This window comes from Micromonospora sp. DT81.3, from assembly GCF_049847225.1.
Classification (GTDB): domain Bacteria; phylum Actinomycetota; class Actinomycetes; order Actinomycetales; family Microbacteriaceae; genus Microbacterium.
Genome location: NZ_JBNCNY010000002.1, coordinates 643,449 through 758,791 on the forward strand (window position 1 = coordinate 643,449; position 115,343 = coordinate 758,791).

General features: G+C 69.6%; 102 protein-coding genes, 1 tRNA gene, 4 pseudogenes and 1 riboswitch (1 of these 108 only partly in view). Of the genes and pseudogenes, 56 read left to right on the top strand and 51 right to left on the bottom strand.

Going from position 1 to position 115,343, the window contains the following annotated elements; translation table 11 throughout:
* From ACPW96_RS07215 to ACPW96_RS07265, 11 genes and pseudogenes are all read left to right on the top strand, one after another.
* A pseudogene (locus ACPW96_RS07215) lies at nt 1-855 on the top strand (hypothetical protein); the annotation flags it as partial.
* Nucleotides 837-1,547 (top strand): GntR family transcriptional regulator, encoded by a 711-nt coding sequence (locus tag ACPW96_RS07220; RefSeq protein WP_425816917.1) that lies wholly within the window; start codon nt 837-839, stop codon nt 1,545-1,547. The pseudogene ACPW96_RS07215 and the gene ACPW96_RS07220, both read left to right, overlap by 19 nt.
* Complete coding sequence (hpaE, locus tag ACPW96_RS07225; protein ID WP_425882499.1) at nt 1,544-3,106, top strand: 5-carboxymethyl-2-hydroxymuconate semialdehyde dehydrogenase; 1,563 nt, start codon at nt 1,544-1,546, stop codon at nt 3,104-3,106. The genes ACPW96_RS07220 and hpaE overlap by 4 nt, the downstream gene beginning before the upstream one ends.
* Before the next feature lie 108 nt (nt 3,107-3,214).
* Entirely contained in the window at nt 3,215-4,312 is a 1,098-nt protein-coding gene (gene hpaD / locus ACPW96_RS07230; RefSeq protein WP_425882500.1) for a 3,4-dihydroxyphenylacetate 2,3-dioxygenase, read from the top strand.
* A gap of 89 nt (nt 4,313-4,401) precedes the next feature.
* A complete protein-coding gene (locus tag ACPW96_RS07235; RefSeq protein ID WP_425882501.1) occupies nt 4,402-5,187 on the top strand; it encodes a fumarylacetoacetate hydrolase family protein in 786 nt (261 codons plus the stop codon).
* The gene (locus ACPW96_RS07240; protein WP_425882502.1) at nt 5,172-5,972 is read left to right on the top strand and encodes an HpcH/HpaI aldolase family protein; all 801 of its coding nucleotides are present in this window, start codon (nt 5,172-5,174) and stop codon (nt 5,970-5,972) included. Before ACPW96_RS07235 ends, ACPW96_RS07240 begins: the two co-directional genes overlap by 16 nt.
* A gap of 35 nt (nt 5,973-6,007) precedes the next feature.
* Nucleotides 6,008-6,823, top strand: coding sequence for a transglutaminase-like domain-containing protein (locus tag ACPW96_RS07245; protein WP_425816907.1), 816 nt, complete (start codon nt 6,008-6,010; stop codon nt 6,821-6,823).
* Nucleotides 6,824-6,908: 85 nt separating this feature from the next.
* Complete coding sequence (locus ACPW96_RS07250; protein WP_425816905.1) at nt 6,909-7,466, top strand: hypothetical protein; 558 nt, start codon at nt 6,909-6,911, stop codon at nt 7,464-7,466.
* A 157-nt stretch (nt 7,467-7,623) separates the two neighbouring features.
* The gene (locus ACPW96_RS07255) at nt 7,624-8,478 is read left to right on the top strand and encodes an ABC transporter substrate-binding protein (RefSeq protein ID WP_425882503.1); all 855 of its coding nucleotides are present in this window, start codon (nt 7,624-7,626) and stop codon (nt 8,476-8,478) included.
* A gap of 78 nt (nt 8,479-8,556) precedes the next feature.
* A complete protein-coding gene (locus ACPW96_RS07260; protein WP_425816901.1) occupies nt 8,557-9,429 on the top strand; it encodes an amino acid ABC transporter permease in 873 nt (290 codons plus the stop codon).
* On the top strand, nt 9,426-10,163 hold the full coding sequence (locus ACPW96_RS07265; RefSeq protein ID WP_425882504.1) for an amino acid ABC transporter ATP-binding protein: 738 nt from the start codon (nt 9,426-9,428) through the stop codon (nt 10,161-10,163). The genes ACPW96_RS07260 and ACPW96_RS07265 overlap by 4 nt, the downstream gene beginning before the upstream one ends.
* 227 nt (nt 10,164-10,390) lie before the next feature.
* Here ACPW96_RS07265 and ACPW96_RS07270 read toward each other — a convergent pair whose 3' ends face one another.
* Both ACPW96_RS07270 and glyA read right to left on the bottom strand, forming a co-directional pair.
* A complete protein-coding gene (locus tag ACPW96_RS07270; protein ID WP_425882505.1) occupies nt 10,391-11,278 on the bottom strand; it encodes a bifunctional methylenetetrahydrofolate dehydrogenase/methenyltetrahydrofolate cyclohydrolase in 888 nt (295 codons plus the stop codon).
* A gap of 185 nt (nt 11,279-11,463) precedes the next feature.
* The gene (glyA, locus tag ACPW96_RS07275; protein ID WP_425882506.1) at nt 11,464-12,738 is read right to left on the bottom strand and encodes a serine hydroxymethyltransferase; all 1,275 of its coding nucleotides are present in this window, start codon (nt 12,736-12,738) and stop codon (nt 11,464-11,466) included.
* A 37-nt stretch (nt 12,739-12,775) separates the two neighbouring features.
* Nucleotides 12,776-12,859, bottom strand: a riboswitch (ZMP/ZTP riboswitch).
* Between the two features lie 52 nt (nt 12,860-12,911).
* On the opposite strand from glyA, the gene ACPW96_RS07280 reads away from it, so the two are divergent.
* The 6 genes from ACPW96_RS07280 (at nt 12,912) to ACPW96_RS07305 (ending at nt 20,669) form a co-directional block, all read left to right on the top strand.
* Nucleotides 12,912-14,375, top strand: a complete 1,464-nt coding sequence (locus ACPW96_RS07280) for a family 20 glycosylhydrolase (protein ID WP_425882507.1) — start codon at nt 12,912-12,914, stop codon at nt 14,373-14,375.
* On the top strand, nt 14,372-15,526 hold the full coding sequence (gene nagA / locus ACPW96_RS07285; protein ID WP_425816891.1) for an N-acetylglucosamine-6-phosphate deacetylase: 1,155 nt from the start codon (nt 14,372-14,374) through the stop codon (nt 15,524-15,526). Before ACPW96_RS07280 ends, nagA begins: the two co-directional genes overlap by 4 nt.
* A gap of 392 nt (nt 15,527-15,918) precedes the next feature.
* Nucleotides 15,919-18,378: a sigma-70 family RNA polymerase sigma factor gene (locus ACPW96_RS07290; protein ID WP_425882508.1), complete on the top strand. Its 2,460-nt coding sequence runs from the start codon at nt 15,919-15,921 to the stop codon at nt 18,376-18,378.
* A 112-nt stretch (nt 18,379-18,490) separates the two neighbouring features.
* Nucleotides 18,491-18,877 (top strand): YrdB family protein, encoded by a 387-nt coding sequence (locus ACPW96_RS07295; protein ID WP_425882509.1) that lies wholly within the window; start codon nt 18,491-18,493, stop codon nt 18,875-18,877.
* Entirely contained in the window at nt 18,874-20,271 is a 1,398-nt protein-coding gene (locus tag ACPW96_RS07300; protein ID WP_425882510.1) for an FAD-binding oxidoreductase, read from the top strand. Before ACPW96_RS07295 ends, ACPW96_RS07300 begins: the two co-directional genes overlap by 4 nt.
* Nucleotides 20,268-20,669, top strand: a complete 402-nt coding sequence (locus ACPW96_RS07305) for an NUDIX hydrolase (RefSeq protein WP_425816883.1) — start codon at nt 20,268-20,270, stop codon at nt 20,667-20,669. The genes ACPW96_RS07300 and ACPW96_RS07305 overlap by 4 nt, the downstream gene beginning before the upstream one ends.
* Nucleotides 20,670-20,684: 15 nt before the next feature.
* Here the strand turns inward: ACPW96_RS07305 and ACPW96_RS07310 are convergent, their stop codons facing one another.
* The 7 genes from ACPW96_RS07310 to ACPW96_RS07340 all read right to left on the bottom strand — a co-directional run bounded on the left by ACPW96_RS07310 (nt 20,685) and on the right by ACPW96_RS07340 (nt 27,482).
* Entirely contained in the window at nt 20,685-21,080 is a 396-nt protein-coding gene (locus tag ACPW96_RS07310; protein ID WP_425882511.1) for a PPOX class F420-dependent oxidoreductase, read from the bottom strand.
* Between the two features lie 59 nt (nt 21,081-21,139).
* Nucleotides 21,140-21,919: a glucosamine-6-phosphate deaminase gene (locus tag ACPW96_RS07315; RefSeq protein WP_425882512.1), complete on the bottom strand. Its 780-nt coding sequence runs from the start codon at nt 21,917-21,919 to the stop codon at nt 21,140-21,142.
* Nucleotides 21,912-22,853, bottom strand: a complete 942-nt coding sequence (locus tag ACPW96_RS07320) for an ROK family protein (protein WP_425882513.1) — start codon at nt 22,851-22,853, stop codon at nt 21,912-21,914. The genes ACPW96_RS07315 and ACPW96_RS07320 overlap by 8 nt, the downstream gene beginning before the upstream one ends.
* A 43-nt stretch (nt 22,854-22,896) precedes the next feature.
* Nucleotides 22,897-23,859, bottom strand: coding sequence for a carbohydrate ABC transporter permease (locus tag ACPW96_RS07325; RefSeq protein ID WP_425882514.1), 963 nt, complete (start codon nt 23,857-23,859; stop codon nt 22,897-22,899).
* Nucleotides 23,856-24,836 (bottom strand): carbohydrate ABC transporter permease, encoded by a 981-nt coding sequence (locus ACPW96_RS07330; protein WP_425882515.1) that lies wholly within the window; start codon nt 24,834-24,836, stop codon nt 23,856-23,858. Before ACPW96_RS07330 ends, ACPW96_RS07325 begins: the two co-directional genes overlap by 4 nt.
* Nucleotides 24,837-24,915: 79 nt before the next feature.
* Nucleotides 24,916-26,181, bottom strand: a complete 1,266-nt coding sequence (locus ACPW96_RS07335) for an extracellular solute-binding protein (protein WP_425882516.1) — start codon at nt 26,179-26,181, stop codon at nt 24,916-24,918.
* Between the two features lie 95 nt (nt 26,182-26,276).
* Entirely contained in the window at nt 26,277-27,482 is a 1,206-nt protein-coding gene (locus tag ACPW96_RS07340; RefSeq protein WP_425882517.1) for an ROK family transcriptional regulator, read from the bottom strand.
* A gap of 187 nt (nt 27,483-27,669) precedes the next feature.
* Between ACPW96_RS07340 and ACPW96_RS07345 the strand changes: the two genes are divergently transcribed.
* From ACPW96_RS07345 to ACPW96_RS07355, 3 genes are all read left to right on the top strand, one after another.
* On the top strand, nt 27,670-28,188 hold the full coding sequence (locus ACPW96_RS07345) for a hypothetical protein (protein WP_425882518.1): 519 nt from the start codon (nt 27,670-27,672) through the stop codon (nt 28,186-28,188).
* A gap of 102 nt (nt 28,189-28,290) precedes the next feature.
* Entirely contained in the window at nt 28,291-29,805 is a 1,515-nt protein-coding gene (locus ACPW96_RS07350) for a L,D-transpeptidase family protein (RefSeq protein WP_425882519.1), read from the top strand.
* A gap of 42 nt (nt 29,806-29,847) precedes the next feature.
* A complete protein-coding gene (locus tag ACPW96_RS07355; RefSeq protein ID WP_425882520.1) occupies nt 29,848-30,855 on the top strand; it encodes an acetylxylan esterase in 1,008 nt (335 codons plus the stop codon).
* Nucleotides 30,856-30,885: 30 nt separating this feature from the next.
* Here the strand turns inward: ACPW96_RS07355 and ACPW96_RS07360 are convergent, their stop codons facing one another.
* Nucleotides 30,886-33,030: an alpha-galactosidase gene (locus ACPW96_RS07360; RefSeq protein ID WP_425882521.1), complete on the bottom strand. Its 2,145-nt coding sequence runs from the start codon at nt 33,028-33,030 to the stop codon at nt 30,886-30,888.
* The gene (locus tag ACPW96_RS07365) at nt 33,027-34,049 is read right to left on the bottom strand and encodes a LacI family DNA-binding transcriptional regulator (protein ID WP_425882522.1); all 1,023 of its coding nucleotides are present in this window, start codon (nt 34,047-34,049) and stop codon (nt 33,027-33,029) included. The genes ACPW96_RS07360 and ACPW96_RS07365 overlap by 4 nt, the downstream gene beginning before the upstream one ends.
* A gap of 275 nt (nt 34,050-34,324) precedes the next feature.
* Between ACPW96_RS07365 and ACPW96_RS07370 the strand changes: the two genes are divergently transcribed.
* The 6 genes from ACPW96_RS07370 (at nt 34,325) to ACPW96_RS07395 (ending at nt 42,144) form a co-directional block, all read left to right on the top strand.
* On the top strand, nt 34,325-35,644 hold the full coding sequence (locus tag ACPW96_RS07370; protein ID WP_425882523.1) for an ABC transporter substrate-binding protein: 1,320 nt from the start codon (nt 34,325-34,327) through the stop codon (nt 35,642-35,644).
* A 21-nt stretch (nt 35,645-35,665) separates the two neighbouring features.
* Nucleotides 35,666-36,667, top strand: a complete 1,002-nt coding sequence (locus tag ACPW96_RS07375) for a carbohydrate ABC transporter permease (RefSeq protein WP_425882524.1) — start codon at nt 35,666-35,668, stop codon at nt 36,665-36,667.
* Nucleotides 36,664-37,572 carry a carbohydrate ABC transporter permease gene (locus ACPW96_RS07380; protein ID WP_425882525.1) on the top strand — a complete coding sequence of 303 codons (909 nt, stop codon included), beginning with the start codon at nt 36,664-36,666 and terminating at the stop codon, nt 37,570-37,572. The genes ACPW96_RS07375 and ACPW96_RS07380 overlap by 4 nt, the downstream gene beginning before the upstream one ends.
* Entirely contained in the window at nt 37,569-40,061 is a 2,493-nt protein-coding gene (locus ACPW96_RS07385) for a glycosyl hydrolase 2 galactose-binding domain-containing protein (protein ID WP_425882526.1), read from the top strand. Before ACPW96_RS07380 ends, ACPW96_RS07385 begins: the two co-directional genes overlap by 4 nt.
* Before the next feature lie 239 nt (nt 40,062-40,300).
* Nucleotides 40,301-41,227, top strand: coding sequence for a glycoside hydrolase family 113 (locus ACPW96_RS07390; protein WP_425882527.1), 927 nt, complete (start codon nt 40,301-40,303; stop codon nt 41,225-41,227).
* Entirely contained in the window at nt 41,224-42,144 is a 921-nt protein-coding gene (locus ACPW96_RS07395; RefSeq protein WP_425882528.1) for a BadF/BadG/BcrA/BcrD ATPase family protein, read from the top strand. The genes ACPW96_RS07390 and ACPW96_RS07395 overlap by 4 nt, the downstream gene beginning before the upstream one ends.
* 66 nt (nt 42,145-42,210) lie before the next feature.
* On the opposite strand, the gene ACPW96_RS07400 is transcribed toward ACPW96_RS07395, so the two are convergent.
* Entirely contained in the window at nt 42,211-44,430 is a 2,220-nt protein-coding gene (locus ACPW96_RS07400) for an NADP-dependent isocitrate dehydrogenase (protein WP_425882529.1), read from the bottom strand.
* Between the two features lie 154 nt (nt 44,431-44,584).
* Here ACPW96_RS07400 and ACPW96_RS07405 point away from each other — a divergent pair, with 154 nt between their 5' ends.
* On the top strand, nt 44,585-45,037 hold the full coding sequence (locus ACPW96_RS07405; protein ID WP_425816843.1) for a GNAT family N-acetyltransferase: 453 nt from the start codon (nt 44,585-44,587) through the stop codon (nt 45,035-45,037).
* A 646-nt stretch (nt 45,038-45,683) separates the two neighbouring features.
* On the top strand, nt 45,684-46,520 hold the full coding sequence (locus ACPW96_RS07410) for a DUF559 domain-containing protein (protein WP_425882530.1): 837 nt from the start codon (nt 45,684-45,686) through the stop codon (nt 46,518-46,520).
* Between the two features lie 191 nt (nt 46,521-46,711).
* On the opposite strand, the gene ACPW96_RS07415 is transcribed toward ACPW96_RS07410, so the two are convergent.
* Together ACPW96_RS07415 and ACPW96_RS07420 are read right to left on the bottom strand one after the other, a co-directional pair.
* Complete coding sequence (locus ACPW96_RS07415) at nt 46,712-48,526, bottom strand: ABC transporter ATP-binding protein (protein ID WP_425882531.1); 1,815 nt, start codon at nt 48,524-48,526, stop codon at nt 46,712-46,714.
* Nucleotides 48,523-50,373: an ABC transporter ATP-binding protein gene (locus ACPW96_RS07420; protein WP_425882532.1), complete on the bottom strand. Its 1,851-nt coding sequence runs from the start codon at nt 50,371-50,373 to the stop codon at nt 48,523-48,525. The genes ACPW96_RS07415 and ACPW96_RS07420 overlap by 4 nt, the downstream gene beginning before the upstream one ends.
* Before the next feature lie 395 nt (nt 50,374-50,768).
* Between ACPW96_RS07420 and ACPW96_RS07425 the strand changes: the two genes are divergently transcribed.
* Nucleotides 50,769-51,653, top strand: a complete 885-nt coding sequence (locus ACPW96_RS07425) for an LLM class flavin-dependent oxidoreductase (RefSeq protein ID WP_425882533.1) — start codon at nt 50,769-50,771, stop codon at nt 51,651-51,653.
* 146 nt (nt 51,654-51,799) lie between these two features.
* Entirely contained in the window at nt 51,800-52,462 is a 663-nt protein-coding gene (locus tag ACPW96_RS07430; protein WP_425882534.1) for an HAD family hydrolase, read from the top strand.
* Nucleotides 52,463-52,486: 24 nt separating this feature from the next.
* On the opposite strand, the gene ACPW96_RS07435 is transcribed toward ACPW96_RS07430, so the two are convergent.
* The 17 genes from ACPW96_RS07435 to ACPW96_RS07515 form a co-directional block, all read right to left on the bottom strand.
* A complete protein-coding gene (locus tag ACPW96_RS07435) occupies nt 52,487-52,987 on the bottom strand; it encodes a methylated-DNA--[protein]-cysteine S-methyltransferase (protein WP_425882535.1) in 501 nt (166 codons plus the stop codon).
* A complete protein-coding gene (locus ACPW96_RS07440; RefSeq protein ID WP_425882536.1) occupies nt 52,984-54,510 on the bottom strand; it encodes a DNA-3-methyladenine glycosylase 2 family protein in 1,527 nt (508 codons plus the stop codon). Before ACPW96_RS07440 ends, ACPW96_RS07435 begins: the two co-directional genes overlap by 4 nt.
* Before the next feature lie 383 nt (nt 54,511-54,893).
* Complete coding sequence (locus ACPW96_RS07445; protein WP_425882537.1) at nt 54,894-56,951, bottom strand: hypothetical protein; 2,058 nt, start codon at nt 56,949-56,951, stop codon at nt 54,894-54,896.
* 122 nt (nt 56,952-57,073) lie between these two features.
* A complete protein-coding gene (locus tag ACPW96_RS07450) occupies nt 57,074-58,147 on the bottom strand; it encodes a glycoside hydrolase family 130 protein (protein WP_425882538.1) in 1,074 nt (357 codons plus the stop codon).
* Complete coding sequence (locus ACPW96_RS07455) at nt 58,147-58,986, bottom strand: carbohydrate ABC transporter permease (protein ID WP_425816823.1); 840 nt, start codon at nt 58,984-58,986, stop codon at nt 58,147-58,149. The genes ACPW96_RS07450 and ACPW96_RS07455 overlap by 1 nt, the downstream gene beginning before the upstream one ends.
* Nucleotides 58,983-59,966 carry a carbohydrate ABC transporter permease gene (locus ACPW96_RS07460; RefSeq protein WP_425882539.1) on the bottom strand — a complete coding sequence of 328 codons (984 nt, stop codon included), beginning with the start codon at nt 59,964-59,966 and terminating at the stop codon, nt 58,983-58,985. Before ACPW96_RS07460 ends, ACPW96_RS07455 begins: the two co-directional genes overlap by 4 nt.
* Before the next feature lies 1 nt (nt 59,967).
* Nucleotides 59,968-61,254, bottom strand: coding sequence for an extracellular solute-binding protein (locus ACPW96_RS07465; RefSeq protein ID WP_425882540.1), 1,287 nt, complete (start codon nt 61,252-61,254; stop codon nt 59,968-59,970).
* Nucleotides 61,255-61,266: 12 nt separating this feature from the next.
* Nucleotides 61,267-62,313 carry a LacI family DNA-binding transcriptional regulator gene (locus ACPW96_RS07470; protein WP_425816817.1) on the bottom strand — a complete coding sequence of 349 codons (1,047 nt, stop codon included), beginning with the start codon at nt 62,311-62,313 and terminating at the stop codon, nt 61,267-61,269.
* A 218-nt stretch (nt 62,314-62,531) separates the two neighbouring features.
* Complete coding sequence (gene purH / locus ACPW96_RS07475; protein ID WP_425882541.1) at nt 62,532-64,139, bottom strand: bifunctional phosphoribosylaminoimidazolecarboxamide formyltransferase/IMP cyclohydrolase; 1,608 nt, start codon at nt 64,137-64,139, stop codon at nt 62,532-62,534.
* 60 nt (nt 64,140-64,199) lie between these two features.
* Nucleotides 64,200-64,796, bottom strand: coding sequence for a phosphoribosylglycinamide formyltransferase (purN, locus tag ACPW96_RS07480; protein ID WP_425816813.1), 597 nt, complete (start codon nt 64,794-64,796; stop codon nt 64,200-64,202).
* Nucleotides 64,797-64,800: 4 nt separating this feature from the next.
* On the bottom strand, nt 64,801-66,597 hold the full coding sequence (locus ACPW96_RS07485; RefSeq protein ID WP_425882542.1) for a DUF6350 family protein: 1,797 nt from the start codon (nt 66,595-66,597) through the stop codon (nt 64,801-64,803).
* A gap of 86 nt (nt 66,598-66,683) precedes the next feature.
* The gene (locus ACPW96_RS07490) at nt 66,684-68,240 is read right to left on the bottom strand and encodes a polysaccharide deacetylase family protein (RefSeq protein ID WP_425882543.1); all 1,557 of its coding nucleotides are present in this window, start codon (nt 68,238-68,240) and stop codon (nt 66,684-66,686) included.
* A complete protein-coding gene (locus ACPW96_RS07495; protein ID WP_425882544.1) occupies nt 68,237-68,776 on the bottom strand; it encodes a hypothetical protein in 540 nt (179 codons plus the stop codon). Before ACPW96_RS07495 ends, ACPW96_RS07490 begins: the two co-directional genes overlap by 4 nt.
* A 66-nt stretch (nt 68,777-68,842) precedes the next feature.
* Complete coding sequence (locus ACPW96_RS07500) at nt 68,843-69,283, bottom strand: nitroreductase family deazaflavin-dependent oxidoreductase (protein WP_425882545.1); 441 nt, start codon at nt 69,281-69,283, stop codon at nt 68,843-68,845.
* A 35-nt stretch (nt 69,284-69,318) separates the two neighbouring features.
* On the bottom strand, nt 69,319-70,221 hold the full coding sequence (sucD, locus tag ACPW96_RS07505) for a succinate--CoA ligase subunit alpha (RefSeq protein ID WP_425816803.1): 903 nt from the start codon (nt 70,219-70,221) through the stop codon (nt 69,319-69,321).
* A gap of 61 nt (nt 70,222-70,282) precedes the next feature.
* Complete coding sequence (gene sucC, locus ACPW96_RS07510; RefSeq protein ID WP_425882546.1) at nt 70,283-71,446, bottom strand: ADP-forming succinate--CoA ligase subunit beta; 1,164 nt, start codon at nt 71,444-71,446, stop codon at nt 70,283-70,285.
* 131 nt (nt 71,447-71,577) lie between these two features.
* Nucleotides 71,578-73,101: an FAD-dependent oxidoreductase gene (locus ACPW96_RS07515; protein ID WP_425882547.1), complete on the bottom strand. Its 1,524-nt coding sequence runs from the start codon at nt 73,099-73,101 to the stop codon at nt 71,578-71,580.
* Between the two features lie 101 nt (nt 73,102-73,202).
* On the opposite strand from ACPW96_RS07515, the gene ACPW96_RS07520 reads away from it, so the two are divergent.
* The 10 genes and pseudogenes from ACPW96_RS07520 (at nt 73,203) to ACPW96_RS07565 (ending at nt 79,390) form a co-directional block, all read left to right on the top strand.
* A complete protein-coding gene (locus ACPW96_RS07520; protein ID WP_425816797.1) occupies nt 73,203-73,877 on the top strand; it encodes a TetR/AcrR family transcriptional regulator in 675 nt (224 codons plus the stop codon).
* A 99-nt stretch (nt 73,878-73,976) separates the two neighbouring features.
* On the top strand, nt 73,977-75,092 hold the full coding sequence (locus ACPW96_RS07525) for a zinc-binding dehydrogenase (RefSeq protein WP_425882548.1): 1,116 nt from the start codon (nt 73,977-73,979) through the stop codon (nt 75,090-75,092).
* Between the two features lie 21 nt (nt 75,093-75,113).
* Complete coding sequence (locus tag ACPW96_RS07530; protein ID WP_425882549.1) at nt 75,114-75,863, top strand: SDR family oxidoreductase; 750 nt, start codon at nt 75,114-75,116, stop codon at nt 75,861-75,863.
* A pseudogene (locus ACPW96_RS07535) lies at nt 75,860-75,985 on the top strand (hypothetical protein); the annotation flags it as partial. The gene ACPW96_RS07530 and the pseudogene ACPW96_RS07535, both read left to right, overlap by 4 nt.
* Before the next feature lie 106 nt (nt 75,986-76,091).
* Entirely contained in the window at nt 76,092-76,319 is a 228-nt protein-coding gene (locus ACPW96_RS07540; protein ID WP_425882550.1) for a hypothetical protein, read from the top strand.
* 92 nt (nt 76,320-76,411) lie between these two features.
* Nucleotides 76,412-76,720, top strand: a complete 309-nt coding sequence (locus tag ACPW96_RS07545; protein ID WP_425882551.1) for an ArsR/SmtB family transcription factor — start codon at nt 76,412-76,414, stop codon at nt 76,718-76,720.
* A 2-nt stretch (nt 76,721-76,722) separates the two neighbouring features.
* Complete coding sequence (locus ACPW96_RS07550) at nt 76,723-77,217, top strand: SRPBCC family protein (protein WP_425816787.1); 495 nt, start codon at nt 76,723-76,725, stop codon at nt 77,215-77,217.
* Nucleotides 77,214-78,041: an alpha/beta fold hydrolase gene (locus ACPW96_RS07555; protein ID WP_425882552.1), complete on the top strand. Its 828-nt coding sequence runs from the start codon at nt 77,214-77,216 to the stop codon at nt 78,039-78,041. Before ACPW96_RS07550 ends, ACPW96_RS07555 begins: the two co-directional genes overlap by 4 nt.
* A 28-nt stretch (nt 78,042-78,069) precedes the next feature.
* Nucleotides 78,070-78,507, top strand: a complete 438-nt coding sequence (locus tag ACPW96_RS07560) for an acyl-CoA thioesterase (RefSeq protein WP_425882553.1) — start codon at nt 78,070-78,072, stop codon at nt 78,505-78,507.
* 277 nt (nt 78,508-78,784) lie between these two features.
* Nucleotides 78,785-79,390, top strand: a complete 606-nt coding sequence (locus ACPW96_RS07565; RefSeq protein ID WP_425882554.1) for a hypothetical protein — start codon at nt 78,785-78,787, stop codon at nt 79,388-79,390.
* A 30-nt stretch (nt 79,391-79,420) separates the two neighbouring features.
* On the opposite strand, the gene ACPW96_RS07570 is transcribed toward ACPW96_RS07565, so the two are convergent.
* The gene (locus ACPW96_RS07570) at nt 79,421-79,981 is read right to left on the bottom strand and encodes a nitroreductase family deazaflavin-dependent oxidoreductase (protein ID WP_425816779.1); all 561 of its coding nucleotides are present in this window, start codon (nt 79,979-79,981) and stop codon (nt 79,421-79,423) included.
* 40 nt (nt 79,982-80,021) lie between these two features.
* Entirely contained in the window at nt 80,022-80,402 is a 381-nt protein-coding gene (locus ACPW96_RS07575; RefSeq protein WP_425882555.1) for a hypothetical protein, read from the bottom strand.
* A gap of 102 nt (nt 80,403-80,504) precedes the next feature.
* Here ACPW96_RS07575 and ACPW96_RS07580 point away from each other — a divergent pair, with 102 nt between their 5' ends.
* The gene (locus ACPW96_RS07580; RefSeq protein WP_425882556.1) at nt 80,505-81,551 is read left to right on the top strand and encodes a phosphotransferase family protein; all 1,047 of its coding nucleotides are present in this window, start codon (nt 80,505-80,507) and stop codon (nt 81,549-81,551) included.
* Nucleotides 81,551-82,756 carry an acyl-CoA dehydrogenase family protein gene (locus ACPW96_RS07585; protein ID WP_425816773.1) on the top strand — a complete coding sequence of 402 codons (1,206 nt, stop codon included), beginning with the start codon at nt 81,551-81,553 and terminating at the stop codon, nt 82,754-82,756. Before ACPW96_RS07580 ends, ACPW96_RS07585 begins: the two co-directional genes overlap by 1 nt.
* A 75-nt stretch (nt 82,757-82,831) precedes the next feature.
* Here ACPW96_RS07585 and ACPW96_RS07590 read toward each other — a convergent pair whose 3' ends face one another.
* The 3 genes from ACPW96_RS07590 to ACPW96_RS07600 are packed head-to-tail and all read right to left on the bottom strand — an operon-like array spanning nt 82,832 to nt 84,947.
* Nucleotides 82,832-83,566 (bottom strand): SDR family NAD(P)-dependent oxidoreductase, encoded by a 735-nt coding sequence (locus tag ACPW96_RS07590; protein ID WP_425816771.1) that lies wholly within the window; start codon nt 83,564-83,566, stop codon nt 82,832-82,834.
* Nucleotides 83,567-83,605: 39 nt separating this feature from the next.
* Nucleotides 83,606-84,196, bottom strand: coding sequence for a TetR/AcrR family transcriptional regulator (locus ACPW96_RS07595; RefSeq protein ID WP_425882557.1), 591 nt, complete (start codon nt 84,194-84,196; stop codon nt 83,606-83,608).
* Between the two features lie 10 nt (nt 84,197-84,206).
* Nucleotides 84,207-84,947 carry an SDR family oxidoreductase gene (locus tag ACPW96_RS07600; RefSeq protein ID WP_425882558.1) on the bottom strand — a complete coding sequence of 247 codons (741 nt, stop codon included), beginning with the start codon at nt 84,945-84,947 and terminating at the stop codon, nt 84,207-84,209.
* Between the two features lie 192 nt (nt 84,948-85,139).
* Here ACPW96_RS07600 and ACPW96_RS07605 point away from each other — a divergent pair, with 192 nt between their 5' ends.
* From ACPW96_RS07605 to ACPW96_RS07615, 3 genes are all read left to right on the top strand, one after another.
* On the top strand, nt 85,140-86,390 hold the full coding sequence (locus ACPW96_RS07605) for an acyl-CoA dehydrogenase family protein (RefSeq protein ID WP_425882559.1): 1,251 nt from the start codon (nt 85,140-85,142) through the stop codon (nt 86,388-86,390).
* A gap of 90 nt (nt 86,391-86,480) precedes the next feature.
* A complete protein-coding gene (locus ACPW96_RS07610) occupies nt 86,481-87,644 on the top strand; it encodes an AI-2E family transporter (protein ID WP_425816763.1) in 1,164 nt (387 codons plus the stop codon).
* 95 nt (nt 87,645-87,739) lie between these two features.
* Nucleotides 87,740-89,239 carry a lipase maturation factor family protein gene (locus ACPW96_RS07615; RefSeq protein ID WP_425882560.1) on the top strand — a complete coding sequence of 500 codons (1,500 nt, stop codon included), beginning with the start codon at nt 87,740-87,742 and terminating at the stop codon, nt 89,237-89,239.
* Nucleotides 89,240-89,247: 8 nt separating this feature from the next.
* Here ACPW96_RS07615 and ACPW96_RS07620 read toward each other — a convergent pair whose 3' ends face one another.
* On the bottom strand, nt 89,248-90,606 hold the full coding sequence (locus tag ACPW96_RS07620) for a D-alanyl-D-alanine carboxypeptidase family protein (protein WP_425882561.1): 1,359 nt from the start codon (nt 90,604-90,606) through the stop codon (nt 89,248-89,250).
* A 74-nt stretch (nt 90,607-90,680) separates the two neighbouring features.
* A complete protein-coding gene (locus tag ACPW96_RS07625) occupies nt 90,681-91,043 on the bottom strand; it encodes a nuclear transport factor 2 family protein (RefSeq protein ID WP_425882562.1) in 363 nt (120 codons plus the stop codon).
* Between the two features lie 193 nt (nt 91,044-91,236).
* Between ACPW96_RS07625 and ACPW96_RS07630 the strand changes: the two genes are divergently transcribed.
* The gene (locus ACPW96_RS07630; protein ID WP_425882563.1) at nt 91,237-91,359 is read left to right on the top strand and encodes a hypothetical protein; all 123 of its coding nucleotides are present in this window, start codon (nt 91,237-91,239) and stop codon (nt 91,357-91,359) included.
* A gap of 115 nt (nt 91,360-91,474) precedes the next feature.
* Nucleotides 91,475-92,555 (top strand): annotated as a pseudogene (locus tag ACPW96_RS07635) (ATP-dependent DNA ligase); the annotation flags it as partial.
* A 118-nt stretch (nt 92,556-92,673) separates the two neighbouring features.
* On the opposite strand, the gene ligD reads toward ACPW96_RS07635, so the two are convergent.
* The 6 genes from ligD to ACPW96_RS07665 all read right to left on the bottom strand — a co-directional run bounded on the left by ligD (nt 92,674) and on the right by ACPW96_RS07665 (nt 99,103).
* Entirely contained in the window at nt 92,674-93,726 is a 1,053-nt protein-coding gene (gene ligD, locus ACPW96_RS07640; RefSeq protein WP_425882602.1) for a non-homologous end-joining DNA ligase, read from the bottom strand.
* 9 nt (nt 93,727-93,735) lie between these two features.
* Complete coding sequence (locus ACPW96_RS07645) at nt 93,736-94,350, bottom strand: dihydrofolate reductase family protein (RefSeq protein WP_425882564.1); 615 nt, start codon at nt 94,348-94,350, stop codon at nt 93,736-93,738.
* 5 nt (nt 94,351-94,355) lie between these two features.
* Nucleotides 94,356-94,850, bottom strand: a complete 495-nt coding sequence (locus tag ACPW96_RS07650) for an SRPBCC family protein (protein ID WP_425816747.1) — start codon at nt 94,848-94,850, stop codon at nt 94,356-94,358.
* Nucleotides 94,847-95,254, bottom strand: a complete 408-nt coding sequence (locus ACPW96_RS07655) for an ArsR/SmtB family transcription factor (protein ID WP_425816746.1) — start codon at nt 95,252-95,254, stop codon at nt 94,847-94,849. The genes ACPW96_RS07650 and ACPW96_RS07655 overlap by 4 nt, the downstream gene beginning before the upstream one ends.
* Nucleotides 95,255-95,332: 78 nt before the next feature.
* The gene (locus tag ACPW96_RS07660) at nt 95,333-96,535 is read right to left on the bottom strand and encodes an SseB family protein (RefSeq protein ID WP_425882565.1); all 1,203 of its coding nucleotides are present in this window, start codon (nt 96,533-96,535) and stop codon (nt 95,333-95,335) included.
* 69 nt (nt 96,536-96,604) lie between these two features.
* Complete coding sequence (locus ACPW96_RS07665; protein WP_425882566.1) at nt 96,605-99,103, bottom strand: ATP-dependent helicase; 2,499 nt, start codon at nt 99,101-99,103, stop codon at nt 96,605-96,607.
* A gap of 130 nt (nt 99,104-99,233) precedes the next feature.
* Between ACPW96_RS07665 and ACPW96_RS07670 the strand changes: the two genes are divergently transcribed.
* Nucleotides 99,234-100,775: a M16 family metallopeptidase gene (locus tag ACPW96_RS07670; RefSeq protein WP_425882567.1), complete on the top strand. Its 1,542-nt coding sequence runs from the start codon at nt 99,234-99,236 to the stop codon at nt 100,773-100,775.
* Nucleotides 100,776-100,811: 36 nt separating this feature from the next.
* Here the strand turns inward: ACPW96_RS07670 and ACPW96_RS07675 are convergent, their stop codons facing one another.
* The 3 genes from ACPW96_RS07675 to ACPW96_RS07685 all read right to left on the bottom strand — a co-directional run bounded on the left by ACPW96_RS07675 (nt 100,812) and on the right by ACPW96_RS07685 (nt 105,784).
* Nucleotides 100,812-103,820 carry a hypothetical protein gene (locus ACPW96_RS07675; protein WP_425882568.1) on the bottom strand — a complete coding sequence of 1,003 codons (3,009 nt, stop codon included), beginning with the start codon at nt 103,818-103,820 and terminating at the stop codon, nt 100,812-100,814.
* A gap of 96 nt (nt 103,821-103,916) precedes the next feature.
* Complete coding sequence (locus ACPW96_RS07680; protein WP_425882569.1) at nt 103,917-104,711, bottom strand: ABC transporter permease; 795 nt, start codon at nt 104,709-104,711, stop codon at nt 103,917-103,919.
* Nucleotides 104,708-105,784, bottom strand: coding sequence for an ATP-binding cassette domain-containing protein (locus tag ACPW96_RS07685; RefSeq protein ID WP_425882570.1), 1,077 nt, complete (start codon nt 105,782-105,784; stop codon nt 104,708-104,710). The genes ACPW96_RS07680 and ACPW96_RS07685 overlap by 4 nt, the downstream gene beginning before the upstream one ends.
* A 60-nt stretch (nt 105,785-105,844) precedes the next feature.
* On the opposite strand from ACPW96_RS07685, the gene ACPW96_RS07690 reads away from it, so the two are divergent.
* The 6 genes and pseudogenes from ACPW96_RS07690 to ACPW96_RS07715 all read left to right on the top strand — a co-directional run bounded on the left by ACPW96_RS07690 (nt 105,845) and on the right by ACPW96_RS07715 (nt 110,021).
* A complete protein-coding gene (locus ACPW96_RS07690; RefSeq protein WP_425882571.1) occupies nt 105,845-106,846 on the top strand; it encodes a helix-turn-helix transcriptional regulator in 1,002 nt (333 codons plus the stop codon).
* A 57-nt stretch (nt 106,847-106,903) separates the two neighbouring features.
* Nucleotides 106,904-106,976: transfer RNA gene (locus tag ACPW96_RS07695), tRNA-Met, on the top strand.
* A 341-nt stretch (nt 106,977-107,317) separates the two neighbouring features.
* Nucleotides 107,318-107,689, top strand: a pseudogene (locus tag ACPW96_RS07700) (DUF4336 domain-containing protein); the annotation flags it as partial.
* A gap of 40 nt (nt 107,690-107,729) precedes the next feature.
* A complete protein-coding gene (locus tag ACPW96_RS07705) occupies nt 107,730-107,861 on the top strand; it encodes a hypothetical protein (protein WP_425882605.1) in 132 nt (43 codons plus the stop codon).
* Nucleotides 107,862-108,116: 255 nt separating this feature from the next.
* The gene (locus ACPW96_RS07710; RefSeq protein WP_425882572.1) at nt 108,117-108,680 is read left to right on the top strand and encodes a DUF1269 domain-containing protein; all 564 of its coding nucleotides are present in this window, start codon (nt 108,117-108,119) and stop codon (nt 108,678-108,680) included.
* Between the two features lie 204 nt (nt 108,681-108,884).
* Nucleotides 108,885-110,021 carry an aminopeptidase P family protein gene (locus tag ACPW96_RS07715; protein ID WP_425882573.1) on the top strand — a complete coding sequence of 379 codons (1,137 nt, stop codon included), beginning with the start codon at nt 108,885-108,887 and terminating at the stop codon, nt 110,019-110,021.
* A 12-nt stretch (nt 110,022-110,033) separates the two neighbouring features.
* Here the strand turns inward: ACPW96_RS07715 and ACPW96_RS07720 are convergent, their stop codons facing one another.
* Genes ACPW96_RS07720 through ACPW96_RS07730 form a run of 3 tightly spaced genes read right to left on the bottom strand, consistent with a single transcriptional unit; the run spans nt 110,034 to nt 113,244 of the window.
* On the bottom strand, nt 110,034-111,386 hold the full coding sequence (locus ACPW96_RS07720) for a dipeptidase (RefSeq protein WP_425882574.1): 1,353 nt from the start codon (nt 111,384-111,386) through the stop codon (nt 110,034-110,036).
* Nucleotides 111,383-111,820: a hypothetical protein gene (locus tag ACPW96_RS07725; protein WP_425882575.1), complete on the bottom strand. Its 438-nt coding sequence runs from the start codon at nt 111,818-111,820 to the stop codon at nt 111,383-111,385. The genes ACPW96_RS07720 and ACPW96_RS07725 overlap by 4 nt, the downstream gene beginning before the upstream one ends.
* Nucleotides 111,817-113,244 (bottom strand): APC family permease, encoded by a 1,428-nt coding sequence (locus tag ACPW96_RS07730; protein ID WP_425882603.1) that lies wholly within the window; start codon nt 113,242-113,244, stop codon nt 111,817-111,819. The genes ACPW96_RS07725 and ACPW96_RS07730 overlap by 4 nt, the downstream gene beginning before the upstream one ends.
* Between ACPW96_RS07730 and ACPW96_RS07735 the strand changes: the two genes are divergently transcribed.
* Both ACPW96_RS07735 and ACPW96_RS07740 read left to right on the top strand, forming a co-directional pair.
* Entirely contained in the window at nt 113,171-113,347 is a 177-nt protein-coding gene (locus ACPW96_RS07735) for a hypothetical protein (RefSeq protein ID WP_425882606.1), read from the top strand. The two genes, ACPW96_RS07730 and ACPW96_RS07735, sit on opposite strands and share 74 nt — an antisense overlap.
* A 573-nt stretch (nt 113,348-113,920) precedes the next feature.
* Nucleotides 113,921-115,336: a threonine/serine ThrE exporter family protein gene (locus tag ACPW96_RS07740; protein ID WP_425882576.1), complete on the top strand. Its 1,416-nt coding sequence runs from the start codon at nt 113,921-113,923 to the stop codon at nt 115,334-115,336.
* On the opposite strand, the gene ACPW96_RS07745 is transcribed toward ACPW96_RS07740, so the two are convergent.
* On the bottom strand, nt 115,330-115,343 hold the final stretch of the coding sequence (locus ACPW96_RS07745; protein WP_425882577.1) for a type II asparaginase. It continues 1,099 nt past the right edge of the window; only the last 14 of its 1,113 coding nucleotides appear in the window; its start codon lies beyond the right edge, outside the window; the stop codon is at nt 115,330-115,332. The two genes, ACPW96_RS07740 and ACPW96_RS07745, sit on opposite strands and share 7 nt — an antisense overlap.

The following is a 115,343-nucleotide window of genomic DNA, read 5'->3' on the forward strand; positions in this document are numbered from 1 at the left end:
GAGCCTGTCGAAGGGGCGAAGAACGAGGACGACGCCTCGACAAGCTCGGCGACCGGCGAATCGGTCCCTGAGCCTGTCGAAGGGGCGAAGAACGAGGACGACGCCTCGACAAGCTCGGCGACCGGCGAATCGGTCCCTGAGCCTGTCGAAGGGGCGAAGGGCCTTTCCGACGAACTCCGCGCGAAGCTGGTCGCCGCGCCCGTGGCGGGACTCAGCGCGCAGCTGCGCAAGCGGGGCCTCGACAACATGACCATCGACGGCGTGCACGCGAACCGACCGGGCACCAAGCTCGTCGGCACGGCGAAGACCCTCCGGTTCGTCCCGGGCCGCGAAGACCTCTTCGCCAGTCACGGCGGCGGCTACAACGCGCAGAAGCGGGCCTTCGACGCGGTCCGGCCCGGTGAGGTGATCGTCATCGAGGCGCGCGGCGAGCGCGGCTCCGGCACGCTCGGCGACGTGCTCGCGCTGCGCGCGTACACCGTCGGCGCCGCCGGCATCGTCACGGACGGCGGGGTCCGCGACTACGACACGGTCGCCGACATCGACCTCCCCGTGTTCTCCAACGGCGCGCATCCGGCGGTGCTCGGCCGCAAGCACGTGCCATGGGACGTCGACGTCACGATCGGCTGCGGCGGCACCACGGTACAGCCGGGCGACATCATCGTGGGCGACGGTGACGGCGTGATCGTCATCCCGCCCTCCCTCGTCGAGGAGGTCGTCGATGCGGCCCTCGAGCAGGAGGAAGAAGACGCCTTCGTCGCCGAACAGGTGCGGGCGGGGCATCCGGTGGATGGGCTCTTCCCGATGAACGACGCGTGGAAGGCGAGGTACCGCACGTGGCGGAAGACGCGGTGAAATCCGACCTCAGCAAGTCGCAGCAGGCGTATCACTTCATCAAGGAGCGCATCGCCCGCCAGGACTTCACGCCCGGCTACCGGCTCGTCCTCGGCAACCTGGCCAAGGACCTCGACATGTCGGTGGTCCCCGTCCGCGAGGCGATCCGCCAGCTGGAGGCCGAGGGGCTCGTCACGTTCGAGCGGAACGTGGGCGCGCACGTGTCGATGGTGGATGACTCGGCCTACCGCAACAGCATGCAGGCGCTCAGCATCCTCGAGGGAGCGGCGACCGCGCTTTCGGCCCGGCAGCTCAGTGCCGACGACATCCGCCGCGCCCGCGAGATCAATGCGCTGATGATCGAGACGCTCGACCACTTCGACCCGCACTCGTTCACCGCGCTCAATCAGGAGTTCCACGCGACGCTGTTCGATCGCTGCGCGAACCCGCGTCTGCTCGAGATCGTGCGCGGCGAATGGGGCCGGCTCGGCAACCTCCGCGACTCGACCTTCAGCTTCGTGCCCGGTCGCGCGGCGGAGTCCGTGCGCGAGCACGAGAACATCGTGCGGCTGATCGAGATCAGCGCACCGCTGAGCGAGATCGAGGACGCCGCCCGCCGCCACCGCTCGGCGACCCTCGACGCCTACCTCGTGCACGAGCACCCCGACGAGGCGCTCGGCCTCCCCCGACTTGCAGAACTGGAGAAGCGATGACCGACACCGCCGTGGTCCGCGGGCACGTGCCCGCCGATCTGCCCACCCGCATCCAGCACTACATCGACGGCGAGTTCGTCGACTCCGCGGACGGCTCGACGTTCGACGTGCTCGACCCCGTCTCGAACGAGACGTACTTGCAGGCTGCAGCCGGCAAGAAGGCCGACATCGACCGGGCGGTGGCATCCGCCCGGCGTGCGTTCACCGAGGGACCGTGGCCTCGGATGCTGCCGCGCGAGCGCTCGCGCGTGCTGCACAGGATCGCCGACATCGTCGAGTCGCGGGATGCCCGGCTGGCCGAGCTGGAGAGCTTCGACTCCGGACTGCCGATCACCCAGGCGCTCGGCCAGGCCCGCCGGGCGGCCGAGAACTTCCGCTTCTTCGCCGACCTGATCGTCGCGCAGACGGATGACGCCTTCAAGGTGCCGGGTCGCCAGATGAACTACGTCAACCGCAAGCCGATCGGCGTGGCGGGGCTGATCACACCCTGGAACACCCCGTTCATGCTGGAGTCGTGGAAGCTCGGCCCCGCCCTCGCGACCGGCAACACGGTCGTGCTGAAGCCCGCGGAGTTCACTCCGCTGTCGGCCTCACTGTGGGCGGGCATCTTCGAGGAGTCGGGTCTCCCGCAGGGGGTCTTCAACCTGGTCAACGGGCTGGGCGAGGAAGCCGGGGACGCCCTGGTGAAGCATCCGGACGTTCCCCTCATCTCCTTCACGGGCGAGAGCCGCACGGGGCAGTTGATCTTCGGCAACGCCGCGCCGTTCCTGAAGGGGCTGTCGATGGAGCTCGGCGGCAAGTCACCCGCCGTCGTGTTCGCGGACGCCGACCTCGAGGCCGCCGTCGACGCCACGATCTTCGGGGTGTTCTCGCTGAACGGCGAGCGCTGCACCGCGGGTTCGCGAATCCTGGTGGAACGCCCGATCTACGACGAGTTCGTCGAGCGATACGCCGCGCAGGCCAAGCGCGTGGTGGTCGGCTATCCGCACGATCCGGCCACCGAGGTCGGCGCGCTGGTGCATCCGGAGCACTACGACAAGGTCATGAGCTACGTGGAGATCGGCAAGACCGAGGCACGGCTCGTCGCCGGCGGCGGGCGTCCCGACGGCTTCCCGACGGGCAACTTCGTCGCGCCGACGGTGTTCGCGGATGTCGCCCCGGAGGCCCGGATCTTCCAGGAGGAGATCTTCGGCCCGGTCGTCGCGATCACTCCGTTCGACTCCGACGAGGAGGCCCTCGCCCTGGCGAACGGAGTGAAGTACGGCCTCGCGGCCTACGTCTGGACGAGCGACCTCAAGCGCGCGCACAACTTCTCGCAGGCGATCGAGGCCGGGATGGTGTGGCTCAACTCGAACAACGTGCGGGACCTCCGCACCCCGTTCGGCGGTGTCAAGGCCTCCGGTCTCGGGCACGAGGGCGGATACCGCTCGATCGACTTCTACACCGACCAGCAGGCCGTGCACATCACCCTCGGCGAGGCGCACAACCCGACCTTCGGCAAGGCGCCGATGCCGAACCCTCACGGCGAGACCGACCTCGACGACCCCGACCCCCGCTGACGGCCCTTCGTCTCGTCGACGGACCCACACCATCCCGGTCGCCGAGCCTGTCGAGGCGTCGACCCCTCGACAGGCTCGGGGACCGGATACGAAAGCAAGGACGCTGATATGAATGACCGCCTCCCCACACCCACTGCCCCGGCACCCGACATCCTGCGCTGCGCGTACATGGAGATCGTCGTGACCGACCTCGCGGCATCCCGAGCGTTCTACGTCGACGTGCTCGACCTCATCGTCACCGAGGAGGACGAGAACGCCGTCTACCTGCGCTCGTTCGAGGAGTTCATCCACCACAATCTCGTACTGCGCAAGGGTCCGGTCGCCGCGGTCGCCGCTTTCTCGTACCGGGTGCGCAGCCCCCAAGAGCTCGACAACGCCGTCGCGTTCTACGAGGAGCTCGGATGCCGCGTCGAGCGTCGCCCCGAGGGCTTCACGAAGGGCATCGGCGACTCCGTGCGCGTGGAGGATCCGCTCGGATTCCCGTACGAGTTCTTCTACGACGTCGAGCACGTCGAACGTCTCGCGTGGCGCTACGACCTCTACACACCGGGTGCCCTCGTGCGACTGGACCACTTCAATCAGGTCACGCCCGACGTGCCCCGTGCGGTGGCGTATATGGAGGATCTCGGCTTCCGCGTGACCGAAGACATCCAGGACGAGGAGGGCACCGTCTACGCGGCGTGGATGCGGCGCAAGCCCACGGTGCACGACACCGCGATGACCGGTGGCGACGGACCTCGTATGCACCACATCGCGTTCGCGACGCACGAGAAGCACAACATCATCGCGATCTGCGACAAGCTCGGGGCGCTCCGGCGCTCCGATGCGATCGAGCGCGGACCGGGGCGCCACGGCGTGTCGAACGCCTTCTACCTCTACCTGCGCGATCCCGACGGGCACCGCATCGAGATCTACACACAGGACTATTACACGGGCGACCCCGACAATCCGGTCGTCACATGGGACGTGCACGACAACCAGCGCCGGGACTGGTGGGGCAACCCCGTGGTGCCGTCCTGGTACACCGAGGCATCCACCGTTCTGGATCTCGACGGCAGCCCGCAACCGCTCGTCGCGCGCACCGACGACAGCGAGATGGCGGTCACGATCGGCGCCGACGGGTTCTCCTACACGCGCCCGGATGAGCCGGCCGAGGCGCTGCCGAGCTGGAAGCAGGGCGAGTACAAGCTGGGCCACCAACTCTAGGCTGCCCGGTCGCCGAGCCTTTCGAGGCGTCGACCCTTCGACAAGCTCAGGGACCGCTGGGTAGCGTGACAACGACAAGGAGACGCAGGATGCTGGATGACGCGACCATCGCCGCGATCGCGGAGGAGCTGGCCGAGGCCGACCGCACGCACGGGGTGATCCCGCGGATCACCGCGCGCTACCCCGACGCCACGATCGAGGACTCCTACGCGATCCAGGCCGTCTGGCGCGACCGCAACATCGCCGCCGGACGCCGCCTCGTCGGCCGCAAGATCGGGCTCACGTCCAAGGCGATGCAGCAGGCGACCGGCATCACAGAGCCCGACTACGGCGTCATGTTCGATGACACCGTGTACGAGAGCGGCGCCGAGATCCCCGTCGACCTCTTCTCCAACGTCCGGATAGAGGTCGAACTGGCCTTCGTGCTGTCCCAGCCCCTCGCAGGCCCGGACCGCACGCTCGGGGATGCTCTGGCCGCGATCGACTACGCCGTTCCGGCGCTCGAGGTGCTGAACTCGCACATTGAGCTCGAGGGCCGCACGATCGTCGACACTATCTCGGACAACGCCGCGTACGGGGCGATGGTGCTGGGATCGACCCAGAAGCGCCCCGACGAGATCGACCTGCGGTGGGTGCCCGGTGTGCTGTCCCGCAACGGCGAGATCGAGGAGACCGGCGTCTCCGCCGGTGTCCTGGGTCATCCGGCCACCGGCGTCGCGTGGCTTGCCAACAAGCTGCACCAGCACGGGGACCGCCTCGAAGCGGGGGAGGTCATCCTCGCCGGGTCGTTCACGCGCCCGATGTGGGTGTCGCGCGGCGACCTGGTGCACTGCGACTATGGACCGATGGGGACCATCTCGTGCCGCTTCAGCTAGCCGCAACGTTCCGCGAGCGCATCGCGCAGTCCGCCCGCCCGCTCGCCGGCATGTGGGTGTGCTCCGGCTCGCCGCTCGTCGCGGAGATCTGCGCCGGCGCGGGCCTGGACTGGCTGCTGATCGACACGGAGCACTCGCCGAACGGGCTCGAATCCACGCTCGCGCAGCTGCAGGCCGTCGCCGCCTACCCGACCACCCCGGTCGTGCGCGCACCCGTCGGCGACGTCGTGACGGTGAAGCAGCTGCTCGATCTCGGGGCGCAGAACCTGCTCATCCCGATGGTGTCCACCGCGGACCAGGCGCGCGAGATGGTCGCCGCCGTCCGCTATCCGCCACGCGGCGTGAGGGGCGTCGGAAGCGCCCTGGCCCGGGCCGCGCGGTGGAACCGGGTCGACGACTACCTCGGGGCGGCCGACGCGCACGTATCGCTGTACGTCCAGATCGAGACGGTCGCGGGTGTCGAGGAGGCGGCGGACATCGCCGCCGTGGACGGGATCGACGGCGTCTTCGTCGGACCGTCCGACCTCGCGGCATCCATGGGTCTTCTCGGTCAGCAGACGCATCCGGATGTCGAGGCCGCCGTCATGCGCACCTTCGATGCGGTGCGCGCCGCCGGCACCCCGGTCGGCGTGAACGCATTCGATCCCGAACTCGCCGATCGCTACCTCGGCGCGGGTGCGTCCTTCATCCTCGTGGGGGCGGACGTCGCGCTGCTTGCACGCGGGTCCGAGGGCCTCGCGGCCCGCTACGCGCCGGTCGAAGGCGGCGAGCGCGAGAGCTACTGAACGGGGCACGCTCCGGAGCATGGCACGCTTGGGGTATGGCATCCGAAGAGCTTCCCCAGCGCAGTGTCGCCAGCACCATCACGGTCAAGGTCACCGAGCCCGCCGAGCTGATCTTCTCGGTCGCGGTCGGCGAGATCTACGAGCCGTCGCAGGAGTGGGTCAACGCGAGCGTCGACGGGCGGCAGATCGAAGCCGAGGAACTCGTCGATGCCCACGGCACCCGCCTGCACCGGGTGCAGGCACCGGTGGGCGAGCTCCGCTTCGACTACTCCGCGACCGTTCCCGCGGCCGCCGGACTCGAAGAGCCCGACCCGACCGACCTGGTGCGCTATCTGCGGCCCAGTCGCTACGCCGAGTCCGATTCGCTCGGACCCACGGCCGGCGCCGAGTTCTCCGGCATCAAGGACGCCGCCGAGCTGCTGCACTCCGTGTCGTCGTGGGTCGGCACACGGCTCGCGTACGTGAGCGGGTCGAGCCTGCCGACCGATGGAGCAGTGCGCACGCTGCTCTCACGTCAGGGCGTCTGCAGGGACTTCGCGCACCTCACCGTCGGCCTGCTGCGCGCACTGAACGTCCCCGCGCGCATGGCGTCCGTGTACGCCCCGGGGCTCTACCCGATGGACTTCCACGCGGTCGCAGAGGCGTACGTGGACGGCGGCTGGTACGTCGTGGACGCGACCACCCTGGCGCCGCGCCAGACGCTGGTGCGCATCGCGACCGGACGGGATGCCGCCGACACGGCGTTCCTGACCGTGACATCCGGCCGCATCGAGCTCGGCCAGATCACGGTGACCGCGGTGTCCGACACGCTGCCGTACGACGACGTGACGAAGCTCGTCGCGCTGCGCTAGGAGATTCGGGCTGGGGGGATGCCTACCCGCGCCGAACCCGCAAGGCCCGAGCACGGTGCTCGTCCTCTGTGGCAACGTAGTGGGTATGAAGACATGGGTCGTGCGATTCCTCTCGCTCCTGGTGTTCAACATCGTCGTGCTGCTCGTGATCGGGTGGCTCACCCCGGCGCGCGTCGGCTTCTCGGCGTTCTGGGGCGCGGTCATCCTGACCGCCGGGACGATCTGGGTGAAGCCCGCCGTACACGGGTGGTTCACGCGGATGTCCGCCAAGTCGGCGTCGCAGCGCACCAAAGTGGGCGAGCGCCTCGTCGAGTTCGTGATCGTCTACGTGGTCGCGCTGCTCATCTGGATGCTGGTCGTGCTGCTCTCCGGCGTCAACGTCGGCGGCTTCTTCTGGGGCTACGTGCTTCCGCCGCTCATCCTGCTCATCGGCTGGGCGATCTACGCCGCGATCGATGATCGCGTCGAGGGACACGCCGGCGCGCTGTACGACCGGGCCGCCGGCAAGCGGAGGGCGACGGCGGGTGGCACCGTGCCGCTGACGGACGCCCCGCGACCCGCTTCGGCCACGGCCGAGGTGCAGCGGGAGCTCAAGGACGGCCTCACGCCCGAGCAGCGCAAGATGCTCGACGACCTCGGCTGAGCCGTCTCGCGCCGCCCTGCAGGGCGCTCCCGCCGGAGAGCCGAGCTCGCATGAAGGTCATGTAACAAACCGACCCGCACCCGAGGCGTCCACGCCACCCCGCGGGAGAATAGTGGGGCCGCGCCCGGACCGCGGCATCCCGAGTACTGGAGGCACCATGCCGCACTTCCGCTCCTCCTTGCGCGCCGCGACGGTCGGCGTCGCGATCGCGGCGCTCGCCCTCACGGGGTGTGCGTCCGGCGCCTCCGCTCCGGCGGAATCGAACGACGCCGACAGCGGCTACGTGACACCCGGAAGACTCACCGTAGGCACCGGCGAACCGGCCTACTACCCCTGGGTGATCGACGACGAGCCCGAGAGCGGGGAGGGCTTCGAGTCCGCCGTCGCGTACGCCGTGGCGGAGGAGCTCGGCTTCGCCGAGGACGACGTCGTCTGGGTGCGCACGACCTTCGACGAGGCCATCGCACCAGGACCCAAGGACTTCGACTTCAACCTGCAGCAGTTCTCCATCACCGAGGAGCGGGAGCAGTCGGTGGACTTCAGCTCGCCGTACTACGAGACCACGCAGGTCGTCGTGACCACCGGCGACTCCCCCGCGGCCGATGCATCCTCGATCGCCGACCTGCAGGGGCTCCTGATCGGCGCCCAGACCGGCACGACCAGCTTCACCGCCATCGAGCAGGTCATCGCGCCGACGCAGGGCGCCCAGGCGTTCAATTCCAACGACGACGCCAAGCTCGCCCTCGAGAACGGCCAGGTCGACGCGATCGTCCTCGACCTGCCCACCGCCTTCTACATCTCGGGGGTCGAGCTGACCGACGGCGTGCTCGTCGGGCAGCTGCCGGCCATCGAGGGTGCGGATGCCGATCGCTTCGGCCTCGTGCTCGCCAAGGACTCGCCGCTCACCGAAGACGTGACCGCGGCGGTGGATGCGCTGCGGGAACGCGGGGTGCTCGACGAGCTGGCGACGGAGTGGCTCGGGGGCGAGGGCCAGGCGCCGCTGCTCGAATGAGCACTGGCCCCGCTGCTCGAATGAGCACTGTCCGGTTGCTGGAATGAGCCCGCGTCGGCGCTCGACTAGCCTGGCTCGATGACAGGCCCGCCCGGCATCCTCTCAGCGCACGCGCCCAGCGCCGTCGAACTCGAGCGACAGGCATATCGCAAGCGGCAGGGCGGCAGGTCTGTCCTCCTCAGCCTGCTCTCGACGCTCGTCCTCGCGGCGGTGGTATGGGTCGCGCTCCTGAACACGCCCGGCTGGGCGGTGGTTCAGCAGACGTTCTTCAACGGCGAGGTGTTCGTCGCGTCGCTGCCCCGGGTCTGGGAGGGCTTCCTGCTCAACCTCCGCGTGCTGGCGATGGCGTCGGTCCTGGTGGTGCTCGTAGCCCTGCTCCTCGCCACGATCCGCACACTGCGGGGTCCGATCTGGCTGCCGCTGCGGGTCTTCGCCGCCGCCTACACCGACCTCTTCCGCGGCGTGCCGCTCATCATCGTGCTGTACCTGGTCGGCTTCGGCATCCCGGGACTCGGGCTCATCCCCGTGCGCGTGCCCGCGGAGGTGTGGGGCACCATCGCCCTGACCCTCACCTACTCGGCCTACGTCTCGGAGGTGTTCCGCGCGGGCATCGAGGCCGTGCATCCGTCGCAGCGCCAGGCCGCGCGCTCGCTCGGACTGAGCCACGCGAAGACCATGCGCCTGGTCGTCGTCCCGCAGGCCGTCCGCAAGGTGACCCCGGCGTTGATGAACGACTTCGTGGCACTGCAGAAGGACGTCGGGCTGATCTCCATCCTGGGTGCGGTGGATGCCGTGCGAGCGGCCCAGATCGAGACGGCGAGGTTCTTCAACTTCACGCCGTACGTCGTCGCCGGCCTGCTGTTCGTGCTGCTCGCGATTCCGACGATCCGCCTCACCGACTGGTACACGGCGCGGGTGCGGGCGCGCGAGCAGGTCGGCGGCATCGTATGACCGAGCCGGTGCTGCGCCTGGACGGCGTGTCGAAATCCTTCGACGACCACGTCGTGCTGCGCGGCATCGACCTCATCGTCGAGCCGGGCGAGGTGGTCGCGCTGATCGGCGCGAGCGGCTCTGGAAAGTCGACCCTGCTGCGGACCGTGAACCTGCTCGAGCGGATCGATGACGGGCAGATCTGGCTGTCGGGCCTGGACGTCAGCGACCCCCGCGTGAACGCCGACGCGGTGCGTGCCCGCATCGGGGTCGTCTTCCAGCAGTACAACCTCTTCCCGCACATGAGCGTGCTCGAGAACGTGACCCTGGCGATGCGGCGCGTGCAGCGGATGCCGCGCCGGCAGGCGGATGCCGAGGGCATGCGCCTGCTCGAACGCGTCGGCCTCGCGGCGAAGGCCCAGGATCATCCCGACCGCCTCTCGGGGGGGCAGCAGCAGCGGGCCGCGCTGGTGCGGGCGATCGCCACGGCGCCCGAGCTGCTGCTGCTCGATGAGATCACGAGCGCCCTGGATCCGGAGCTGGTCGCGGAGGTGCTCGACCTAGTGCGCCAGCTCGCCGCGGACGGCGCCACGATCGTCATGGCGACCCACGAGATGGCCTTCGCCCGCGACGTTGCCCATCGCGTCGTGTTCCTCGACGGGGGCCGCATCCTCGAGCAGGGGTCACCGGCCGCGGTTTTCGGGGCGCCGCGCGAGCCGCGCACCCAGGAGTTCCTCGCGCGCTTCCGCGCCTGAGGCCCACCCCGGTCCCGGTGCCGGTTGGGACGCGCGGCCGTTCGGGAGGAGATCCCGAATAGGGAGGATGGCGCGCGCCGTTCCGGCCCTCCCTGCGGTCCACGGCTCGCAGTTCGCGTCATCCGGCGCAGGTTCGGGAGGAGATCCGGGATCGGGAGGATGCCGCGGGCCGTTCCGGCCCTCCGGAACGCAGATCTCCTCCCGAAACCCGCGCCGGCCGCGCCCGCTCAGCCGGCCGCGCGCTCCGCGGACTCGACGACGTTCGACACCAGCAGGGCGCGGGTCATCGGACCCACTCCCCCGGGATTCGGCGAGAGCCATCCCGCCACCTCCGCCACGGCGGGGTCGACATCCCCGGCGAGTTTGGCCCGGCCGCCCTCGGTGGTGCCGACACGCGTGACGCCGACGTCGAGCACGGCGGCGCCGGGCTTGATCCAGTCCGCCTTCACGAGGTGCGGCTGGCCGACGGCCGCGACCACGATGTCGGCACGGCGCACCTCGGCCGCAAGATCCACCGTCCGGGAGTGCGTCAGCGTGACGGTGGCATCGGTGCCCTTGCGGGTCAGCAGCAGCCCGAGCGGCCGCCCCACCGTGATGCCTCGTCCGATCACCGTCACCTGTCTGCCGGAGATCCCGACTCCGTGACGGGTGAGCAGCTCGATGATCCCGGCCGGCGTGCACGGCAGCGGGGCCGCAACGGCGGCCGCCGGGTCGACGCCGAGCACGAGCCGTCCGAGGTTCGTGGGGTGCAGCCCGTCGGCGTCCTTCGCGGGGTCGACGAGCTCGAGGATCGCGTTCTCGTCGATGCCCTTCGGCAGCGGAAGCTGCACGATGAAGCCGGTCACGGCCGGGTCGTCGTTGAGCGCGCGGACGGCATCCGCGATCTCGTCGAACGAAGCGGATGCCGGCAGCTCGACCTGGATCGAGGCGACACCGACCTCGGCACAGTCGCGGTGCTTCCCCGTGACATAGGAGCGTGACCCCGGATCATCGCCGACGAGCAGCGTGCCGAGTCCCGGAACGATGCCGCGCGCGGCGAGCGCCGTGACCCTCTCGGTCAGTTCGGCCTTGATCGCCGTCGCGGTCGCGATGCCGTCGAGCTTCTGCGCTGTCATGTCGTTCCCTTCTCTCATTCCTCTTTCGCCGGCCCCCGACGCGGGTCCCGTTCCCCGCCGCTGGATCGAGACTCGGCCCTGCGGCCCAGACTCGGCGCGTCGCACGGATCCTCGGCCGCCCGACGATTCTCGATGAAACCGAACCGGCGCGGTCCGGCGGCGCGGGTCCGGCGGGCTCCGGCCGCCTACTGGTGCAGGTCGGGGTACAGCGGGAACCGGGCGGTCAGGGCCGCGACCCGGGCCCGGAGTCCCTCGGCATCCACGTTCGGGAGCAGGGCGAGCGCGATGATGTCGGCGACCTCGGCGAACTCCTCGTCGCCGAAGCCGCGCGTGGCCAGCGCCGGGGTGCCGATGCGCAGGCCGGACGTGACCATCGGCGGACGAGGGTCGTTGGGCACCGCATTGCGATTCACCGTGATGTGGATGTCGTGCAGCAGGTCTTCGGCCTGCTTGCCGTCGATCTCGGCGTCGCGGAGGTCGACGAGCACGAGGTGCACGTCGGTGCCGCCGGAGCGGATCGCGATGCCGGCATCCGCGACGTCCTGCTGCGTCAGCCGCTCGGCGACGATGTGCGCTCCGCGCACCGTGCGCTCCTGGCGGTCGCGGAACTTCGGGGTGGCGGCGAGCTTGAACGCCGTGGCCTTGGCCGCGATGACGTGCATGAGCGGCCCGCCCTGCTGACCCGGGAACACCGCGGTGTTGATCTTCTTCGCCAGGTCGGCGTCGTTCGTCAGGATGAAGCCCGAACGCGGTCCGCCGATCGTCTTGTGCACCGTCGACGAGACGACGTGCGCGTGCGGCACCGGCGACGGGTGGACACCGGCCGCGACGAGCCCGGCGAAGTGCGCCATGTCGACCCAGAGCAGTGCGCCGACCTCGTCGGCGATCTCGCGGAACCGCGCGAAGTCGAGCTGACGGGGGTAGGCCGACCAGCCGGCGATGATCACCTTGGGCTTGTGCTCGATCGCGAGGCGGCGCACCTCGTCCATGTCGATGATCGAGGTCTCGGGGTCCACGCCGTAGGCGACGATGTTGTAGAGGCGGCCCGAGAAGTTGATCTTCATGCCGTGCGTCAGGTGTCCGCCCTGATCGAGCGCGAGTCCGAGCAGGGTGTCGCCGGGGCGCGCGATGGCGTGCAGCACGGCGGCGTTCGCGGTGGCGCCCGAGTGGGGCTGCACGTTCGCGAACTCTGCGCCGAAGAGGGCCTTGGCCCGCTCGATGGCGAGCTCCTCCGCGACATCCACCTCTTCGCACCCGCCGTAGTAGCGCCGGCCGGGGTATCCCTCGGCGTACTTGTTCGTGAGGACGGAGCCCTGGGACTGCAGCACGGAGACGGGCACGAAGTTCTCGGACGCGATCATCTCGAGGAACCCGCGCTGGCGGTCGAGCTCGCGCTGCAGCACCTGTGCGATCTCGGGATCGACTTCGGAGAGGGGGGCGTGAAAGTAGGGGTCGGTCACAGCGTGCTCCTTGACGACGGCTCGGAAAAAGAAGGTCCGCATCGGCCCAGGCGTGCGGTCGAATGCCGTGTCGGTCGCTTCCCGGTGGTGGCCCACCTCAACGCCAGTCGCGACCTGATGAGCATACCGGATGGGGGGTGACGGATGCGGGGGCTTTTGTTAGGGTTCCTTACATGCACATCGTGCCCGCTCCGGCGGTCTTCCAGGACCTGTCCCACGCCGCCTCGTACCTGCTCGACGCGCAAAACCTGGACGCCGCCATCGAGACCGCGCTGGACGCCATCGACGAAGAGCTGGTCTCGGGCGAGGGCCTGGGGGCGGAGGGCTATCGCCTGTACATCGACGACCTGGCGATGCGCGCCGAGGCGGAGACCGAGGCCGGGCTCTTCTACGCCCGCCAGAGCCTCACGCAGCTCGTCACCGAGCGCGGCGGGCGGTGGATCGTGCCGGCCGCGGCCATCCGGGACGCTCCGCGCTTCCCCTACCGCGGTGTCATGCTCGACGTGGCCAGGCACTTCTTCCCGGTCGAGGTCGTCAAGGCCTACATCGACCGCGCCGCGGCGCTGAAGCTCAACGCGCTGCACCTGCACCTCACCGACGACCAGGGCTGGCGCATCGAGATCGAGGCGTGGCCGAGGCTGACCGAGACCGCCTCCGGCACGTCGGCGAACGGCGATCCTGGTGGCTTCTACACGAAGGCCCAGTACCGCGAGATCGTCGCGTACGCGGCATCCCGCCACATGATCGTGGTGCCCGAGATCGATGTGCCCGGCCACACCCACGCGGTGACTCTCGCGTACCCGGAGCTGACCGAGGCGCCGGTGCTGACCGACCTGCACGCCGTCGCCGCCCGGGAACTCGGGCAGGAACTGCCCGTGACCGGCGAGCCGTACACCGGCTGGGCCGTCGGGTTCTCCTCACTCAAGATCCACGACGAGGCGACCTACGCGTTCCTCGCCGACGTGTTCGGCGAGCTCGCCGAGATGACGCCGGGGCCCTACCTGCACCTCGGCGGCGACGAGGCCCTCGGCACGCCAGCGGAGGACTTCCAGGCCTTCGTCGCGCGGGTCTCGCAGATCATCGCCGGCACGCGCAAAACTCCGATCGCCTGGCACGAGGCCGGGGCCGCCTCCGGGCTCGCCCTCGGCACGGTCGGACAGTACTGGCAGCTGCGCACGCCGGCCGAGCACCAGGCGGCAGAGGCTCGTGCCTTCGTCGCGAACGGCGGCCGCGTCATCCTCTCACCCGCCGATGCGACCTACCTGGACATGAAGTACGACTCGTCGACGCCCCTGGGGCTGACGTGGGCCGACGGTCCGACCAGCGTCGAGCGCTCGTACTCGTGGGACCCCGCCGCCATCGTGCCCGGCATCCAGGATGACGACATCCTGGGCGTCGAGGCGCCGCTCTGGACCGAGACGGTTGCGACCCTCGCAGACATCGACCAGCTCGCCTTCCCGCGGATCGCCTCGGCGGCTGAGATCGGCTGGTCCCCGGCGGACTCGGCCCTGCGCACCTGGGACTCCTTCCGCGCGCGCGTCGGTGCCCTCGGACCGCTGTGGGCGAGCCAGGGGACGGGGTTCCACCGCTCCGGCGAGATCGACTGGGCGCCGGGCTCGGGCACGGGCGCTTCGTGAGGACCGTCCTTCACTCCGCACGCCTGGTAACGGGCGGGAGGATCGTGGACGACGGATGGGTCCTCTTCGACGGCGGCGTCGTCGCCGAGACCGGTGCGGGAACGGGATGGCGGGATGCCGCGGCCGGCACGATCGTGGATGCCACCGAGGTGGCGGGGGCCGGTGCCCTGCTGACGCCGGGCTTCATCGACATCCATGGGCACGGCGGCGCCGGCTTCTCGTACGACGACGGCCCGGATGCGATCCGCGCGGCCCGTGCCCTGCACCGAGCCCATGGAACGACGCGCGCCGTGATCTCGCTGGTGACGGCGCCCCTGGACGATCTGGAACGTCGCGTGCGCATGGTCGCCGACCTCACGGAGACCGATCCCGACGTGCTCGGCTCGCATCTGGAGGGACCGTTCCTGGATGCCGGCCACCGCGGCGCCCACCGGGCCGAGTTCCTGCGGAACCCGGACCCGGCGGCACTGGCCGCTCTGCTGACCGCCGGACGAGGAACCCTTCGTCAGGTGACGCTGGCGCCCGAACTGGCGGGCGGGATGGAGGCGATCGGTCTCGTGACCCGGGCCGGCGCCGCCGCGGCGGTGGGACATACGGATGCCGACGCCGGCCGGTCCGTCGCCGCCTTCGATGCCGGCGCGACGATGCTGACGCACGCATTCAACGCCATGCGGGGGCTCCATCACCGAGCACCGGGCCCCGTGGGCGCCGCCGCGAACGATGCGCGCGTCGTGCTCGAGGTGATCGGAGACGGCGTGCACGTCGACGCCCGGATCATCCGCATGCTCTTCGCCTCTGCTCCCGGCCGAATCGCGCTCATCACCGACGCGATGGCCGCGGCGGGCGCCGGCGATGGGCACTACTCCCTCGGCGACCTCGCGGTGGACGTGGTCGACGGAGTCGCACGGCTCCATGGCGGCGGATCGATCGCAGGATCGACCTCCACGCAGGACGCTGCTCTTCGGCTGGTGGTCGCCGCCGGCGTGCCGCTGGAAGAGGCCGTCGCAGCGCTGACGAGCACACCCGCCGGCGCAATCGGAATGAGCGATCGGCTCGGGAGCCTCGCGGAAGGATTCTCGGCGGACGCCGTGCTGCTGACGGCGGGACTGGAAGTGTGCGGCGTGTGGACGGCGGGCGCCCCGCTGGTCTGAGTGCGGACAGCCCGCACCGCTTCCCCACCGTCGCGTCTCACCGCCGTCCCCAGCGACGGCCCCCTGCGGGGAATGACGGGCCCGGGTCTCCCTCCCCCGTGGTAGACCCGGGGCCCATCTGAACCCGCTCTCGGATGCGCTCCGGGCCGCGAGTCGCTCTTGCCGGACGCTCATCCCCCGATGAGCTGCCGACAGACCTTCCTGCTGATGAGACGTCGGATGCCCCCGTCTATTACGCCGATCCGGGAAAGTTTCTTCTTGCCCTGGGAATCCGCCGTCGGGCTAGGCGAAACGGGCGCTGACCATGAGAATGGGTAAGGGGCCGGGGACCGCACTTCAGCGCGTGCCTTCTCGGACCCGCACCGTCCTCAGCGCCGAAGACCCGGAGCACCATGATCAGACCCGACGGATCCCCGACCGAGGGAACGCCACCGCTGCTCGGCGACACGGCCGATGCCGAACTGGTGCTGCGGACGCGCTCGGGAAACCGCGATGCGTTCGGCGAACTCTGGCGGCGGCACTATCGGTCCGCGGTCACCGTCGCGCGGTCGGTCACGTCCAGCCTCGACGCTGACGACCTCGTGCAAGAGGCCTACGCCCGCATCTACCAGTCCATCCTCAGGGGTGGAGGGCCGACCGGTTCGTTCCGCGCCTACCTCTTCACCAGCATCCGCAACACGGCGGCCGCGTGGGGTCGCTCGCGCAAGGAACTCCCATCCGACGAGCTCGACGCCATCGAGGACCCGGCAACCACCGAAGAGGCGACCGACGACGCCCTCGACCGCAGCCTCACCCACCGGGCATTCCAGAGCCTGCCTTCGCGCTGGCAGGAGGTGCTCTGGTACTCGGAGGTCGAGCAGATGAAGCCCGCCGAGATCGCGCCCCTCCTGGGCATGAAGCCCACGGCTGTCGCGCAGCTCACGTTCCGCGCCCGCGAGGGGCTTCGCGAGGCCTGGATCCAGGCGCACCTGCGCAGCGTCGAGGACGGCTCGGACTGCCAGTGGACCATCGAGCGGCTCGGGACGTACGCACGGAACAACCTCAGCACCCGCAACACCGTCAGGCTCGAGACGCACCTGTCGGAGTGCGCGCGCTGTGCGATCGTCGCCGGTGAGGCCAAGCACGTCTCGCACCGCCTGGCGCTCGTCCTCCTCCCCCTCACCGTGGGGGTGGCCGGCGCCGCCGGTTACCTCGCGTCGGTGCAGGGCGGCGGAGTGGCCATCGTGGCGTTGGCTGCGATGCCCTCGACGATCACCGAGGGCGCCGTCACCGTCGGAACGTCGGCAGGCGCCGCGGGTGCGGCGGGAACCGGCGCGGGCGCGGCAGGCTCGGCTGCGGCGGGAACCGGCGTCGGCGCCGCTGGGTCGGGCGCGGCCGGAATGGGCGCCGGAGCCGCAGGCACCGGTGCGAGCGCCGCCGGAACGGGCTTCGGTGCCGCCGGAACCGGCGTGAGCGCCGCGGGAACGGGCGTCAGCGCAGCCGGAACGGGCGTCAGCGCCGCCGGAACGGGCGTCAGCGCGGCAGGCTCGGGCGTCAGCGCGGCAGGCTCGGGCGTGGTCGCCGGAACGGGCGCGGGTGCCGCCGGCACAGGCGCTGCCGGAGCCGGCGCTGCCGGAGCCGGAATCAGCGCTGCGAGCGCAGGTGCGGGCGCAGCGGGCGTCGGCGCTGCGGGTGCAGGTACGACAGCGGGCGGGGCGGCCGTCGCTGGGGCCGGCGCAGGCGCCGCAGGCGCAAGCGCCGGCGCAGCAGGAGCCGGGCTCGCGAGCGCCGGCGCCGCAGGAGCGGGCGCGGCCGGAGCCGCAGCCGGTGCAGGCGCCGCCGGAGCGGGAGCCGCAGGAGCGGCCGCTGCGACCGGTGCAGGCGCCGCCGCCGGTGCGGGCGCCGCCGCTGCCGGCGCCGTCGCGGTTTCGAGCGTCGCCGCCGGTGCGAGCGCCGCCGCAGGCGCCGGCGCGGTTGTCGGGGCCGGGCTCGCCGCCGGGGCGGGACTGGCGGGCGCTTCGGCCGGTATCGCCGCCGGAGGGATGCTCTCGGGCCTGACCGCCGCTGCGAGTATCGCCGCAGCGAGCGTCGTGGTGGTCGGCGCCGTCGTAGCCGGCACCGTTGCTCCATCCATCGTGGCCGGGCCACCCGCCAGCTCCGTCTCGACGAATGACGCGAGCGCTCCGTCCAGCGGTGACGCCGCCATCTCTCCTCCCTCCAGTTCATCACTTCCCCCGGAGGGTCCTTGGCCCGGCGACCTGCCGGGCACTGCCCCCGGCGAAGGGGAGCAGGTCATCGTCGACGCTCCGACGGTGCCCGCCGAGTCTGTGACCGACCCGCAGGTGGACGACGCGGTGGCGCCGGGCGAGGTCCCCCCGGTCGATGTCCTTCCAGAGGCGGAGTCCGAGACGACTTCATCGCCCAGCCCCGCTCCGGAGAGCGACCCCACTCCTCAGAACGACACGCCTTCCGGGAACGACCCTTCTCAGACCGACGCTGCTCCTCAGACACCAGCGACCCCGCACAACCCGGGAAGCCCGCAGGACGGCACCCCGCCGGTAGAGCCCGCAGATCCGGCGCCCTTCGGCTCCCCCGCGGGAGCGCCCGCCGTCGGCGTGGTGACGGCGACGGAGCCGGATGGGCGGGAGCCGCGCGTCCTGTCGGTCTCCCTGTCGGGCGCTCCCGGCGCCGCCGTCGAGGTTCTCGTCGACGGAGCACTGTGGGCGACAACGACCCTGGGGGGCGACGGGAGCGGCGCGGTCACCCTGGAATTCAGCGCGCGCGAATTCACGACATCCGCTCTGCGTTTCGCGCATGCGGACGGTGACAGCACGCCCGAGCACTCGCCCGCGGTGTGGGACGCCCGTTACTGAGCCCGCATCCCCGCTGAGCCCGCACAGTGCCCGCATCCCCGCTGGCCCGCTGGCCCGCATCCTCGCGGGTCACGCCGAAGAGCGGCGCAGCGCCGGCGCCTAGAATGGAGCCATGTCCGAGTCGTCGCCCGTCGCTCCGCAGCGCCCCGAGGAGCCGCTTGCTCGTGCCCCGCTGGCCGGCCTCGACATCGTCCGGTTCCTCACCGAGATCTTCGCCTTCCTCACGTTCGCGCTCTGGGGCTTCCTCGCGTGGCCGTTCCCGTGGAACATCGTGGCCGGCATCGCGGCGCCCGCCGCAGCGATCCTGCTCTGGGCTCTGTTCGTATCCCCGAAAGCCGTCATCCCCACGCACCTCTTCGTGCGCTCCTTCGTGGAACTCCTGATCTTCGCGTCGGCGACCATCGCGTGGTGGAGCATGGGGCAGACCTGGATCGGTATCGCCTTCGCCGTGGTCGCCGTCACGTCGGGAGTGCTCTCGGGTCGCCGGCGACTCTCATGACGGCACACCTGCGAACCGACGTGGCGACCGACGTGCTGGCGCGCCTGCGCGCCGACCTCGGCGAGCACGTCGACACGAGCCCCGCGGCGCTCGAAGACGCCCGCGCCGACAAGTCCGGGCACCGGTCCACGGGTGCGCCGCTCGCCGTCGTGCACGCGGCATCCGTCGAAGACGTGCAGGCGACGCTGCGCATCGCGAGCGAGACGGACACGCCGGTGGTGACCCGCGGCGCGGGCACGGGCCTCGCCGGTGGGGCGAACGCCGGCCCCGGTGAGATCGCGCTCTCGACCCGCGGCATGACCCGCATCCTCGAGGTGCGCCCGGACGATCTGCTCGCCGTCGTCGAGCCCGGCATCCTGAACGCCGAGCTCAACGCCCACCTCGCGGGGCACGGCCTGTGGTGGGCGCCCGATCCGGCGAGCCGCGCCATCTCGACGGTCGGCGGCAACATCGCCACCGGCGCCGGCGGCCTGCTCTGTGCGAAGTACGGGGTCGTGCGGGACGCGGTGCTGGGCATCGACCTCGTGCTGGCCGATGGGCGCATCCTGCGGCTCGGTCACCGCAGCGTCAAGGGCGTCACCGGACTCGACCTCACGTCGCTCGTCATCGGATCGGAGGGCACCCTCGGCGTCATCGTCGGGGCGACGCTCAAACTGCGCCGGCTCGTGCCCGGGGTGCCGTGCACCGTGGCCGCGACGTTCCCCGACGTGCGCGCCGCCGCTGCCGCGTCTTCCGCAGTGACCGCGGCCGGACTGCAGCCGTCGATCATGGAGCTGATGGACGCCGCGTGCCTGGAGGCGGTGCACCGGCTGCTCGCGCTGCCGGCCCCCACGCCCGGCGCCGCTCAGCTCACGATCCAGACCGATGGGCCTGCGGCGGATGTCGAGGCCGACGCGATCGCGGCGGTGCTCACGGCCGGCGGTGGGACCGTCTCGCTGACGCACGACCCGGCCGAGGGCGAACGGCTGCTGGCGATCCGCCGGTCGATGCATCCGGCGATGGAGGCGCTCGGCACGACGCTGATCGAGGACGTCTCCGTACCGCGCAGCCGCCTCCCCGAGATGTTCGACGAGATCGCGCGGGTCGAGCGCGAGCACGGCGTGACGATCCCGACGGTGGCGCACGCGGGCGATGGCAACCTGCATCCGAACTTCATCTTCGACGCCCTTCCGGACGGCGAGGTGCCGGCTCACATCTGGGATGCCGCGGACGACCTCTTCCGCGCCGCCCTCCGCCTCGGCGGCACGCTGACCGGCGAGCACGGCATCGGCCTGCTGAAGCGGCGGTGGCTCGCCGACGAGCTCGGGGACGACCAGTGGAAGCTGCAGCGCGAGATCACCCGCGTCTTCGATCCGCAGGGAATCCTCAACCCCGGCAAGGTTTTCACGGAGTGACGTCCCCGCGGATCTTCGTCAGCGCTGCCGTGATCACGGATGTCGATGGGCGGGTGCTGGTCGTCCGCAAGCACGGCACCTCGGTGTTCATGCAGCCGGGGGGCAAGCCCGAGACCGGCGAGAGCGCCGCCGAAGCCCTGGCGCGCGAGCTGCACGAGGAGGTGGGCCTCGTCGTCCAGCCGCACGATCTGCAGCCGCTCGGGACGTTCGAAGCGGATGCGGCCAACGAGCCGGGGCATCGCGTCGTCGCGGCCGCGTTCCGCGTCGCCGCGGAGCCCGATGCCGTGTCGGCGCACGCCGAGATCGCCGAAGTGCGCTGGATCACTCCCGCCGATGTCTCGACGATGGCGCTGGCCCCGCTGAGCCTGGACTTCCTGCTCGCGCTGGCCTGGGGCTGAGCGGACGCGGGGCGGTCAGCCGCCGACGCTGCTGATCCTGTCGGCCCCGATCGTGATGATCACACGCACCTGGTCGCGGCCGCCGTACCAGCCATAGGGCTTGCCGCTGTACTTCTCCGAGAGGGTGTCGATGTGCTCGGCGCCGCCTTCCGCGGTCACGCTCAGCGCGCGACCCCGCACCTGGAAGAAACGTCGCGGCTTGGCGGGATCGCTGATCGTCAGGGCGACGCGGGGATCGCGACGGATGTTGCGGACCTTGAGGTGCGTGTCGACGCTGTTGACGATCACATGCTCGCCATCGGTGTCGACCCAGACCTGCGTCAGCTGCGGCGAGCCATCCCGCATGAGCGTCGCGATGTAGCAGGTGCTCGGCGCGCGCAGCAGGTCGAGGAGTCCGTCGGGAAGGATCATTGCTCGACCCTACGTCGGTCGTCGGGGGTGCCGGCGCGCTGGCCGAGAACCGGCGGCCGCTACAGGCCCTGCCACTCGGGCTTGTTGTCGAACGTGTACCGGTAGTAGTCGGCGAAACGCAGGCCGGATGCCGCCTCTTCGTCGATCACGACCGTGGCGTGCGGGTGCAGCTGAATCGCGGATGCGGGGAGCGAGGCCGTGACGGGGCCCTCCACGGCGCCGGCCACCGCCTCGGCCTTGCTGTCGCCGAAGGCGAGCAGCACGAGGTGCCCGGCGCGGAGGATGGTGCCGAGTCCCTGGGTGATGCAATGCCGGGGGACGTCGTCGATCGAGTCGAAGAACCGCGCGTTGTCGGAACGAGTCTGCTCGGTCAGGGTCTTGACACGCGTCAGGGAGGCGAACGACGACCCGGGCTCGTTGAAGCCGATGTGGCCGTCGGTGCCGATGCCGAGCAGCTGCAGCTCCACTCCCCCGGCCGCCCCGAGCGCCGCCTCGTAGTCCTCACCGGCATGCTGGATGCCCTGGAGCCGGCCGTCGGGCACCCGGATGCGGGCCGGATCGAGGCCGAGCGGCTCGATCACCTCACGCGCGATCACGGAGCGGTAGCTCTCCGGGTGCGCCGGGTCGAGGCCCACGTACTCGTCGAGGGCGAATCCGCGCACGGAGGAGAGGTCGAGGCCCTGCAGTCGCTCGGGCAGCGCCTCGTACACCGGCACAGGGGTGGATCCCGTCGCCAGCCCGAGCACCACATCGGGCGTCCGGCGGATCAGACGCGCGATCTCGTCGGCCACGAGGGCGCCGGCGGCCGCGGCATCCGGAACGATGACGATCTCAGCCATGCGTCAATACTCCCTCGGGGTCCCGCGTCGCACCCACCAGCGCGGCACCGAAGGCGGCCGCGGGGGATCCGGCGGGCAGCAGTTCGAAGCGCTCCTCGAGGCGGAGGGACTGCATGAAGGCGGATGCCGCGGCCCCGTCGCGCAGCTCTCGGCGCACGTCCGGCGCCAGACGGCCGCCCAGTGCGGTGAGGCCCCCTCCCAGCACGACGGCGTCGACGTCCGCGGTCAGCACGAGCACGCGAACTCCGGCGGCGATCCCGTGCGCGAGCCCCGCTCGCAGCGCGTGCGCGGTCGGGTCGCCCGCGTCGGCGGCATCGAAGACGTCGCGCACCGGCAGGGCACCGGGTCGTCCCCACCTCTGGGCGATGGCCGCGCCGCCGGCGAACGCCTCGATGCAGCCGCGCTGTCCGCAGCGGCAGAGGGGCCCGTTCGGATCGATCGAGATGTGCCCGACCTCACCGGCGGTCCCGCGCGCCCCGCGCCACAGCTCCCCGCCGGTCACGATGCCCGCGGCGATGCCGGTTCCGACATTGAGGAACGCCATCGAGCGAGCCCGGCCGTTGCCATCGCCGGGGCGGAGCGCGTCGGCGCCGAGCGCCGCGGCCTTGACATCGTTCTCGACCCGCACGGCCACACCGAGCTGCGGTTCGAGGGCCGCCCCCAGATCGAGCTCGTCGACTCCGAGGTTCACCGCGTGCGTCACGAGCGACGAACCCGGCTCGACCTGACCGGGGATGCCCACGCCGATGGAGGAGATCTCCCCCGACGCGATGCCGGCGTCGCGGCTGAGCGCGGCGACGGCGCGCAGCACCGTGGCGACCACGGCATCCGGTCCCCAGCCGGTGGCGAGGCGCACCCGCCCCACGATCTCGCCGGCGGGCGACACCGCGACCGCGTCGGTCTTGGTGCCCCCGACATCCAGGCCCACCCTCATGAGCCGACCTCCCCGTGGGAGTCGGCCGTTTGGTGCGTGCACATCAGCCCTTGACCGCCCCGGAGACCAGGCCGCCCGTCATCCGCCCCTGCACGAAGAGGAAGAAGATCACGACGGGGATGGCGATCATCGTCGAGCCGGCCATGACGGCACCCCAATTGGTGGCCTCGGTGGCGGATTGGAAGGAGTTGAGCCAGGTGGGCAGTGTCAGGTTGTAGCCCTTCATCAGCAGCAGGGCCATCGTGAACTCGTTCCACGACTGGATGAAGGCGAAGATGCCGGTCGCGACGAGACCAGGCGCGAGCAGGGGGAATGTGACCCGCCAGAACGCCTGCGACTTGGTGCACCCGTCGATCATCGCCGCCTCTTCCAGATCGGCCGGCACGCCGGCCACGAAGCCCCGCAGCGTCCAGATCGTGAAGGGCACGACCGCCGCGACGTAGACGATGCCGAGGCCGAGCATCGTGTTCATCAGACGCCAGTCGTCGATCATGCCGTAGATCGTGAACATCATCGCCTCGCCGGGCACCATCTGCACGATGAGCACCGCGACGATGAACCCGCGGCGGCCGCGGAAGTGGAAGCGCGCGACGGCGACGGAGGCGAGGAACGCGAACAGCAGCGTGACGACGATGACGCCTACCGTGACGATCGTCGACGTCAGAAGCGCGTGAGGGAAGTCTGTCTGACCGGGCGCCGCCTCGCGGGTCCAGGCGGTGACGTAGTTCTGCCACGTGAAGTCCAGGGGAAGAAGGCTCGGCGTGCGGCTGATGATCTTGTTGCCGGGGGTGAACGACATGTTCACCATCCAGTAGACGGGGAACACGCTCGCGAAGAAGACGATGAAGGCGGCGATGTTGAGGAGGGCGCGGACGCCGACCTTCTTGGCCGAGGGGCGGTGCGCCTCGATCGACCCTTTCTTCGGGGGCTTGGGTGCTGCCTCGTCGAGCACCTCGTCGACACCCATGGTGCCGAGCTGCGTGGCGGGAGTGACCTGGTAGCTCACAGCTCCTCCTCCTTGAGTGTGGTGCGGATGTAGCCCCACGACAGCGTGAGCAGCAGGATCACCATCACGACGCCGATGGCAGCCGTGATGCCGAACTCGCCCAGGCCCTGGCGGAACAGGTAGGTGCCCAGCACGTTCGTCTCGGAGGCGATCCCGCCGCGGCTCTGCAGCGCGTAGACCTGGGTGAAGATGCGGAGGTTCCAGATGATCTGAAGGATCAGCACCACCGTCAGCACGCTGCGCAGATAGGGGAAGACGACGAAGCGGAAGCGCTTGGTGCCGTTGGCGCCGTCGAGGGCGGCTGCCTCGAGAACCTCACCGGGGACCTGACCGAGGGCGGCATAGGTCGTGAAGGCCACGAACGGCACGCTCTGCCACACGATGAGGATCGTGAGCACGAAGTAGAACGACAGCGGGTCGATCAGCCACGAGTGGTTGGTCCAGTCGCTGGTGCCCGTGATCGTGTTGAGCAGGTAGTTGACCAGTCCGTACTCGGTGTCGAAGATCCAGCCCCAGACGACGGTGGCGGAGAGGGGCGGCATCGCCCATGCCAGCAGCAGCCCGACGGAGACGAGGATGCGCCACCCTCTGGTCAGCTTGGTCAGCAGGACGGCGACGAGCATGCCGAAGCCCATCGAGAGCACGGTCAAAACGACCATGATCCCGAGGCTGCGCATCAGCACCGCCGGGAAATCCGACTGCGTGAAGATCTCGATGTAGTTGTCGAAGCCGACGAAGTCGGGCAGCGTCCCCTGCACCTTGTCGCGCACCTCGTAGTCGGTGAACGACTGGATCACCATGAGCACGGCCGGATATCCGACCATGACCGCCAGGATGATCGCCGCCGGGGCGAGCAGGGTCCAGCCCGCGCGGCCGTCTCGGCGCAACCTGACGCGCTCGCGCAGGTACGCGTCGCTCTGCGGCACCCAGCTGGGCGTCTTGTCGGGGCGCCGACGGGTGGCGGTGTTCGCGCTCATGGCGCCTCCTCTCGGTGGATCGGGGAAATCGGGGGGATGGGGGTCCCGGCTCTCGCCGGAACCCCCGGTCGTGCGGTGGTCAGTCGTTCAGGATCGCTTCGACGGCGTCGTCCAGCTCGGTCGCGATCTGCTCGACGTCGCCGCCCTGGGCGATGGCGACAAGCGCGTCCGGGATGATCAGGGCCTTCTCGACCTCGCCCCAGTTGGGGCTCATCGGCGTGAACTTCGAGTTGGCGAGCGCGGTGGCCTGGGCCTGCGTGATCGCGTCATCGGGCAGGTACTGCGCCGCCGAGATGAGTCCGGGCGTGAGGCCACCCTCGGCGAGGAGCTTGTGGTAGCCCTCGGAGAGCATGATCTCGAGCGCCGCCTGGGCCATCTCGGGGCTGCTGCTCTTCTGCGCGATGGCGACGTTCGATCCGCCCGCGAAGATCGGAGCGGTCTCGCCGGCCGTCATGCCGGGCAGCGGGAACGCGGCCAGGTCGGCGCCGTAGGTGTCGGGGCAGCCGGGGTTCTCGTCGTCGGCCGGGGCGAGGATCGACCACTTCACCCAGCCGGGAGCGGAGAGGTATCCGATCTCGCCGGCGCAGAAGGGCACCTGCGGGTCGGCCTCGTCGCCGTCCGCCGGCGCGTTCGTGGCGTTGAGGTAGACCTCCTGGAGCTGCGTCAGGCCCGCGAGGCTCTCCTCGCTGGAGAACTGCGCGTCCCACTCGTCGCCGTCCTGGACCGCGATCTCTCCACCGTGCGCCCACACGTAGGCCAGAGCGTTGTACCAGTCCTTGCCGGGCGCGTAGATGCCCGAGACGGTGTCGGTCGTCATGGCGATGCCGTTGTCCACGTACTCGTCGAGCGTCGTGGGCAGCTCCCCCGTGGCGATCTGCGGCGAGTAGAAGACGATGCGGCCACCGGCGTAGTACGGGGCGGCGTAGAACGAGCCGTCGTACGTGCCCGCGTCCACGAGACCCGGAAGCAGGTCGTCGCCGCCGAGGTCGCCTTGGATGTCGCTGATGTCGAGGAACAGGCCCTGGTCGATGAAACCGAGAGCCTGGGTGTTGCCCACCTCGACGACGTCCGGCGAGTCGCTGGAGGAGAGAGCGGCGACGTACGTCTCGCTCGTGTCGGCCCAGGTCTTCTCCTCGACCGTGAGCGTCCAGCCCTCGTTCTCGGCCTCGAACGTGTCCTTGAGGTAGTCACGCGCCGTGTCCGGCGTGTCGGTGCCGACGAGCCAGACCGTCAGGTCGCCCGTCTCCGCCGCTTCTTCGGGAGTGCCGCCGGTGCCACCGGCACAACCCCCGAGGACCACAGCCGATGCGCCCAGAAGGGCGAGGGCTCCGAGCTTCTTGTTCATGGTGTCTTCCTTTTTCGTTTTCTCTTGGTGAAGTACTCGCGTACTTCCCGTAGGGCCGGGCGACCCTCCAGGGGGAATGGGGTGTGCGACGTTGCCTATGACACCCCGAGTTGTCCCGACAGGACCATGACGGCCGCGCCGCGCAGGACGATGTCCTGGCCTTGCTCCGTCATCCGCACCCGCACGCTGTCGTGGAACTTCTTGAGCGTCCGGGCGCGGAGTGTCTCGACGGTCGCTGTGGCGAGGGGTCCGTCGAGGAGTTCGGGAGGGCCGGAGAGCACGATCTCCGACAGGTCGAGCACACCCACGACGGGCGCGAGGGCGATTCCGAGGCGCTCGCCCGCGTCTCGCAGGATGCCGTCGGCGTCGGCGGCGGGAGCGGCGGCGAGCCGCGCAGTGAGCGCCGGGACCGACAGCCAGGCCTCCAGGCATCCGACCTTGCCGCAGACGCAGTCGGGCCCGCCGTCGGTGCCGACCGTGACGTGGCCGATCTCACCGGCGGCGTAGTGGCTGCCGAGCATCGGCTGGCCGCTCGAGAGCACCCCGGACCCGACCCCGCGCCCGACCTTGATCAGCACCGTATCGCCGGGTGCGCCGCCGAACGTGTACTCGGCGAGCACGGCGGCGTTCGCGTCGTTCGCGACGATCACGGGCAGGCGCAGCTGGTCGTGCAGCAGCCGCTCCAGCGGCACGTCGGTCCAGCCGAGATTCGGGGCGCGCAGCACCATGCCATTGGGCGCAACGACGCCCGGCGTGCCGACGCCTACCCCGAGGATGGGCGACGTGGTGGCCGAGACCAGCGCACGCGCCAGCTCGAGGACGGCTGCGATCGCGGCATCCCCGTCGAGGTCCACCGGCCGGGGCACCTCGCGACGCGACACGATGTCGCCGTCGAGGGTGAGCACCGCTCCGAGCAGCGCGTCGGGACCGGATAGGTCCAGGCCGATGATGTGATGGCCGCCGCGGTCCATGTCGACGAGGATCGCCGGCTTGCCGGGTCCCGACGCCTCTCGCACGCCCTTCTCGATCACGATGCCGTCGGAGATCAGCTCGGCCACGAGATCGGAGATCGTGACCCGGGTGAGGCCGGTCTCGCGGGCGAGATCGGCACGGCTCATCGCCCCGTCGTGGTAGAGCGTCTGCAGCACGAGAGCGCGGTTGTGCCCGCGGGCGTGTTCGGGCAGCACCTTGACGCGCGACCGGAGGGTGCGGCCGGGCCCGAACGTGTGGCCGTTCGAGGCTCCCGTGGGTTGCGCGGACTCGACAGTGGAAGAGCCGCGCTGCACTTCCGATGCAGTCATGTTTGTTAGTAGACCTTACGAACAAAGGGCGCGCAAGCGTGCAGGCGGGTTTATTCGGACTGTTTACAAAACCGTTACATTCGAATTGTGGGGCGCCCCCGCGGGCGGAAACAGGATGCCGCGGACCCTGCGTCTCCGCGGCCGCGCACCTCCCCCGTACGATGGAAGAACCGATCGAGAGGCAGCCATGAACCGCCGCATCACCGCTCTGACCATCGCCGCCGTGGCCGTTCTCGGCCTCACGTCGTGCGCCGCAACGCCCTCGACGGGTGGAGGGACCGCCGGTTCGAGCGAGCCCAGCGCCTCGGCCTCGCAGGCGCCGGAGGCGTCCGGCGGCTCGGAGTCCGACTCCGATTCCAGCACCGGCGGCGGCGACTCGTCCGGCATCGCGGACGCGTGTGCCGTCATCGGTCAGGCGATCACCGACGCCACGGCCGGGATGGAGGGCGTGGAGCCGTCCGCCGACCCGCAGGCAGCCATCGACGCCATGAACGCCTCCGCCGAGGCGATCGGCGCGGCGATCTCCGACATCGACAACGAAGAGGTTGCCGCCGCCGCGAAGGGCCTGCAGGAGGGCTTCGCCGGGATCGCCGAGGCGACGGCGGCCGTCATGGGCGGCGACGTGACCAAAGCCGCGGAGCTGGAGACGCTCAGCACCGAGTTCGAGGAGTCCTTCACCGCGTTCCAGGAGCTCTGCGTACAATAGCCGGCGCGCCGCCCGCATCACGATTGGAACACTCCCGCAACGTCCTCGTGAACTCGTCCCCTACTATGAGAGAGGGGGCAAGGCAAATACGGGGGTTATTTCGTGACCGATCTGGCCACAAAAGCGGACGCTGCGGACAGCGAGGAGACGGGCAACGGCATCCAGCCGGAGAACGACACCGTCGTTCTCGACGACCCCGGCGAGCCCGCCCTCGAGTGGGCCCCGGCCGAGCCGCAGCCGAAGAAGCGGCACCTGGCGCTCTGGATCGGCATCCCCGTGGGGGTTCTGGTGCTCGGCTTGGGCGTCGCGTCCACCATCCTGATCGCCCCGGGCGTGACCATCGCCGGCGTGCCGGTCGGCGGGATGACGCCCGGTGCGGCGGCCGATGCCGTGCAGACCTCCCTCGCTGCCACCACCGTCGTGCTGACTACCCCGGACGGCGAGGTCTCCGTCACGGGTGCAGAGCTCGGCGCCGTGATCGACGCCAAGGCCCTCGCGAACGAGGCCTATGGCGAGTACCCGTTCTGGAAGGTCGGCGCGTGGAACCCGGGGCCGATCGCCGGCACCGTCGTGCTCGAGCCGGACGAAGCGTCGGCCACGCTGAGATCCGCGGCTCCCGCCCTCTACGTCGATCCCGTCGACGCCAACGTCGTGTTCGATCCGGCGACCGGCGCCTATGGCGTCGTCGCCGCCGTGCCGGGCACGGGCGTCGACGTGGATGCGGTCGGCGCGGCCCTCTCGGAGGCGCTTGCCGCCGGTGAGGGCTCGATCACCATCGACGTGCCCCCAGAAGCGGTCGAGGCCACGATCACCACACCCGAGGCGGAGGCGGGAGCCGGTCAGGTCAACGCCATGCTCGCCGGGTCCGGTTTCTACATCGGCGAAGAGCGCACCGTTCCCGTTGACGGTGCGACGACGGCCTCGTGGATGGCGGTGACGCTCGACGAAGCGGGAGCGCCCGTCATCACGGCCGACCCCGCCGCGATGCAGCCCTTCATCGCCGGGCTTCCGGCGGCCGTGAACCGCAGTCCCGTCAACGCCGCCACCGTCGTGAACAGCGGCGGTGCGGTGCTGCGGACGGCGACGGCCGGAGTGGCGGGGCGCGAGCTCCCCACCACCGATGGCCTGGCCGATCAGTTCGCCGCGCAGCTGTCGCAGGGCAATGCCGCGTTCCAGCTTCCCGTCGTCGAGACGCCGTTCAAGACGCTGAGCGTCGTGCGTCTGCTCGAGGTCGACCTGAGCGAGCAGCGCCTCTACCTCAAAGAGAACGGCGCGGTCGTGGACTCGTGGGCGATCTCCAGCGGCAAAGCCTCGACGCCTACGTACACCGGTCGCTACACGATCAACACGCACCTGCGCAGCCAGACCATGCGGGGCCCGGAGAAGGACGCCCGTGGCAACATCCTGAAGGACGCCGCCGGAAACACGGTGTACTACGAGACGAAGGACGTGCCGTGGATCACCTACTTCAACGGTGACCAGGCGTTCCACGGCGTCTACTGGCACTCCAACTGGGGCAACCGCATGAGCCACGGGTGCGTCGGCATGCCGATCCCCCGCGCACAGCAGGTCTACGAGTGGTCGTCGAACGGAACGGACGTCTGGATCCACGACTGAGTCCGGAGGGCGCGTGCCGCCGACGCCCGATATCGTGAATCGGTGCCCCGTTTCGATCTGACCCTGCCCGAACTCGAGACCTACCGCCCGGACGTCCTCGAGCCCGACGACTTCGACGCGTTCTGGACCGACACACTGGAGTCCGCCCGGGCTGCGGGCGGCCAGGTCACGGTGACACCGGTGCAGACTCCGCTGCGCGCGGTCGAGGTGTTCGATGTCACGTTCCCCGGCTTCGCCGGCGATCCGGTCAGCGGATGGCTGCTGCTCCCCTCGGGCGCGGAGGGACCACTCCCCGCCGTGATCGAGTACAACGGGTACGGCGGCGGGCGCGGCCTGCCGCACGAGCGACTGGGGTGGGCCGCATCCGGTTATGCGTACTTCTTCATGGACACCCGCGGCCAGGGCTCCGGCTGGGGCAGCGGAGGCTCGACCCCCGACCCGCACGGCTCGGGGCCGGCGAGCCCCGGCTTCATGACCCGCGGCATCGACGACCCCGCCGACTACTACTACCGCCGGGTGTTCACCGACGCGGTGCGCGCGATCGATGCCGTCCGGGGCATGGAACGAGTGGATGCCGCGCGCGTCGCGGTCTGCGGCGGAAGCCAGGGCGGGGGCATCGCCCTCGCGGCCGCCGGTCTGACCGAGGGCCTCGTCGCCGTGATGCCCGACGTGCCGTTCCTCTGCCACTTCGAGCGGGCCGTCGGGATGACCGACGCCGATCCGTACGGCGAGGTCGTCCGCTACCTCTCCGTGCACCGCGGGGCCGAAGAACGCGTGTTCCGAACGCTCTCGTACTTCGACGGCGTCAACATGGCCAAGCGCGCCACGGCTCCCGCCCTGTTCTCGACCGCGCTGCTCGACCAGGTCTGCCCACCGTCGACCGTGTTCGCCGCGCGCAACCACTATGCGTCTTTTCACAACGGTGGCTCGCTCCAGAACGGCGCCGCACGCCTGGAGGCCGGGATCTCGGTCTACGCGCACAACCAGCACGAGGGCGGAGCGGCCTACCAGTGGGTCGCCCAGGCGGAGTTCCTGTCCCGCTTCGTCTGACCGCACGCCCGCCGGGCGGTCGGCGCGGAGCTACACGGCGGTGGCGTGCAGCACGAACGCCTGCATCGGCCAGAGCGCCGGCAGCTGCAGGCCGACACGGGCGAGCGCCGACCCGGGCAGGGTGATCTCGCCGGCCGAGAACCACTCCGGCACGATCCACGAGCCGCGGGCCTCGCCGATCTCGCGGCGCACGCGCACGCGGTAGCGGCGCTCGGCATCCAGTCCGCCCAGGCGCAGCCGTTCGACCCGTGCATCCTCGTGCGCGGCGACGGTCGCGACGATGTACACGGCGGCCGCGCTGTCGTCCGCGACGTAGCCGGTGACACGCCACGCGGCATCGCGGATGTCGGGATGCACCACCCTCGCGGAGTGCAGGAGCGGTCGCAGCTCCTTGTACAGCCCGGCGAAGGACGTGATGGTCGCGAGTTCCGCATCATCGCACCCGGAGATGTCCCATTCGAACCCTGCGGAACCCATCAGGCTCGTCGCCATGCGGTACGACAGATCGGTCGTGCGGCCGGAGCTGTGCGACTCGGTCGGCCCGACGTGGGCGCCGACGAGCTCCGGGGGCAGCAGCAGGCCCGTCCACCGCTGGATGTCCTGCCGTTCGACCGGGTCGTTCGAGTCGCTCGCCCACACACGGTCGCAGATCGCCATCACACCGAGGTCGGTGCGGGCGCCGCCGCTGGAGCACGACTCGATCTCCAGGCCCCGATGCCGCGACTTGAGCTCGGCCATGAGCGCGTACACGGCGAGCATCTGGGCGTGCAGCCCCGGACGCCTGTCATGCACGCTCTCGACGAGGTCGCGGTTGTGATCCCACTTGATGAAGTCGATGCCGAGCTCGGCGACGAGAGCGTCGATCTGGCCGAGCACGTGGGCGTAGGCGCCCGCGTCTGCGAGATCGAGCACGTACTGACTGCGCCAAGACAGTGCCGGGTCCCCCGCCTCGACGTGCGCGCGGTTGTGCAGCAGCCACTCCGGATGCGCGCGGGCCAGGTCGGAGTCGAGGCTGACCATTTCGGGCTCGAACCACAGCCCGAACTCCATGCCCAATTCGTGCACACGCTCGGCGAGCGGTGCGAGGCCGTCGGGCCAGACCGATCGGTCGATGACCCAGTCGCCGAGGCTGGTCGTGTCATCGCGCCGACCGAGGAACCATCCGTCATCCAGCACGAACCGCTCGATGCCCGCCGAAGCGGCGAGCTCGGCCAGCGCGATCAGCTCGGCGGGGCGGTGGTCGAAGTAGACCGCTTCCCACGTGTTGAGCGTCAGCGGCCGCGCGGTCCTCGGATGAACGTCGCGGGCCCGGAGCCATCGGTGCACGCGTCCCGAGAGTCCGTCGAGGCCCTCTTCGGAGAACACGAAGGCGGCACGAGGCGCGGCATACTCATCGCCCGGCTCGAGCACGAGCTCTCCGGGCCGCAGCAGTTCGCCGGTGCCGAGCACCGTGACGGCGTCGCTCACCCGATCGATGCGATAGGTCGAATCGGACGACCACGCCAGGTGCACGCCCCAGACGCGGCCGTCGCCCCACCGCGGCTCCCCCTCCGAGGCGATGAACATCATGGGGTGATCGTGCCCCCCGCGACCGCGGCGGGTCTGGCGCGCGGTCGAACCCGGCGGCATCCCGATCGTCACCGGACGCTTCTCGCGGCTCCATCGCCCGTCGAAGGTGGTCAGGTTCGATGTCGTCGACGGAACGGGCAGCGTCGACTCCAGCCACTCCACCTCGACCGCGGGTGCGCCCGGCCCGCCGTCGTGCCGCAGCGCGGCATCCGTCCACACCACTCCCCCCGCCTCGATCGCGATGCGGATCTCCAGTACCAGAGCGGATGCCTCGTCCCGAGCCGTCAGGACGAAGGCGGCGTTCTCGGCCTGCGATGCCGACTCCACCCACCTGGGATGATGCAGCACGCCGTCCCGGCGCAGCTGCATGCCCGGTCGTCCCGTCCACCCGTCGGACTCCTGCGGCGACAGCGAGAGGTGCCAGGCGGCATCCAGGGTTCCCGGCGCCGTCTGGCGGCTCACCCCGCGACCGAGCGCCTCGAGGTCGGCGTCCGAGAGTGCACCGAGGTCTTCCCCCCAGTGCAGCACCCGCGGCAGGCCTCCGTCCGGTGTATCGATCACGATGCCGACGCCGTGGGCGCGCAGCTGCACGAAGGGCCGTGTCATGCCGTCTCCTTTCGGGGCTCCCGCTCGCCGGTGCCCCGCTCGATGATCCAGGTGGGGAGTTCGATCTGTCGCGTGAAGCCGGTGGCATCGCCCATCCGCTCGAGCGCCAGGGCGGCCGCCCGGCGGCCGAGGTCCACGGGATCGTAGCTGATGACGCTGACGCCGATCACGTCGGCGGTGTCGAAGTCGTCGAAGCCGATCAGGGCGGTGCGCCCCTCGTCGGCCGCGTCCCGCAGGGCCCGCAGAGCCCCCACCGTGACGCGGTTGTTGCCGGTGATCACCGCCGTCGGCGGATCGGCTGAGCGGAGCAGGTCGCCGACGAGCTGATCGGGCTGCACGGACGGGTCGTCGATGAGGCGCTCCCAGCGCGTGGTGTCCGGGATGCCGGATGCCGCCATGGCGTCGCGGAACCCGCGAAGGCGCTCGGCCTGGGTGTACACCGACGCGGGGTTGCAGACGTAGCCGATGCGACGGTGCCCGCGGGCCAGCAGCCGCTTCGTCGCCTCGAACGTGCCGCGGCGATTCTCGAGGACGATGGAGTCGGCCACGAGGTTGCGGGCCGGGCGGTCGATCGCGATGACGGGCGTGCCCAGGTGGCGCTCCCCCTCCAGATAGGACTGGTCCTCGGCGACCGGAATCAGCAGGAGGGCGGCGATGCGCTGGGACAGCAGGGCGTCGGCGACCCGCTCCTCCCCCTCGGCCGAGTCGTCCGTCGTGGCGACGACCAGCGAGAAGCCGTGGGCCGCCAGCTCGCGCTCGATGCCGGAGGCGACCTTGTAGTAGAACGGGTTGCCCAGCTCGCCGATGATGAAGCCGATGGTGTTGGTGCCGCCGCCCCGCCGAAGGCCGCGGGCGAGGGTGTTCGGCCGGAACCTCAGCCGCTTGGCCGCGGCCAGCACCCGCTCGACGGTTTCCGGCGCCACCAGGTCGCGCGTGGTGAAGACGCGCGAGACGGTCTTCGAACTCACGCCCGCCAGCCTCGCCACGTCTTCGAGCGTCGCCCTCTGCTGAACCGTCATCGGCTCCCCTCCTGCTGGATCAGGCTAGCACCCGGAGGCGCGAATGGCGACGTAGGACATTTTGAGGACATGCGCAGGTGATGTGGCTAGACTTGTGAGAGATAAATCCCTGTTCGAGCGGCTTTTCTCCGTACGCTGATTTCATCGGACACCGCAAGACAGCGTTGCCATTTTGCGATTGCGGACCGACGCGAACACCCATAGTGTTCCCCCCAATACCACGCGGCGGCGGCCGCAACCCGTGTTCAAGGGTGAACCTGACAGGAGAAGCACACATGGCGAGAAAGTCATCAGCCACCGTCGCACTGCTCGGGGTGAGCGCTCTCGCGCTCGCCGGCTGCGCGGGCGGGGGCGCAGGCGGCGGAGACGCGGATAACACGATCGACGGCGACGTGGCGGGCGACATCAAGGTCGTCACCTGGCGCACGGACCTCGTCGAGGACGGGACGTTTGACAAGTATGCGGCGGCGTTCAACGAGGAGTATCCGGGTGTGAACGTCACGTTCGAGGGCATCACCGACTATGCCGGCGAGATGCAGACGCGCATGAGCACGACGAACTACGGCGACGTCATCGGCATCTCCGCGATCCAGCCGGCCCAGTACGAGCAGTTCCTCGAGCCCCTGGGCGACACGGCGGACTTCGAGGACACCTATCGCTTCCTTCCGGCTGCGAGCTTCGACGACACCCAGTACGGGATCGCCTTCGGCGGGAACTCCAACGGCGTGGTCTACAACAAGCGCATCTTCGAGGAGGCCGGCGTGACCGACGTTCCGACGACCGAGGCCGAGTGGCTCGATGCCCTGCAGCTGATCAAGGACAACACCGACGCCATCCCGCTCTACACGAACTACAAGGACGGCTGGCCGCTCACCCAGAGCTTCGGCAACCTCGGCGCCATCACGAACGACCCCGACGCGCCGGTCACGATGGCCGAGGACACCGCCCCGTGGACCGAGGGCAATGACGTCTATGCGATCGACTCGCTGCTCTACGAGTCCGTTGCGGCGGGGCTCACCGAGGAGGACCCGCTCACCACCAACTGGGAGCAGTCCAAGGTCGACCTCGGCACCGGCAAGATCGCGGCGATGACCCTGGGTTCGTGGGCCATCTCGCAGATGCAGGCCGCCGCGGAGGACAACGGCGCGTCGGCCGATGACATCGGCTTCATGGCCTTCCCTGCGAATGTCGACGGCACGCAGTACGCCGTGATCGGCGGCGACTACAACCTCGCGGTCAGCAAGCACTCCAAAGCGAAGGCCGCGGCGTGGGCGTGGATCCAGTGGGTGGTGGAGGACTCGGGCTACACCGAGGCGCAGGGCATGATCTCGCCCGTCATCGCGAAGGACCTGCCCGAGAACCTGCAGGGCTTCGCCGACGCCGGTGTCGAGCTGATGGAGATCAACCCCGCGCCGGAAGGCAAGGAGGGCCTCATCAACGAGATAGCCGACGACTCGCAGATCGACCTGTACGGCCCCCTGTACCGGCAGAAGCTCGTCGACATCGCCCGCGGCGCCGCCGACGGCGACAAGGACAGCTACTTCGCCGAGCTCAACGAGCGGTGGGCCGCGTCCGCCGAGTCGCTGGCCGGCTGACTCGCCGAGGACAGAGGCATCATGGCCATCGCATCACCGGGCTCCGCTGTAGCGGGTGGCCCTGCCGTCCTCTCGGCACCCGTCCGCTCCCGTCGGTTCCGCGGCGCGCGCCGCGGGGCCGACGGGGGCTGGTCCCGAGGCTCGTCGGGGAGGAAGTCTTTCGTTCAGCACCTGACCCCGTGGCTGTTCGTCGGCGGCGCGGTCGGGCTGCTGCTCCTGTTCACCTACTGGCCCGCCCTCAACATGCTCTGGTACAGCGTCACGGACTGGGACGGCATCGACCTCACCAAGAACTTCGTCGGACTCGACAACTACGTCGAGGTCTTCACGAACCCGCGCATCTTCAGCGTCTTCGGCGTCAGCCTGTACTACTTCGTGGCGTCCTTCGTGCAGATGGCGATCGCCCTTTATTTCGCCACGCTGCTGAGCTTCAACACGCGGTTCTCGAGCTTCTTCCGCGGCATTCTGTTCTTCCCGTACCTGATCAACGGCGTCGCGATCGGGTTCGTGTTCCTCTACCTCTTCCAGCCGGGCGGCACGCTCGACAGCGTGCTCTCGTTCCTGGGCCTCTCGGAGTTCCAGCAGCAGTGGCTCGGTGACCCGAACGTCGTGAACTGGTCGCTCGCGGGCACGTCGGTGTGGCGTTACACCGGCCTCAACTTCGTGCTGTTCCTCGGTGCGATCCAGTCGATTCCCCACGAGCTGTACGAGGCCGCGGAGCTCGATGGGGCTTCGAAGTGGCAGCAGTTCTGGGCCCTCATCTTCCCCGGCATCCGCCGCATCATCGGACTCTCGTTCATCCTGGCGATCGCCGGGAGCCTCAGCGTCTTCGAGATCCCGTTCATCATGACCGGTGGGGCCAACGGCTCGGCCACCTTCGTCATCCAGACCCTGCAGACAGCCTTCAGCTTCCGGCAGGTGGGGCTCGCGTCCGCCATGGCCGTCGTGCTGCTGGCGATCGTGCTGGTCGTCACCTGGATCCAGCGAAAGGTCTTCCCCGACGAGAAAGTGGACCTGACATGACCACCTCCGACACCGCGGTCGCCATCTCGGCCGTCCCCTCGACGAGCGCCCCCCGCACCTACCGGGGCCGAAGCCCTCTCGAGCACTTCCGCGGGATGAGCGCGACCACCGCGAAGTACGTCAGCCTGGTCATCGGCGCGATCTTCACGCTCCTTCCGCTTTCCGTCGTGTTGATCGCCAGCCTGAAGACCTCACAGGAGTACGCCCAGACGGGACCGTTCGAGGCGCCGGGCAACTGGTTCAACTTCGACAACTTCGTCACAGCGTTCACCAGCGGCAAGATGCTCGAGGGGTTCGTGAACACTGCGATCGTGCTGACCGTCTCGATCGTCGGCACGATCTTCCTCGGCACGATGGCCGCCTATGCCCTCGACCGGTTCGCGTTCCGCGGCAAGAAGCTCGTCTTCGGACTGTTCCTGATCGCCACGCTGATCCCCGGCGTGACGAGCCAGGTCGCGACGTTCCAGCTCATCAACGGGCTCGGACTCTACGACACGAAGGCCGCGCTCATCCTGCTGTTCATGGGCACCGACATCATCGCCATCTACCTCTTCATCCAGTTCATGCAGTCGATTCCGGTGTCACTCGATGAGGCGGCGATGATCGACGGCGCCAACCGCTGGACCATCTACTGGCGTATCATCCTGCCGCTGCTGAAGCCGGCTATCGCGACCGTCGTGATCATCAAGGGCATCGCGGTGTACAACGAGTTCTACACGCCCTTCCTCTACCTGCCGTCCGAGGGGCTGATCTCGACGTCGCTGTTCCGGTTCAAGGGCCCGTTCGGAGCGCAGTGGGAAGTCATCGCCGCGGGCACCATCGTCGTCATCATCCCCACGATCGTGATCTTCCTGCTGCTGCAGAAGTGGATCTACAAGGGCCTCACCTCAGGAGCCGTCAAGTGACCGACCGCACGTCCACCATCGCTCAGACCGCGCTCACGCGCCGCGAACTCCACTCCGGGTGGCAGGTCACGGCTGCGGCAGGGCCCGCGCCGGCACCGATAGCCGCCGCGTCGGTGCCGGCGTCGGTACCCGGGAGCATCCACACCGACCTGCTCGCCGAGGGGCTGATCCCGGATCCGTACCTCGACGACAACGAGTCGGCGCTCGCCTGGATCGGGCTGGTCGATTGGACGTATCGCACGAGCTTCGAGTGGGCCGACGACGGCAGCGACCGCCACGACCTGGTCTTCGACGGGCTCGACACGGTCGCCCGCATCATCCTGAACGGTACGGTGATCGGCGAGACGGCCAACCAGCACCGCAGCTACCGCTTCGACGTGCGGCCGCACCTCGTGGAGGGCCGGAACGAGCTCGTCGTCGCGTTCGCGTCGCCCGTCAAGTACGCGAACGCGCAGAGCGTGGCACTGGGGGCACGCCAGCGCCCCTACCCGCTCCCCTACGACGCCATCCGCAAGTCGGCCTGCAGCTTCGGCTGGGACTGGGGCATCGCGACCTACACGAGCGGCATCTGGCGCCCGGTGCGCCTCGAGTCCTGGTCGACGGCTCGCCTCGCGGAGGCTCGGGTACGCCCGCTCGTCGACGAAGGCGGGCCCCGGCTCGAGGTCGACATCGTGCTGGAGCGCGCGGTCGGCGCTGCGGACGTCGACGTTGTCTTCAGCGTCGCCGGGCTGGATGCCGCGGCATCCGTTCCGGGCGACGCCACGCACACGACCCTTCGGCTCGCCGTGCCGGATGCCGAGCTCTGGTGGCCCGTCGGCTACGGCGACCAGCCGCTGTACGACGTCGCCATCTCTCTGCGGTCGGACGCCGGGGAGTTCGATGCGCGCACGCGCCGCGTGGGCTTCCGCTCGGTGCGGTGGGACACGACCCCGGATGACGCGGGCACGCCGTTCACACTCGTCGTGAACGACCAGCCGGTCTTCGTGAAGGGCGCGAACTGGATCCCCGACGATGCGCTTGTGGTGCGGGTGGACCGCGACCGCTGCGAGCGGCGCCTGCGCCAGGCCCTGGATGCGAACCTGAACCTCATCCGGGTATGGGGCGGCGGCATCTACGAGAGCGACGACTTCTACGAGCTCTGCGACGAACTGGGCCTGCTCGCCTGGCAGGACTTCCTCTTCGCCTGCGCCGCGTATGCCGAGGAGGAGCCGCTGCGCTCCGAGGTCGAAGCGGAGGCCCGCGACAACATCGTGCGCCTCGCGGACCACCCCTCGCTGGTGCTGCTCACGGGCAACAACGAGAACCTGTGGGGCTACGAGGACTGGGGCTGGAAGCTGCGGCTCGACGGCAAGACCTGGGGCGCGTACTACTACTACGAGCTGTTCCCGCGGCTCATCGACGAGCTGGCGCCGCACGTGCCCTACGCGCCCGGCAGTCCGTTCAGTCCGGGCGGTACGGGAGGCGCGTCCGAGCGGCATCCGAATGACGAGTCGCACGGCTCGATGCACCTGTGGGAGCAGTGGAACCGTCGCGACTGGCCGACCTATCGCGAGCACACTCCCCGGTTCGTCGCGGAGTTCGGCTGGCAGGGACCGCCGACCTGGACCACGCTCACCCGCGCCATCAGCGACGACCCGCTGACCCCAGAATCGCCCGGCATGATCGTGCACCAGAAGGCCGACGAGGGCAACGTCAAGCTGACGAACGGGCTCGTTCCGCACTACCGCGTGCCCGAAGACATGGAGACGTGGCACTGGGCCATGCAGCTCAACCAGGCCGTGGCCGTGCGCACCGCGCTCGAGCACTTCCGCTCGTGGGCTCCGCACACCATGGGCGCGATCGTGTGGCAGCTCAATGACTGCTGGCCGGTCACCTCCTGGGCCGCGATCGACGGAGACGAGCGTCCGAAGCCGCTCTTCTACGCCCTGAAGTCGGCGTTCGCTCCCCGTGTCGTCACCGTGCAGCCGCGCGGCGACGCCCTGGCTGCGGTCGTCGGCAACGACACCGCCGAACCATGGAGCGGACGCGTCACCCTGCGCCGCCACCGCTTCGACGGCGCGGTCGTGGCCGAGTTCTCCGCCCCGGTGGACGTACCGGCGCGCGGCACGGCCACGGTGGAGATCGACCCGGATGTCGCCCTCCCCGACGCTCCGGCGGAAGAGCTGCTCGTCGCCGAACTCGATGGCGTCCGCGGACTCTGGTTCTTCGCCGAACCGCGCGACTCGGCGCTCGAGGCACCGCAGCTGCGGGTGGTGGCGACGCCGACCTCCGGCGGCACCGAGGTGGAGATCACCGCCGCGAACCTGGTGCGCGAGATCGCGCTGCTGGTCGACAAGATCGATCCGGATGCCGTGGCCGACGACGCCCTCGTCACTCTGCTGCCCGGCGAGACCGCCACTCTCGTCGTGCGGCACGCGGGTGCGCTCGATGTCGATGCCCTGACCCAGGCCCGGGTGCTGCGCAGCGCCAACCAGCTGGTCGCCCCATGACTGGCGCGGTGCCGCGGGGAACGACGCGCCCCGAATGGGGCTCCGCCCCAAACCCCCGGCTTGCTGACGCGCGCCCCGAATGGGGCTCCGCCCCAAACCCCCGGCTTGCTGGCGCGCGCCCAGAATGGGGCTCCGCCCCAAACCCCCGGCTTGCTGGCGCGCGCCCCGAATGGGGCTCCGCCCCAAACCCACGGCTTGCTGACGCGCGCCCAGCGCTGCTGGGCGAGCACGTCTGCGGCATGACGTGGGGGTGGGTCGGCACGCGGGGAACGTGGGACACGGCCGAGGCCGAGGCGTCCATGTCGGCGATGGCCGACCACGCCGTCACGTGGACGGCGCTCGCCTATGCGGCCGTGCAGGCGACCCCGTTCTCGACGGACATCCCGTTCCAGGACGCGCCGACGGTCACCGACCAGGAGATCGTGTCCGCCATCCGCCGAGCCCACCGTCTGGGGATGAAGGTGGTGCTCAAGCCGGTGGTGAACTGCGGAGACGGCACATGGCGCGCGCACATCGGCTTCTTCGACTGGGACGTTCCCGGTGAGCCGAGCTGGTCGGACTGGTTCGACTCCTATCGGGCCTTCATCGTGCACGCCGCGACTCTCGCCGAGGCGGAGGGGTGCGAGATGCTCTGCGTCGGGTGCGAGATGGTGCGCGCCGACGGCCAGGAGGCGCACTGGCGGCGACTGATCGACGAGGTGCGGACGGTCTATTCGGGACTGATCACGTACAACTGCGACAAGTACCAGGAAGACCGCGTGACGTGGTGGGACGCGGTCGATGTGATCTCCTCGAGCGGCTATTACCCCATCGACTCGTGGGACGAGCAGCTCGATCGGATCGAGCGGGTGGTCGAGTCATCCGGCAAGCCGTTCTTCTTCATGGAGGCCGGCTGCCCCAGTCGCACCGGCTCCCCCGCACTGCCCAACGACTGGGAGCTGCCCGGGATCCCTTCGGGCGAGGAGCAACTGCGTTATTATCGCGCCATGGTCGGCGCGTGCCGCGCGCGGCCGTGGGTCGGGGGACTCATGCTGTGGGATTGGCCGGCGACGCTCTATTCCGAGGAAAACGCCGCCTCGAACGACGACTACTGTCCCTACGGCAAGCCTGCCGGCGCGTACCTGCGGGAGCAGTACACCGCCTGGCGCGAGGAGGCGCTGCGATGACCGCGGTGCTGGCGATCGATGCGGGTCAGACCGGGATGAAGGTAAGAGTGCGAGGCGCTTCGGAGCCGGACGTCGATCTCCTCTTCCCCGGCATCCGCACCCACGAGCCGCTTCTCCCCCAGCTGGCGGCGGTGGCGCTGCAGGTCGCGGAGCAGACCGGCGCGCATCCGGATGTCGTGGCCGCCGGTGTGTCGGGGCTGACCGACCGCGAGAGCGACGCGGGGCAACTCCTGTCCCTGGTGCGCTCGACGGGCGCGCGTGAGGCGATGCTCGCGCACGACTCCATCACCTCGTTCCTCGGGGCGCTCGGCGATGTCAGCGGCGCCGTGGTCGCCGCGGGCACGGGAGTGGTCGCCCTCGGCGTCGGAAGGCGCAGCGTGGCCAGGGTCGACGGGTGGGGGAACATCATGGGCGACGCGGGCAGCGGCTACTGGATCGGGCGCGAGGCGCTCGACGCGGTGATGCGCGCGCACGACGGCCGCGGTGGGCCGACGGCCCTCACCGACGTAGTGCGCGAGCGGTGGCCCGACCTCGAGAGCGCCTACATCGAGCTGCAGGCGGCGGCGGACCGGGTGCGTCTCGTGGCCTCCTTCGCACAGCCCGTCTCGGAGCTCGCCGCCACCGATGCGATCGCCGCTGACATCTGCCGGCGGGCGGCGGGCGAACTCGCGACGACCGCCACGGCCGCACTGACCAGGACCGCCGAGGCCGGCGACAGAGACCGCGCCGTGTGCGCCATCGGCGGCATCTTCTCGTCGACGATCATCCGCGACCGCTTCGCCGAACTGCTGCACGAGTCCGTGCCGGGCGTGCACCTCGAGTCGCCACGCGGCACGGGCCTCGACGGCACGGCCGCGCTGCCGTCGCTCGCACCCGCGCACGCCCTGCTGGCGCGCGTGTCGGTGGCGCAGGGCTGACGCATACACGACGAGGGCGGATGCCGCGGCATCCGCCCTCGTCGTGTGTGCGGACAGCCGAGGTTGTCAGCCGAGGTTGTCGATGATCTCGTTCAGGGTCTTCGACGGGCGCATGACCGCCTCGACAAGCTGCTCGTCGGGGCGGTAGTAGCCGCCGATCTGGGCCGGCGAGCCCTGCACCGCGACCAGTTCGCCGACGATCGCCTCCTCGTTGGACGCGAGACTCTCGGCGACCGGGGCAAACGCTGCCGCGAGCTCCGGGTCGGCCTGCTGCGAGGCCAGCTCCTGCGTCCAGTACAGGGCGAGGTAGAAGTGGCTGCCGCGGTTGTCGATCGTTCCGAGGGCACGCCCGGGGGACTTGTCGTTCTCGAGGAACGTGCCGGTGGCGGCGTCCAGGGTGTCGGCCAGCACCTGCGCCTTCACATTGCCGGTGAAGTTCGCGAGGTGCTCGAGCGAGGCCGCGAGCGCGAAGAACTCGCCGAGCGAGTCCCAGCGCAGGTAGTTCTCGGCCACCAGCTGCTGCACGTGCTTGGGAGCCGATCCGCCGGCGCCGGTCTCGAACAGGCCACCGCCGGACAGCAGCGGAACGATGGAGAGCATCTTGGCGCTCGTGCCGACCTCGAGGATCGGGAAGAGGTCGGTGTTGTAGTCGCGCAGCACGTTGCCGGTCACCGAGATGGTGTCCTCGCCCTTGCGCAGCCGGTCGAGCGAGTACTGGGTCGCCGCGGCGGGAGCGAGGATCTCGATCGTCAGCCCCTCCGTGTCGTGCTCGGCGAGGTAGGTCTTCACCTTCGCGATCAGCGCCGCATCGTGCGACCGATCCTCATCGAGCCAGAAGACGGCCGGGGCGCCGCTCGCGCGGGCACGCGTGACCGCGAGCTTCACCCAGTCGCGGATGGCGATGTCCTTCGTCTGCGTGGCGCGCCAGATGTCGCCCGACTGCACGTCGTGCTCGAGGAGCACGTCGCCGGAGGCGTCGAGCACCTGCACGACGCCGGGAGCCGCGATCTCGAACGTCTTGTCGTGGCTGCCGTACTCCTCGGCGGCCTGCGCCATCAGACCGACGTTCGGCACCGATCCGATGGTCGCCGGATCGAGCGGGCCGTGGGCCTTCACGTCGTCGATGACCGTCTGGAACACGCCGGCATAGGAGGAGTCCGGGATGACGGCGAGCGTGTCATCCTCGCCGCCGTCGACGCCCCAGAGCTTGCCGCCGTTGCGGATGAGGGCGGGCATCGAGGCATCCACGATCACGTCGGAGGGAACGTGGAGGTTGGTGAGGCCCTTGTCGGAGTTGGTGTACGACAGGCGGGGACCGCGAGCGAGGTCCGCCGTGATGGCGTCGGCGATCTCGGCGCCGCCCTCGACCGATGGCAGACCGGCCAGGATGGCGCCGAGCCCGTCGTTGGGGGTGAGCCCGGCTTCGGCGATCCTGCCGCCGTAGTTCTCGAAGACGTCGGCGAAGTACGCCTTGACGACGTGCCCGAAGATGATCGGGTCGCTGACCTTCATCATCGTCGCCTTCAGGTGCACCGAGTAGAGCAGGTCGCTGTCGGCCGCCTGGCGGAGCGTCGCGGCCAGGAACTCGTCGAGGGCGGCGGCGGAGAGGAAGGTGCCGTCGACGATCTCGCCGGGCAGCACCTTCAGGCCGGTCTTCAGGGGCGTGACGGTGCCGTCTGCGGAGACGTGCTGAATCGTCAGGACGTCGTCGCCCGAGGAGACGAAGGTCTTCTCGTTGGAGCGGAAGTCGTCGTGACCCATCGTCGCGACGTGGGTCTTGGACCCATCGGCGAACGGCTTGTTGCGGTGCGGGTGCTTGCGGGCGTAGTTCTTGACCGACAGCGGGGCGCGGCGGTCGCTGTTGCCCTCGCGCAGCACCGGATTGACCGCGGAGCCCTTGATGCGGTCGTACCGCGCGCGGATGTCCTTGTCCTCGAGCGACTCGGCCTCATCCGGATAGTCGGGGATGTCGTAGCCGGCCGCCTGCAGCTCGGCGATGGCGCCCTTGAGCTGGGGGATGGACGCGGAGATGTTCGGCAGCTTGATGATGTTCGCCTCGGGCAGCGTCGCGAGCCCTCCGAGCTCGGCCAGCGCGTCGCCGACCTGCTGCTCCGGCGTCAGCTTCTGCGGAAACGCCGACAGGATGCGGCCGCCCAGGGAGATGTCGCGCGTCTCGATGTGCACACCCGCCTGGCCGGTGATCGCCTGCACGATCGGCAGGAACGACGCGGTGGCCAGAGCCGGAGCCTCGTCGGTGTGGGTGTAGATGATGGTCGAATCAGTCACCGGTGTCGTCTCCGTTCGGGTGGTTCTTTCAGACTATCGCACGAGGAAAAGTATCTTGACATCAAGACAATTCGCGGGGCACCCGCGTGGGACCGCGAGTCGTCGATATTACGTGTTTGACGCTCCGGTGGCGATACCGGCTAGCCTGTTCGCTATGGCTGAGCTTCGACTGGTCGAACTTTCCGCCGCCACCATCGTGGCGGTGAACAACCTCTCGCTCAAGCCTGGGCAGGAGCAGTTTCTCGCGCCGGTTTCATACGGAGTCGCGGCCACCGTCGCGAACCCGCAGACGAGCTGGCAGCGGGTCGTACTGGACCGCAATGAGGTCGTCGGCTTCGTCAGCGCGAACTTCGATCCGGATGCGCCGGAGGACCACTTCAAGTCCGTTCTGTGGCGCATCAACGTGGATGCCGACGACCAGGGTCGCGGCGTGGGGCGCTTCGCCGTCGAGGGCATGCTCGAGCGTGCCCGCGAGTTGGGCTTCGACCACGTCAACGTCATCTACGAGGCCGGGGCCGAAGGTCCGGAGGCCTTCTTCCTCCGCATGGGCTTCGTCCCTGTCGGCGAGACCGAGTACGGAGAGGTCATCGCCGAACTCCGGCTGTAAGCGATCTCCGGCTGTAAGATCGAACGTACGTACTTCGCCTTGAATAAGGATGTGCGTCCGGTTAGTCTTCTCCAGGCCGGCGGCGGGGCCCCGAACTCCCCTCCCCCATCGAGACCCCGCCGCCCTCTCTCCGCCCCCCGGCGGCCCGCCGAGCCCTTCGCCTGGCTCTCGGCGACGATGCCTCGGGGTGAACGATCTTCGGAAGATGTCACGGATCTCGGACGATTTCCGCCGGAAAGGCCGAGGCGAGGCATCCTCTCCGAAGTTGATGCCGCCGGCGCGTGTCAATGCCGCAGACGGGTGCTGATGGCGCCGGTGCGTGTGCTGCCGCCGGCCGTTGAGTGCCCCGGCGCGTGCTGACGCCGCTGGCGCGTGCTCATGCCCCTGGGGGTATCGATACCGCTGGCGCGCGTGCTGCCTGGGCGTCCGCGAGCGCATGAGTCGATGAGCGTGGCGCACGAGGTTCGGGGGATGTCACGGATCTCGGACGATCTCCGCGCGAAAGGCCGAGGCGCGGCGACCTCTCCGAAGTTGGTGCCTCGGATGACGTCTCGGCCGCTCCTGCACAGCCACGGCGTGCAGGTGGGTTTCCCCCGTTTCTGCGTGCGTTCGACAGGACCTGGACAGCGGCGGGCACGATCGAAGGATGTCTGTCCTCGCCTTCATCGCCGCCCGGGGCGGGATCGTCCATCGGCACGACCTCCGCGATGCGGGGTTCACCCCACGCGCAATGCGCGCGGCGGTGCACGACGGAGACGCACGACTGATCCGGCGGTCGTGGTTCGCGACCGCCGGCGCAGGCGACGACCACGTAGCCGCAGCCGACGCGGGCGGGCGGCTGTCCTGTGTGTCCGTGGCGTCGCGGCGCGGCTGGTGGATGCCGGAGGGCGTGGACCCCGGCATCCACGTGCATCGTCATCCCCACGCGGCGTCACCACCTACGTCGGCTGTGGTGCATTGGAGCGTCCCGCTGGCACCGGCGTCGCGGACTTCCTTGTGCGCATCGATCGAGGATGTGCTCGCCCACATCGCCGGGTGCCTGCCGCGGGAAAGCGCGAGGGTCCTGTGGGAATCCGCGAGCCGGAAGGAAGGGCTCTCGCCGGACGCATTGCGGCGCATCCAGTGGACCACGGTCGCCGCACGCGAGTGCGCTCTATCGGTGACCGGACTGTCCGATTCCGGCTTGGAGACGATCTTCGTGACCCGTCTCAGCCGATGGGGGCTGCGCATGCGGCAGCAGGTGGTTCTGGCGGGGCGCCCTGTGGATGTTCTGATCGGAGATCGGCTCGTCGTGCAGGTCGATGGGTTCGAATATCACTCCAAGCCCGCCGACCGGCGGCGCGATCTGGAGCATGACGCCGAACTGATGCTTCGCGGCTACGTCGTATTGCGCTTCAGCTACGCCCAGGTGGTGGATGACGGGCGGGACGTCGAACGCACCCTCGCACGCGCACTGGCCGCCGGCGCGCACCACGCCGCCTAGCGGCGCGGCACACTCGCAAGGCTGTTCGTCACCGTGGCATCGGCCCCGCGGCCGCGGATGAGGCCGCAGCCTCTGAGCGGTGCCTCAGCCGCCGCATGAACTTCGGAGGATGTCGCGGACCGCGGACCGTCAGGGACTGATCGTCCGAGCTCAGCGACATTCTCCGAAGTTCGTGCACGGGAACCCGCCGGCTAGACCAGCGACTCCCGCCACGCGGCGTGGAGCTGCGCGAACTTGCCCGAGCCGCCGATCAGCTCCTCCGGGCGGTCGTCCTCGATGATGCGGCCGTGCTCCATCACGAGCACGCGGTCCGCGATCGAGACCGTCGAGAGCCGGTGCGCGATGATGATCGCCGTGCGGTCGGCCAGCAGCGTCTGCAGGGCGTCCTGGATGAGACGCTCCGACGGGATGTCGAGCGACGCCGTCGCCTCGTCGAGGATCAGCACCGCGGGGTCGGCGAGGAAGGCGCGCGCGAACGAGATCAGCTGACGCTGACCCGCCGAGACTCGACCGCCTCGCTTGTTGACGTCGGTGCCGTAGCCATCCGGCAGCGCCTCGATGAACCCGTCGGCCCCGACCGCGCGGGCGGCGGCGCGGATCTCGTCCATCGACGCGTCGGGCTTTCCGAGCGCGATGTTGTCGGCCACCGTGCCGCTGAACAGGTAGGCCTCCTGGGTGACCATGACGATCGCCCTGCGCAGGTCCTTCGGGTGCAGCTGCCGCAGATCGATGCCGTCCAGGGTGACCCGACCGCGGGTCGGGTCGTAGAACCGCGAGATGAGCTTGGCCAGCGTCGACTTGCCCGCCCCCGTCGTTCCCACGAGCGCCACGGTCTGCCCGGCGGGGATGTCGAGCGAGAAGTCCGGCAGCACGACGCGGTTCCGCCCGTAGCCGAACGTCACGTCCTCGAACCGCACGGCGCCCCTGGCCTCCCAGAGGTCCACGGGTTCGGTCGGATCGGGCACGGTCGGCTGCTCCTCGAGCACGCCGGACACCTTCTCCAGCGCCGCCGTCGCGGACTGGTAGGAGTTCAAGAAGAACGCCACCTCCTGCAGCGGCGAGAAGAAGTTGCGCACGTACAGCACGGCGGCGAGCAGGATGCCGACCTCGATCGCACCCGTCGACACGCGGATGCCGCCCCACAGCACCACCGCGGCCAGCGACAGCGCCGACACCGCCATCAGGCCCGGCTCGAACGTTCCGTAGAGCTTGATCGAGCGCATGTTGACGTCGCGGTAGTCGCCGGCCACGCGACCGAACTCCTCGTCGTTGCGGGGTTCCTTGCGGAACGCCTTCACGGCGCGGATGCCGGTCATCGTCTCGACGAACTGCACGATCACCTTCGCGCTGATCACGCGCGACTCGCGGTACACGACCTGAGAGCGGGTGTAGAACCAGCGCATCAGCAGATAGAGCGGGAGACCCGCGACGGCGAGGATGACGCCGGACTGCCAGTCCAGCAGCATCAGCGCGATGAGCGTGAACGTGCCGTAGAGCACACCCGACACCAGTTCGTTGAGCCCGCCGTCGAGCAGCTCGCGGATCGAGTCGAGGTCGCTCGTCTGGCGCGAGATGATGCGGCCCGACGTGTACGACTCGTGGAACTCGAGGCTGAGCCTCTGCGTGTGCAGGAAGATCCGCTTGCGCAGGTCGATCATGACGGCCTGGGTGAGACGCGCCGCCACGACGACGTACCAGCCGATGAGGACGGCGCCGCCGATAGCGGCGACCAGGTAAACCACGACGACGAGGATCGTCGGCATCCAGTCGTTCTCATCGAGCACGGCAGGCAGCGCCTGGTCGATGCCGTAGGCGATCAGGGCGGGGCCGGCGACCCGGAGGGCCGTCGAGACCACGAGCACGACCGCCGCGAGCACCACCTGCCAGCGCAGGGGGTGCACGAGCGTGCCGAGCAGCCGCAGCGATCTGGCGCGGATGGACCTGCTCTCATCGCGCGTGTAGTCCGAGCGGTCTTCGCCGCCGGTACCGGTGACTGTGGCGCTCACAGGTTCACCTCCCTGTCCCGCATGCGGGCATCCTCGACCTCGAGGCTCGAGATCACGTGTCGGTAGTGGTCGCTGCTGCGGAGCAGCTCGGAGTGGGTTCCGACCGCGGTGATGCGGCCGTCCTCCATCAGGGCGACGCGGTCGGCGAGAGCCACCGTCGAGGGGCGGTGCGCGACGACCAGCGCGGTCGTGTCGGCCAGGATGCGGCGCAGCGCCTCCTCGACGAGGGCCTCCGTGTCGACATCCAGGGCCGACAGAGGGTCATCCAGAACGAGCACCGACGGCTTCGCCGCCACGGCCCGCGCGAGCGCGAGACGCTGACGCTGACCACCGGAGAGGCTCATGCCCTCCTCGCCGATCATCGTCTCGGCGCCATCCGGCAGATCGTCGACGAAGCCCGCCTGCGCGATGTCCAGCGCCTCGCGCAGCACGAGCTCGGCCTCCGGGCTGCGGATGTCGAGATCCGCGCGTCCGAGCAGCACGTTCTGTCGCACGGTCGAGGAGAAGAGCGTCGCATCCTCGAACGCCATCGCGATGTGCCGGCGGAGCTCGGAGAGCTTCAGGTCCCGCACGTCCACACCATCGAGCAGCACCCGGCCGCCCGTCACGTCGTACAGCCGCGTGGGCAGGGTCGTCAGCGTGGTCTTCCCGCAACCAGTGAGACCGACCAGCGCCATCGTCTCGCCCGGTCGCACCACCAGATCGATGCCGTCGAGCAGATCACGTTCGCTGGGTCCGGCGTCCTGGTACCGGAAGTGCACGTCCTCGAACACGAGCTCGCCGCGGGCATGGGCGATCGTGCGGGGGTTCTCGGGGTCCGTGATGGTGTTCGTCTCGTCGAACACCTCGAAGATGCGGTCGGTGGCCGTTCGCGCGTCGAGCAGGAACGAGAACAGGAATCCGATCGACTCGATCGGCCAGCGCAGCACCGTCGCCATCGCGAAGAACGCGAAGAGCTCGGGGACCGTGATGGTGCCGACCGAGATCAGCCAGATGCCCGATGCGAGGCACAGCGCGAAGGCGACGTCCGGCATCAGCACGAGCCAGAACCAGACCACGCCGATCGCGCGCGCCTTGTCGAGCTCGGTCTCGCGCAGGTGCTCGGCGCGGCGCGCGAAGTTGCGCAGCGCGTGCTTGCCGCGTCCGAAGGCCTTCAGCACTCGGATGCCGTGCACGCTCTCCTCCACGGCCGTCGCGAGGTCGCCTGCCTGATCCTGGCTCTGCCGGGTGAGCGCCCCATACCGCTTCTCGAACAGGTAGCCCTGCACCCAGAGCGGCACCGCCGTGACGATGAAGATCACGGCGAGCAGCCAGTGCCAGCGGAACAGGATGACGGTGCCCACGACGATCGTGATCAGGTTGACGACCAGGAGCACGAGGCCGAATGCGAGCCAGCGGCGGATCATGCTGATGTCCTGCATCATGCGGCTGAGCAGCTGCCCGGACTGCCACCGGTCGTGGAAGGCGACCGGCAGGTTCTGCAGGCGCGCGTAGAACTGGGTGCGCAGGTCGTACTCCACCTTCGTGGCGGGGCCCAGGACGAACCAGCGACGCACCCAGACGAGGCCCGCCTCTGCGAGGCCGATCGCGAGGATCGCGACCGCGCCCCACGCGATGGCGCCCCACTCACCGGACGCGACCGGTCCGGCGACGACGGCTCCGAGCACCAGGGGCATGAGCAGCGCCACCAGTGCGGCGAGGAGCGCGCTGACGAATCCCATGATGAGACGCGGCATGACGGGCTTGATGAACGGCAGCAGGCGCGCGAGAGCCTGCGCCGTCGACAGCCGCTGCTTGGCGGGCGTGGGTGGGGCGGACGATGGAGGTGGTGCTGCGGTGGTGGTCATGATCCTTGTGGGGTGACGTCTTGTGGTGGATGCCGAATGGGACGTTTCAAGAGGGAGGCGGGCGCGCGCAGGCGACAGCGACCGGAGGTGCGTCTTCCGGTGGAACGCAGGGGGCGGCGGCTGTATGCCGCCTTCGTCAGCCGATCAGGCCGAGCGACTCAGCCTCGGTGGCCGAGGACCCCGGGTGCCCCGCGGAGGACGAACGCGACCGGCGTGAGAGCGACGGCGATCGAGTGCATGGCATCCTCCTTGGGCTGGGTGGGAGCGCCGGGCGGCGCGACAGCCCTCCAGCGTATTCCTGAGAGGCCGCTGAATGCAAGCCGAACATTTCGCCCGGTCGCGTTCTCGGGATGGTTCATGAAGGTGACGGCCGGCGGTCGGCGTAGCGTGTGGGTGTGAGACACGGAATCGTCATCCTGCCCCAAGAGGACTGGCCGGCGGCGGCGCGGCGCTGGCGCAAGGCGGAGGAGTACGGGTTCGACCACGCGTGGTCATACGACCACCTGTCGTGGCGGAGCCTCGCCGACCAGCGGTGGCATGCCACGATTCCGTCGCTCACGGCGGCGGCGACGGTGACGGAGCGCATCGGCCTCGGCCTGTTCGTCGCGAGTCCCAACTTCCGTCATCCGGTTCCCTTCGCCAAGGAACTGGCGACCCTGGACGACATCGCGAGCGGCCGCCTGCTCGTGGGGGTCAGGTCAGGGGGCACCGGGTTCGACGCTCATGTCCTCGGCCAGCCGGAGCTGACGCCTCGAGAGCGCCATGCGCGTTTCGTCGAGTTCGTCGATGCCTTGGATGTCCTCCTTCGGTTCGAGGAGCCCGGATCCGGCGGCATCTCTTTCGACGGGGACTGGTACACCGCCGAGCACGCGCGCATGGTGGGCGCGCCCACCCACCGGCCCCGCGTTCCGCTTCTGATCGCCGGAAACGGGCCGAAGACCATCCGGTACGCCGCGCACAAGGGGGACGGGTGGGTGACGACCGGCGGCAGCGAGGACGACCGTGCGCAGTGGTGGTCGGAGCTCGCCGTGCTCGCACGGCGCTTCGACGACGAGTACGCGGCATCCGGGCGTGCCGACGACATCGCCAGGGTCGTCTCGCTCGACATCGAGTCCGACTACTCGCTCTCGAGCTTCGACGCGTACGAGGATGCCGTCGGCCGGGCCGCGTCGCTGGGCTTCACGGATGTGGTCGCCCACTGGCCACGCCAGGAGGGGATCTACGCCGGAGACGAGTCGGTCCTCGAAAAGGTGGGGGCGATGCTCGCTCGCTCGGCATAGGGAACCCGCCGAAAGTCCGCACGCGCAGCCGCCCCTTACCGCATGGGCGCCCTCCGCCGCCACCCACGTGCGCCGAGCCGGCCGGCCTGCGACGCTCTCGTCGACAGCTCGTCGATTCAACTCAGCCGAGGACGGAGAACGACCCCATGGCCGACACCGCGATCTTCGACGTCGACGGCACGCTCGTCGACACCAACTACCAGCACGCCCTGGCGTGGTACCGAGCATTCCGGCGCTTCGACATGACGCCCCCGATCTGGCGGATCCATCGGGCCATCGGCATGGGGGGCGATCAGCTCGTGCCGGAGATCGCCGGACAGGACGCCGAGGAGCGGCACGGAGAGGAGCTGCGCGACGCGTGGGAAGAGGAGTTCGATGCGATGATCGACGAGGTCCGGCCCTTCGACGGCGCGCGGGATTTGCTCGTCGAAGTGAAGCGCCGCGGCTTCCACCTGGTGCTGGCGAGTTCGGGGAAGAAGCAGCACGTCGAGCACTTCCTCGACCTCATCGGGGGCGGAGAGGTCGCCGACGCGTGGACCACGTCGGACGACGTCGAAGCCAGCAAACCAGAACCGGATCTGGTGCAGACGGCGCTCCAGAAAGTCGCCGGCGCCTCCGGCGTGATGATCGGAGACTCCACGTGGGACGTGATCGCCGCGAAGAAGCTCGACGTTCCGACGATCGCCGTCCGCACCGGTGGCTTCTCGCCGGAGGAGCTGACCGACGCCGGCGCGATCAGCGTCTTCGACTCGCTGCGCGAGCTGCTGGAGGGCCTGGACGGCGGGCCCCTGGCGCGACCTTCCGCCTAGCCGGCCGGCGGGGGCGCCGCGTCCCTACGCGACCCTCGCCTCGCGGTCCAGGAGCGACCGCTTGACCTCGACGCCCCACGCGAAACCGCCGAGCGAGCCGTCGCCGCGCAGCACCCGGTGGCAGGGAACGAACAGCGCGGGCGCGTTGCGCGCACAGATGGATGCCGCGGCCCGCACCGCCCGTGGGGAACCCAGGGCGGCTGCGAAGGCGGTGTAGCTCAGCGGCTCCCCCGGATCGATGCGCCGCAGCGCCTGCCAGCCGGTGAGCTGCATCTCGGTGCCGACCTGCCGCACCGTCACCTCGTCGATGCCGGTGACATCGCCGGCGTAGTACGACGCGGCAGCGTCGGCGGCGGTCAGCGACGCGGGCGCCAGCGACTGGGGCCGCAGCGAGCCGTGGATGCGGGCAAGTGCGCGGTCGCGGTCATCGGTCCACCCGGAGGCGAGTACGCGCCCGTCCGAGTCCGCGACGATCGTGAAGGCGCCGTCAGGGGTGTCGATCGTCTGGATCAGGCCGGTGGTCATGAGAGCTCCTTGGAGGGGATGGATGCGAGTGCGCGCCACAGGTGCGCGGTGAGGTAGCTGCGCCAGGGCGCGACGCGGGTGGACCACGCGGTCAGGGATGCGGCATCCGCCGGCAGCCCGACGCGGGCTGCTCCGGTGCGCACCGCGATGTCGCCCGGCAGGAAGACATCCGGATCGCCGGTCACGCGCATGCGCACATAGTCGGCCGTCCAGGGCCCGATTCCCGGCATGGCGAGGAGCGCCGCGCGCTGCTCGGCCCAGTCGTCTCCGGTTCCCAGCGACAGGCGCCCGGTGGCGAGGGCGTCCGCGACGCCGGTGATGGCACGGACCCGCGCGGCCGGGCCGCGCAGCACCTCCGGCCCCTGCTCGGCGATGGCGGCCATGGTGGGGAACAGGCGGTCGAGCGCCGGGGAAGCACCCGCAGCGCCGGCGCCGCCGCCGTCCGGCACGGACAGCCGCTCGCCGAGGGCGTCGACGAGCTGCGTCAAGTGCGTGCGCGCCGCCGCCACGGAGATCTGCTGGCCGATCATCGCCCGGATGAGCATCTCGTGCGGATCGGCGGCGCCCGGAACGCGGATGCCCGGAACCGCCTCGACGAGGGGGGCGAGTTCGCCGTGGCGGGCCAGCGCGCCGTCCACGGCGAGCGGATCGGCATCCAGATCGAAGAGGCGCCGCGCCCGCGCCACGGCCATCGGCAGGTCGCTGAGGGTGGCGAGGCGCGCCTGCAGGCGGACACGCCCGGAGTCGTCGAGAGTCAGCCGCAGCGACGCGGCCCCGCCGGGCAGCCGCAGTGTGCGCGCGAACGATCGCGCGTCGCCCGCCTCCATGCCGGGGAGGGCGCGAGCAGACATCCAGGCGAAGAGCCCGGCGGCATCCAGCGGTCCCCGATAGGGAAGGGCGAGTTCGATCGTTCCCGGCGCGCTCGAAGCGGGGTGGATGCCGCGGCGGCGGGCGCGCAGCTGCAGCGGCGGCATCCCGAACACTTCGCTGACCGTGTCGTTGAACTGCCGGATGCTGGAGAACCCGGCGGAGAACGCGACATCGGCGGCCGGCAGGTCAGTGCCGACCAGCAGCATGCGTGCCGTGTGCGCGCGGTGCGCCCGGCTGAGGGCGAGCGGCCCCGCGCCGAGTTCGGCGGTGAGCAGGCGGGTGAGGTGCCGGGGCGAATAGCCGAGGCGGGCCGCGAGACCCGGGACCCCCTCTCGCTCGATCACACCGTCGGCGATCAGGCGCATGGCCCTCGCGGTGACGTCGCCCCGAAGGTTCCAGTGCGGTGATCCGGGCGCGGCCTCGGGGAGGCAGCGTTTGCACGCGCGGTACCCGGCCTCGTGCGCGGCCGCCGAAGTCGCGAAGAACGACACGTTCGCGGGCTTCGGGGTTCTGGCCGGACAGCTCGGGCGGCAGTAGATGCCGGTCGTGCGGACCGCCGTGACGAATTGCCCGTCGAAGCGCACGTCGCGCGATTCGATGACGCGGTAGCGCTCATCGAACGTCATGGACGGGCGGGTGGCGGGGAGGCTCATGACCCCAGCCTGACACGCCCTCCAGGCATCCTCTAGCGGAAAACGGACACCGCGGTGCCGCGGCATCCGCCTCGTCACCCGCTCCCCACCTCCCGGAGGGGACCAGGGTCGCGAGGTCAGACCAGCCCGAAAGGACGCAACCCGCGGGAACTCGAGTCCCCAAGGCGCAGGTTGCGTCCCCTCGCGCGGACAGCGTCGCGGGGTGAGGGCGGCCCGAAAGGACGCAACCTGCGGGCACTCGAGTCCCCTAGCCGCAGATTGCGACCCCTCGCCGGGGGAGGTTTGCGAGGTCAGACCAGCCCGAAAGGACGCAACCCGCGGGAACTCGAGTCCCCAAGGCGCAGGTTGCGTCCCCTCGCGGGGCCGGGGCGCGCGAGACCCGGTCAGCCAAGCACGATCACGAAGCCCGACGGGGGCAGCGTCACCGAGTACGTTCCCGTGCCGCTCTGCTCGTGCACCAGCGCACCGGTGGAGTCGTAGACGTACGCCGTCGTCGCCACACCGGATGCGCCGACGATCGCGGGCTGCGGAACCTTCGCGATCGAATGCACGAGGTGCGAGACCCCGCCGTCGCCGCTCAGTTCGAGCCGCGAGAGCACGGGCCGCACCAGAAGCGCGTCGAGGGTCAGCTCGCCCCGGAGAACGTCGACGGTCAGCCGCGAGCGGTCACCGAGCACGGGCAGCTGCAGCGAGCGCGGCAGCAGCACACCGGGCGTCGGCGAGATGCCCTGCGCGGGTCCCCTGTCCACCAGCACGCCCGTCGGCAGCCGACCCGCGCGCCATGTCGAGACGCCCGCTTCGCCCTCTTCCGACCACACGACGGGCTCGACCCAGCGCCGGATGTCATCCGTGCCGATGTCGAAGGTCGCGGACTGTCCGCGCCCGAGGGTGAGCGCGTCGCCCGCCCAGCTCGACTCCCCTGTCCAGGACTCCTCCGGCGTGAAGATCGTGCCGTCGGTGGCGACGGCGGATTCCGCCTGCACCGACCGCAGACCCGCGATCTCGTCGACGCTCGTGACGGATGCCGCCCGGGCTGCAAGCTCGGGGCGGGCATCGAGCGCGATCATCGTGAGGAGCGCGTGGATCGTGCTCTCCGCACCGCTGTTCCGGTTCACGTTGCCGTTCGGCTCGAGACCGTCGTAGCCCACACCCGTCGCAGGGTCGTACATCTGCACGTCGGCCCGATTGGCACCGAAGAACCACGCCGCCTGCATCGCGGCCAGGTCGGCGAATCCGCGGGATCCCGTCGCGTCGGCGACCGAGAGCAGGGACTGCACGCGCGAGTCCACGCCGTAGGCGATCTGCACCTGATCGGTCGGGGTCGGGTTCCATCCGTTGTCCGGTCCGCCCGCTGTCAGGAGCGTGGGCGTGAACACCGCCGAGTCCTTGACGGCAGCGGCGGCGAGCGACGGGTCAGCGAGGGCCATGGATGCCTCGGCGAGCGCCGCCGGCATCTGGGAGCCCCACGCGTGCCAGATCGACCGGGACTCGGCCCACGGCAGGATGGCGCCGTACGGCCACTGCCGGGCGTTGCCGTCCGACATCGCCGCGATCCCCTCGGCCAGCTGCCGAAGCGCCGTCGCCGCGGTTGTGTCCGCCGGCTGCGCCTTGACGCGAGCGGCGAGCCCCAGCACGGCCTCGGCCGAGGCATCCGCGCCGTTCACGATCAGCCACGTCGGCACCTTCTTGCCGTCCGACTCCGCCCACTGCCCGTACTTGACGAGCACCTGGCGGTTGAGGGCGTCGACGGAGAGCGCCAAACGCTCCTCGAGGAACCCGGCGAAGTAGGGATCGTCCTCCTGGAAGGCCGCATAGCCCTCGCCGAGCGCCCAGATCGTGCGTGCGAGCCAGTAGCTGGGGCCGGAATCGGATGGGTCGGGAAGCTCTACGATCTCCGGCGAGGGGTTGAGTGTCCCATCGGGCTGCATCCAGAGCACGACGTTGCCGGCGTTCGGCCCCTCGGCCGTCTGCAGGTAGGTCAGCGAGCGGAGCAGCTCGTAGGCCGACGTGCGGCTGGACTCCGATCCGGTCAGACGCCAGTGCCTGAGGTAGACCACCGCCGCACGGGCGACGTCGTCGGCGTTGTACGCACCTTGAACCCAGTAGCCCGTTTCCGGAACGAAGGGCCCGCCGCCGACGCGCTCGAAGGTGCCGCCGTCCCGGGCGTCGGCGTAGGTCCAAGGCAGAACGAGAGTCGGCTCTTCCGCGAGGCGGTAGGTCGTGTGTCCCTCCACGTCGGCGGGCGGCGTCGCCTCGTCGAGCAGGAAGTCGAGGTGGGAGAGGTTGGTGAGGGGCGCTGCAAGATCTGCGGCGGATGAGGCGTGCGTCGCTGGCGGTGCGGCCGACGCCGCGAGAGGCATCGCGATCGCCGTCCCGACCGACAGCGTCAGCGCCGTCGTCAGGGCGACGAGACGCGCGCCTCGTCGTGTGTGCGTGTACATGGTGGTCCTTCGCGTACGAATCGGTGGTGCATGGATCGGTCGTCGGCGAGGTTGTGTGTGACGAGAGATGTTCAGGGTGGATGCCGCTGGGTGTGGTTCCGGAATGGTGCCCCCCGGTTGCCTCAGCCGCCGACGCGGTCGAGTCGCGCAACGCCGATCTGGGAATCGGCCATCCCATAGAAGACGAACAGGGTGTCGTCGATGCGCTCGATCGCGGTCGGGAATACGACGTTCGGCACGATGCCGCCGCGCTCCTCCGCCGTTTCGGGCGCGAGCAGCGGCTCTGCCGTGCGGGCGATCACGCGGCTCGGGTCGTCGGCATCGAGCAGGAGCGCGCCTGCCGCGTAGTTGACGTTCGGCTGGTGCTCGAATGCGTTGATGATCTCACCCGTGACACCGTGATGGAGCACGAGCCACCCCTCCGGCACCCGAAGGGGCGCGGGACCTCCGCCGATCTTGAGCTGCTCGAATGGATACGCCGGCCCCGCGAGGAAGCGGTGCTGACCCCACAGCGTCAGCTCCGAGATGTCGTCGAGCACATCGGCGAGCGGCACATAGCTGATCCAGATGGACTGCCGCTCATCGACCGTCCCGGCGGGGACCCGCACGCCCTGGCCGAGCTTGGTCTCATCGAGGTTCCACATCGGCCGATGCAGCACCGCGAGGGATTCCGTGCCGTCGGGGGCTGTCACAGGCTCAGGGAAGAAGACGGTGTCTTTATTGTGGAACAGGTTGAGGTCCATATCGAGCGCGTCGTCGTAGCGGAACAGCACGGGCCCGAGCCGACGCCACTCGCGCAGGTCAGTGGACACTGCGATCGCGGTCCTCGGGCCGAGCGGGCCGTACGCGACGTACGTCATCACGTGGAGGCCCAGCCGCTCGATCCAGGTGATACGGGGGTCCTCCACACCCGCGTTGCCGACGCCTCGCTCCCACCCTCGGTCGGGCGCGAGCACCACGCCCTGGCGCTCCACCCCGACCGGCACGCCGTTTTCCACGAGCACGCGGGCGAGGCCGATGCGGGATACGTTGCCCTCGGCGACCATGCGGGGCAGCAGGTACAGCTCACCGTCGGGCCCCCGCCCGGATCCGGGGTTGAGCACCCCTTCCGCCTCGAGAGGGTCGCCGGCGGCCGGTGACATCACCACGCCGATCCGCGTCAGCGTGTACGGGATCGCAACCGTCTGCGCCGTCATCAGCCCTTTACCCCCGAACCCAGATCGTTCGAGAGGAAGTACTTCTGCGAGAACAGGAACAGCACGATCGCCGGGACGGCGAGCACCACCGCTCCGGCCATCATGGCGCCGAACGGGTTCGAGGTGGAGGCCGCGACGTTCGAGATGAAGTTCGCCAGCGATACCGCCAGCGGCTGCATCGATTGCTCCTTCGTGATCAGGAACGGCCAGAGGAACTCGTTCCACGGACCGATGAAGCTCAGCAGCACCACCGTCAAGAGAGCCGGCCGCACCAGCGGCAGCGCGACATTCCACAGCAGCCGGAGGTCGCCGGCGCCGTCGATGCGCGCCGCGTCGAAGAGCTCCCTCGGCAGCTGCAGAAAGTACTGCCGGAAGATCACGACCGCCGTCGAGCTGATGAAGAACGGAACGATCATTCCGAGGTAACTGTCTGCGAGGCCGAAGTCGCGCGCGATCATCACGTAGAGCGGAATCATCATCAGCTGGAACGGCACAACCTGTACCAGCAGCGCCAGAGCGAAGACCGTACCCCGGCCCCTCCAGTGCAGAACGGCGAGCGCGTAGCCGGCGAGCACTCCGAAGACGACGGTGCCGATCAGGACTCCGCCCGTGAAGATGCCGGAGTTCACCAGCCCCTGCAGCAGGTTGATGCGCTCGTTGATCGCGACGTAGTTCTCGACGCTCAAATTGGCGGGGTTCGGGAAGGCGCCGGCGACTGTCGGATCGAGCACCGCCTGGAAGGAGCCGATCACCATGTAGTAGAAGGGGAACAGGAAGACGAGAGCGCCGAGGCTGAGCACCACGTACTGGGCTACCTTCCCGCCGAGGAAACGCTTCATGATTGCCCACCCCCGACGAGGCGGCGCTGGATGGCCGCGATGATCAGCACCAGGATGATCAGGATGACCCCGATCGCCGAGGCGATGCCGGGATTCCCCTGTTCTATGCCCTTCTGGTACATCAGCAGCACAGGCGACGTGGACGCCCCGTTGGGACCGCCGCCGCCGGTCAGCAGGTAGGGCTCGGTGAATAGGTTCGCGCCCGTGATGGTGGCCAGCAGCACCACGAGGAAGGTCGCGGGCCGAACACCGGGCACCGTCACGGCGAAGAACTGACGGAGCTTGCCACCGCCGTCCATCGAGACCGACTCGTAGAGCTCGTTCTGCACGTTCTGCAACGCCGAGAGGTAGAGCAGAATGTAGAAACCGAGGCCCTTCCACGTGACGAAGAGCGCGATCGTCGGCATTGCGAGCACGGAGTTCACCAGCCACGACGGCTGCGGTGCAAGCGGGCCCAGGATGTTGTTGACCAGGCCGCCGCTCGAGAACAGGAACAGCCACACCGCGACGACAGCGACCGATGCGGTCACGAACGGGACGTAGTAACTGACCCGGAAGAACGCACGAGCGTGCACCACCTTGTTGAGCGCCGATGCGAGCAGCAGCGACAGGATCACCGTGAGCGGAACGTTGATGATGAGGAAGACGCCGACGTTGCGGAAGGACTGCCAGACCGCCGGATCCTGCAGCACCGTGACGTAGTTCTCCAAGCCGACGAACGGTCGCTCGACCTGTGCCCCGGGCGCCGCGAAGAAGTAGTCGTGGAACGAAATCCATACCGCGAAGACGATCGGGTAGGCGAAGATAACCGCGACGAAGATGACGTAGGGCGCCGACAGAAGAGCACCGAGGGGGTTCTCACCTAGGAGGCGTCCTCGTCGCCGGCGCGAGGCGGGAGCGGCCGCCGATTCAGCCCCGCGGCCCGGCCGGCCGGGGCCTTGCCCCGTTCGGCCGGCCGCGTCGGGCCTGGTGGTGGTCATCTCAGTTCCCCGCCGCGAGCTCGTCGATCTCGGCTGCGGTGTCGGTCAGGAACGTGTCCACCTCGTCCTCGCCGAAGATGACGGCCCTGGAGTAACCGTCACGGAACGTCTGCCAGATCTCGATCGAGTTGGTCACGTTCGGCACCTCGACCGTGCGCGACGCCTGGTCGCCGAACACCTGGTACGCGGGGTTGGCCTCGAAGTAGTCCGGGTAGGTCTCGGTCAGGTTCTGCCGAAGCGGCATCTGCCCGGTCTCCTCCAGCCAGATGCCGTCCTGCTCCTCGCTGGTCGCGAACTTCAGCACCTCCCACGCGGTGCCCTTGTTCTCGCACGCGGTGTAGAGCCCGATGTTCTTGGCGTCGCTGAAGGTGTGGGTCTCCTCGGGGGCAGTGCCGGACTCGGTCGGCACCGGTACGGCTCCCCAGTTCACGGAGTCGCCGTAGACGGCGATGGCCCACGGTCCGACGATCGACATGGCGGAGATGCCGTCCGCGAAGGAGTCGCCCTGGTACTGCTCCCTGCCAGAGAGCTGCTCGTCGTAGAGCGTGCGCCAGAAGTTCGCGACGGCGGCCCCGTCCTCGTTGTCGAAGGTCGCCTTGCCATCCTCGACGAGCAGCGTGCCGCCTGTCTGGGCGGCGTACAGCGGGTAGAAGTCGAACCACGGCTGGAAGAACTCGCTCGTCGGCGACGGATTGATGGCGTAGTCCGCCACGTCGGCCTCGACGAGCGTGCGGGCTGTCGCGAGGAACTCGTCGTACGTCGCCAGCGGCGGGTTCTCGGGGTCGAGGCCCGCCTGGGTGAACATGTCCTTGTTGTAGAAGATCATGACGGGGTTCGACTTCCACGGCAGCTGGTAGAAGTCCCCGTCCTCGGAGCGATACTGGTCGGCGATCTCGCCGGTGCGCTCCATGATGTAGTCGTCGCCGTCCTCGAAGTCGGAGAGGTTGACCAGGCCGCCCTGCTTCTGGAATCCGGGCACGGCCGCGGGCGAGGTGTTGAAGATCAGGCATGGTGCGTTGCCCGCGGTGATGGCGGCGGTGATGGACTCCTCGCTGGAGGCGCCGGCCGGGATCTCCTGGGCCTTGATCTGCTCGTCCGGGTGGTCGGCGTTCCAGGCATCCACCATCTGCTCACCCCACGCGATCTCGGCCTCGTTGTTCGAGTACCAGATCGTGATGTCGCCGGTGCCTTCCGTGTCGGCCGCGCCGTCGCCACCGCCACCGCTGCCGCAGGCGCTGAGGGCGAGCATGCCGACGGCGGCTCCCGCCACGAGGATTCTTCTCTTCATGATGTGTTCCTTTCAGGTGCGGCGGATGCCGCGGAGTTCGGTCGGGGCGGTGCCGGTGGACCCGCGCACCGAGAGGCTGGGTTCGGCGAGCTGGATGTCCATCGGCGGGTCGCCCCCGACGGCGGCGAGCAGTGTGCGGGCTGCGACGGCGCCCCACTCGCGGGCATCCGTTGCGACGCTGGTGAGTGCGGGGTGGACGTAGCAGCCCAGTTCGGTGTCGTCGAAGCCGACGATGGAAAGGTCGTCCGGCACGCTCAGTCCGAGCCTTCCGGCGACGCCCAGGCCGGCGACGGCCATGTGGTCGTTGGAGTACACGATGGCGGTCGGGCGCAGCTCTCCCGACAGGAGCGCCTCGGTCGCCAGCGCGCCCTCTCGTGCGCTGAAGTCCGTCGTCACGACCTGCGCTCGGATGCCGGCATCCGCCGCCGCTCGTTCGAAGGCGTGCTTGCGCCGACTGGAGTGCAGCATCGCGTCGGGGCCTGCGACGTGCGCGACCCGGCGATGACCGAGGTCGGCGAGGTGGGCAACGGCGAGGCGGACCCCCGCGCTGTCGTCCACCGAGACCGAGGAGTAGGGGCTCTCGACATCCGCGACCCCGAGGGTCACCGCCGCGAGCCCGAGCTCGCGCACGAGCGCGATGCGATCATCGCCCGCTCGGAGGTCGGTGAGGATGACGCCGTCGACGCGCTTGTCCTCGGCGAGCCCCCGGTAGGTGACGGACTCGTGACGCCCGGGGTTCGACACGGCGAGCACGAGAACCTGCCCCGCCGTGGAGAATTCGTCCTCGATGCCCGCGATGAGCGAGTGGAAGAAGGGGTCTGCGGCGATGACGTCGGGGCTGCGTCCGATCACGAGCCCGCACGCGAAGGACTTGCCGACGCTGAGCGACCGCGCCCGCAGGCTCGGCGTCCAGCCGAGGTCCTTGGCGGCCGCGAGGATGCGCGCGCGCGTCTCGGGGGCGACCCCCGGGCGGTCGTTCAGCGCGAACGAGACGCTTCCCTTGCTCACGCCGGCGCGGCGCGCGACATCGGCGATGGTCGTTCGCGAGTGCTTCGCCATGCCACACGTCCTCGTACCGGATGCCGTCCTGGCGTCTGTGCCAGGCGGCTGTTCCCGATGATAAACCGGTTTAGTCGCACACTAAACCGGTTTATACCTCGGCACAAGGCCCCAACGTGCCGCGCACACGTCTGCCGAGAGGACGCAAATGGCCTCAACCCGGCCGGGTTACCGGCAGATTGCGTCCGCTCGGCAGACGTGGTGCGGCGCGCGGGGAATCAGTGGAAGAAGTGGCGCTCGCCCGTGAAGTACATGGTCACCCCCGCGTCGCGGGCCGCAGCGATCACCTCGTCGTCGCGCACGGATCCGCCCGGCTGCACGATGGCCGTCACCCCCCCGTCGAGGAGCACCTGGACTCCGTCGGCGAAGGGGAAGAAGGCATCGGATGCCGCCACCGACCCGCGCGCGCGATCGCCCGCGCGTTCCACCGCGAGGCGGCAGGAATCCACACGGTTCACCTGTCCCATGCCGATTCCCACGGTGGCCGAGCCCTTCGCCAGCACGATGGCGTTCGACTTGACGGCGCGGCAGGCCTTCCACGAGAAGATGAGGTTCGTCAGCGCCTCGCCCTCGACGGCGTCCCCCGAGACGAGCTTCCAGTTCGTGGCGACGGACTCGATGTCCTGCGGGAACCGGTCGGCGTCCTGCAGCAGGAGGCCACCCGAGACGAGGCGCACGTCCTTGGGCTCCTGCTGCCAGTCGGCGGGGAGCTTGAGCAGCCGCAGATTCTTCTTGGTGCGGAACACCTCGAGCGCCGCGTCCTCGAAGTCGGGAGCCACGATGACCTCGGTGAAGATGTCCTTGAGATTCTCGGCCATCTTGAGCGTGACCGTGCCGTTCGCCGCGATGACGCCGCCGTAGGCCGACACGGGATCGCACTCATGGGCGCGCAGATGCGCGCTCGCGATCGGGTCGAGGGCGTTCGGCGCCGTCACCGCGATGCCGCACGGGTTGGCGTGCTTGATGATGGCGACCGCAGGCAGCACCATGTCGAACGCTGCGCGCAACGCGGCATCCGCATCGACGTAGTTGTTGTAGCTCATGTCCTTGCCCTGCAGCTGCGTCGCCTGCGCGATGCCGTGGCCGCCCTGTCGCGTATAGATCGCGGCGCGCTGATGCGCGTTCTCGCCATAGCGCAGCGTCGCGAGGCGCTCGGCCTTGATGGTGAGGGATGCCGGCAGGTTCCCCTCACCGTCGAGGGCCTCGCCCGAGAACCAGGCGGCGACGGCGGCGTCGTAGGCCGCCGTGTGTGCGAAGGCGCGGGCGGCGAACTCGCGGCGCTGGCTGAGCGTCGTGCCGCCAGCGGCTACCGACTCGATCACGGCGGGGTAGGTCTCGGGCGAGACGATGATGGCAACGTTGGCGTAGTTCTTCGCGGATGCGCGCACCATCGCCGGACCGCCGATGTCGATCTGCTCGACCACGTCGTCGCCCTCCGCTCCCGACGCCACGGTCTCGACGAACGGGTAGAGGTTCACGACCACCAGCTCGAACGGTGCGATGTCGAGCTCGGCGAGCTGACGCTCATGGTCCTCGAGTCGCAGATCGGCGAGCAGGCCGGCGTGCACGCTGGGGTGCAGGGTCTTCACGCGGCCGTCGAGCGACTCCGGGAAGCCCGTGATCGTCGACACATCCGTCACCGGGAAGCCCGCTTCCCGGATGCGGGCTGCCGTCGAACCCGTGGAGACGATCTCGACCCCGGCATCCGCGAGCGCTTCGGCGAGCCGAAGCAGGTTCGTCTTGTCGCTCACCGAGACGAGGGCGCGCCGGACAGGCACCTGGTCCCGGTCGCGGTACTCGGAAGGGTTGTGGCTCGCGGCGACCATCGGGGCTCCTCGGGTGTCGTGATCGGTGGAAGGGGATGTCGGCGGCTGAGCGCCGGCGGCTCAGGGGCGCTGCGCGACCGCAGTGAGGTCGAGTTCGCCCGTCGCGACGCGACGGACCACCTCGATCAGCAGCCGGCGCTCGACCGGCTTGATGCGCTCGTGCAGGGTGTGCTCGTCATCGCCCGCCAGCACCGGGATGCGCTCCTGGGCCAGCACGGGTCCGGAATCGACGCCGTCGTCGACGACGATGACGCTCGCACCGGTCTGTGTGACGGAAGCGGCGAGGGCGTCGCGCACCCCGTGCGCGCCGGGGAATTCGGGCAGGTACGCGGGGTGGGTGTTGATGATGCGGGGAGCGAAGCGGGCGACGAGGGATGCCGGCAGCAGCCGCATCAGTCCGCTCAGCACGATGAGGTCGGGGTTCCAGATGGCGAGCTGGTCGCCGAGCTCGGCTCCCCACTCATCGCGCGATGTGTACTGCCGCCACGGGACGAGGAAGGACGGGATGCCGAAGGCCTCGGCGTGCGCGAGGCCTTCGGCCTCGCGGTCGGCGCCGACGACGATGATGCGCGCGGGGAACTCCGGAGCCGCCGCCGCCTCGAGGAGGGCCCGAAGATTGGAGCCCGTGCCCGAGATGAGAACGGCGACCGTGAGCACGCCGTCAGTCTACCGGCGCCTTCTCGTCCGGCGTGGCAGGGACCGGCTCGCCGACGCCGCGACCCTTCGCGGCCTTGGACTTGCTGAGCAGCGCCCAGGGGTTGACGTCGCTCTGGGGCTTGCGCGCGCTGCGGGGCTCGGGGGGCGTTTCGTCGGCGGTCGCCGCGCCACCGGACGGCGCAGGCGCTTCGGTGGTCGATGTCGGATCGGCGGCAGGGGGCACTTCCGCGCCCGATGGCGCGCCGCGAGTCGAGGGCACGGCGCCACTCGAGGGCATTCCGGCGCTCGAGGGCATTCCGGCACTCGAGGGCATTCCGGCGCTCGAGGGCAGTCCGCCACCCGATGGCATCCCGGCGGTCGAATGCACCCCGGGACTCGGGATGCCGGCCTCCCCGGCGGTGTCCGGGCCGACGTGCACCGCGCCGGCTACAGGGATCCGGTCTTCATTCCGAGCTCGGCGGACCCGCCACCTCCCGGCGTGCCGGGCCTTCCGCTGCCTCGGCTTGGCCTGCGGTCCGAGAAGCAGGATGGCGGCGCCGACGAGCACCTCGAGCCCCACGGCGAGCGCCACCGGTCCTGCGGAGGGGCCGACCTCGGCGAGCCTCCCCGGGCCCAGCGAGCCCGATGCGGCCCACGCCAGGAGGGCGGCCAGGGCGCCGGCGAGGATGCCGATGCCGGCCGTCACCGCAAGTCGCGGCCCCACGGGCTCGTGCTCCGGCGAGGGCGGAGCGACCGGCGGCGCGATCGGGACGGTCGGGATGAGACCGGTCAGCTCGACCCTCGCCACCGGGACCGCCGTGGCGGGCGCGGCGAGTTTCGGCGCAACCATCCGGGAACGGATCGCCCAGCCGGCCACCGCGCCGGCCGCGACGGGCACCAGCAGCACCAGCAGGAGCCAGTCGGACCCGCCCTCGGGGATCAGTCCCAGGAGCGGGATACCCGGCAGCACTCCGAGCTGCGTCCCCGCCGGCGACACGGCCGTGCCCACGCCGATGGCGAAGCCGGGACCGGCAAGCCAGGCGAGCGCCCACACCACCAGCGTCGGAAGGTAGGCGAGCTGGCCGAGCGTCACGACAGTGGCGCCGAGGGCGTCGAGGTGGGTGGATTCGTACAGGGCGATGACCTCGTCGCCTCGCAGCAGCACCGAGACGCCGACCGCGGCGGATGCCGCCATCACGAGTCCGGCGAGGGCGATGGCGGTGCCGCGGGCGATGAGTCCCGGAACTTCGCCCCACCCGTGAGGAAGGGAGTCCAGGCGCCGGCGCAGCCGGTCGATCGGGCCGTCGTCACCGTCGCGCCATGCCGCCACGACCGCCCCCGTGAGCGCCGCGCCGCCGTACACGACCGAGGGCAGCAGCACGGCCTGCCAGATGGTCGGGCGCGCGATGGGGTTCGACGTCGTCAGCAGCACGGCCGCGGCGATCACCCCGAACACCAGGGTCCCCGACGCCACGCCCGTGATCCAAGCGCCGGCGCCGGCGGCGCGGGAGCCCGAGCGCGCGGCGAAGATCGTCGTGAACACCGCGAAGGCCAACGGAGCCAGCGAGAGCGTGAAGGCGGCGGCATCCGTCTCTATGCCGGTCTGCGCCGCGTACAGGGCATCGAGGGTGATGCTCAGCGGCACGAGGTTGCCGAGCTGCCAGATCGAGCCGCTCGCGGGCCAGAGGGCGCCCCAGTCGGCGTCTCCTCCGAGGGCGACCACCCAGACCAGGGTGAGCGGGGCGAGCACCACCGCGAGGCCCACGGCGGCCGCGAGAAGGGCGTCGAAGGCGGACAGAAGGGCGACGAGAAGGCGATCCATGCCCGATCGACCTTACCGCCGGGGCCCCTGGCGACCGGTTCGCGACACCGCGGTCGCGGTGCTCCGCCCGTCCAGATTCAGGTCATTCACGGCGCCGAGCGCCAAGCGCCGCCCGTGGGCGGCGATCCGCCGAACAGCTGGGTGATGGTGACCGCCGTGAAACCCCGATCATGCAGGCCCGCGATGATCTGAGGGGCGAGCTCCACCGTCGCGCGCTGGGTGTCGTGGAACAGCACGATGCCGCCCGGCCGTGGCCGCTCCACGCCCTGGATGAGGATCGATTCCGTGGAAGGTCCCGCCCAGTCGCGCGTGTCGATCGACCACAGGATGGCCGGCAGACCCGCGGCGGCGAGGGTCTGCGCGTTGTACTCACCGTACGGCGGTCGGAATGTCGCCACGGGCTGGTCCGTGAGCCGGCGAAGCAGGTCCCGCGTCGATCCGATCTGCCGCGCGACCGCCGCCGCGTCGAGCTCGGGAAGATGGGGATGGTCCCACGTGTGCACGCCGATGTCGTGACCCTCGGCGGCCGCGCGGCGGACCGGGTCCGGGCTCGACTGTGCGCTCCGGCCGAGCACGTAGAACGTGGCGGCCGCCCGGGAATCGCGAAGAGTGTCGAGCAGCTGCGGAGTCAGGGCGGAGGGGCCGTCGTCGAACGTGAGGGCGACGCACGGAACCAACCCGCAATCCACCCGATCGATGCCCACCGGGACGGCGGCCGGTGCGGCGAATGGCACGGCCGCCGCCGCGGCGGCCGAGATGCCGGCACCGAAGACGCTGGCCAGGGTCCCCAGCGACGCGGGCGGGACCGCGACGGTGAGCGGCACCGTGGATGCGGGTAACCCGAGTGCGCCGAGCTCCGGTGCGACGAATCCGGGCCCGATGGTCAGGACGAGCGAGCCGTCGGCCGCGACGAGGGTGCCGGCGAGCGCGGACTCGATCAGTGCCGCCTGGTCCGGGCTCGGATCGGCGATCGGCACCAGGCTGAGCGCACCGGCGTTCCGGCGCAGTGCCTCGACGACGTCGTCCCAGAGCAGGATCGCGGCACCCGCCTGCCAGAGCTCCGCCGCGCCGACCACCCCGCCCGTCGCGACGTCGGCGTAGAGCACCAGCGACGTGTCGGCGCCGTCGCTGCGGACGACCCGCACCCGCTGACCGATGTAGGTGCCTACGGCGGCGATGATGTCGCAGGTCACGGCCGTCCCCCCGCCGCCCGCGGGGCCGAGGGTGGGATCGGCAAGCAGCTCGGCGGCCGGGAGCAGCGTCGACCCACGGCGGCACGAGCGATCCGCCATGCCGGCGTCCTCGTCGAAGGCCATCGGTCGATACGCCACGCCCGACGCCGCGACCCGCCCGGCGATGGCCTCGCGCACCATCCCCTCGATGCGGTCGTTGAGCGCGCCCTGTCCGAACACGCGTGTGTACCGCGCCTGGACGCCGACCTCGTCGATGCGCAGCCGCTGCGGGTCGAGACCCGCGACAGCGGCAGCGTCGAGCGGCTGCGGGGGGTCGGTCACGACGGCGAAGGATGCCGGCCACGCCGTCGGGCGCCATCCGTTCACGCGATCGGGTGCGCACGCCGCGAGCCCGAGCATCGCGGCGATCGCGACACCGGCGTACCCGCGTCGAATCCAGACCGCCTTCACGGGCCGATCCCCGCGAGCAGCTCGGCCAGGGCGGCGCGGTAGGCCGCGGCATCCGCAGCGTCCGCGACTCGCGCGTCGACCGACACCACCCCTCCGTCGACGTCGACGGCCGCGAGCACGCGTCCCCCCTCGGCATCGGCATGCCGGACGGTGCGGCCGGAAGTGAGAGTCTCCACGCGCACGGGACCGGCCGCCCCGTCCCGGAGGAGCGCCAGCGCCGTCTCGGAGTTCCCGGCTGACACGCTGACCAGCACCGTGAGCGCGAGATCAGGCGATCGGACCTCGACCGCCGCGTCCGTCCAGGGCGGGCGGGAGATGATCCACCCCTCGGGCGCGACCACCTCGCCCCTGCTGGAGTCGGCACGGAGGGCGACCGCGGAGCCGTCGGCGACGGTGCTTCGAAGGTTCAACAGCACGGGCGGAACGACGTACGACGCCACCAGCGCCAGGCCGGCGAGCGCCGCGACACCGATGGCGACGGATCCGGCGATGCGCAGCGAACGTCGCGACCGACCGGGCACCCCACCCTGAGCCATGCGGCCGATGTTACTAGCGCCGTCGTGCGCCGTCCGCCTCAGCGTCGGCGGTTCGCCCAGCGGCGGTCAGCCCTCGACGGGTTCGAGCAGGAAGACGGCGATGAGCCGGTCGGTCTTCTTCTGGTACTGGTCGTAATCGGGCCAGACGGCGACGGAGCGTGCCCACCACTCCGAGCGCTCACCGCCGGACAGCTCGCGCGCCACGTAGTCGCGCTTGACCTCTCCGTCCTGCAGCTCGACGTGAGAGTTCTTGCGCAGGTTCCAGTACCACTGCGGCGCCTCGGGCGCGCCGCCGCGAGAGGCGACGACGGCGTAGCGACCGTCGTGCTCCACGCGCATCAGCGCCGTCTTGCGAAGGGCGCCGGTCTTCGCCCCGACGGTCGTCAGGACGATGATCGGGACCCCCCGCAGCGTGTTCGCCTCGGCGCCGCCCGACGCCTCGTAGCGCTCGGCCTGCGTGCGGGCCCATTCCGATGTGCTGGGCAGATACGTTCCTTGGAGCGGCATGATCCCACCCTAAGCGCGCACGCCGAGACGGGGATCTACAGGCCCTGGACGATCTCGCGCATCAGGTCGGCGGTCTCGCTCGGCGTCTTGCCGACCTTGACGCCGGCGGCCTCGAGGGCCTCTTTCTTGGCCTGGGCCGTGCCCGCCGAACCGGAGACGATGGCGCCGGCGTGGCCCATCGTCTTGCCCTCGGGCGCCGTGAAGCCGGCGACGTAGCCGACGACCGGCTTGGTGACGTTGGCCTTGATGTACTCGGCCGCCCGCTCCTCGGCGTCGCCGCCGATCTCGCCGATCATCACGATCGCCTTCGTCTCGGGGTCGGCCTCGAACGCGGCGAGCGCGTCGATGTGGGTGGTGCCGATCACCGGGTCTCCGCCGATTCCGATGGCCGTCGAGAAGCCGATCTCGCGCAGCTCGTACATCATCTGGTAGGTCAGCGTGCCCGACTTGGAGACGAGACCGATCGGACCCTTGCCGGTGATGTTCGCGGGGGTGATCCCCACCAGCGACTCGCCGGGCGTGATGATGCCCGGGCAGTTCGGCCCGATGATGCGGGTCGTGTCGCCCTTGCTCTGTGCGTACGCCCACGCCTCGGCGGTGTCACCGACGGGCACCCCCTCGGTGATGACGACGAGCAGCGGGATCTCGGCGTCGATGGCCTCGACCATCGCGCTCTTGGTGAACGCGGGCGGCACGAACGCGATCGACACGTCGGCGCCGGTCTTCTCGATGGCCTCGGCCACCGTGGCGAAGACGGGCAACTCGACCGGCGAACCGTCGGCGGCGTGGTGCAGCACCGTCGTGCCGGCCTTGCGGGCGTTGACGCCGCCGACCACCTGGGTGCCGGCCTTCAGCATGAGCGCGGTGTGCTTGGTGCCCTCGCCGCCGGTGATGCCCTGGACGATGACCTTGGATTCCTTATTGAGGAAGATCGACATTTCAATTCCTTAAGTCGGTTGCTGAGCTCGTCGAAGTACGGTCCCTGAGCCCGTCGAAGGGTCAGGCGTTCGCGAGTTCGGCGGCCTTGTCGGCGCCCTCGTCCATGGTGTCGGCAAGCGTCACGAGCGGGTGGTTCGCATTGCGCAGGATGGCGCGACCCTCCTCGACCTTGTTGCCGTCGAGGCGCACGACGAGCGGCTTCGTGGCGGTCGAGCCGAGCTCGGCGAGCGCGCCGACGATTCCCTTGGCCACGGCGTCGCAGGCGGTGATGCCGCCGAAGACGTTGACGAACACGCTCTTGACCTGGGGGTCGCCCAGGATGACGTCCAAGCCGGCGGCCATGACCTCGGCCGACGCGCCGCCGCCGATGTCGAGGAAGTTGGCGGGCTTCACGCCGCCGTGATTCTCGCCCGCGTAGGCGACGACATCCAGCGTCGACATGACGAGCCCCGCACCGTTTCCGATGACGCCCACCTGGCCGTCGAGCTTGACGTAGTTGAGGTCGTTCTCCTTGGCCTTGGCCTCGAGGGGGTCGGCCGCGTCCTTGTCTTCGAGCAGCGCGTGCCCGCTGTGGCGGAAGTCGGCGTTCTCATCGAGCGTGACCTTGCCGTCGAGGGCGATGATCTCGCCCTCTTCGGTCAGCACGAGCGGGTTGACCTCGACGAGCGTCGCGTCCTCGCCCTTGTAGACCGCGTAGAGCTTGACGAAGACGTCTGCGACCTTCTCGACGAGCTCGGGTGCGAACCCGGCGGCCTGTGCGATCTCGACGGCCTTCGCGTGGTCGATGCCCTGCAGCGGGTCGACGGCGACGCGGGCGAGCGCCTCGGGACGCTCCACGGCGAGCTCCTCGATCTCCATGCCGCCCTCGACGCTGGCGAGCGAGAGGTACGCGCGGTTCGCGCGGTCGAGTAGCACCGAGAAGTAGTACTCCTTGTCGATGCGGGCGCCCTGCGCGATCATCACGCGCTTGACCACGTGGCCCTTGATGTCGAGGCCGAGGATGGCCTGCGCGGCCTCGTGAGCCTCATCCGGGGTCTTCGCGACCTTGACGCCGCCCGCCTTGCCGCGCCCTCCGGTCTTGACCTGCGCCTTGACGACGACGACACCGCCGATCTTCTCGGCTGCGGCCCTCGCCTCCTCTGGCGTGTCTGCGATGAGGCCCGCGAGAACGGGCACCTCGTACTTCTCGAACAGGTCGCGTGCCTGGTACTCGTAGAGATCCACGTGCAATCCTCCGCTGGACGAATGGGGGATGTCGACGCCGAAAAGCGTCTTGATGTCGAGAGATCGACCGACAAACGAGCCTACTCCCTGTGCCTGTATGCCCCCGACCTCGGGTGCCGGCCGGGGACCGGTCAGTCGCCGGGGGCGCGGGGAACGGTCGGCAGGTCGCGGTCGGCCGGCCCCTCGAGCCGCGTGCCGTCCGGAGCGAAACGCGACCCGTGCAGCGGGCAGTCCCACGTGCACTCCGCATCGTTCCACGACAGGACGCCGCCCAGGTGGGTGCAGACCGCGCTGACCGCGCGCGTGCGGCCACCGGTCGTCGACACCGCGACGGGACGACCGCCCCGCTGGGCGACGGTGCCCTCCCCCTCCGGGGGCCGCGTGATCGGCACCGGCGTCGCTTCGGCGCCCAGCCAGCCGGACGCCGCCGCGCCGCCGATCTTCGCGTTCTCGACGACGCCGCGCGCGATGTCGGACGGCATCGTCAACCGGGTGGCGAGCATCAGCATCCATCGATCGCGGTCCTTCAGCTTCGTCCCGCGGATCTCGGCCGCGAGCCGCAGCGCCGCGGCCGGCCCGTTGGAAAGACCCCACTTGCCGTAGCCGGTCGCGAACCGGATCCGCCCGAGCCCGCGCGGCATCGCCCCCACGAAGGGCACCATGTTGTGGGAGTGGTAATCCTGGGCTGACCAGCGGTGGGTCTCCTCCGCGTCCGGGAAGTGCCGACGCGCCCACTCCGAGATCTCGTCGAGGATGGCGCGCTCCGAGCCGGCGCGACCGACGGGGTGTCCGCTGCCGCCGACGACGAGCTGGGCGGATGCCGGGCCGTCGTCCGGCGTGACCCGGCGGATCGAACGCGTCTGCCCGTCCACCGACAGCCAGAGGCCGTCGGGAACCACGCCCTCGGTGCGGAACGAGACGCAGTAGGAACGCATGGCGCTGACCTTCGCGAAGTAGAGACCCCGGTCATCGATGGGGGTTCCCGTCGCGAGCACGATGTGCGACGCGAAGAGCGGGCCGGCCGCCGTCTCGATACGCGCGTTCGGTCCTGCGTGCACGCCGGTCACCCGCGTGTGCGTGTGCAGCACGCCGCCGGCTGCAACGAAGGCACGGGCGAGGGCCCCCGCGACCGCTGCGGGGTCGAGGGCGACCTGGTCATCGAGGCCGGCGGCGGCCGCGACCGGGAAGGGAACGGGCAGTTCGCCGCCCGACACGTGGCGCACCGGGAGTCCGGCCTCCCTGCCGGCGGAGACTTCGGCGTCGACCGTCTCGACGCCCTCGCGGCCCTGGGCGTACGAGTAGGCGGGGCTGCGGGTGAAGGGCACCCCGGCGGATTCGGCGAAGTCCGTGAGCCAGTCCGCACCGGCGCGATTGGCGTCGACGTACGCGCGCACGAGCGCGGCGTGGTGGTGCCGCCGCATGCTCGAGAGCACCTTGCCCTGCAGCAGCGACACCTTCCCCGTGTTGCCTCCTGTGGCGAGCTGCGCGACCTCGCCTCCCTCGACGAGCGCGACGTCCATCCCTTCCCGAGCGAGCATCAGCGCCGTCGACAGCCCGGTGATCCCGGCCCCGACGACGACCACCTCGTGCCGCATTCCGGGCTCGAACGGGCTGCCTGCGACCGCGTCGAATGAAGACTTCCAGAGCGATGTCATCCGCCAAGTCAACCCATCGCCCGTCGGTGAGGACAATGCCTTGACACGACGGGCGGCGGGGCCCCGTGATCGGGTCTGGGCGGGACTAGGCTCTGGGTGTCATGAGCGAAGTCGCCATCCCCGCAGTGCCCGACCGCACGGCCGTCGTCGCTGCTGCGATCGACCTGTTCCTCGAGCAGGGCTTCGAGGCGACCTCCGTCGAGCAGATCGCGCAAGCGGCCGGCGTCTCGCGGTCAACGTTCTTCCGCCAGTTCGGCGGCAAGGACGACGTGGTCTTCGCCGACCACGAACTGCTTCTCGCCCAGCTGCGCGACTACCTGGCGCAGCCGCACGAGAACCCGTGGGTGGCGGTGTGCGAGGCATCCAACCGGGTCTTCGTGCACTTCGCCGCCAACCCGGATGTGGCGCGCCGCCGCTACCAGGTGGTACGTCAGGTGCCGGTGCTGCGGGAGCGCGAGATCATCACGGTCTTCCGGTACGAGCGGCTCTTCGACGAGTACCTCCGCCAGGCGCTGCCCGGGCTCGATCCGCTGGATGCCGTCGGCTTTGCCGCGCTGGTGACCGCGACCCACAATCACGTCCTGCGCCAGCTGCTTCGCGGCAAGCGCGTGCGCGTGACCGTCCTTCGGCGGGCCATGGACGACGTGCTGCGCCGCTTCGGCGTGCACCCCGATTCCCAGCCGGCCGCCGCCGACGACATCGTGGTGGCCGTGTTCCCGCGGTCGATGCCGAAGGCGGAGATCGCGCGCCGGGTGCGGTCTCAGCTCGACAGCTGAGACCGCGCGGAACCCCATCCGGGATCGTGCGAGGGCATACCGTACGGTCGGTATGCTGGCGTGACGCCGCTTGGGTGCGACGCTCGACGAGGAGGTCACATGCAGATCACCGGTGCCGTCCTGGAGCGTTCGGGAGCTCCCGCGCCGTTCGCCGGCTCGCGGCCGTTCACGGTGCAGACGCTGGAGCTGGATGCACCGGCGCGGGGCGAGCTGCTCGTGCGCATCGAGGTCGCCGGGGTCTGCCACTCCGACCTGAGTGTCGTCGACGGCAACCGCGTGCGGCCGACCCCGATGCTCCTCGGCCATGAGGCCGCAGGCATCGTCGAAGCGATCGGCGATGGGGTGATGGATGTCGCGCTCGGCGATCGCGTCGTCATGACGTTCCTTCCCCGCTGCGGCGTCTGTCCGGGGTGCCTGACCGACGGACGACTGCCGTGCGAGGTGGGGACCGCCGCCAACACCGACGGCACGCTCGTCGGCGGCGGCATCCGTCTGCACCGCGCCGCCGCCGACGGGTCGATCCAGGACGTGCACCACCACCTCGGCGTCTCCGCTTTCGCGACCCATGCCGTCGTGAGCCGCACCTCGGTGGTGCCGGTCGACGCCGACGTGCCGGCCGACGTCGCGGCGCTTCTCGGCTGCGCGGTGCTCACCGGCGGGGGCGCCGTGCTGAACGCCGGCCGGCCCCGGCCGGGTGAGCCTGTTCTCGTGATCGGCCTCGGCGGGGTCGGCATGGCCGCGCTCCTGGTCGCCGTCGCGCTCGGCCACGAGGTGATCGGCGTGGATGCCGTCGATGCCAAGCTCGAGCTCGCGCGCGAACTCGGGGCCACCGGTGCACTCAGCCCCTCCGCCGCCGCCGCGAGCGGCATCCGGGCACCTGTCGTGATCGAGGCGGCAGGCGCCGTGCGGGCCTTCGAGACAGCCGTCGCGCTGACCGCGCCCGGCGGGACGACCGTCACAGTGGGCCTTCCTGCACCCGATGCGCGCGCGAGCGTGTCGCCGCTGCAGCTCACCGCCGAGGCGCGCACGGTTGTCGGCAGCTACCTCGGATCGGCCGTGCCGAGCCGCGACATCCCGCGTTATGTCGACCTCTGGCGCGCCGGCCGCCTGCCCCTGGAGCGCCTCGTGTCATCGCGCATCCCCCTCGAACGCATCGACGAAGCCATGGACAGGCTCGCCGCCGGTGGCGAGCTCCGCCAGCTGATCCAGTTCTGAGCCTCTGAAAGGAACCCCACCATGACCCGAATCGCCATCGTCACCGGCGCCGCCCGCGGCATCGGCGCAGCGACCGCGAGGCGTCTCGCCGCCGACGGCCATGCCGTGGCCGTGCTCGACCTGGACGAAGCGCAGTGCGCCGAGACGGTCAGCGCGATCACGGATGCCGGTGGCAGGGCGCTGGCCGTCGGCGCGAACGTCGCCGATGCGGCGGCGGTGACGGAGGCCGTCGCCCGGGTCGAGTCGGAGCTGGGCGCGCCGACGATCCTCGTCAACAACGCGGGCATCATCCGCGACAACCTGCTGTTCAAGATGACGGAGGACGACTGGGACTCGGTGCTCTCGGTGCATCTGCGGGGCGCGTTCCTCATGTCGCGGGCGGTGCAGGCGCACCAGGTGGCAGCCGGCTGGGGGCGGATCGTCAACCTCTCGAGCACGTCGGCCCTCGGAAACCGCGGTCAGGCCAACTACGCCGCGGCGAAAGCCGGCATGCAGGGCCTCACGAAGACGCTCGCCCTGGAACTCGGGCGCTACGGCGTCACGGCGAATGCCGTGGCCCCCGGTTTCATCGTCACGGACATGACGCGCCAGACGGCGGAGCGCATCGGCGTTCCGATGGAGGATTTCATCGCGGCGCGCGCCGCCGAGGTGCCGGTCGGACGCGCCGGGTACCCCGACGACATCGCCGCCGCCGTGTCGTTCTTCTGCTCGGAAGGTGCGGGTTTCACCTCGGGTCAGGTGCTCTACGTCGCCGGAGGGCCTCGCGCATGACCATCGACGTCGGCTCCCCCGCCGACCTCGCGCAGGCCATCGGCCGGACGGCGACGGGCGACTGGGTGCGCATCGACCAGCAGCGGATCGCGGCCTTCGCGGACGCCACCGAGGACTGGCAGTGGATCCACCTCGACGCCGAGCGCGCGGCCTCCGGTCCGTTCGGCACGACCATCGCGCACGGGCTACCTCACCCTCTCGCTGCTGCCGAGACTCACGGCGGGACTGTTGAGAGTCGGGGGCATCGCGATGGTGGTGAACTACGGACTCGACCGGGTGCGGTTCCTCCAGCCGGTGCCCGCGGGATCCCGCGTACGCGCCGTCACCGAGATCGCCGCGGTGGAGCCGGGCCCCCAGGTGCACCGCGTGAACCTGCACACGACCGTCGAACTCGAGGGCTCCGAGCGCCCCGCCCTCGTGGCGCACACCATCGGGCTCTTCGTGTCGGAGGAGTGACCCAGGCGGGAGCACCCGACCGTCCGCTGGTGGGCGGGGCGGGGTTTCATGAATAACTTGCCATTCATATAACTGATCAGTAGTATGAAGGTGTGATCCAGACGCTGACCGCCCTTGCAGAGCCGAACAGGCTCGCGATCGTCGAGCTGCTGCGCGACGGCCCGCGATCCGTCGGCGACATCGTCGACGCCCTCGCCCTCAGTCAGCCGCTCGTCTCAAAGCACCTCAAGGTGCTCAGCGATGTCGCGATCGTCGATCGGCGCGTCGACGGCAAGCGCCGGATCTACGCCCTGGATCAGCGGAGGTTCGCGGAACTCGACCGCTGGCTCGACACCTTCGCCGAGCTGTGGGCCGCGCGGCTGGACCGCCTGCAGGCCCATCTCGATGCGACGCGGGCGTGATCGTGAGCACACTGCTGGTCTCGAAGGATCTCGAACGGCGCGAGATCGTGCTCGAGCGGGAACTGCGCGGATCCGTCGATGCGGTGTGGCGCAGCTGGACGACCGTCGAGGGGCTCGAGGCGTGGTGGGGACCCGAGGGCTGGTCGACCACGGTGCTCGCGCTGGATGTGCGCCCCGGTGGTCTCTGGCACTTCGCGATGGGCCCCGCCGGCGCACCGCCCGAGGTGTGGGTGCGCGCCATCTACAGCGAGGTCATCGCGGGCTCGGCGCTGTCGTACGTCGAGGGCTTCTCGGACGAGTCGGGAGCGGACCTCGACCCCGAGTCGAACTCGGTCACCGTCGAGTTCATCGGCGTGGAACCGCACCGCACGCGCCTCGTGCTGCGCACGCGCTTCACATCGGTGCGGCGCCTCGAAGAGATCGCGGCCATGGGAATGGTCGATGGCTGGGCGGGCGGATTCGACCGACTCGAGAACCTGTTGAGGAGAGAGCAATGACCATCACAGACACCGCATCCGTCGTGCGATCCGCCGACGGGACGAGCATCGCGCTGTTCCGGGAGGGCGCCGGGCCGGCGATCATCCTGATCGACCCCGCCCTGTCGACCCATCGGGGCTCGGCCAGGCTGGCGAGGGCCCTCGCCGGACAGTTCACCGTGCTGAGCTTCGACCGCAGGGGTCGCGGAGGAAGCGGCGACGAGCACCCGGCCACCGCAGACCAGGGTCGCGAGATCGAGGACATCGCCGCGCTGATCGAGGCCGCGGGCGGACATGCGGTCCTCTTCGGCACGTCGTCGGGTGCCGCCCTCGCCCTCGAGGCTGCCACGCGCCTCGGCGACCGCGTCACCGGACTGATCGCGTACGAGCCGCCCTTCATCTGCGACGATGCGCGCCCGCCGCTCGCGAACGACCTCCCCGCTCGGGTGGCGGCATCCGTCGAACGCGGCGACCGCTCGCAGGCGGTGAAAACATTCTTCACCGAGGCGATCGGCGTGCCGGCCTTCGGCGTCGCGATCATGCGGATGCTGCCGCTCTGGCGTCACGCCAAGGCCATCGCACACACCTTGCGCTACGACTTCGCCGTGCTCGAGGGGACGCAGCAGGGCATGCCGCTCCCCCTCGAGCGATGGGCGGGGCTCACGGCGCCGACGATCGTTCTGATCGGCTCGAAGAGCGAGGCGTTCTTCCACCACACCGCCGCGGCCCTGGCCGACGGGCTCCCGACCGTGGAGTACGAGTCGCTCGAGGGCGCGCACCACGGCTCGCCCGAGATGTCCCCGGGCCGCATCGCGGACCGCATCATCGCGCGGTTCGGGGCCTGATCCGGGGCGCGAAGATAGAGTTCCCGCTATGACGACCACCACGGCCGCCGCCGCGCGGGTGTTCCGGGTGCGTGTGCCGTTTTCCACGCGCTGGAACGACAACGACCAGTACGGCCACCTCAACAACGCGGTGTACTACGAGGCGATGGACACCGCGGTCAACTCGTGGATGATCCGAGCCGCCGGACTCGATCCGCACGGCGACGGCCCGATCGCCTTCTGCGCCGCTTCGTCGTGCGAGTTCCGGGCGTCGGCGAGCTTCCCCGACGCCCTCGAGGTCGGCATCGGAGTCGAGCGACTCGGAACCTCGAGCGTGGCCTGGGCGCTCGGCATCCTGCGCGACGGCGAACACGAGCCGATCGCGACGGGACGGTTCGTGCACGTGTTCGTGGATGCCGCGAGCCGGCGCCCGACCGCCGTTCCGGCATCCGTCCGCGCGGCGATCGAGGAGCACCTGCTCGGCTGACTCCCAAGCTCGACGGTGCGGTGGGCGCCATCGTCGCGTCTGCTCCTTCGTTCACTCGGCGCCAAGTGCGGGTCCACTGGCTTCGCACCCGCACTCCGCGACGAGTGACGCCCAGAATCGCCTCCTGGAGCGCCGGCCCGCAGACGGCAACATCGCGCAGCATCACCCATCCAAGGGCGTGCGCGCGGACCGATTGACGAGTGGCGGCTCGAGTGGGAGAGTGAGCCGCATCGGCGGGCCGTGCTGTCCTCCGCTGGGTCGCTTCGAGGGGGTTTTCGTGTCCCGTATCACTCGAGTCATGGTGCTCGCAGCAAGTGTGGTCCTGGCGACATCATCGGTGTTCGCGGCGGCGCCGCCTGCCACCGCCGTCCCGACGAACAAGGTGGACGATTACCTCAGTGCTCTGTGGACGACGGTTCTGGAGACACCCAGCGCCCAGAATCCCTTCGGCGCCGGTGGCGACGAGTACGAGTGTCTCGACCTCGGCGGGACCGTCGCGCCGTTCGCGCCCGTCAGTGCCGACTCCTGCACGGTCAAGCCCGGTACCAAACTGTTCATCGTGGCCCACTCGGTCGAGTGCAGCACGTTCGAGGGCAACGGGACCACCGAAGCCGAACTCCGTGCATGTGCCATTGCAGGAGACCCGGATTCCGACTACACGGTCACCGTCGACGGCAAGGCCGTGCCCGTCGTCGAGGCGGAGACACCCCTGCTGGACATCGTCCTTCCGGACGACAACATCTTCGGTGAGCCAGGCGGATCGGAGGGGCTCTCCGTCGGGCATGGCTGGGTGGCGCTGCTGCACCCGCTGACGCCTGGAAGCCACACGATCCTGATCGACGAGTCCATCACCACGACCATCATCGTCACGCCCCACCGCTGACGCATCGCGGCGAGACATCAGCAACGGCACTCAGGCTCGTGGTGCCGACGGAGCCGGTGACGCGTCAGTAACCGCCGAGACCGCTTGCGGCGCCGAGCCTGCCTCCCGCCGCACGGGCTGAAGCACGAAGATCCGCGCGGTCCGGCCCGAGTCCGCCTCGTAGCGGCGGTAGTCCGGCCACTGCGCCTCCATGAGCGCCCACGTCGCCTCCCGATCATCATCCGGGACGAGCGTGGCGTGCACGGCCAAACGTCGTCCGCGGACAGTGATCTCTGCATCCGGATGCGCGAGCAGGTTCGCGGTCCACGCCGGATGCTTCGCGCCCGCCCAGTTGGTTCCCGCGACGATCGCTCGCCCCTTGCCGTCGGCGGTGTACATCAGCGGTGCATCCCGAGGCTCACCCGACTTCGCCCCGATCGTATGCAGCATGAGCGACGGCACGATGATGCCCGTCAATTGAACTCGCCCGCCGGAGACGCGTGTGAGAAGGCGCTCAACCGGCGGGAGCACCACCGGCGCGATTCGGCGCCACACCTGGGTTCTGGTCAACGGCGCGAGAACTGCGCGGACCACGTCGATGGCACTGGTCATCTGCCCATCATGCCGCGGCTGCTCGACCGCGCCCGCAACCTCAGATGAAGCCGTCGTAGGAGCGCCGCACCACGCCTGAGTGAATCCAGTCGATCAGCGTGACGAAGTCCCACACGGGACGGCCGGTCGCATCCTGAATGTCCTTCGCGTACGGCGGCATGTCGCTGCACTCGAGCAGCAGCGCGCCGATCTCAGGATGGTCTGTCACCAAGCGCACCGCGGTGCTGACGACCTCGTCTCGGACCTGGTCGAGGTCCATCCAGCCCTGGTCCTCGAGGATCGCACCGCGGAACCCGGGACAGTGCTCCATGCCGGCCACGACGATCGGCGCGTCCGCTGCGATACCCACCGCCGCCAGCATGCGCTGATCGAGGCTGCTCTGCTTCGCGCAGAGGATCCCGAGCCGCTGCTGGTCCTGCACTGGCGTACGAGACCGTAAGGCCGCCTGCGGCACCTGGACAAACCGACCATCCGGTATGCTCGACCCGGGCCGCAGCTTCATGCGGGGCCAGGGAGAAAGGCAGTGTCGCCGGTGACCGAGCTACCCGGGCTGGATGTCGCGGGCCTCAGCGGCTGGCTGGCCGGCGCGCATCCCGAACTCGTCGCCGGTCCGCTCTCTGCCGCCGTCATCGCCGGAGGACGCAGCAACCTGACCTACGCCGTCGACGGCGCACGCATGCCGCTGATCCTCCGGCGCCCACCACTCGGTCACGTCCTGTTGAGCGCGCACGACATGCGGCGGGAGCACCGGGTGATCTCCGCTCTCGCCCACACGGCCGTGCCGGTTCCGATCGCGGTCGACGTGGTGGACGATACGACGGAGAACCGCGTGACGGGCACGGTGTTCTTCCTGATGGAGAAGGCTCCCGGAACGGTGCTCGCGAGGCCGGCTCAGAACGCGCAGTTCACGGCGGCCGGGATCCGCCGCCTCAGCACCGAGCTCGTCGCCCATCTGGCCGATCTGCATGCGATCGATCCCGCCGCCGTGGGCCTCGCCGACTTCGGACGGCCGGACGGCTATCTGGCACGCCAGCTCTCCACCTGGCGCCGGCAGCTCGACGCCTCGCGTTCGCGAGAGACGCCGGAGCTGGACGCATTGGAGGCGACCCTCGCCGGCGGCAGGCCCGAGACGGACCGCACCGCCATCGTCCATGGCGACTACCGCCTCGACAACGCGCTGGTGGTCGGCGAAGCCGACGAGCCGCACATCTCGGCCATCCTCGATTGGGAGATGGCGACCCTCGGGGACCCGTTCGTCGACCTCGGCATCTTCGCGCTCTACTGGGACATCGCGAACCTGCCCGGCGGGTTCGCCGGCGCGGTGCCGAGCGCCGTCGACCCCGCTGCCGGGTATCCGGGTTTCGACGAGCTCGTGGAGGTCTACGCCGAGCGGGCGGGGATCGCCGTCCCCGATCTGCGCTGGTACCGCGCGTTCGCCGCCTACAAGCTGGCCGTGATCCTCGAGGGAATCCACTACCGCTATCAGGCCGGCGACACCGTCGGCGAGGGATTCGACCGGATCGGTGCGCTCGTCGAGCCGCTCGCCCGACGAGGACGAGAGGTGCGCTGATGGATTTCGCACACGATGAACGCACGCGAGAGCTGACCGAGCGTGCGAGGGCATTCCTCGACGAGCATGTAGTGCCGGCCGAGGCGGTGCTCGACGAGCAGCTCGCCGCGGAGCCCGGCCGGTGGGGCGGCTGGCCCGTCGTCCGCGACCTGCAGGCGAAGGCCCGCGCGCAGGGACTCTGGAATCTCTTCCTCCCCGGCGACCAGGGCGGCGGCGGCCTCACGAACCTGCAGTACGCGCCGGTCGCCGAGATCACCGGGTGGAGCCCGCGACTCGCGCCGATCGCCTTCAACTGCGCGGCGCCCGACACCGGCAACATGGAGGTGCTGAACGAGTTCGGCACGCCCGAGCAGCAGGACCGGTGGCTCGCCCCGCTGCTGCGCGCCGACATCCGATCGTCGTTCTGCATGACCGAGCCCGACGTCGCGTCATCGGATGCGACGAACATCGGCACCCGCATCCGGCGCGACGGCGACGACTACCTCATCACGGGCCGCAAGTGGTGGTCGACCGGGGCGATGAACCCGGATGCAGCGATCTTCATCGTCATGGGAAAGACCGACCCCGATGCGGAGCGCCACCGGCAGCAGTCCATGATCCTGGTGCCGCGCGACACTCCGGGGGTGCGAATCGTGCGCCCCCTCTCCGTGTTCGGATACGACGATCGCGACCACGGCGGTCACGCCGAGATCGCGTTCGACGACGTGCGGGTGCCGGCCGGGAACCTCATCGGTGCGGAGGGCTCGGGCTTCGCGATCGCGCAGGCACGGCTCGGGCCGGGGCGCATCCATCACTGCATGCGCGCGATCGGGATGGGCGAGCGGGCGCTGTCGCTCGTGCGGGAGCGAGCGAACGAGCGCCATGCCTTCGGGCGCAGCCTCGCCGACCAGGGGGTCGTGCGCGAGTGGGCCGCCGAGGCGCGCATCCAGCTCGAGTCCCTGCGGCTGCTCGTGTTGAAGACCGCCTGGCTGATGGACACCGTCGGCAACCGCGCGGCGATGACCGAGATTCAGGCGATCAAGATCGCGGTGCCTCGGGCCGTGCAGACGATCATCGACCGGGCGATCCAGGTGCACGGCGCAGCCGGGGTCTCGTCGGACACGCCGCTCGCCGAGCTGTACGCCGGCATCCGCTCGCTGCGCATCGCCGACGGGCCCGACGAGGTGCACCTCTCGAGCCTCGGCCGCGCCGAGCTCCGCCTCTGATCATTCGCCGCGGATGCCCGCCGGGGCGGCATGTCGCTGCTGCAGGGCCGTGATGCGATCCTTCCCCGGTGCGGATCAGCGGTGCGGGATGCCGGAGATCATGCCGCCGTCGACGACGAACTCGGCGCCCGTGGTGAATGCGGAGGCGTCGGAGGCCAGGAATGCGACGGTCCCGGCGACGTCGGCGGGAACGCCTGGTCGCCCGAGCGGGATGTCGAGGTGCTCCGGGTCGATGCGGGTCGTCATCTCGGTCAGGATGAGCCCGGGATGCACCGAGTTCACCCGGATGCCGCTCGGCCCGAGCTCGACCGCGAGACCCTGCGTGAGCCCGCGGACGCCGAACTTGGAGGCGGTGTAGCCGTGCAGTCCCGGACTTCCCCGCATGCCCTCGACCGACGAGATGTTGATGATCGACCCTCGGCCCTGCGCCTTCATCTGCGGCACCACCGCGCGGCAGCCGAGGAAGACGCCGGTGAGGTTGACGCCGATCACGGCGTTCCACTTGGCGAGGGTGAAGTGCTCGATCGGCGCCGCATTGGCGATGCCGGCGTTGTTCACGAGGATGTCGACGGCGCCGAACCGCTCGATCGTGGCCCGCACGACGGCATCCCAGTGCTCCTCGTCGGTGACGTCGACGTGCGCGAACATCGCGCGGTCGCCGAGCTCGCCGGCGAGGGCGCGTCCCGTCTCGTCCAGGAGGTCGGCGACCACTACGCGGGCACCGGCGGCGTGCAGCGCGCGAACGTACGCCTCGCCCAGGCCGCGAGCGCCACCCGTCACGATCGCGACGCGCCCTTCCAGGTCGGTCATGGCGCGACCTCGATGACGAAGCGCCACGCGCGCATCGTGTCAGGCGTCGGCATCCGTCCTCCTTATGCCGGTCAGGAAGAGGTCGGTGAGCTGCTCGGCGACGAGCGTCTTGTCCTCCGGACCCTCGGGGTGATACCAGTGCGACAGGTAATGGATGTCGCTGAAGAAGTTGGCGATCAGCACCGCGCGCGGTATGTCGCTGCGATAGATCCCCTCGTCCTGGCCGCGCTGCACGAGCGCGGCGAACTCGTCGTGGTAAGCGCGGCGCCGCCGCACGACTTCCTGCTGGCGAGGCGGCGTGAGCATGTGCTGGCTCCGGAAGAACACCGTGCCCTCGGGCAGGAACTCGATCGATGTCTCGACGACATCGATGCACACGGCCGCGAGCACATCGTCGACCTCGCCGCCACGCGCGATGATCTCGTCGAGGCGCGACTTCTGCAGCGACAGCATCCGCTCGTAGATCGCGAACAGCAGGTCGTCCTTGGATTCGAAGTAGTGGTACATCGCGCCCTTGGTGACGCCGGCGCGCTCGACGATCTGCTGAACGCTCGTGTTGGCGTATCCCTGGGTCGCGAAGAGGTAGACGGCGGCCCGTGTCACACCATCGGCCACGCTCGTGTCCTTCATCGCCGCATCCTCACCCGACGGGGCGGATGCTGCCGCCACCGTCGATCACGAGCGTCTGACCGGTGATCCAGCCGGCGTCGTCCGAGAGCAGGAAGGCGACGGGACCGGCGACGTCGTCCGGTTCTCCCAGTCGCTGCAGGGGATACGCTGCCGCCACCTGTGCTTCCCGTCCCTCGTAGAGAGCGCGCGCGAACACCGTCTTGATGACGGCGGGGGCGACGGCATTGACGCGGATGCCGGGCGCCAGCTCGTGCGCCAGCTGGATCGTCAGGTTGATGAGCGCCGCCTTGGAGACGCCGTAGATGGCGATGCCCGGGCTCGCCGACAGGCCGGAGATGGAGGACACGTTGACGATCGAGCGCTGGAGGCCGGCCGCGACGGCGTCGCGGGTCCACTCCAGCGCTGCGATCACGTTGACCTCGAGGATCTTGCGTGCCGCGGCGGGGTCGACATCGAGCGCGGGACCGTACGCCGGATTGATCCCGGCGTTGTTCACGAGGTGGTCGAGCCGCCCGTAGCGCTCGGCGATGTGCGCGAACACCGCGGCGCGATGGTCGGCGTCGTCGGCCCGGCCGGCGACCGCGGTCGCTCGATCACCGCCGAGCGCCTGCACGGCGGCATCGAGCCCTTCCTGCTTGCGCCCCGTGATCACCACCGCGCCGCCCTCGTCGCAGATGCGCTGCGCGATCGCGAGTCCGATTCCCCGGCTCGCTCCGGTGATCAGGGCGACCCTGCCATCGAATCTCTGCACGTCGCTGCAACCCTTCGTTTGCGCAGCCGATGCCGCCCGGACTCCCGCGGTCTCGTCGGCCGGTCGGCTCGGCATACCGGCCAGTCGGTACGGGGTCCAACGTAGCAGGAGACAACATGTGGGACTGCGTTCCACCATCGGTGGTACTGGGTATCAGCTATCCTGGGGAGCACGTCGAACCAGGAGCACCCCATGAGCCACACCCCCGTACCCGGCGAGCGCGTCGCGGGCTATGACGTCTCCGACCGTCTGGGCACCGACTACTACGCCGTCTTCGCCGACATCCCGGCGGCCGACCGGGAGGTCTGGGATCGGGCGAAGGCCTTCATCGATGAGGCGCTCCCCCGGATGGACGGGCTCTGGGACCGGGGCGAGTACGACCTCGACCTGACGCGGCGCATGGGCGAGCTCGATCTCTACAACGACGGCCTGGTGCACCAGGGGCTCGGATACTCGTCGCCGCTGGCCGCGGGGCTCGTGAACATGGAGATCTCCCGAGGCGACGGGTCTCTCGGCACGGTCATCGCCGTGCAGGGCGGCCTGGCGCTGCGCTCGATCGCCCTCTTCGGCAGCGACGAGCAGAAGGCGCGGTGGCTCGTGCCGGTCGCCCGCGGCGAGGTGCTCGCGGCCTTCGCGCTCACCGAGCCCGACCACGGCTCGGACTCCGTTTCGCTCGAGACCGAGGCGGTGCGGGCCCGTTCGACGGGCGCGGGGACCGACGGCTGGGTGCTCAACGGCGCCAAGAAGTGGATCGGCAACGGCTCGTCCGGCGGCGTCACCGTCGTCTGGGCGCGGGTGAGCGACCCGTCCGACCCCGAGCACGACGGCAAGGTGCGGGGATTCCTCGTTCCGCAGGAGACCCCGGGCTACGACGGCCGTCCGATCCTCGGCAAGGCGTCGCTCCGCGCCATTCACCAGGCGCACATCACGCTCACCGACGTGCGTCTCCCCGCGGATGCGGTGCTGCCGGGCACGCATTCGTTCAAGGATGCCTCCATCGTGCTGTACTCCACCCGCTCCGGCGTCGCGTGGTCGGCCCTCGGGCACGCGACCGCCTGCTACGAGGCGGCGCTCGCCTACTCGCAGAAGCGGGCGCAGTTCGGCAAACCGCTCGCGAAGTTCCAGATGGTGCAGGAGCGCCTGACGCAGATGCTCGACGAGCTCACGGCGATGCAGCTCTACTGCCGCCACCTGGCGGACCTGGAGACCACCGGCGGCCTCCGGCCGACGCAGGCCTCGCTCGCCAAGTACCACAACACGCGCGCCGCTCGCCGGATCGCGGCCGTCGCCCGCGACCTGCTCGGCGGAAACGGCATCCTGTTGGAGAACCGCGTGATGCAGCACATGGCCGATATCGAGGCGATCCACACGTACGAGGGCACCGAGTCCGTCCAGGCGCTCCTGATCGGCCGCGACATCACCGGCCACAGCGCGTTCGCCTGATCTTCGGGAACCGCGAGTCGATGCGCTAGCGTGGCGGGCGCGCCGATGCAACCCCGCCGTGCCACCGCGCCGACCGTCTACCGTCGGAGCATGGGATTCTTCAGCGACGAGCCGCGCCGCGTGCGCATCGAGTCCTCGGTCGACCTGGCCCCGCACCGGGCCCCGTGGAGCCTGTGGGCCGACGGTTTCGGCAAGTTCGGCATCCGGGCGGTCCAGATCATCGTCGTGGTCATCCTGGCCGCCGGCATCATCTGGGGCATCCAGCAGGTGACCCTCGTGACGATCCCGGTGACGATCGCCCTCATCATCGCGGCGTCGTTCGCTCCCGTCATGTCCTGGCTGCGCCGGCGGGGTGTGCCTTCCGTCTTGGCAACCATTCTCGTGATGCTCACCAGCACGGTGGTTCTCGGGCTGCTGGCCTGGCTCATCGTCTCGGCGGTGCGCAACCAGTGGGACGACCTTTACACGCAGGCGGAACAGGGATTCCAGGACCTGATCGCCTGGGTGAACACGCTGCCGTTCGCGCCGTCGCCTGACCAGCTGGAGGAGTGGCGGACAACCGCGGTCGACTTCGTGACCAGCTCCCAGTTCGGCTCCGGTGCCCTCGCGGGTGCCGGCGCCGTCGCCAACTTCGTCGCGGGCCTCATCCTGATGATCACGGTGCTCTTCTTCTTCCTCAAGGACGGCCCGCAGATATGGGAGTTCCTGCTGCGCCCGTTCCGGGGCGAGAACTACGCGCGGGCGCGCCGCATCGGCGACAAGACGGTGACGACGCTCGGCAGCTACCTGCGCGGCACCGCGGCCGTCGCATTGGTGGATGCCGTGGGAATCGGCATCGGACTCTTCATCCTCCAGGTTCCCCTGGCGCTGCCACTGTCGGTGCTGGTCTTCCTGCTGGCCTTCATCCCCATCGTCGGCGCGACCCTGGCGGGAATCATCGCCGCGCTCGTGGCGCTCGTCGCCAACGGCCCGGTCGTCGCCCTCATCGTCGTCGGCATCGTCGTCCTCGTGAACCAGCTGGAGGGGAACTTCCTCCAGCCGGTGCTGATGGGGCGGTCCATGAAGCTCAACTCACTCGTGATCCTGATCGCGCTGACCGTCGGTGCTCTGCTGAGCGGCGTCATCGGCGCGGTGCTCGCCGTCCCGATCACGGCCGTCGCGTGGGGCGCTGTTCAGGTGTGGGACGGGCCCAACCAGCCGGCCCGCTGGGCGCGCCCGAAGCCGGCGGAAGCCGCCGCCGCTTCGCGCCCCTGACCCAGAGCAGCGCCGCGGTAAGCGCCGCGCTGTGGGCGGCCACGCTCCCGTCAACCCCCTCAGCGACGCCGCGAGCGCGGGCGTAGTTTGACGCCATGGACGGCTGGGCCGCGGTCGACTTCGGGTTCGCCCGAGAGGTGCTTCAGCGCGGCATCGCCGCCCTCTACCTCGTCGCCCTGATCTCGACGTTCAACCAGTTTCCCGCGCTCCTCGGCGGGAAGGGGCTGCTCCCCGCCCCTGACCTCCTCGAATGGGCGCGCTCGTCGAAGCGGGCGGCCAAGCTGCTGCATCCGACGATCTTCCTGCGGTGGGCCTACACCGACCGCAGGCTGCGGGGTCTCTGCATCGCGGGCGTCGTCGTGGCGGCCGCTCTGGTCGTGGGACTGCCGCAACTCGGACCGCCGTGGGTGCCGATGCTGTGCTTCCTCGCGCTGTGGGGGCTGTACATGTCGATCACGAGCATCGGCCAGACCTTCTACGGCTTCGGGTGGGAGATGCTGCTGCTGGAGTGCGGGTTCCTCGCGGCCTTCCTCGGATCCGGCGACCAGCCGCCCCCCACGATCATCGTCGTGCTGTTCTGGTGGCTGCTGTTCCGGCTGGAGTTCGGCGCGGGGATGATCAAGATCCGCGGCGGGCGCGAGTGGCGCGACCTCACGGCCCTGATGTACCACCACGAGACGCAGCCGATGCCGGGGCCGCTCAGTCGCCAGGCTCACCTGCTGCCGAAGTGGTTCCACCGCGGGGAGGTGCTCGGCAACCACTTCGCGCAGCTGGTGGTCCCGTGGCTGCTGTTCGTCCCGCTGCTCGGGCTGTGGGTCCCGGATCTCGTGCCCGCCCTGATCGGTGCGGCGGCCGGGCTGATCGTGCTGCTCACGCAGCTGTGGCTCGTGCTCACCGGGAACTTCGCGTGGCTGAACTGGGCGACGATCGTGCTGGCGTTCTCCGCGATCGGCATCCCGGGCATCGGCGGCGAGCCGGATGGCGGTGCCGGCGGCGAACCGGGTGCCGGTGCCGGCAGCATCCCGCTGTACTGGATCGTCGTGACGGCCGCGGTCGGGCTGCTGTACGCGGTGCTCAGCTGGTGGCCGCTGCGCAACCTCTTCGCCCGCCGCCAGCTGATGAATGCGAGCTTCAATCGGTATCAGCTCGCCAACGCCTACGGCGCTTTCGGCACGGTGACCAAGGAGCGCATCGAGATCGTCGTCGAGGGGACGATGGATGCCGACCCCTACACGACGGACTGGCACGAGTACTCCTTCAAGGGCAAGCCGGGCGACCTGCGCCGGGTCCCCCGGCAGTACGCGCCGTATCACCTGCGGCTGGACTGGCTGATGTGGTTCCTGCCGCTCGGACGCCTGCGGGAACCATGGTTCGAGGCGTTCCTGCTCAAGCTTCTCGAGGCGGATGCCGGGATCCTCGGCCTGCTCGACCGGGAACCCTTCGACGGCCGCCGGCCCAGATGGGTACGGGCCAGGGCGTATCTGTACCGCTTCTCCACACGGGCGGAGCGTCGGGAGACCGGCCAGCACTGGGTGCGCGAGCCCCGCGGCGTGGCGATGGGCCCCGCCCGCCTGCCGGACGACGCCGATCGCTGACGCAGAGCCTAAGGTGCCCCGAGCTGAGAGGGGTGCGTGAGCCGCCACCAGGCGGTGGGCGGGACGATGGTCCCCTCGATCTCCACGGGGACCGACACGCTGTTCGGTCCGGCGCTCCATGTGATGCTGCCCACGACCGCTCCGTCTTCATAGGTCGTCGGGGTGATCGTCTCCATCGTCGCGGTGATGGTCGTGTCCGACCACGTGAGGATCGAGGCGCTGTCCGCGACGATGACCAGGGCGGTGGAGCCCCACGGCGTGGCGACCGATCCGACGTCCCGCCCGCTCGACACGACCGGCACCGTGTGGAATCCGCGGCGGATGCTGTCGAACAGCGTGAGGACCGTGCTGTTGACGGAGTCGTCCGAGAACCCGCTGAGCACGACACCGGTCATGCTGAGCGGGGCACCCGCCCCCACGTCGAGGGAAGCCGTGTACAGGAGGCTGTGGCTGCCATCGCCAAGGTTGCCTGTCTTGAGCCCGCTGACTCCGTCGGTCCCGAGCAGTTCGTTGGTGTTGTACATGGCACCGGGACCGGGGAGGGTGAGCGACGGCATCGCGACGATCTTCGCGATCGCGGGGTTGGCCGCGGCCAGCTTGCCGATCGCGATGAGATCGGTCGGGGTGCTCGTGTTACGGGCGTTGAGGCCGGTGGGTTCGACGATCGTCGTGCCGGTGAGACCGTGGGCCGTCAGCCAGTCCCGCGCGGCGCTGACGAACGCGCCCTGCGATCCGAACGCCCACGTCGACACCGCCTCGGCGTAGTTGCTCGCCGACGGGATGAGCATCGTCGCCAGAGCATCGTGCTGCGACATCGAGCTGCCGATGGGCATCGCCGCGATCGTCGCGCCGAGCACGTAGTACTTGTCGTAGAGGTCGTGGTCGGCCTTGTCGAACGTGATCGTGGGTCCCGGGTCGTCGGCGCCCTCGAGCGGAAGCGCGTCGAGGATGACGAGCGCGGTGATGAGCTTGGTGATGCTCGCGATCGGGCGAGGGTCGTTCGTTCCGCTGGTCAGCCAGATGCCGCTCGCCGCATCGCCCAAGTAGGCTTCGGCGCCGGAGACGCTGACCGCTGAGGCCCCTTCGGTCGGCAGCGCGATCGCGGCGGGACCGGCAGCCGAGGCCTGCGGCGCCTGCCACGTGACGACGGGTGCGCTCAATGGCGCGTTCAGCGCCCAGCCGACGTACGCGCCGATCGAGGCGAGAACCACGGCGATCACGATCGCCACGATGGACAGGCCACGGAGGATGCGGGAGCGGCGGCGCTTGCGATCGACGCCATCGCGATGATCGAGGTAGATCTGCTCGTTGCGGATGAGGTCAGCGAACGCCGACAGCTCATCCGGCGAATGATGGTGGGTCGTCATCGGTTCCCGTCGCTGGTCTCGCATCCCATCATGCAGGATGACGGCTTCGACCCGCGCAGCGGGCGCGAGAGCGGTTAGCCGGACGCCTGCGGCACCTCTACGGTGTAGGACGTGATCCGAGTCACCGCGCCGTCGCGGAATTCGTAGACATCGCACGACGCGACGACCGAGAGGCCGTCGTCGGCGTGATACCTGGTGAGCGTGTCGACGGCGACGCTCTCGCCGCCATCGACGACGAGGAAGCGCTCGACCTCAACCCGCACGCCTTCCAACTCGGTCCCCGTCGACCGGCACGCCGCGATGACCTCGTCACGGCCGCGCAGGCCGTCCGAGCCAGGCATCTGCCAGACGACGTCCTCCGCGAGATGCGGGAATGCCTCCTCGAACCGGTGTCCCGAGAAGCACTCGGCTATCTCGCGTGGGGTGTGGTCTGTCATCGCCGCCTCCCTTTCGGATTGCCGCGAGGCTACCTCAGCAAGCGGACGGGCGCACTCACTCGGCGCAGCGGTCGATGTCGCTTTATCTCTCCCGGCCATCGCCGTCAAGGCCCCCCGAGCATTCAGGAACGGTCCGTACGGTCGTGAGTCCACTTGCCCGCGGCGACCACCGCGGCCGACCAGACAGGCCCTCATGCTCCGCTACATCATCCGCTATCTGCCCGTGATCCTCCCCGTTCTCGTGCGCTTCCTGCGCAATCGCCGCTCGGCGGGCGCCACCGGAGCACCCTCCGCCTCGTCCCGGTCGCGCGCGTAAGGGATCCTCGCCCGCCACGACGGCTCCCGGAACCGCCGAGCGGGCATCCTGCGCACTCTCGGCGAAAGCCGACGGGCTCCTGGGCGCGGGATCCATCGCGCGCCAAGATGGAGGCATGCCCTACGACATCCCCGCCCCGATGCTGGCGAAGAGCGTGCCCGAGATCCCCGACCCCGCGAAGTTCGAGGGCGGCCTGAGCTTCGAGCCCAAATGGGACGGGTTCCGCGGCATCGTGTCGTGGGACGGCACCGACGTCGAGATCGGCAGCCGGGGTGCCAAGCCGCTCACGCGGTACTTCCCCGAGCTCGTCGAGGCGTTCGCCCGGCTGCTTCCCGAGCCGTGCCTGCTCGACGGCGAGGTCGTCGTGCCGAAGGGCACGAAGGGTGCCCAGCGGCTCGACTGGGAGTCGCTGACGCAGCGCATCCACCCCGCGGCATCCCGCGTCAACATGCTGGCCGAGACGACGCCCGCAATGTTCATCGGCTTCGACCTGCTCGCCCGCGGCGACCGCGATCTTCAGGGCGAGCCCTTCGCGGTGCGGCGAGCGCAGCTCGTCGAGTTGCTCGGCCCTCTGCCGCATCCGATCCACGTCACGCGCACCACCGAGGATCCCGACCTCGCGCGCCGCTGGCTCTCCGAGTTCGAGGGGGCGGGGCTCGACGGCGTTGTCGCCAAGCCCCTCGCCGAGCCGTATGCACCGAACAAGCGCACGATGTTCAAGATCAAGCACGCGCGGACCGCCGACGTCGTCGCCCTCGGCTACCGCATCCACAAATCCGGTGAAGGCGTCGGGTCCCTCCTGGTCGGCCTCTACACCGACGGGGGCCGGTTGCACAACGTCGGAGCGGTGTCGGCCTGGAGCAACGCGCGACGCCTCGAGCTGGTCGACGAGCTTGCGCCGCTGGTGCAGACGGATGCCGCGGGCGAGGCGATCACGCAGGAAGGCGAGAAGTCGCGCTTCAACTCCGGTCGAGGCGACAACTCCTTCGTCAAGCTGCGCCCCGAGCGCGTGCTCGAGGTGCGCTACGACCAGCTCGAGGGCGACCGGTTCCGGCACACGGTGCAGTTCGAGCGCTGGCGTCCCGACCGTGAGCCCGAATCGTGCACGTACGCGCAGCTCGAGCGGATCAGCGCCTACGACGTCGGGGACGTGCTCGTCTGACCCTGCTCACCACTCCCCACCGCCTCCTCCACTGAGACTGCATCCGCCCGCCGAGACTGCGGCCGGTGCACGCAGTGTCGGCGCGGACGCGCAGTCTCGCGCCTCGCGGGGTCGCGAGCGCGGGGTCGCGAGCGCGGCAGCCGTCCGGCCGGCTAGGCCCAGTTCGCCTCATTCTTGCGGCTCGGCTGCACGCGCGGCGGCTCGCCAGGCATCTTCGGAAAGTCGGGCGGGAACGGCAGCTCGCCGAGTCCGTCGGCGAGATCGCGCTCCCACCACTGCAGCAGAGTGTCGATCTTGCCCGGAGCCTTCAGCAGGCCCGCCCACGGGTCGCCCACCGATGCCAGGCGCTCCGGGATGGAGCGCACCGTGAACGCCGCCGGGTCGAGGCCGTCGAGCTCATCCCACCCCACGGGCGTCGACACGGTCGCCGTCGGCAGCGCCCGCGGGCTGTAGGCGCCGGCCATCGTGCGGTCGCGGTTCGCCTGGTTGAAGTCGACGAAGATGCGGTCGCCCCGCTCCTCTTTCCACCAGTTCGTCGTGACCTTGTCGGGCATCCGCCTTTCGAGCTCGCGCGCCGCCGCGATCACGGCGTGGCGCACATCGAGGAACTCGTGCGTCGGCTCGATCGGGCAGAAGACGTGGATGCCGCGGTTGCCGCTCGTCTTGACCCAGGCCTCGAGCCCTCCCTCGCGCAGCACCTCGCGCAACGCGTGCGCGGCGGGCACCGCTTCGGAGAAGCCGGTGCCCGGCTGCGGGTCGAGGTCGATGCGCAGTTCGACGGGGTTGTCTGTATCGCCCGCCAGCGATGCCCACGGGTGGAACACGATCGTGTTCATCTGGATCGCCCAGACGATCGCGGCCGGCTCCGTGAGCACGAGCTGCGGATGCCGCCGCCCGCTGTTGTACCTGACCGTCACCGCCTCGACGTAGTCGGGGGTGCCCTTCGGCGGGTTCTTCGAGAAGAACGACTCGCCGTCGATCGTCTCGGGGAAGCGCTCGAGCGAGACGGGCCGGTTGCCGTTCGCCGCCAGGAACGGGCCGGACACCGCGATCGCGTACTCCGCGAGCTCCCGCTTCGTGATGCCGAGCTCGGGCCAGAGCACCCTGTTGGGGCTCGACAGCCCCACCTCGCGCTCGCCGTGCGGTCCGGGGACGGTGAGGGTGATGCGTTCCGACGCCATGTCTGGGAGCCTAGAGCCGCCCACCGTCATCCGTCATCCGTCCGACGAGGACTCCTTCACCACCGGGAACAGCATGTGGGTCACGCGACGCGCGCGGATCACCACGCTGGGGTCGCCGAGCAGGATCTCGCCCTCGGGGATGTCGACGAAGTACTTGTGCCCGTCGCCCAGCACCACCGGCACGATGTCCATCGCGACCTCGTCGAGCAGTCCCGCCCGCAGCGCCTGCGACGCGATCATGCCGGCGGCGACGCCGACGTGCTTGGCCCCGGCGATCTCCTGCGCCACGGCGATCGCATCCTCGACGCCCGTCGTGACGAACCGGAACTGATCCGAGCCCGGGTAGGACCAGTCCGTCGGCGGTTCGTGGGTCACCACGACGACGGGCACTCCCATCGGATGCTGTCCCTTCCAGCCGTCCGTGATGTCGAAGAGCAGACGACCGACGACGAGCGCGCCGACCTCGGAGGTCCACGCGGTCCAGTAGTCGGCACTCTCCCGTGTCAGGTGGAACGGAGGAAGGTCGCCGTGGTTGACCACCTCGACGTCCCCCGCGTCGTACCAGTCGAACAGCGCGCGAGGGTTGTTGTCGGGGTCGGCGACGAATCCGTCGAGCGAGACGGATGCCGCCGAGATGACCTTGCCCATCAGGCTCACTCCTCCGGCTTCGCGGAGCCGTCCGCCAGCAGGGCGTCGAGCTTCTGATAGCCCTCGGTCATGCCCTTCTCCATGCCGTACTGCAGCATCATGTCGAGCACCTCCACGTCGGGGAAGACGCTCCGATCGACGATGCGCGAGCGGCCGCCCGGCAGCTCCTCGAACCGCATGATGTCGAGGCTGACCGCGTCGGGAGCGCCCTCCCACTCGAACGTCTGGATGATCACGTCGTTCTCGCGGACGGTGTGGAACACGCCACGGAAGGCGTAGGTGCTGCCGTCGGGATCGTCCTGCTCGTATCGATAGCCGCCGCCGGTGCGGAAATCCCAGTGTGTGATGCGCGTCGACTCGTCGTACGGGCCGATCCACTTGCGGAACAGCTCCTGATCGCCGTGCGCGTGGAACACGGCCGCGACGGGCGCGTCGAACTCGCGCGTGATGTCGGCGTAGGACTGCCCGGGTACGGCATCGATGACGACCGGGTTGCTCATGACTTTCTCCTTCTCTTCAGAGGGGTGGTGTCCCCCTCGGCTTTCGGATCTGCGGGCGGGGCGTGCGGGGCGGATGCGTCGGCCAGCAGCGCGTCGAGCCTGCGGTACGCCGACTCGGCCACGAGCCGGTACCGGTCGATCCACGCTGTCAGCCGCTCCAGCGCCGCGGCGTCGAGGTGCACCGGCCGCCGCTGCGCGTCGCGCGTGCGCCACACCAGCCCCGCCGCCTCGAGCACGCTGATGTGCTTCGACACCGCCTGCGGCGTGATCGCGAAGGGCTCCGCCAGCTCTCCGAGGGTTGCTGGGCCTCGACTGAGTCTGGCCACGATCGCGCGCCGCACGGGGTCGGCCAGTGCGGCGAAGGCGCGGTCGAGCGGGTCCGCGGCTTCGGCATCCTGGGTCAATTGATCAATCGATTCTTTTATCAACTGTGTGATTTACTAAAGGATAGAACCACGCACGCGGAGCGTCAAGAGGTGAGGTCAGTCGGTCTCGGCCAGCGCGAGAACGGGTGCCAGGGCATCCCGGCCCAGGCGGATCCAAGGCCCGCCGGGATCGACGACGACCCCGGTCAGCTCCGCATGATCGCGCAGCGACGCTGCGAGCTTGTCGGCCGGGAAGGGCATCGCCTGGTTGCCACGTCTCATGGCGTGCACCTCGAGCGGGTGCGAGAAGATCTCGAGGTAGCGCTCGCCCTCCGGCGTGCGTGATTCGGCGACACCGACGCGGGGCTTCTCCTCTGGGCTCTGCGGCGGTACCTGACCGACGGCGACCCAGAGGGGCGCGTGCGCGAGCGCGGCCCCGATCGCGGCGGGCGTCTCGGGCGTCCTCGGCTGCGACAGCAGGTTCTTCAGCGTGAAGTTCTCGTCCCCTTCCCGGATCGCCCGCTCGAGCATCTCGCGGGGAAGCACGGCCCGGTTCGGCGCGGAAGACTGATCGAGGATGATGCCCGCGTACGGTCCGGCGAGCATGTGCCGGATGACGTTCAGCACCGGCTGACCCATGGCACTGGTCTGAGTGTCCTGATCGGCGCGCGCACTCGCGTGCAGCGCGGCCCCCGTGCTGTAGGCGAGCAGGAACTGCTGGTCGCCGTTGCGCACCACCGCGAGGGGCAGCTCCTTGCCTTCGGACAGCAGCGACCGCGCGTCGCCGCGCACCCGGAGGAAGACGTGGCCCTGCAGGAACTGCCGGGCGACGTTCATGAGTTCGAGGGATGTCGGCTCGGCTGTGGCCCCGAGCGCTTCGAGCGCCTCCGCGAGCAGCACGTTGTCGCGCAGCCCCGGCACGCTTTCCGTGGGGGCCGGCGCCTCCTCCCGCGGAGCCGTGCGCGGGCCGGGCGAGGGCTGGGGTGTGGGGCCGGGCCGGGTGGTGGATGCGCGCGCGGTTGCCGGCGCCCCGGTTCCGGATGGCCCCGTCGACGTGATCGTGGCGGAGCTGCCGAGCCCCTGGTACGCCGAGACGGAGATGCCGACCGACGGCGCGGCTTCGGCATCCGGCCCCGCGACCGACTCCCCCGCGTCGGCCCGCTCCGTCGCGCCGGCGTCGGAGGCACCCTGGGGACTGCCGGTGCTCGCTGGGGTGATCTCCGCTGAGCCGGCGGCTGCCTGCTCGGGATTCTGAGGAGCGTCGGGTGCCTGCGGCGCGACGACGTCATCGGACTTCTTGCGGCGCGAGAACAAGGCCATCGGGCCAGCCTAACCCGGCCCGCGCGACCGGTTCAGTGGTTGACGGCGCCGTCGCCGCCGGTCGAGGGGTCAGAGCTTTTCGATGGGCGCGATCTTGATCAGGAGCTTCTTGGCGCCGACCTTCTCGAAGCGCACATGGGCGACGCGCTTCGCGCCCTCCCCCGTCACGGCGTCGACCCGGCCCTCGCCGAAGTCGTCGTGCCGGATGCGGTCGCCCGGTGCGAGCTGCATGTCGCCGTTGTCGCGGACCTTCGCAGGAATGCGGTTCGGGAACCGGTCGAGAGCCGTCGATTTGGGCACGAGCGGGGCGCCGTAGTCGCGCCCTCCGAAGCCGCCGGAGCCGCCGCCCGAACCGGGACGGCGCGCGTTCAGCGCCCGCGACTGCGTTCCGCCCCGTGAGTTCACGTCACCGGGCGACTGACGCCAGTCGATCAGCTCGGCGGGGATCTCCTGCAGGAAGCGGCTCGGCATCGCCACCGTGACCTCGCCGAACTGCGCCCGCGTCATGGCCAGCGAGACGTACAGGCGCTTGCGCGCACGCGTGATGCCGACATAGAACAGTCGCCGCTCCTCGGCCGGCCCGCCCGGTTCGTTGGCCGAGATGCGGTGCGGGATCAGGTCTTCCTCGACGCCGGTCAGGAAGACCGCGTCGTACTCGAGTCCCTTTGCGGTGTGCAGGGTCATCAGCGACACCGACCCGGACGCGTCGTCCAGGTCGTCGGCATCCGACACCAGAGCGACCTCGGCGAGGAAGTCGATGACGGTCCCCTCGGGGTTGTTGCGCGCGAACTCCCTGGCGACGGCCACGAGCTCGTCGAGGTTCTCGAGTCGCGCCTCGTCCTGCGGGTCCTTGCTCGCGCGCAGCGCGTCGAGGTACCCCGACTTCTGCAGCAGCAGGGAGAGCCCCTCCGCGACGGCGGTGGGCGCGGCGAGTTCGCCGGAGGAGGGCAGCATGAGGGCGGATGCCTCGCGCAGCACCCCATCGAGCTGCGCGATCGCCCCCTGGATCTTGGGGCCGACCCCCAGCTCGTCCGGCATCGACAGGGCATCGCGGAACGTCATGTCCTCGCGGTCGGCGAAGTTCTGGATGGCCGTCTCGGTGACGTCGCCGATGCCACGGCGGGGCCGGTTCAGGATGCGCCGCACCGCCATCCCGTCGGCCGGATTCGCCACCGCCGTCAGGTACGCCATCGCGTCCTTGATCTCGGCACGCTCGTAGAACTTCGTGCCGCCCATGATCTTGTAGGGCAGCGCCGACCGGATGAAGATCTCCTCCAGCGCACGGCTCTGAGAGTTCGTGCGGTAGAACACCGCCACCTCGGAGTACGGCACCCCGCGGCGGTGGATCGCCTCGATCTCATCGGCGACGAACTGGGCCTCGTCGTGCTGCGAGTAGCCGGTGAAGCCGACGATCAGCTCGCCGGCCCCGACATCCGTCCAGAGCTTCTTGTCCTTGCGGTCGAAGTTGTTGCGGATGACGGCGTTCGCCGCGCTCAGGATGTTCTGCGTCGAGCGGTAGTTCTGCTCGAGCAGCACCACCTTGGCGCCCGGATAGTCGCGCTCGAACTCGCTGATGTTGCGGATGTCGGCGCCGCGGAACGCGTAGATGGACTGATCGGAGTCGCCGACCACCGTCAGCGAGGCACCCGCCTTGTCGGGGTCACCACTTCCACCGGTCACTGAGCCCGCCGAAGTGTCGAAGATCATCATGCCGCCGGACTCGAATCCGCCACCGGTCCCTGAGCCCGTCGAAGGGTCGGACCCGATCGGCCGGGTCAGCTCGTGGATGAGGGCGTACTGCGCGTGGTTCGTGTCCTGGTACTCGTCGACCAGGATGTGCCGGAAGCGTCGCCGGTACACGTCCGCCACCCGAGGAAACGCACGGAACAGGTACACCGTCTGCGCGATCAGGTCGTCGAAGTCGAAGGCGTTCGCCCGCTGCAGCTGGCGCTGGTAGTCGGCGAAGACATCCACGAACACGCGCTCGGCGGGATCGCTCATGTTGGCCTGCCGCGCGTACGACTCCGCGTCGGCGAGCTCGTTCTTCAGCTTGGAGATCTTGCCCATCGCGGCCGCGGGCGTCAGGCCGTAGGCATCCGCCTCATGCTCCTTCACGAGCCGCTTCAGGAGCGCCCGCGTGTCGCCGGAGTCGTAGATGGTGAACGACTGCTTGAAGCCGAAGTTCTCTGCCTCCCGCCTGAGGATGCGCACGCACGCGGAGTGGAAAGTCGAGATCCACATGCCCTGGGATGCCTGACCGACCAGGTGCGCGACGCGCTCGCGCATCTCGCCGGCGGCCTTGTTGGTGAAGGTGATCGCGAGGATCTGGCTGGGCCACGCCTCGCGGTTGCGGATGAGGCCGGCGATGCGATGGGTGAGGACGCGCGTCTTTCCCGATCCGGCACCGGCGACGATGAGCAGCGCCGGCCCGCGGTAGAGCACAGCCTCGCGCTGAGGCTCGTTGAGGCCGACGAGGAGGTCATCGGCATCGTCGCGCGGCGCGGCGCCGGGCGCTCGAGGGCCTCTGTCGCCCCCGACGATGATCATGGGCGTGGAGGCGTCGGTCATGGCCCTCCAAGTCTAGGCGCGAGCACCGACACTCGCCCTGCGGGCATGGCCCTGACCTCGGTCGGAGAATACGGAGCGCGTTGTGCACAGGCGTCCCATCGAGGGACGCCCGCTGGATGAGAATAGGCGGGTGCCCCTGCCCTCAATAAGCCATCTGACCATCGACGGCATCCCCACCTACGTTGCGGACATCCGTGCGATCTACACCGGAACGTTGACGTTCGGAGTCGGTATGCGCGACGAGTCGGCTCGCACGGCCGGTACAGCGCACCTTCTCGAGCATCTCGTCATGCAACGCGTCGGCAAGGTGAAAGTGGCCCACAACGCGACCACCGCCGACGAGACGATCAGCTTCTACGCACAGGGCGCCCCTCACCTCGTCGCCGACTTCCTGTCGCGAGTGGCGACGGCGATCGCGACGCTCCACCAGATCACCGACGCCGACGTGGCTGAACAGCGACGCGTCATCACGGCGGAGCTCGGGGAGGGCGACGAATTCGTCGGACGTGGGCCCCTGCTGAATCGCTTCGGCGCGAACAGCCTCGGCTTGCTGGATATCGGCTCTCCCGCCCACCGATCTCTGACGCGCGAGGCTGCGCTTGCGTTCGCCGATTCGTGGCTCCATACCGGGAACGCCGTCCTCACGTTCACGGGCGACGTCCCGCCCGGCTTAGCGCTGCATCTTCCGGCCGCGCGCTCGCTGCCGGATCGCCCCACCCCGGTGATACTGCCGCACCGCCGCACCGGGTGGTTGGTCGACGGCCCGATGCCCCTGGCGATCAGCATGCTTCTCGGGCCGGCTTCGAATGCCGCCGTGGGAGTCGCCGGCAGCCTCCTCGCGGATGCGCTTCATTCAGAACTGAGGACGGCGCAACACAAGATCTACTCCGTCTCGCCCTTCGTGGGCGCTGTCACCGCCAACTCGCGCTTTGTTGCGTATGCACTCGATCCACGACCAGAGGACGCAGTTGCCGCGGGGAGGGGTGCCGTGCAGGTGATTCGCACACTCGCCGAGATGGGACCGGACGAAGCGCAGCTGCTCGAAGAGCTCGACCGCTGGAGTCAGGGGGACGACGACCCGGCCGCGCAGGCGGAAGTACTCGATGCCGTCGCGGTTTCCGTGGTCCGGGGACGCAGGGACCCGGACGATCTGGTTCCGATCGTCACGGAGGGACTGACCCGCGAGGATATTCGCAGAGTGATCGCCGCAGCAGTGCCGTCATTGTTCGTGACTTTCGGCGCCGGGATCGTGTCCGACCGCGATCACGGAGTGACGGAGGCGCTCGGCATACCCTTCTCCGAGCAGCCGGAGGCGTACACTGCCGGCCTCACCAAGACTCAGCTGGTGATGCATCTCGCGAAGCCCGGCGTGGCGCTCTTCAGCCCGCGGATGTTCCGGGGAATGGGCGGGTGGAATCTCGCCATCGACCATGAGCGCGCAACCCTCACCGTTCCGGGTGAGCCGCCCTTCGAAATTCGCTTCGACGATGTCGTGCTGGCCGGATACTCCGACACCGACAGCTTCTGGTCCCTGGTCGCTGCAGGAGGCGATGGGCTTTCGCTGCACCTCGACGACTGGCGTGGCCGCGCGCAGCTCCACCGCCTTCTCGAGGAGCGACTGCCGTCAGAGGCACAGTTCCGTATAGCCGTCGGGGAGGCGGAGGTCGCCTGATATTCCCGCTAAGCGGGCCCGGCGCGCGGCACCGACTCAGTCGGTCGGCGCCGATTCCCGCCTGCGTCCGGGGATTGCCAGCAGCACACCGATGACGGCGATGACGGCACCGACGCCGGCGGCGATCCACGCGGTGTCGAGGGGGATGTCGAGGTATACGGTGATGCCGAGGATGCGGGAGAGCCCCCACGGGAGCAGCCCCATCTGGTCGTTCCACACCGTGAGGGCGTTCTCCAGGCCGACGAGCGCGACCAGAGCCGCCGGGATCGCCAAGCCGAGGCCCACCGCCGCCAGCACGACGCCCGTCGCGCGTCGACGCCCGAGCTGGGCGGCGAGCGCCCACGCTCCGGCGACGAATGCCCAGACGAAGAGGGCGAAGGCGATCGTGATGTACACGGTTCGCCGGGTGGGATCCGTCCAGAACGCGTACCAGTAGCCTCCGGGGCCCGAGAACGAGAGCGCGAAGAGCAGCAGCGCGCAGCGCAGAACGAGAACGCCGCCGACAGCGGCGAGAACCGCCCACGCCGATCGCTTCCTCAGCGCGACCAGCACCGTGACGGCGAAGATCGCCCAGGCACAGAGGGTCACCGCGATGTGCGCCCACGACAGGAAGGACGTCTGGACCGCCCTCGTCGCGACCAGGAGGGCACCCGGTACGAGCACGAGCAGCCACCGGTCCAGAGACAGCATGCCGAGGGTCGACTCGCGGGCGCGCCACGGGCGGGTGGCCGCGATCCAGGAGATGCGGGCGGCCGCGGCCCCCGGGCGGCGGACGAGGCGGGTGCGCGTGGCCACCATGCCGATCACCAGCCAGGTGGCGGTGAGGGCGAGCAGGACGCGTGCGATCCACGCCATCGCGAGGTCGCGGTCGGCACGGTCGACGCCGAGCTGCGCGGCCGTCAGGTTGAACGCCGGATAGTCCACGTCGCCCTCGTACTGCTGCACGTGGTCGTCCGCGAGCGCCTCGAACCTGCCGCGGGCATCGGCCCACGAGTCGTAGGCCTCGGGCGACAGCGTGGAATGCCACTGTCCTTGATAGAGGATCATCGCGCGGTACGCGGTGAGCATCCGCAGCACGTCGACCTCGTAGTCCATCGTGCCCACGAAGTCGTCGTGCAGCTCGGCATCCCGCCACGTCCCGGCATCCGTCGACACGATGAGCGCCTGCATCTCCTCCGCGGCCGCGACGGCGTCCTCGCCCTCGGCGATGGCCTCTCCGACCTCGTCGCCGACGATGGAGGACATCACGCTCAGCACCGCCGTGTCGCCGGTGAGGATGTCCCACTCGAAGATCCACATCATGGGGGGCGGCTCGAGGCCGATCGCGAATACCCGCTTCTCGGCGAACGGACCGATGTACATCCCCTGGGCGACCGCCGCCCTCGAGAACGCCATTGCCTGGGCGATCGCCGTCACGGTGGCCTCGTCATCCGAGAACCATCGCCGTGCCCAGTCGACCGTCACTGCCTGCACATCGGTGTCGGGGTTGCGCGCGAGTCTCACAGAGAGCTCGGTGTTGAGGTCGTAGAGCTGCCAGAAGCCGGACTTCAGGTACAGGCTCATCGGGCCGGCCCTCCAGGGGCCTCCGTCCTGGGTCCAGGTCCAGATCCCCTCGATGCGCGGATTCGCCGCGAGGAAGCTCTGCAGGGCGCGCTGATATTCCGCGCCGAGGTCGTTCGGAAAGGCGCCGAAGTTCTCGAACTCCCGGCGGCTCTGGAACTCGACGATGCGGCGCTGCTCGCCGATCTCGAGGGTGTTGTTGTCGGGCAGCCAGCTGTAGAAGTCGCCGAGGGTGTACTTCGTCGACACGATGAGGGCGGGCGAGTCGATGCCACCCAGGACCGCCTCGTACGACTCCGGATTGGTGTGCATGTCGCCCACAGCACCGACGCCGACGCTCCACGTGCGGAAGATGAGCTCCTTGTCGGCCTGCTCCGCACCGGCGGAGAGCGACGTGAGCATCGCGCGCACGGAGTCCACGGTCGTCACGGCGAGGGCCGAGTAATAGTCCCAGCCCTCGACGTCGTACACGCGCCCCGCTTCGCCGATGCGGATGACGGTGCCATCCAGCGACGGCATCGCGGCGTAGACCTCGTCGTACGCCGCTGCGTAGACATCCCACAGCTCGGGGTTCTCGGTGTCGAGGGAGCCGAAGCGGTCGGTCAGGTATGTGGCCAGCGGCGTCGTGAGGGTCAGCATGTCGGTGCGGAGGTACACCTTCATACCGAGCGCGTCGGCGTAGTCGAACATCGGCCCGAAGCCCTCTCGCATGGCCAAGGCCCGTTCGGCGTGCACGTCGCCCTCGGGGTAGACGCCTTCGACGCCGTCGAAGGTGGCGTATTCGATGAAACCGGGGAAGGTGATGGCGTTGTATCCCTCGGCGAGGATGTGCTTCGCGAACTCCTCGAACTCGAGCTGCGCCTCGGCGAGGGCATCCTGGTCGATGTAGGGGGCTTCGGCGAGGATCACATCGACGAAGGCGTTCGACGTGTGCGAGTAGTCGGTGCCCGCCGCGTACGCCTCCTCGTCGGGTTCGACCCCGACCGCGCCGAGATCCGCCATCCGCAGCCCGAGGCGGGAGGTGATCGTTCGGCCCAGGTCGCTGTCGACGGAGCGTCCGTCGCGCACCGCCGAGGCGAGGTCGTACACCCCGCGCACCGCGCCGGTCTCGCTCTCCGCGACGATACGCAGCGCGTCGGTGGAGCCCTCGAGGCGGTACGACTCGTCGTCCTCCTCGCCGTCGGCGTAGACCACCGACAGGGTCGCCTCGCCGTTCGTGGCGGATGCCGTGGCCACCGCATCCCGGAGCTCATCGGTCGCGACATCCAATCGCAGCGTCGCCGGCGCGTCGATCGAGACGAATCGCGGCGGCAGCACGGCGGGGAGCACCGCCGGCTGCGGCGCCTGAGTGAGGGGCGGCGAGTCCGCGTCCTCCGTGCGGATGCCGAGCTCGTCGCCGACGACGACGGCGACGCCGAACCCGAGCGCGAGCAGCACGAGAGCGGTGACCACAGCGAGCACCCCACGCACCCGAGCCGTCGTCATGGATTCACGGTAACGGATCGGCGTTCGCGCGACGGACGGCTGTGGACGGCCGCACCGAGGCGGGCGCGGCCCGTCCCAGGACCGCGCCCGCCCAGATCAGCTGCTGCGGCGTATCGAGCGGACGCCGACGATCAGCCCGATCGCGGCGAGGATCAGCGCTGCCATCCAGCCCCACAGAACGGTGATGTCGCCGAGGTCACCCGCGAGGAGGGCCCGCTCGGCCTGGACGACCCAGTTCACGGGGTTGAACGCCGACACGACGCGCATCCACGCGGGTCCCTCGTCGAGCGGCAGCAGCATGCCGGAGAGGATCAGCAGCGGGAAGATGAGCGTCTGCTGCACTCCCCAGAACAGCCACTCCCGGTCCTTGGTGGCGAGCGCGAGGGAGTAGGACAGGGCGCCCAGCCCGACCCCGAAGACCGCGAGGAGCGCGAGGCCGATGATGAGGCCGGGCACGTTGATCGTGAAGCCGAAGGGCCACGCGATGAGCACGATGATCAGCGCCTGGATCACGATCGGGGCGATCTCCTTGAGCGCCCGTCCGACGAGGAGCGATGACCGCGCCAGCGGTGCGACGAGGGTGCGCTCGTGGGAGCCGGTCATCATCTCGTACTGCAGGTTCGACCCGGTGGCGCCGGTGCCGAACAGCACGATCATCACGAGCACGCCGGGCACGAACCACTGCAGGGTCTCGCCCGCCGGCTGACCGGACTGCCCGATCAGCAGGGGCGCGAAAAGCCCGAGGAAGACGAGCGGCTGCAGCAGGCTGAAGATGAGCGTGAAGGGATCCCGCGCGACAGGCTTGAGTTCGCGAGTGAGCACGTTCCACGTGTCGCGGGCGGCGTTGGCCCGGACGATCGTGTCGGGGCGGGGAGTGGTCTGGGTGGTCATCGTCGGGCTCCTGTCTTCTCGGATGCCGTGGCACTCGCACTGGGCTCCGCCGTCGCATCCTGCTCTTCGTTCTCTTCGGTCGCCTCGCCCTCGCCCGCTTCGCGGAGCGTTCGCCCCGTCAGTGCGAGGAAGACGTCGTCGAGGGTGGGCGGCACGCCGGTCGCGCTCGCGACCGAGATGCCGGCGGCATCCAGCGCCCGCACCGCGGCAGGCAGCAGCCGGTCGCCGTCCGGCACCGTCAGGGCGATGGATGCCGCGCCCTCGCGCCGCACCACCGGCGTCAGCGCCCCGACCACCGGGATCGCGCGGTCCGCATCATCCGTCGAATCGAATCCGAGGGTCAGCAGGTCACCCGCCAGCGTGGCCTTCAGCGCCCCGGCCGTGTCGTCGGCGATCACCCGCCCCTTATCCATCACCATCACCCGTTCGGCGTACCGATCGGCCTCCTCGAGGTAGTGGGTGGTGAGGAAGATCGTGGTGCCGTGCTGCGCCCGGAGGTCGAGGATGTGCTGCCACAGGTTCGCGCGGCTCTGCGGGTCGAGGCCGGTGGACGGCTCATCGAGGAAGATCAGCGGAGGGGCGTGCATCAGGCCGAGCGCGACATCCAGCCGTCGCTTCTGGCCGCCGCTCAGCTGCTGCACCGTGCGGGTCGCGAAGCTCGACAGGTCGAGCGACTCGATCAGTTCGTCGGCCCTCCGGGCGGAGTCGGCCCGCGACATCCCGTAGAAGGCGCCCTGGCTGAGCAGCTCGTCGCGCGTGCGCTGCGAGAAGCTGCCGCTCGTGAGCTGACCGACGTAGCCGATCCGCGCTCGCACGTCGGCGGGGCCGGTCAGGATGTCGTGGCCGACCACCCGCGCCCTACCGGACGTGGGAGGGATGAGGGTCGTGAGCATGCGCAGGCTGGTGGACTTGCCGGCGCCGTTGGGGCCGAGGAACGCGACGAGCTCGCCGCGGGCCACCGAGAAGGAGAGGTCCGTGACCGCATGGACGCTCTTCTTCTTCGAGTTCTTCTTGGGGTGATCCGGGAAGACCTTGGTGAGGCCTTCTGATTCGATGATGGGTTCGTTCGCCATGACTCGAGGGTAGGAAGGCATGCGGACAGGATCGGTCCTGAATCGCGAAATAATAGAGGAATGGCCGAGACGATCAACCGCGCGCTGCAGCTGCTGAACATGCTGCAGGCGCACCGCCACTGGACCGGCACTGAGCTGTCCCAGCGCCTCGGCGTCACGGAGCGCACCGTGCGCCGCGACATCGACCGGCTGCGGGAGCTCGGCTACCGCATCGAGTCGACGCCGGGCGTCGCGGGCGGATACCGGCTGGAAGCCGGCAGCGCGGTGCCGCCGCTGCTGCTCACCGACGAAGAGGCGGTCACGATGGCGATCGGGCTTCGCGTCGCCGCCACCCAGCGGCTGGTGCATGGCCCCGAGACCACCCTCACCGCGCTCGCGAAGCTCGAGCAGGTGCTGCCCGTCGCGCTCCGCCGGCGGGTGAACGCCCTCGCGGCCGTCGTGCAGCCCGTCGGCATCGGGTCGGCGCCGGCCGTCTCGCCCGACATCCTGGGCGAACTCGCCCTCGCCTGCCGCGACCACGAGCGCCTGCGCTTCACCTACACGTCGGCCTCGGGGGAGACGACGACGCGCCGGGTCGAGCCGCACGCCCTCTCCCCCGCCGAGCGCAACTGGTATCTGCTCTGCTGGGATCTCGAGCGCGAGGACTGGCGCACGTTCCGGGTGGACCGGCTGGATGCGGTGCAGCACACCAGGGTGCTGTTCGAGCCGAGGGCGCTGAGCGCCGAGCAGACGGAGGAGTTCTTCCGCGTCGCGGCCGCATGGGTGCGGCAGCCGGTCGAGACCGACCTCGTCATGGATCTGCCCTACGACGCCATGCGCGAGTACTTTGGCCAGTGGGGACAGGGAGCGACCCCGGAGACCGACGACACCACCCGGTGGCCGGTGGGCGGCGCCGACTTCCGCGAGACCATGTACGGAATGTCGTGGATCCCGGAGGGGGTTGGATACACGACCGATCTTGCGGAGCCGGCGCGCACCGAGTTGCGAGAGTCGCTGGTGCGGATGCTGGCGGCGCTGGATGCACCACCGCCACCGCGCCGGTCGTCACATCCAGACTCATAGGGAAACCGCAGGAAACGTCGTCACCGGGACGGTAACGGTGGGATAACGTGAGGCCATCGCGGCGATCCGGGCGGTCCCGGGCTCCGGTTCATATCCGGGAGCGTTGCGGGTTCGACTCCCGCCGTCGCGTCTACCGCATGAGAGCCGCGATCCCTTATAAACACTGGGACCGCGGCTCTCAGCTTTCGCAGCGATGACGCGTTTGCCCACATTTTGCCCACACTTTTCGTAGACACGCCGGTGGTGATGACTCAGGACATCGGTGACAGTTGCGCATCAGGACATCGGTGACACTTCATTTCTCACTCCTGTCCGCGGCGGGTGTGCCGGCGCGATCGACTTTCGACCATCGACAGGGGTATCGCCGGGTCGTACGCTCGCTGCATGGGCGTGCTGACTCACCTCGGCGAGGGTCTGTTCGTCATCGACGGACCTCCCACTCGCGACATGGGCCTACCGTTCACAACCCGCATGTCGGTGGTCCGGCTTCGCGACGGGTCCGTCTGGGCCTCCTCTCCGGTTCCACTGCCGTACGAGGCGCTATCCGCCGTGGCCTCCCTCGGGCCCGTCCGCTACCTTGTCAGCCCGACTCCCCGGCACCTCTGGCGGCTCAGGCGATGGCATCTGCTCTTTCCCGACGCCGAGCTCTGGTCGAGTCCGCTGACTCCGGTCACCCTGAAGCGCGGCAACATCCCGCTCACGGGGCAGCTCGGTCACGTCCTCCCCGGGGCATGGACGCCCGAGCTCAACCACCTTGTGGTCGGTGGTTCGATGCTGCGGGAGTCCGCGTTCCTTCACGCCCCGAGCGGCACCCTGCTCCTGGAGGACGTGATCCAGGTTCACGACCCGCTCCCGGGACATACGCCTGACGTTTCATCCACGGGTGACCACGAAAGAATCCGTGCTCCGCATGCTCGAATGGCGGTTCGACACGGTCGTCCTCGCGCATGGCCCGATCATCACCCGCAACGCCAAAGAGTTCGTCGCTAGCGCGTTCGCGTGGCTGATCGACTGACGAGCAACGACACGCGCTCCACTCTCAACCCCGCACTCCGCAGCCCGTCCTCACCGCGCCGTCTGCAAGCATCGCCCGGAGAATGGTCCAGATCGTGGCCGTCTCTGCCCCCACGCGACGTAGCTCATGCGGGCATGGCTCGCGGAGGACCCTGCACTGGCGTGATCGGCAGCTGCTTCTGCTCTGTTCACCGGATACATCGGCTCCCTATACTGACGACCGTCAGCAGATCGACGGAGCCAAAGGAGAACCGATATGACCGATGAGACAACCGCTGCGGGGGACGAGATCGCGGCGGCAGCCATCAGCGACGGCGCGTACACGCTGATTGTTGCCGACTTCGCTGACGTGGACGTCGCGATGGAGGCCTATCAGGCCCTCAAGGACGTCGAGGACGGTGCGACAGTCAAGATCGAAGGCGTCTTGGTCGTCCAGCGCGACGGTGCCGGCAAGCTTGAAGTGCAGAAGGTCACCGATCACAGCACTCGCGAGGGGGTCCGATGGGGAGCTGTCGGCGGCGCGGTTGTCGGCATCCTGTTTCCTCCCTCGATTCTCGGCAGCGTCCTCCTCGTGGGCGCGGGCGGAGGGCTCATCGGGAAATTGCGTCAGCGCCACCACAAGAAGGAGCTGGCGGAGGAGCTGCAGGACGCCATCGAGCCGGGCCACTCCGGCATCGTCGCGCTCGTGTCCGACCCAGGCGAGGTGAAGATTCGCAAGGCGCTCGAGAAGGCCGACAAGATCGTCGAGAAGGCAGTGGATGACGCGGTGGCCACCGACGCGAAAGCAGCGGCGAAGGCAGAAGCCGACGACGAGAAGTAGCGCGCGCCGACGGCGAGGAGTGCGGCGGTGCACGCTGCACTCCTCGTCCAGCACAGCCAGCTGGAGAGTTCCTTACTCCCCTTGCGCTCCTAGGGCTTTCCCACCCATGAGCCAATGGCACGGCGAGGATCGACGGAGGAGATCGCCGATGATCGGCCACGCGTCAAGGGGTAAGACGGCCGGCGAAACCAGGAGGTTCGGATAGTGACTGACCGGACGACTCAGGCCGGACCTGCCCCGTTCACCGCCGCGGACTTCGCCGCGAGACTGCAGCAAGCGGCGCGGTCCGCCGAAGCGGCGGGACTGTCGGGGCTGCTCCTCACGCCCGGGCCCGACCTGCTCTACCTCACCGGGTACGCGCCTGTCGCGATTACCGAGCGCATCACGATGCTGGTTGTCCCCGTCGATGGCGCGCCGACCATGATCGTCCCCCGGCTCGAACGGCCGGACGCTGAGGAGACACCCGGCGCCTCCGTCTTCCGGCTCGCGGACTGGTCCGACGGCAGCGACCCGTACGAGGCGACCGCGAAGCTCCTCGGGCCAGGGCGCTACGCATTGTCGGACTCGGCGTGGGCGATGCACCTCCTGGGGCTGCAGGGCAGGTTGCCCGACACGTCGTACGTGTCCATGACGACGGCGCTCCCAATGCTGCGGGCGATCAAGGACGACGACGAGCTCGAGCGGCTGACAGCGGCGGGAGCGGCGGCCGACGCGGCATACGGGGAGATCATCGGTGTCCGCTTCGCCGGCCGACGCGAGACCGACGTCGGCACCGACCTGGCGGACCTCCTGCGCCGTTTCGGGCACTCGCAGGTCGACTTCACCGTGGTCGGCTCTGGTCCGAACGGCGCGAATCCGCACCACGAGATGGGCGATCGGGTGATCCAGCATGGCGACATGGTGGTGCTCGACTTCGGCGGCCTCAAGCACGGCTACGGCTCGGACACGACCCGCACCGTCCACGTCGGTGAGCCCACCGATGAGGAGCGGGACGTGCACGAGATCGTGCGCCGAGCTCAGCAGGCGGGGTTTGAGGCGGTTCGGCCGGGAGTCGAGTGCCAGGAGGTCGACCGCGCCGCGCGTGCGCTGATCACGGAGTCCGGATACGGCGAGTACTTCATCCACCGCGTCGGCCACGGCATCGGTCTGACCACCCACGAACCGCCGTACATGGTCGAGGGGGAACGCCAGCCGATGGAGCCCGGCATGTGCTTCTCGATCGAACCGGGCATCTACCTCCCGGGGCGTTTCGGGGTGCGGATCGAGGACATCGTGACGGTGACGGCTGACGGCGGGCGCCGGCTCAATCGCACGCCGCACGAGATGGCGATCGTCGAATAGGGAGGCCGGGCGCTAGCCCGTGTGCCCGGCGTAGCTGTGAAGAAAGAGTGCCTCAGCCAGGGCGCAGTGCTCGATCTCCTTCGGATCGACGCTCTCGTTGGGCGCGTGGATGAGCGCCAGGGGCTCTTCTACGCCCATGAGGATGATCTCCGCGTCGGGATATGTGTCGGCGAAGACGTTGCACAGCGGGATCGAGCCACCCTGTCCCAGGGTCGTCATGGGGACCCCGTACGCTTCCCCCATCGCGGTAGCCATGGCCGTGTAGGCGGGGCCGGTGGTCTCGGCGAGGAACGGCGACCCGATTGCTTCTGTCTTGACGTCCACGTGAACACCCCACGGGGCCGCGGCCACCAGATGCGCGGTGAGTGCGTCACGGGCGACGACGGGGTCCATGCCGGGTGGCACGCGGAGATTCAGCCGCGCTGCGGATTTGGGCACGAGGGCGGCGCTCGAACCGAGCACTTGAGGGCAGTCAATGCCGAGGATGGTCAGCGCCGGTCGGGCCCAGAGCATGTCGGAGACGGTTCCGTCGCCGATGAGTCGGACGCCGTCGAGAAGACCGGCATCGGAGCGAAACTGCTCGGGCGGATAGGGCTCGCCCGACCAGGAGCCGGAGTGATCGAGCCCGGGGATGACGGTGTTGCCTTCGGCGTCACGCAGGGAGGCGAGCATCGCCACCAGGGCGGCGAGCGCGTCCGGTGCGGGTCCGCCGAACATGCCGGAGTGCACCTCTGACGCGAGGGCTTCGACCGAGACGACCACGTTGACCATCCCGCGCAGGCTGACCGTCACCGCTGGGTGGCCGACCGCGGCGTTGCCGGTGTCGCACACGAGAATGGCGTCGGCACGGAAGAGCTCCGGGTTCGACGCCACGAACGCTTCCAGACCCCCGGTGCCCTGCTCTTCCGAGCCCTCGACCACGAGTCGGAGATTCACCGGCAGGTCGTCTCCCAGCGCCCTGAGCGCGATCAAGTGCATGAGAATGTTCCCCTTGCAGTCCGCCGTGCCGCGACCGTACCAGCGCCCGCCGACCTCGTGGAGCTCGAAGGGAGGCGTGCGCCACGCCGCGTCGTCGAGAGGGGGCTGCACATCGTAGTGCGCGTAGAGCAGCACCGTCCGCGCGTCCGGGTCGGCCACTGTCCGGGACCCCACGACCGCGAAACTGCCATCCGGCGTCCTCTCAAGTCGGACGTCGTCGAACCCCTCCGCCCGGAACTTGTCGCGCACCCAATTCGCCGCCTGGGTGCACCCTTCCTCCGGGAACTGCCGAGGGTCGGCGACGGAGCGCAGCGCGACCAGTTCAGCGAGTTCGGACTGCACCGGATCCATCAACTGGCGGACGCGGGCCCGCAAATCGGAGCTCATGAACCGTTCACCGTCTCCAGCCGGTCCACGAACTCCTCATAGTTCGGCAGCTCGTCCGGGCAGTACACGCCGATGATCAGCAGCTGGCTCCGCAGCACGCGGTCCTCCACGAGGATCGGCCGGCGGCCGGGTCCCGCCGCGCCGTTGGTGAGCTCGTTGAACACCAGCCCCCGCGTCAATGCCCCGTTTGGGTTCGCGCACACCGCCCCGCCGTCATCGCCCAGCACCCGCACGATCTGCTCCGTCGATGGCGCGCGCATGCCCGCGTCCTCCAGGGCTTGGGTGAGCTGGGCCGCCTGCTCCTGCGCCGCGTCGTTCTCCCTTCCGGCTCGGAACGTCAACAGTGCGATCACGGTCAGCACGACGAGGATTGTGACCACCACGATGTAGATCACGCTGCGTTCGCGCCCCGACTGTTCTGCTGTCTCGCTCATGATGTCGCCACCTCCGGGGCTTCAGGAGTATCCGTCGCCTCCGGTTCCGCGGCGGCCGGCTGCTTCCATGACGGCTTCCGGAGCTTGTAGAACAGGAACGGCACCAGCAGGCCGAGCCCTAGCGCACCCCCGGCCACGATGAAGAAGTAGACGATCGGGTTCTCGCCGCCGAACTGCGACGGCGGGATGAACCCGACCAGCAGCGCGGCGAGCGAGGCCGTGAAACCCACGCCGCAGAGGCTGAGCAGCATCGGCGCGCGGTATCCGCGGGGGTGGTCAGGATGACGCCGCCGCAGCCGGACGGCGGCGACGAACATCAGCAGGTACATGATCAGGTACACCTGCGTCGTGATGACCGAGAAGATCCAGTAGGCGCTCGAGACGTCCGGGATCAGCGCGTATCCCAAAGCGATGACGGTCGTCACGAGGCCCTGGGTGACGAGCAGATTCTGTTGCACGCCGTTCTTGTTCATCTTCTGCAGGAACGGGGGCAGGTATCCCTCTTCGCGGGAGATCAGGAGCAGACCCCTCGACGGCCCGGCCAGCCAGGTCAGCATCCCGCCGAGGGATGCCGTGACGAGCATGATCCCGATGATCGGCGTCAGCCACTGCCAGCCGAACGTCGCGAACACCATGTCGAAGGCCTGCATCACACCCGCCGTGAGCGACAGCTGATCCGCCGGCACGATCCAGCTGATGGCGAGCGCCGGGAGGATGAAGATCATCAGCACGAGACCCATGGCGAGGAACATCGCCTTCGGGAATTCCTTGCCGGGGTTGCGCATGTCGGACACGTGCACCGCGTTCATCTCCATGCCGCTGTAGGAGAGGAAGTTGTTCACGATCAACACGAGACTTGCCAGCCCCGCCCATTGCGGGAGCAGGTTCGCCGCCGTCATCGGCGCAGCCGAGGGGTTGCCCTGTCCTAGGAACACGGCACCCAGGATGACCAGGATCGCTCCGGGGATCAGCGTGCCGATGATCAGGCCGCCGCCGGCCAGCCCGGCGACGCTCTTCGTACCACGGGACGAGATGAACACACCCGACCAGTAGCAGACCATGATCACGAGCGCCGTCCAGACGCCGTTGCTGGCGAGGGCGGGGTTGAAGACATACGCGAGCGTGCTCGCAACGAACCCCAGCAGCGTCGGATAGTAGAAGATCGTCATCGCGAACTGGCACCACACCGCGAGGAAGCCCATCGGCTTAGAGATGCCGGCGGACACCCACTTGTAGACGCCGCCCTTCCATCCCGACGCCAGCTCCGCCGACACCAGCGAGGTGGGCAGCAGGAACACGATCGCCGGGACGACGTAGAGGAACACCGACGCGAGACCGTAGACGGCCATCGTGGGAGCGGGGCGCAGGCTGGCCACAGAACTCGTCGTCATCAGCGCCAGCGCGATCCACGAGATGAAGACCACCTTGGGCGGCCGCGCCCGCGACGGCGTGGAGGAGGGTCTCGACGCCGAACCGCCGGCGCTCATGACCGTTCCGATCCACGGGGTGCGGAGGGACGCCGTGTAGTTATCCCGTCCATCGTCAAGAGCCTCATCCTGATCAACATGGTTGCCTCCGTTGGCATCGCAGGGACCCGCTGGGCGACACGTTACGCCCGCGGACTACGGTTATCCATCACATTGATCAGGGGATATTGCCGTTCGACACTCGCGTTGACATCGGCTCGCCGTGCGGATGTGCGTACCGTAACCCTCACAGGCAGTCTCGAGGAGGGCCAGACGCATGCGTGGAGCGAAGGCGCTCAGGAGGGCGTCCCTCTGGGCGACCGCCGCGATAGCGGGCGGTCTCATGCTGTCCCCGCCCAGCCCTGGAGTCGGGGGGACTCCGTCCACAGGCGCCCTTCTGATGAATGCGTCCTCTGCGACCACTGCCCCGGACGGCCCGACAGAATCGGCAAGCCCATCCCCGGCGCCCACGCCCGCTCCCACACCCACCGAGACGGAAGCACCCACCCCCACCCCGACGAGTTCAGCGATCCCCGACCCGGTGCCGAGCGAGTCGGCGAACCCGACTCCCGCGGAGACTGCGCGGCCCACTGCATCACCGACGCCGACCATCCGAGTAACCACCATCCCGGCGGTGTCCCCTGCCATCACCACCGCCACGACCTCCTTCCCGACCCTGCTCATCGCGATCGGAGTGCTGGTCGCCGCGGCGCTGTTCATCTGGTCGCTGATGCGGCGGCGCCCGACTCCCGCGCCACCGCACCACCCGGCCGACGCGCCCACCGCGACGATTCCCGCCCCGGTCGTGCTGGATTCGATGGCCGCGATGGGGACGGCGATGATCGACAGCGGATACCCCGTCGGTCTCGTCCACGAGGCGCTCCGGGACTTCGCCACCGCGAGCGGGCGGCCGACCGTGCAGGCGATCGTCTTCCCGACATCGATCCTCGTGTCCTCGGCAGAGAGCGCCGTGGCCCAGACGCGTGCAGTGTCGGCCGGCGACTCGTCGTATCTTCTGCACCAGGTCGACAGGGTCGACCGCATCGTGGGGGTGGCCCGCAGCCGACCAGGTGCAGCAGCCTGGGTGAGAAGGCAGATCGACGATGTGGCCGGCCTGCCCTCGCCGTTCTCGCGCCCGCAGAGGATCGGCGCCTACGGACTCCTCTCCGCAGCGCTCAGTGTCCTGGTCGGATCCTCCTGGCCGGGTGTGCTTCTCGCCGGGCTCCTCGGACTGGCGGTGGGAACGGTGCTGCTGCTCACGGAACACCTCCCGGCGGGCTCCCAAGCGCTCGTGGTGGTCAGCGTGTCTCTCAGCGTTTCGCTCATCGTGCTGCTCGCAGCGCGCGTCGTGGACCCGCGCGTCCTTCCCGCGGTGGTGGCGCCGCTCGTCACCCTGCTTCCCGGCGGCCTGCTGACGATCGGAGTCATCGAGCTGGCCACCGGCCAGATCATGTCGGGAGCGGCGAGGGTCGCCGCAGGCGCGATGCGTCTGCTCCTCCTCGCGACCGGTGTCGTCGCGGCATCCGCGCTCGTCGGACTGCCCGCCTTCGATCCGGGCAGGCCCGCCCCGCTGGGCGAGATCGCCCCGTGGATAGCGGTCGCCGTGTTCGGCCTCGGGATCAGCGTGTACCAGTGCGCGCGACCGAAATCCATCGGCTGGATCCTGGTCGTGCTGTATGTCGCGTATGGAGCGCAGGTGCTGGGCGACGTCCTGTTCGATGGGGTCCTTTCGGCCCTCGTCGGCGCCGCCGTGATGACACCTGTCGCGGTGTTCGTCGCGCGTCAGCGCACGGGACCGCCGGCGCTGGTCAGCTTCCTTCCCGCTTTCTGGCTGCTGGTGCCGGGCGCCCTCGGGCTCATCGGCGTAGCCAACGTGCTGGAAGGCGATCTCGGCGCAACCAGCACGATCGTCACGACGATCGCGACGATGATGGCCATCGCTCTCGGAGTGCTGCTGGGGCTCGCCATGAGCGGTTCGCTGCACGGGTTCGCGGTCTCTGCGGTCGACGACTTCGAGGACTTCGAAGAGCCCGCCACGCCCGTTCAGTAGCGATAGA

Coding starts and splice junctions, on each gene's coding strand:
- ACPW96_RS07645 (WP_425882564.1), bottom strand. CDS start 94,350: ATGGGCAAGGTCATCTCGGCGGCATCCGTCTCGCTCGACGGATTCGTC.
- ACPW96_RS07625 (WP_425882562.1), bottom strand. CDS start 91,043: ATGACAGACCACACCCCACGCGAGATAGCCGAGTGCTTCTCGGGACAC.
- purH (WP_425882541.1), bottom strand. CDS start 64,139: ATGGTCGCCGCGAGCCACAACCCTTCCGAGTACCGCGACCGGGACCAG.
- ACPW96_RS07720 (WP_425882574.1), bottom strand. CDS start 111,386: ATGAGCTCCGATTTGCGGGCCCGCGTCCGCCAGTTGATGGATCCGGTG.
- ACPW96_RS07615 (WP_425882560.1), top strand. CDS start 87,740: ATGGACGGCTGGGCCGCGGTCGACTTCGGGTTCGCCCGAGAGGTGCTT.
- ACPW96_RS07245 (WP_425816907.1), top strand. CDS start 6,008: ATGGCATCCGAAGAGCTTCCCCAGCGCAGTGTCGCCAGCACCATCACG.
- ACPW96_RS07485 (WP_425882542.1), bottom strand. CDS start 66,597: ATGGATCGCCTTCTCGTCGCCCTTCTGTCCGCCTTCGACGCCCTTCTC.
- ACPW96_RS07420 (WP_425882532.1), bottom strand. CDS start 50,373: ATGACCACCACCGCAGCACCACCTCCATCGTCCGCCCCACCCACGCCC.
- ACPW96_RS07620 (WP_425882561.1), bottom strand. CDS start 90,606: ATGACGACCCACCATCATTCGCCGGATGAGCTGTCGGCGTTCGCTGAC.
- ACPW96_RS07235 (WP_425882501.1), top strand. CDS start 4,402: ATGCTGGATGACGCGACCATCGCCGCGATCGCGGAGGAGCTGGCCGAG.
- ACPW96_RS07520 (WP_425816797.1), top strand. CDS start 73,203: ATGAGCGAAGTCGCCATCCCCGCAGTGCCCGACCGCACGGCCGTCGTC.
- ACPW96_RS07435 (WP_425882535.1), bottom strand. CDS start 52,987: ATGACCACCGGCCTGATCCAGACGATCGACACCCCTGACGGCGCCTTC.
- ACPW96_RS07370 (WP_425882523.1), top strand. CDS start 34,325: ATGGCGAGAAAGTCATCAGCCACCGTCGCACTGCTCGGGGTGAGCGCT.
- ACPW96_RS07555 (WP_425882552.1), top strand. CDS start 77,214: ATGACCATCACAGACACCGCATCCGTCGTGCGATCCGCCGACGGGACG.
- ACPW96_RS07255 (WP_425882503.1), top strand. CDS start 7,624: ATGCCGCACTTCCGCTCCTCCTTGCGCGCCGCGACGGTCGGCGTCGCG.
- ACPW96_RS07300 (WP_425882510.1), top strand. CDS start 18,874: ATGACGGCACACCTGCGAACCGACGTGGCGACCGACGTGCTGGCGCGC.
- ACPW96_RS07470 (WP_425816817.1), bottom strand. CDS start 62,313: ATGGCGAAGCACTCGCGAACGACCATCGCCGATGTCGCGCGCCGCGCC.
- ACPW96_RS07290 (WP_425882508.1), top strand. CDS start 15,919: ATGATCAGACCCGACGGATCCCCGACCGAGGGAACGCCACCGCTGCTC.
- ACPW96_RS07265 (WP_425882504.1), top strand. CDS start 9,426: ATGACCGAGCCGGTGCTGCGCCTGGACGGCGTGTCGAAATCCTTCGAC.
- ACPW96_RS07260 (WP_425816901.1), top strand. CDS start 8,557: ATGACAGGCCCGCCCGGCATCCTCTCAGCGCACGCGCCCAGCGCCGTC.
- ACPW96_RS07570 (WP_425816779.1), bottom strand. CDS start 79,981: ATGACCAGTGCCATCGACGTGGTCCGCGCAGTTCTCGCGCCGTTGACC.
- ACPW96_RS07560 (WP_425882553.1), top strand. CDS start 78,070: ATGACGACCACCACGGCCGCCGCCGCGCGGGTGTTCCGGGTGCGTGTG.
- ACPW96_RS07610 (WP_425816763.1), top strand. CDS start 86,481: ATGGGATTCTTCAGCGACGAGCCGCGCCGCGTGCGCATCGAGTCCTCG.
- ACPW96_RS07515 (WP_425882547.1), bottom strand. CDS start 73,101: ATGACATCGCTCTGGAAGTCTTCATTCGACGCGGTCGCAGGCAGCCCG.
- ACPW96_RS07430 (WP_425882534.1), top strand. CDS start 51,800: ATGGCCGACACCGCGATCTTCGACGTCGACGGCACGCTCGTCGACACC.
- ACPW96_RS07495 (WP_425882544.1), bottom strand. CDS start 68,776: ATGGCTCAGGGTGGGGTGCCCGGTCGGTCGCGACGTTCGCTGCGCATC.
- ACPW96_RS07310 (WP_425882511.1), bottom strand. CDS start 21,080: ATGATCCTTCCCGACGGACTCCTCGACCTGCTGCGCGCGCCGAGCACC.
- ACPW96_RS07605 (WP_425882559.1), top strand. CDS start 85,140: ATGAGCCACACCCCCGTACCCGGCGAGCGCGTCGCGGGCTATGACGTC.
- ACPW96_RS07340 (WP_425882517.1), bottom strand. CDS start 27,482: ATGACTGCATCGGAAGTGCAGCGCGGCTCTTCCACTGTCGAGTCCGCG.
- ACPW96_RS07675 (WP_425882568.1), bottom strand. CDS start 103,820: ATGACGACGGCTCGGGTGCGTGGGGTGCTCGCTGTGGTCACCGCTCTC.
- ACPW96_RS07710 (WP_425882572.1), top strand. CDS start 108,117: ATGACCGATGAGACAACCGCTGCGGGGGACGAGATCGCGGCGGCAGCC.
- ACPW96_RS07250 (WP_425816905.1), top strand. CDS start 6,909: ATGAAGACATGGGTCGTGCGATTCCTCTCGCTCCTGGTGTTCAACATC.
- ACPW96_RS07395 (WP_425882528.1), top strand. CDS start 41,224: ATGACCGCGGTGCTGGCGATCGATGCGGGTCAGACCGGGATGAAGGTA.
- ACPW96_RS07590 (WP_425816771.1), bottom strand. CDS start 83,566: ATGACCGACCTGGAAGGGCGCGTCGCGATCGTGACGGGTGGCGCTCGC.
- ACPW96_RS07360 (WP_425882521.1), bottom strand. CDS start 33,030: ATGACACGGCCCTTCGTGCAGCTGCGCGCCCACGGCGTCGGCATCGTG.
- ACPW96_RS07525 (WP_425882548.1), top strand. CDS start 73,977: ATGCAGATCACCGGTGCCGTCCTGGAGCGTTCGGGAGCTCCCGCGCCG.
- ACPW96_RS07405 (WP_425816843.1), top strand. CDS start 44,585: ATGGCTGAGCTTCGACTGGTCGAACTTTCCGCCGCCACCATCGTGGCG.
- ACPW96_RS07665 (WP_425882566.1), bottom strand. CDS start 99,103: ATGACCGACGCCTCCACGCCCATGATCATCGTCGGGGGCGACAGAGGC.
- ACPW96_RS07585 (WP_425816773.1), top strand. CDS start 81,551: ATGGATTTCGCACACGATGAACGCACGCGAGAGCTGACCGAGCGTGCG.
- sucD (WP_425816803.1), bottom strand. CDS start 70,221: ATGTCGATCTTCCTCAATAAGGAATCCAAGGTCATCGTCCAGGGCATC.
- ACPW96_RS07500 (WP_425882545.1), bottom strand. CDS start 69,283: ATGCCGCTCCAAGGAACGTATCTGCCCAGCACATCGGAATGGGCCCGC.
- ACPW96_RS07725 (WP_425882575.1), bottom strand. CDS start 111,820: ATGAGCGAGACAGCAGAACAGTCGGGGCGCGAACGCAGCGTGATCTAC.
- ACPW96_RS07390 (WP_425882527.1), top strand. CDS start 40,301: ATGACGTGGGGGTGGGTCGGCACGCGGGGAACGTGGGACACGGCCGAG.
- ACPW96_RS07630 (WP_425882563.1), top strand. CDS start 91,237: ATGCTCCGCTACATCATCCGCTATCTGCCCGTGATCCTCCCCGTTCTC.
- ACPW96_RS07650 (WP_425816747.1), bottom strand. CDS start 94,850: ATGAGCAACCCGGTCGTCATCGATGCCGTACCCGGGCAGTCCTACGCC.
- ACPW96_RS07365 (WP_425882522.1), bottom strand. CDS start 34,049: ATGACGGTTCAGCAGAGGGCGACGCTCGAAGACGTGGCGAGGCTGGCG.
- ACPW96_RS07295 (WP_425882509.1), top strand. CDS start 18,491: ATGTCCGAGTCGTCGCCCGTCGCTCCGCAGCGCCCCGAGGAGCCGCTT.
- ACPW96_RS07320 (WP_425882513.1), bottom strand. CDS start 22,853: ATGAGGGTGGGCCTGGATGTCGGGGGCACCAAGACCGACGCGGTCGCG.
- ACPW96_RS07375 (WP_425882524.1), top strand. CDS start 35,666: ATGGCCATCGCATCACCGGGCTCCGCTGTAGCGGGTGGCCCTGCCGTC.
- ACPW96_RS07680 (WP_425882569.1), bottom strand. CDS start 104,711: ATGACCACCCAGACCACTCCCCGCCCCGACACGATCGTCCGGGCCAAC.
- ACPW96_RS07595 (WP_425882557.1), bottom strand. CDS start 84,196: ATGAAGGACACGAGCGTGGCCGATGGTGTGACACGGGCCGCCGTCTAC.
- ACPW96_RS07345 (WP_425882518.1), top strand. CDS start 27,670: ATGAACCGCCGCATCACCGCTCTGACCATCGCCGCCGTGGCCGTTCTC.
- ACPW96_RS07450 (WP_425882538.1), bottom strand. CDS start 58,147: ATGACGGCGCAGACGGTTGCGATCCCGTACACGCTGACGCGGATCGGC.
- hpaE (WP_425882499.1), top strand. CDS start 1,544: ATGACCGACACCGCCGTGGTCCGCGGGCACGTGCCCGCCGATCTGCCC.
- ACPW96_RS07330 (WP_425882515.1), bottom strand. CDS start 24,836: ATGAGCGCGAACACCGCCACCCGTCGGCGCCCCGACAAGACGCCCAGC.
- ACPW96_RS07440 (WP_425882536.1), bottom strand. CDS start 54,510: ATGAGCCTCCCCGCCACCCGCCCGTCCATGACGTTCGATGAGCGCTAC.
- ACPW96_RS07335 (WP_425882516.1), bottom strand. CDS start 26,181: ATGAACAAGAAGCTCGGAGCCCTCGCCCTTCTGGGCGCATCGGCTGTG.
- ACPW96_RS07530 (WP_425882549.1), top strand. CDS start 75,114: ATGACCCGAATCGCCATCGTCACCGGCGCCGCCCGCGGCATCGGCGCA.
- ACPW96_RS07315 (WP_425882512.1), bottom strand. CDS start 21,919: ATGGCTGAGATCGTCATCGTTCCGGATGCCGCGGCCGCCGGCGCCCTC.
- ACPW96_RS07270 (WP_425882505.1), bottom strand. CDS start 11,278: ATGACAGCGCAGAAGCTCGACGGCATCGCGACCGCGACGGCGATCAAG.
- ACPW96_RS07685 (WP_425882570.1), bottom strand. CDS start 105,784: ATGGCGAACGAACCCATCATCGAATCAGAAGGCCTCACCAAGGTCTTC.
- ACPW96_RS07380 (WP_425882525.1), top strand. CDS start 36,664: ATGACCACCTCCGACACCGCGGTCGCCATCTCGGCCGTCCCCTCGACG.
- ACPW96_RS07445 (WP_425882537.1), bottom strand. CDS start 56,951: ATGTACACGCACACACGACGAGGCGCGCGTCTCGTCGCCCTGACGACG.
- ACPW96_RS07455 (WP_425816823.1), bottom strand. CDS start 58,986: ATGAAGCGTTTCCTCGGCGGGAAGGTAGCCCAGTACGTGGTGCTCAGC.
- ACPW96_RS07280 (WP_425882507.1), top strand. CDS start 12,912: ATGCACATCGTGCCCGCTCCGGCGGTCTTCCAGGACCTGTCCCACGCC.
- hpaD (WP_425882500.1), top strand. CDS start 3,215: ATGAATGACCGCCTCCCCACACCCACTGCCCCGGCACCCGACATCCTG.
- ACPW96_RS07460 (WP_425882539.1), bottom strand. CDS start 59,966: ATGACCACCACCAGGCCCGACGCGGCCGGCCGAACGGGGCAAGGCCCC.
- ACPW96_RS07465 (WP_425882540.1), bottom strand. CDS start 61,254: ATGAAGAGAAGAATCCTCGTGGCGGGAGCCGCCGTCGGCATGCTCGCC.
- ACPW96_RS07690 (WP_425882571.1), top strand. CDS start 105,845: ATGGCCGAGACGATCAACCGCGCGCTGCAGCTGCTGAACATGCTGCAG.
- ACPW96_RS07660 (WP_425882565.1), bottom strand. CDS start 96,535: ATGGCCTTGTTCTCGCGCCGCAAGAAGTCCGATGACGTCGTCGCGCCG.
- ACPW96_RS07410 (WP_425882530.1), top strand. CDS start 45,684: ATGTCTGTCCTCGCCTTCATCGCCGCCCGGGGCGGGATCGTCCATCGG.